Below are 108,613 nucleotides of genomic sequence, written 5' to 3'. Positions count from 1 at the left end.
CGACCCGGCGCTGCGCTCGCATGGCTTCTACCGCCGCCTGGGCTGGCGGCCCACCGGCCGCACGGACCGCTTCGGTGACGAGGAGCTGGAGTTACTGCCGGACGCCACCGCCCCCTGACCGTCCCCTGAGCGCTCCCTGAGCGCCCGGTCCGCCTGCTCAGTGCGCGGGGGCGGCGTTCATGCGCTGGAGCCGCTGCTCGCTCCGGGCCAGGGTGGGCACGCCCATGGCTTCGCGTTCGGCGTCGGTCCTGGCCTCGCGGTCAAAGGGCTCCTGCGTCCAGCGCTCCTGCCCCTTGGGCTTGCGGTACTGGGTGCCCCACACCTGGGGCTTGTCCTGGGCGTGCAGATGCCTGTCCTCGGCGGCGGCGCTGAGCCAGCGGGCGCCGTGGTGCTGCGGGTCGAGCGTCCAGGCCTGCCGCGCCCACTGCATGGCCTGGGCATAGTCCTCGGGCGTGCGGCCGTGCTGCATCACCAGGGCGGCGTGGTAGTAGTCGTCGGCGGCCTTGAGCTGCCCCTGCGCGGCCAGGGCCAGCACCCGGGCGCGGCGCTCGTCGTCGCGCGGCCCCACCACGGCCCAGTCGATGCCGGGGGCGCGCCGGTCCGCCTGGTCGGCATCGTGCAGGGCCTTGAGCTCGGCATTGATGGTCTTCAGATAGGCCTGCTCGGCCTGAGCCAGGCGTTGCAGCAGGGCGGGCCAGCGCGGGTCGGGGCGCAGGGGCAGGTAGTCTTCGTCGTCGGCGACCTGGCGGTAGTCGTGCAGCCCCTTGGCCAGGGCCTTCTCGAGGAAGGAGAAGGCTTGCTCCACCTGGCCTTCGCGGGCCGCGCAGAAGGCCATCTCGTTCTCGGCGGTCGCCGACGGTGTGCCCTGCGCGTAGCGCTGGCGGACCTGCTGGCACTGCTCGTCCTGCGCCCATGCGTGCTGCAAGGGGCCCAGCAGTCCCAGGCCCAGGCATGCCAGCGCTGTCCGAATCATCATGTGTGCCTCCTTGTCGTGTCGATGGCCGCGGAGCATAGCGCCGCTACTGCGCGTCCATCATCCCGGAATTCCCTGTCCGGATCCGGTGCGCCGTGGCGGCTCCAGGCCGCGCCCCTGCAGCACAGGCAGGGCGCGCAGCCGCTCAGCGGCGAACTGCACGAACTGGCGCACCTTGGCCGTGGCCAGCCGCCCCGCCGGATAGACCAGGTGCACCGGCACGGGCGGCGGCTCGCAGTCGCGCATCAGCACGCGCAGGCGGCCGTCGCGGACCTCGTCCGTGACCTGGTAGGCCAGGGCGCGGGTGATGCCCTGGCCGGCCACCGCCGCCGCCACCTTGGTGCCGTTGGCATTCACGATCAGGCGCTCTGCGGGCGGTCGCATGCTCTTGTGCCCGGGAAACTGCCAGTCGACCCGCCCCTGGCCCTCGATGCTGAACCCGATGATGCGGTGCCGGGCCAGCTCGGCCGGTGTGCGGGGGCGGCCGGCACGGGCCAGGTAGGCCGGCGACGCCACCAGCACCACGCGCAGGCTGCCCACCGGCACGGCGGTGAGCCCGGAGTCCGGCAGCTGGCCGATGCGCAGGGCCACGTCAAAGCCCTCGTCGATCAGGTGGACCAGGCGATTGCTGAAGAAGGCGCGGGCCTCCAGCTGCGGGTGCTGGTCCAGGAACTCGAACAGCAAGGGCGCGATATGGCGCTGGCCGAAGAGCTCGGGCGCCGTCACCGCGAGCCGCCCCTGGACCAGCTGGCGCTGGCCCGTGACGGCGGCCTCGGCGGCGTCCAGCTCGGCCAGCACGCGGCGCGCATCGCCGAGGTACTGCTCGCCGGTCTCGGTCAGCTGCAGGCTGCGTGTCGTGCGGACCAGCAGCGGCGCGCCCAGGCGGCGCTCCAGCAGGGCGATGGCCCGGGTGACGGTGGGCGCCGAGACCTCCTGCTGGCGGGCCGCGGCGGCCAGGCTGCCGGCCTCCGCCACGGCGACAAAGGTCCGGATGCACTGCAGATGATCCATGGCAATCCTTTCAGAATTTGCAATTCTGAAATGTAGACGCAGGCTATTCATCAAGTTCCAGGCAATGGATAGGCTGAGGCCCATTCATCACTCCGGGAGCGCCCGCCATGTCTTCGCCGTCCACCGCCACCACGATCGCCACGCCCGCCCGCCTGCATGGCTTTGCCCTGTCCGGCCATGTGCACCGGGTGCGTCTGCTGCTGTCCCTGCTGGGCCTGCCCTGGGAGGAGCGAGAGCTGGATCTGCGCCAGGGTGAGCAGCGCCGGCCCGAGTTCCTGGCGCTCAATCCCCTGGGCCAGGTGCCGGTGCTGGAGATCGACGGCCAGGTGCTGTCGGACAGCAATGCCATCCTGGTCTACCTGGCGCTGCGCCACGATCCCCGCCGCCAGTGGCTGCCGGAGTCCCCGGTGCTGCAGGCCGCCGTGCAGCGCTGGCTGAGTCTGGCCGCAGGCCCGCTGGCCCACGGGCCCGCAGCGGCGCGCGCTGCCGCGCTGTTCGGCCGCCCGCCGGTGCCTCAGGCTCCGGCCCTGGCCGAACGCCTGTTCGGCGCCATGGAGCAGCAGCTGGCCCGTCAGCCCTGGCTGGCCGCGCCGCACCCCACCCTGGCCGACCTGGCTCTGTACGCCTACACGGCCCGCGCACCGGAAGGCGGACTGCCGCTGGCGCCCTATGGGCACATCCGCCGCTGGCTGGCCGCGGTCGAGGCCTTGCCGGGATTCGTGCCCATGCCCGTCGCGCCAGGCCTGGAGGCCCTGTCATGAGTGCGCGCTTCCACGCGGGCGAGCAGCAGATGCACGAGCGACTGGGCCTGGGCGAGGCCCTGTCCGAGCTGGGCGGGCGGATGATCCGGGACGCCATGCCGGACCAGCATCGCGACTTCTTTGCGCAGCTGCCGACGATGTGGCTGGGGACCCTCGACGCTCAGGGCCAGCCCTGGGCCACCCTGCTCAGCGGCGCGCCGGGCTTCGCCCGCAGCCCGGACGCGCAGCAGCTGCGGCTGGATGCCCGCCCGAGGGCCGAGGATCCGGCCGCCCAGGGCCTGCACCCCGGTGCCGCTGTGGCGCTGCTGGGACTGGAGCCGCACACCCGCCGCCGCAACCGCATGAATGGCACGGTCCAGGCGCTGGACGCGGCCGGCTTCTCGGTTCGCGTGGGTCAGAGTTTCGGCAACTGTCCCAAGTACATCCAGGGCCGGCGGGCCGAGCACGTCCGGCGCGAGCCGGGGCCGGTCCAGACCCTGGGCCCTTCGCTCGGTGCCGAGGCGCTGGCCCTGGTGCAGGCGGCCGACACGCTCTTCATCGCCAGCAGCAGCAGTGCCCGGCCGGCGGGTACCGGCCCTCAGGGAGCGGGCGTCGACATCTCGCACCGCGGGGGCCGCCCCGGCTTCGTGCGCGTGCTGCGGGAGGCCGGGGGCGACCAGCTCATCGTGCCGGACTATGCTGGCAACCGCTTCTTCAACACCCTGGGCAATCTGCTGGCCTGGCCGCGCGCGGGCCTGCTCTTCGTCGACTGGCAGCACGGCCATCTGCTGCAGCTGGCGGCGCAGGCCGAGATCCAGCACGATGGCCCGGAGCTCGCGGACTTTCCAGGTGCCCAGCGCCTGCTGAAGCTGCGGCTGCTGCAGGGGCGCTGGCGCCCCGCGGCCCTGCCCCTGCGCTGGAGTGCGCCGGAGCTGGCGCCGCAGTTCCTGCCAGCATGACGCGGCAGGCGGCATGCAGCGGCTCAGCGGCTCAGCGGCCGCGGGCGGCGTTCATCCACGCGTTGGTGCGGGCGTAGTCCAGGGCGTGGGCCCAGCCGTCGAACTCGCCCTGCTCGTGCAGGCGGGACATGTCCGTCAGCAGGGCGCCGTAGCAGGACTTGAACAGCGAGGCGCCCGCGCTGAGGCGGCGCACGCCGGCCGCGCGCAGGGCGTCGGCGCCGGGCAGGCCGGGCCAGCTCATCAGGTTCAGCGGCAGCGGTGTCGACGCGGCCAGGCGGCGGGCCACGTCCAGATCGGCCAGCCCGGGCAGGAAGAGGCCGTCGGCGCCGGCGGCCGCGTAGCGTGCCATGCGCGAGCGGGCCTCGTCTTCCAGTGCCTCGGGAGGCAGTGCGCGCTGCAGGTAGGTGTCGATGCGGGCATTGATGAACAGACCCGGGCGCGGCAGGGCCTCGCGCAGCGTGCGCAGCTTGGCCTCCATCAGCGCGGGGGGCTGCAGGCCGTCTTCCAGATTGATGCCGACGACGCCTCGGGCGAGCAGCTCCTGCACCAGGGCGAGCACGGCGTCCGGCTCGTCGCTGTAGCCGTTCTCGATGTCCACCGTCAGCGGCAGCGGGTTGACGCGCTGGATGCGGGTGACGGCGTCCAGCAGCTCCTGGCGGGGCAGCAGGCCGCCATCGGCATGGCCCAGGGACCAGGCCAGGGCGGCGCTGCTGGTGGCCAGGGCGCGGGCGCCGGCCTCCCGTGCGAGCACGGCGCTGCCGGCGTCCCAGACATTGGCCAGGATCAGCAGCTGGCCGGGGGCGTGGAGGGCATGGAAGTCTTGAATTGGCGTGCTCATGGCAGTGCAGGCAGTGCAGGCAGTGGAAGGGATGCCTGCACTCTAGACGCCCGGACCGCCCGGGGCTGGACGGAATCGGACCTGTGCCTCACGGTCCGCGCGGTCAGCGCACGCCGCTCAGGCCGGCTTCACTTCGCCTTCTTCGGCTGCTGCGCTGGCTGCTGCGACTGCTGCTGCGATTGCAGGCGCTCGGTCTCGGCCTTGATCATGTCCTCCAGCTCGCCCAGGTGGGCCTGCACGCGCCGCTGGCCCATCTGCATGCCCTGCCCCATGAGCGCGGGCAGACGCTCGATGGCCTTGCGGCCCACGGGGGTCTGGTAGAACTCGCGCAGGGCGGCCAGCTCCTCGCCGGTGAACTCCTTGGCATAGATGTCGACCAGCTCGTCCTTGAGCCCCTCGTAGCTCATGTACTTGGCCATGAACGTCAGCATCACCGCGCGGTAGGGCACGAGCTTGGGCTGGCGCTGGATCTGGGCGTCCAGCGAGGTCTCGATGGATTCCTGCAGCACGCGCTGCAGGTTCAGGGTGTCGAGCAGGCGGGCGGCCTCGACGGGCGCCGAGTCGGCGGCAAAGCCCAGGCTGCTGAAACCCAGGGTGGCGATGGCGAGGGTGGTCTTGAAAAGGTTCTTCATGGGTGTTCCCGGTTCTTGATCTGGTGCGGCGTCTGAGGCCGCGGAGGCGGCGGGGCGCTGCATGCCGGACGCACTTGTACCCTGGATTTCAAGGACGGTGCGGCGGGGCGTCAGAGGACGGTGCGGCCGGGGGCGGTACCTCGGCCTGCGGCTCCGGACTGACGGGGCTAGGAAGGAGTGCCACCAAGGCCATACCCGCGCCCAGCACGGCAAAGGAGGCCAGGCTGACCAGCAGCCCTGCAATCAAGGCCAGGGGGCCCAGCACCAGGGCCGCGGCTGCGGTGGCCATGACCCCGAAGGTCAGGCTGATCACGAGGAGCTGCCGGATCCATGACGGTTCGCGCCGCGCGAGGACGAAGGCCGCAGCCAGCGCCATCAGCAGGAGGAGGCCCACCCCGCGCAAGAAGAGCCCGGCGATGCCACCGGCGACACCACCGTCGATGAAGGCCTGCGCGGGCAGGGCAGCCAGGCCCAGTGCGCCAGCCGTCGTGACGGCCGCAGCCCATCGAAGTTTTCTGACCGGTGCCATGCATGCCCTCCCCAGGGTGAATCCGGACCCGCATCCCTGGCGGTCTGCCGTGCCATGGGAGCGATGGGGCCCAGCATAGCGCCGGCCCCGCGATCGCCCGCCCGGCGCCCTCAGATCACGCCACGCCGGACCTTGTCGCCCAGCACGGTGATGCCGCGCTGGCCGTTGGCCAGGGGGGCGGTCACCAGGCCCAGGTCCTGCAGGCGCTGCTGGATGGGCTCCGGCACGATGCGACCGCCGGGCTGCTGGGGCATGTACCAGAGGTGGTCGCGTTCCTCGGGGGTCAGGTGGACGGTAGGGACTTCTTGACTCATGGACGGCATTGTGCCGCGGCGCTCACGCGGCCCGGGTTCAGCGCCTGGCTTTGCTGCCCTGGCTCTCGAAGTGAGCAGGGCTCGCGGCATCGTGAAGCAGGCGCTGCGGCGCCCGCTGCTCGCGGCCGGGCTCCGGCAAGCGGGTCTTCAAGGGTGGGATCGCGGCCTCAGCGGCCCGGGGACGCAGTGGCGCTGGCGGGCGCCGGGCTGTCCAGGACCGAACGCCCATTGCGGTCGGCGCGGTACTTGGCCGCCAGCACCTCCAGTCGCTCACCGCTGGCCGCCTGGAGGTCTTGGACGTGGGCCCATTCACCCAGGCGCAGACGCCTGCGCAACTCGGCATGGTCGAGGGCGGCGACACGGCAGCCGTCCTGGGCCGGGCTGCGGATCCAGCGCTCGGCCTGGGCCTGGCTGCGCTCCAGGTCGGCCTGCAGCAGCCCCTCGAAGCGCAGGGCCCGGTGCTCCCACTCCGAGCGCTGGGCATGGGTGAGCGGCAGCAGGCGGCGCACGAGGGCCAGGGCCACGCCACGGCCCAGAAGATGGGGGCTGTCCCACATCAGCTGGGCGATGCGCTCGCAGTGCGCGGCCGTGACGGGCTGGCTGCGGGCCGCCTGGCAGCTGTCCAGCACCGGCCTCATGGCGGGCGGGTTCCAGGCCGACAGGATGCCGACCATCAGCTCCAGCTCGGCCATCTGGCGCAGGCCGGGTGCCGTGGCATCGCTCAGCTCGGCCAGTGTCTGGCTCAGGGGCAGCAGGTAGTCCTCGTTGCGCCGGGCGTCCCGGCCCATGCGCTCGATCAGGTAGGGCATCTGCTCCGTCCCCGCCTGCGCCATCCAGGCCATCAGGTTGTCAGGTTCCAGGCGGGCCCACTGGGCCGCGTCGACGGCAGTGCAGGCCTGGCTCTTGCACGGGCGCTGCAGGGCCAGGACCGTGACCATGGGGTCGGTGCTGCGCCGGGCGAGGTCCTGCAGATGAGCGCGGCTGGGCGTGTCGCCGGCGAGGTAGTCGGCGATGGCCAGGGCGCGCAGGTCCTTGCGGCTGCGCAGGGTGCTGATCCATGAGGCCAGCACCTGCTCGCGGGCCTGGGCCCGGACCTGCTCGGCGTCGCTGGGATCCTCGGCTTCCTCGCTGTCATGCGCCCTGTCGCGTTGCGCATCGCGCTGTTCCTCCTCCTTGTTGGCCTCAGGCAGGCCATAGCCGCACCAGTCCTCGCGCATGCGCCGGGCGCGTGCCGAGAGCCCGTCCGGAGGCGGACTTGCCAGGAGCGGCCCGCTGGCCGGTCCCGCCGGCACGGACGATGGCTGCCGCTGAGCCGCCAGCGCCTGCACCAAGGCCGCCCGCTGCGGGGCCTGTGCCGCCGCCTGAGGGACCGGTGTCGCCTCCTGCGCGCCAGGCGCCCGCCGCCATCCCAGGCTGGCGGCCAGTCCCAGGCTCAGCAGGGCGAGTGCGGTGATCCAGCGGCGTGGTCCTGACATGCTCCCTCCTCGGCCGAGGAGTGTAGAACCTCCATTAGCAGGCGGTGGGCGGGTCTCGCGCGCAGGGCTGTGCGCATAGCGATGCAAGCCAGGTCGCTGGGGTCCGGTGGGATGTGGGTGCGCACTCCATGGGCTGCTGCCGGTGCGACTGGAGGCGGGCAGGGCTGTCACAGGAGCGCAGCCGGGACGCTGTCAGAGCTGACAGGTGTCGATCCACCGCTGCCTGGCATTAGCCTGCGCGGCGGCTGCGGGCGGCCTCATGCGCCGTCCGCTGACCCCACGGCGCGAGCCCTGCGAAAGGGCCGCGTCATCGAACGGCAAGACCCATCCACTACGAGGGAGAGAACCCATGAAAGCGATCCAGGCGATCGGATGCACCCTGGCCATCCTGCTGTCCGCCAGCAGCGCCCAGGCCCGCAGCGGCAACACCTACCAGTCCTCCTTGAGCGGCAGCAGCTATGCGGCCTCCGCCACCTGGCAGGGCAGCAGCACGCCTCTGGCCGGCGGCGATCTGGCGCAGTCGGCGCAGATGAACAATCTGATCAACACGGCGCAGGGCTACTACCTGGGCATCCAGTGGGCCCTGAACGATGCGGTGCGGGCCGCGGCGGCGCAGTCCAGTGACGTCACGGTGCAGATGAAGTACCCCTCCGGCGTGCTGCGGGGCACCTTGAACGCCTCGCTGTCGGGCCTGCAGGGCGGGAACCTCCGCTTCAGGATGGACGGTCTGCGCTATGACGTCGTGCTCCAGGCCAACGGGCGTTCGGGGCCGGTGAGCTTCGAGTGCACGGTCTCGCTGAGCATCGGATCCATCGCCGCCACCCTGGACTACAACCCCTTCACCGGCGCCGTCAGCGGCGCCAACGTCACCTTCGAGCCCAGCCAGAGCACGGCCTGTAACAACTCCCTGGGCTGGGTGCCCTGGCTGGGGGACTACATCAACGGCAAGCTCGCCGGCGCGGCCGGGCAGATTGCGCTGGCCACGGGCACCTTCTCCGGCAGGATCCTCGACGTCGCGCCGCAGCAGGCCCTGTTCGGCTTCGTCAACGCCATCCAGCCCAACACCTACCTCTACGGTGGCATCGACGTGGGCATGTACCTGAAGAACAACATCCAGACCCTGTACGTGAACAAGCAGGTGCGGGTCACGGTGGCGGAGCCCGCCTCGTTCTACGTCCCCTCCCAGTACCACCTGCCCAGCCCGAGCACCCGCACCGGCAAGGCTGTGGGCATCGAGTTCCTGGACAACGGGGTCTCCCAGGTGGGCTTCCAGGTCAACCTGACGCGCGCCTTCAACTGGGTGCTGATCTCCGGGGACGAGTAAGCCCCGGCGCGGGCCGCCGCCGCTTCATTCCAGCGCGGCCCGCCGTCCCTGCACCGCTTCCCGCACGATGGGTAGCAGGGCCTGGGTGTCGGCATGCCCCGCTTCCAGGGCGCCGAGGAATTCGCGACGCATGCGCGGATCCCAGAATTTCTGGAGGTGCAGGGCGATGCCCTCCAGGGCTTCGGCATGGTCGGGCATGGCCTGGAAGAAGGTGCCGATCTGGTTGGCCATGCGGACGAGTTTGGCGATGTCCATGGTGTGTCGCGATGCGTGTTCAGTGAGGCGCGGCGCTGGCGCCCTGGGCGCCCAGGTCCAGGCGTTCGGGGTGGCAGTAGACCACCAGATCCTGGCCACGCGCGAAGCCGACCAGGGTCATGCCGGCCTGCGTGGCGGTGGCCACGGCGAAGCTGGTGGGGGCGGAGACCGCCGCCAGCAGCGGCACGCCGGCCATGGCGGTCTTCTGCACCATCTCGAAGCTGGCGCGGCTGGTCACGGCGATGAAGCCTTCGCTGGCCTGCACGCCCATGCGGGCCAGGGCGCCGATGAGCTTGTCCAGCGCGTTGTGCCGGCCCACATCCTCGCGCAGCCAGCGCAGCTCGCCGTCGGCCGAGCACCAGGCCGCGGCATGCACGGCGCCGGTGGCCTGCTGCAGGGTCTGCTGCTCGCAGAACTGGCTCATCGCGTGAGCGATGGCCTCCTGACGCAAGACCTGACCCCCTGTGGCCGGCAGCGCGGGCAGGTCGCGCGCCACATGGGCCAGGCTCTCGGTGCCGCACAGGCCGCAGCCGGTGCGGCCGGCCAGGGTGCGGCGCCGCTCCTTCAGCCGGGCGAAGGCGCCGCTGGCGATCTCCAGTTTCAGCGTGATGCCCTGCGGGCCGGGCTGCTCCTCCACGCCGTAGAGCTCGTCCGGCCCCTGCAGGATGCCCTCGCTGAGCGAGAAGCCCAGCGCGAAGTCCTCCAGGTCCAGGGGCGTGGCCAGCATCACCGCATGGCTGACGCCGTTGTACTCCAGCGCCACGGGGACCTCATCGGCCACCCAGTCCAGCAGCTCCGCGCTGTGGCCGCCGCGCACGCGACGCACCGGCAGCGCGCGGGCGCCCTCGCAGAAGTCCAGCGAGGGGGTGGCGGTGGCGCGCGGGCGTTTCATCGGGGCCTCACTTGCCGCCATGCACGGCCTCCGCGGGCTGCTGCGCGGCGTGCAGCAGCTCCTGCTGCAGGGCATCGAAGCGGTTGAACTCCTTCTGCCACGGCGAGAGGGCTTGAGCCTGCATCACCTTCATCACCTGCACGGCGGTCACCTTGTACTCGGGGCAGTTGGTGGCCCAGTCGGAGTTGTCGGTCGTGATGACGTTGGCGCCGGACTCGGGGAAATGGAAGGTGGTGTAGACCACGCCCGGCTGCACCCGCTCGGTCACCGTGGCGCGCAGCACGGTTTCGCCGGCGCGGCTGTGGATGCCCACCCAGTCGCCCTCGGCGATGCCGCGCTCCTCGGCGTCGTGCGGATGGATCTCCAGCACGTCCTCGCTGTGCCACTGGTTGTTCTCGGTGCGGCGCGTCTGGGCGCCCACGTTGTACTGGCTCAGGATGCGGCCGGTGGTCAGCAGCAGGGGGAACTTGCGGGTGACCTTCTCGTCCGTCGGCACGTACTGGGTGATGATGAAGCGACCCTGGCCGCGCACGAACTTGCCCACGTGCATGATGGCCGTGCCGGCTTCGTCCGTGCTGTCGTTGCAGGGCCATTGCACGCTGCCCAGGCGCTCGATCTTCTCGTAGCTGACGCCGGCGAAGGTCGGGGTCAGCGCAGCGATCTCCTGCATGATCTCCTCGGGATTGCGGTAGTGCATCGGATAGCCCAGGGCCTCGGCCAGCTTGACCGTCACCTCCCAGTCGGCATAGCCGCCCAGCGGGGGCATGACCTTGCGAACGCGGCTGATGCGGCGCTCGGCGTTGGTGAAGGTGCCGTCCTTCTCGAGGAAGCTGGAGCCCGGCAGGAAGACGTGCGCGTACTTGGCGGTCTCGTTGAGGAAGATGTCCTGCACCACCACGCATTCCATGGCCATCATCGCGGCGGCCACGTGCTGGGTGTTGGGGTCGGACTGCACGATGTCCTCGCCCTCGCAGTACAGGCCCTTGAAGCTGCCGGAGAGGGCCGCGTCGAGCATGTTGGGAATGCGCAGGCCCGGCTCGGGGTTCAGCGTCACGCCCCAGGCGGCCTCGAACTGGCCGCGCACGGTGCTGTCGCTGATGTGGCGGTAGCCGGGCAGCTCATGCGGGAAGCTGCCCATGTCGCAGCTGCCCTGCACATTGTTCTGGCCGCGCAGCGGGTTCACGCCCACGCCCTCGCGGCCCACGTTGCCGGTGGCCATGGCGAGGTTGGCGATGCCCATCACCATGGTCGAGCCCTGGCTGTGCTCGGTGACGCCCAGGCCGTAGTAGATGGCCGCATTGCCGCCGGTGGCATAGAGCCGCGCCGCGGCGCGCACCTCGGCCGCCGGCACGCCGCTGGCGGCTTCCAGGGCCTCGGGCGAGTTCTCGGGGCGGGCCACGAAATCGCGCCACTGGGCGTAGCTCTTGGGGTCGCAGCGCTCGGCCACATAGGCCTCGTTGACCAGACCCTCGGTGACGATGACATGCGCCAGCGCGCTGATCACCGCCACATTGGTACCGGGCTTGAGCTGCAGGTGGTGGGCCGCCTGGATGTGCGGGCTCTTGACGAGGTCGATGCGGCGCGGGTCCACCACGATCAGCTTCGCGCCCTCGCGCAGCCGCTTCTTCAGCCGCGAGCCGAAGACCGGGTGGGCCTCGCTCGGGTTGGCGCCGATCACCATGATGACGTCGGCCTTCTCGACCGACTTGAAGGTCTGCGTGCCTGCCGAGGTGCCCAGGGTCTGGCCCAGGCCGTAGCCGGTGGGCGAGTGGCAGACGCGGGCGCAGGTGTCGACGTTGTTGTTGCCGAAGGCCGCGCGCACCAGCTTCTGCACGAGGTAGGTCTCCTCGTTGGTGCAGCGGGAGGAGGTGATGCCGCCGATGGAATCGCGGCCATGCTTGGCCTGGATGCGGCGGAACTCGCTGGCCGCGTGGTTCAGCGCCACCTCCCAGCTGACCTCCTGCCAGGGGTCCTGGATGCTGGCGCGGATCATGGGCTTGGTGATGCGGTCCGGGTGCGTGGCATAGCCCCACGCGAAACGGCCCTTGATGCAGCTGTGGCCCTCGTTGGCCTTGCCGTCCTTCCAGGGCACCATGTTGACGACCTGGCTGCCCTTCATCTCCGCCTTGAAGGCGCAGCCCACGCCGCAGTAGGCGCAGGTGGTGATCACGCTGTGCTCGGGCTGGCCGATCTGGATGACGGTCTTCTCTTGCAGCGTGGCCGTGGGGCAGGCCTGCACGCAGGCGCCGCAGGACACGCAGTCCGACTCCATGAAGGGCTGGTCCTGGCCCGGTGAGACGCGGGCCTCGAAGCCGCGGCCCGAGATCGTCAGCGCGAAGGTGCCCTGCGTCTCCTCGCAGGCGCGCACGCAGCGGTTGCAGACGATGCACTTGCTGGAGTCGAAGGTGAAGTAGGGGTTGGACTCGTCCTTGGGCAGGTCGCAGTGGTGCGCACCGGCCTTCTCACCGACACCGTAGCGCACCTCGCGCAGGCCCACGACGCCCGCCTGGGTCTGCAGCTCGCAGTTGCCGTTGGCGCTGCAGGTCAGGCAGTCCAGCGGGTGGTCGGAGATGTAGAGCTCCATCACGCCCTTGCGCAGCTGCTGCAGCTTCGGGCTTTGGGTCTTCACCTTCATGCCGGCCTCGGCCGGCGTGGTGCAGCTGGCGGGGAAGCCCTTGCGGCCGTCGATCTCCACGAGGCACAGGCGGCAGGAGCCGAAGGGCTCCAGGCTGTCGGTCGCGCAGAGCTTGGGCACCATCACGCCGGCCTCGGTGGCCGCGCGCATCAGCGAGGTGCCGGCGGGCACGGTGACGCTGTGGCCGTCGATCTCCAGGGTGACTTCGCGCTCGGATTCGCGGCGGGGCGTGCCGTAGTCGATCTCGGTGGTGTTCATGGTCATGCCTCCTGCGCGGCTGTCTGGTCCAGCTTTGGCGTGCTCGTCAGGCCAAAGTCCTGCGGGTAATGGTTGAGGGCGGACAGCACCGGGTAGGGCGTCATGCCGCCCATGGCGCACAGCGAGCCGTGCAGCATGGTGTCGCAGAGGTCGCGCAGCAGCACGACCTGCTGCTCGCGGTTCTGGTCGGCGCGCAGACGGTCGATCACCTCGACGCCGCGCGTCGAGCCGATGCGGCAGGGCGTGCACTTGCCGCAGGACTCGATCGCGCAGAACTCCATGGCGTAGCGCGCCAGCTGCGAGAGGTCCGCCGTGTCGTCATGCACGACGATGCCGCCGTGGCCCAGCACCGCGCCCATCGCGGCATAGGCCTCGTAGTCCAGCGGCACGTCCCAATGCGACTCGGGCACATAGGCGCCCAGCGGGCCGCCCACCTGCACGGCCTTGATGGGCCGGCCCGTGGCCGTGCCGCCGCCGAAGCCGTAGAGCAGCTCGCGCAGCGTCAGGCCGAAGGCCTTCTCGACGAGCCCGCCGTGCTTGATGTTGCCGGCCAGCTGGAAGGGCAGGGTGCCGTGCGAGCGGCCCACGCCGTGGTCGCGGTAGAAGGGCGCGCCGCGCGCCAGGATCAGCGGCGCGGCGGCGAAGGTCAGCACGTTGTTGATGACCGTGGGCTGGCCGAAGAGGCCTTGCACCGCCGGCAGCGGCGGCTTGGCGCGCACCACGCCGCGCTTGCCCTCCAGGCTTTCCAGCAGGGCCGTTTCCTCGCCGCAGACATAGGAGCCCGCGCCCTTGCGCACCTCGAGGTGGAAGGCGCGGCCCGAGCCCAGCAGGTTCGCGCCGAGGAAGCCGGCGGCCGTGGCGCGAGCGATGGCCTCGTTCAGCACGGCGATCGAATGCGGGTACTCGGAGCGCACATAGACGTAGCCCCGGTCGGCGCCCACCGCCAGGCCGGCAATGGCCATGCCTTCGATCAGCATGTAGGGGTCGCCCTCCATCACCATGCGGTCGGCGAAGGTGCCGGAGTCGCCTTCGTCCGCGTTGCAGACGATGTACTTCTGCTTGGCCTCGGTCTGCAGCACCGTGCGCCATTTGATGCCGGCCGGGAAAGCCGCCCCCCCGCGGCCGCGCAGGCCCGAATGGGTGATCTCGGCGACGATGCCCGCGCCGTCCAGCTGCAGGGCCTTGCGCAGGCCCGCCCAGCCCTCGTGGGCCTCGTAGTCGGCCAGGGACAGCGGGTCCGTGACGCCCACACGGCGGAAGCTCAGGCGCTCCTGCAGCGCGAGGTAGGGGATCTGCTCGGTGAAGCCGTGGCACAGCGGGTGCGCGCCACCGCTCAGCAGACCGGCGTCGAGCAGGCCGGGCACGTCGGTGGCCTCGACGGGGCCGTAGGCCACGCGGCCCTGCGGCGTCTGCACCTCGACCAGGGTCTCCAGCCACAGCAGGCCGCGCGAGCCGTTGCGGACCAGCTCGATGGCGAGACCTCGGCACTGGCATTCGGCGATCAGGGCGGCGGCGACCTCATCGGCGCCGACGGCCAGCGCGGCAGAGTCCCGGGGGACGAAGACTTTCACGGCGGACATCAGAGGCCCTCCTTCTCAAGCAGGGCGTCGAGCCTGGCCGCGCTCATGCGTGCATGCAGGCGGTCGTTGAGCATCAGGGCCGGCGAGGACGCGCACAGGCCCAGGCAGTAGACGGGTTCCAGCGTCACCGCGCCGTCGGCGCGCGTGCCGTGCGAGCTGCAGCCCAGGCGCTGCTCGGCATGGGCCAGCAGGGCGTCGGCACCGCGCGACTGGCAGGCCTCGGCACGGCAGACCTGCAGCACCGTGCGGCCCGGGGGCTGCTGGCGGAAGAAGTGGTAGTAGCTGACCACGCCATGGACCTCGGCGCGCGAGAGGTTCAGGTGCTCGGCGATGGCGGGCACGGCCTCGGCCGGCACATGGCCCACGGCCTCCTGCAGCGCATGCAGCAGGGGCAGCAGGGCGCCGGGGGCCGGCGGATGGGCCGCCAGCACGGCGGCGAGGGAGTCTTTGGTCTGTTGGTCCATGGCGGAACTCGGGAATGGTGCTGCTCGGGCAGCCTTGCTGCGCATTGTCCCCGTTGGGAGCGACCCTGGCCACGGCCACCCTGGGGGTCGCAGGGCGGCCGGGCGGGGATCAGGCAAAGAACTTCATGACGCTCAGCACCGTCTTGTAGACGCCCCAGGCCAGCGGGACGCCCACCGCGGCCCAGGCCAGCGCAACCCACAGCGGTGAGGTGCCGTGGAAGGTCATGGTGCCGGGGCCGGTCTCGGCGGCGGCGGCACGCTCGTGGGCCAGGCGCTTTTCCTGGGCCAGCTCGGCCTCGCTCATGAAGTGCTTGTCCGCCACGGGGCGCACCAGCAGGTTGCAGATGAGGCCGACCACCAGCATGCCCACCAGGATGAACATGGTCTGGTTGTAGACCTGCTCGCGGGGGAGCCCCAGGCCCAGCTGGTAGTCGCGCATGTAGTTCACCACCACCGGGCCCAGGATGCCGGCCGTGGCCCAGGCCGTCAGCAGCCGGCCGTGGATCGCGCCGACCATCTGGGTGCCGAAGAGGTCAGCCAGGTAGGCCGGCACCGTGGCGAAGCCGCCGCCGTACATCGACAGGATCACGCAGAAGGCCGCCACGAACAGCAGCTTGGAGCCCGCCGCGGCGCTGCCCGGCACGCTGGCGTAGAGCAGGCCGCCCAGCACGAAGAAGACCACGTAGGTGAGCTTGCGGCCGAGCTTGTCGGAGAGGCTGGCCCAGAAGAAGCGGCCGCCGATGTTGAACAGCGAGAGCAGGGCCGTGAAGCCCGCGGCCACGCCGGCGATGGCGGCCAGCTGGGCCTTGTCCAGCTCGCCGAACTTCTGCGCAACGCCGATCAGCGCGCCGCCGAAGACCTCCTGCAGCATGGGACTGGCCATGCCGATCACGCCGATGCCGGCGGAGACGTTCATGCACAGCACCATCCACACCAGCCAGAACTGCGGAATGCCCCAGACCTTCTTCACGTGCACATGGCGCTGGGTGATCATCGCGTTGCTGGTCTGTGCGGCCGGCGGGGTCCAGCCCTCGGGCTTCCAGCCGGAGGCCGGCACGCGGTAGGACAGCGCGCCGCCCATCATGAAGACGAAGTAGACCGCGGCCATCACGACGAAGGTCGAGGCCACGCCCACGTCCGTCGGGGTGGCGAAGGCCTTCATCAGCTCGGCGGCCAGGGGCGAGCCGATCATGGCGCCGCCGCCGAAGCCCATGATGGCCATGCCCGTGGCCATGCCGCGGCGGTCGGGGAACCACTTGATCAGGGTCGAGACCGGCGAGATGTAGCCCAGCCCCAGCCCGATGCCGCCGATCACGCCCGAGCCCAGCAGCATCAGCCAGAACTGGTGCAGGTGTACGCCCAGGGCCGAGAGCAGCATGCCCCCGCACCAGCAGACCGCGCTCACCACGCCGGCCTTGCGCGGGCCCACGCGCTCCAGCCAGCCGCCCCAGATGGCGGCCGAGCTGCCCAGCAGCACGAAGAAGAGGGTGTACATCCAGCCCAGGGTCGAGACCTTCCAGTCGCAGCTGGTGACGAAGAGCTCCTGCCAGAAGCCGATCTCCGGCCCGCACTTGATCGCCTCCTTGATGCCCAGCGCCTTGGAGAGCGGCAGCCAGAACACCGAGAAGCCGTAGGCCATGCCGATGCACAGGTGGATGGCCAGGGCCGCGGGGGGTACCAGCCAGCGGTTGAAGCCCGGCGGGGCGATGATGCGTTCCTTGTCGAGGAAGCCGGGTGAGGCATCGCCCAGCGGGCGGGCGCCTCCGGTGAGGACCGTGGACATGCGTGTCTCCTGCGTGTTGTGCGCACTCGTGCGGTGCGGGGGCGAGTGTTGCCACGCCAGGGAGCAGCGTCCAATTCTTTTACGTGATGAGACGATCAGCGTGCGAAATCAGGGTTGCCCCGGCCCCCCGGACATCCGCCCGCCACATCGCTTGCGCGCAAGAGGATCGGGTGCGGCCGATCCCGGGCGCCCTCAGTCCCGCAGCTCGCCGGCATGCCGGGCGGCCTGCGCCAGCCACTCGGGCTCCTGGGCCAGCTGCAGGGCGGCCTCCAGCGCCCGCGAGGGGCGGCTGGCGCTGTGCAGCATGAAGGCGATGGGGATGCGCACCTCGGGGTGGCTCAGCGGGCGAGCCTCCAGCCCGCCGTGCTCCAGGACCGTGCCCAGCAGGGCGCCGGGCAGCACGCTGCAGACACCGCCTGCCAGCACTGCTGTCACCAGGGTGACGGTGGAGTTGGACTCGATGGCCGGCCGCACCTCGGCCTGCGCCTCGGCGAAGGCGCGGTCGATGATGCGGCGGTTGTGCATCTCCGGGCTCAGCAGGCACAGGGGCAGGCGGGCCGCCTCGGCCCAGGGCAGGGGCGGGCCCATCTGCAGGCCGCCGGTGGACGGCAGCTCGGCACGGCGCACGAGGAAGTAGGCCTCGGTGTACTGCGGCAGCAGGCGCAGGGGCACGCGGGTCTCGGCCATGCGCTCGGTGTAGCCCAGGCCCAGGTCCAGGGCGAGCTGGTCCAGGCCGGTCTCCAGCTCGATGGAGCTCATCGAGCGCAGCGTGGGCAGCAGGCCGGGATGGCGGCGCTGCAGCAGGGCCACGAAGCGCGCGGCGATGGGCATGGCCGTGGGCACGGCGCCCACCAGCAGGTGCCCCTGGGGCGCGTCGGCGCGGCTCTTGAGGTCCTGGTCCAGCAGCTCCTGCTCGCGCAGCATGCGCCGGGCGCTGTGCAGCACGCGCTCGCCCTCGGCACTGAAGCCCTCGAAGCTGCGCCCGCGCTTGACGATGGCGCAGCCGTAGTGCTCCTCCAGGGCGCGCAGCGCATTGGACAGCGCGGGCTGCGTGACATGGCAGGCCAGCGCGGCGCGGCCGAAATGCTTGTGGTCGTCCAGGGCGACGAGGTAGCGCAGGGCGACGAAGAGGTTCATGAGAAGGGGTTGGCAGGGTCGGCCCAGAGCTCGGGCCGCTGCAGCGGGGTCTCGGGGGTCAGCAGGGGATTGTCCAGCTTCAGCACCTGGCGGTGCGGCACGTCCAGGCGCTGCAGCAGCGCTCGGAAATGCTGGGTGAAGAGGGCCTGGAAACTGTGCTCGGCAATGGCCCTCTCCAGGCCCAGGCGCAGGTCCTCTGCCAGCTGCGGGAAGCGCGGGCTGACGAAGAAGTAGCTGGCCGTGGGGTAGCGCAGCATCAGCCGCGGCGCGATGACGAGGTCCAGGGTGCGGCCATAGCGCAGCAGCTCGTCCTCGATCTCCATCACCGAGCGCGGGAAGTAGTCGATGCGGCTGCGGGCCAGCATCTGGAAGAGCTTCTCGTACATGCTGGCCGTGCCGACCGGCAGACCGTTGTGGCGCAGGATCTCCGTGTCCGGCCAGTCGTGCATCTGGCCGGCCTGCAGCTTGCGAAGCGCGTCCAGGCTGCGGATGCGGGTGAAGCGGTCCAGGTCGGCCGCGCGCACCAGCAGCAGGCGCCAGCCCAGGATGCCGCGGTCCAGGGGAAGGCGGACCGACAGCAGCGACTTCTCGCGCTCGCGGCTGGTCATGCTCCACAGCAGGTTGATGTCGCCCCGCCCGAATTCCAGCTCGCGCAGGCCCCGGCCCTGGGTCATGGCCGTGCCGCTGGCATGGACCTCGTAGGCATGGGGGCCCTGGGACAGGGCCAGGCGCAGCACGTCCAGCATGTAGTTCAGCTGGGGGTCATGGAAGGCTTCGTGCTCGGGGTACACCACGCGGGTCACGGGCTGGGCCCGGACCACGCCCGGCGCCAGCAGGCTCAGCAGCAGGCCGCGGCGGGAAAGCAGGGGGGGCGGGTAGGGCATGCGGTTCACGCAGGGGCGTCCGGGCCTCAGGAGAACTGCGCCGGATCTGCCCACAGCTCCGCCCGCTGCAGCGGCGTCGCGCTCGGCAGCAGGGGATTCCTGAGGGTCAGTTCACGCCGCTCGGCCAGGCGCAGGGGCTTGAGCCGTGCGCGGAAGTGGCTCATGAAGAGGCCGTGCAGCATGCCCTCGTCCAGCAGGCGATCCAGGCCGCGCTGCAGGTCGGCCGCGAGGGCCTGGTTCTGGCGGTTGACGAAGAAGTAGTTGGCCGTCGGGTAGCGCAGCATCAGCCCGGGGGCGATCATCAGCTCGTGGGCCGAGCCGAACTGCTGCATCTCGTCCTGGATCTCCAGCACCGAGCGCGGGAAGTAGTCCACCCGCCCCCGGCTGAGCATGGTGAAGAGGCTGCCGTAGACGCTGGTCGTGCCCACCGTCATGCCGTTGGCGCGCAGGATGGCGGTGTCCGGCCAGTCGTGCAGCTGGCCTGCGGTCAGGTCCCGGAGGGTCTCCAGGTTGCGGATGGCGGCGAAGCGCTCGGCGTCGCTGCGCCGGATCAGCAGCAGGCGCCAGCCCATCAGGCCGCGGTCGATGGGGATGCGCACCGGCAGCAGCAGCTGCTCGCGCTCCTCGCTGGTCATGCTCCAGAGCAGGTCCAGGTCGGAGCCGCCGCCGGCCAGTTCGCGGATCGCCCGTCCCTGGCCCACCGGCTTGCGCACCGGCTGCAGGCGGTAATGGCCGCCGCTGCGCTCCAGGGCCAGGCGCAGCACGGCCAGGTGGAACTGGTGGATGGGGTCCTGCGCATCGGAGTCTGCATAGCTCGGGTAGCCGATCACGGCGTCCGCCGCCCCGGCGCCAAGGGGGCAGGCAAGCAGGCTCAGGAGCAGGCAACGTCGATCCATCGTCAGGTACTGCGTGATTGGCAACGATTGTGAAAGCGCACCGCGCGACTGTCATCCCTCTCCCGCCACAGAGGGCTTGCGGAGTGTGAAGGACGGCGCTGCAATTGCAGTATGAGCCCAGTTCTCCATGCCGACCTGCCCCGTTTCGTCGCCTTCGGCGAAGCCTTGACGGACCTCATCTGCACCGGCCTGGACAGCTGGATCAGCCGCTGCGGCGGTGCGCCCTGGAACGTGGCGCGGGCCCTGTCCACCCTGGGCGAGCTCTCGGCCTTCGGCGGGGCCGTGAGCTGCGACGTCTTCGGCCAGGCCCTGTGGCAGGAGAGCATGGACGCCAGCCTGGACCCGCGCTTCCTGCAGCAGGTCGAGCGCTCGCCGCTGCTGGCGGTGGTACATGAAACCCACCCGCCGCGCTACTTCTTCGTCGGCGACGACAGCGCCGACCTGCACTTCCACCCCAGCGGCCTGCCCCAGGGCTGGCGGCAGTTTGTGCGATGGGCGCATTTCGGCGGCATCAGCCTCAACCGCGAGCCCCTGGCCGGCCGCCTGGTGGAGCTGGCGGAGTCGCTCAAGGCCCAGGGCGTGACCATCAGCTACGACCCCAACTACCGCCAGGGCATGGACAACCGCTACGACGACACCCTGGAGCGCATGAGCCGCCTGGCCGACGTGATCAAGGTGTCCGACGAAGACCTCTGCGGCCTCTTCCGCAGCCCCACGGCCCACCTGGGTCTGGGCCAGCTGGCCGCCTGGAACCCGCAGGCCCGGCTGCTCTACACCCGCGGCGCCGAGGGCGCGACGCTCTACAAGGGCACGCAGGAATGGTCGGCCAATGCCCTGGCCGTCGAGGTGGTCGACACCGTAGGCGCGGGCGATGCCGCCATGGCCGGTTTCATCTACGCCTGCCTGCACGAGGATGGCGAGGAAGCCCAGCTGCGCTTCGCCATGGCCGCCGGCGCGGCCGCCTGCCTGCAGGCCGGCGCGCGCGCGCCCAGCCTGGCCGAGGTGCGCGCGCTGGCTGCGCAGGTTCAGCTGCTGGCCTGAGCGTCGGGGCGCTGCGGCCAGGGCCGCTGGCGGTCCGCCAGCAGGTCTTCGAGCTGGCGGCTCAGGCGCAGCACGCCGAGGTCATCGAAGCGCCGCCCCACCACCTGCACGCCGATGGGCAGGCCCGCGCCCGTGAAGCCCGCATTGAGCGTGGACGCCGGCTGCTCGCTCATGTTGAAGGGCAGGGTGAAGGCGATGTGCTCGAAGGGGCGCTGCGGGTCGTGGATGGGGCTGGCCCATTCCGCCGGGAAGCTGGGCACGGGGCTGGTCGGCGAGATCACGAAGTCGAAGGGCTGGCAGGCCGCCAGCGCCGCGTCGCGCAGGGCGGCCATCTGGCTGTAGCCGTGGAAGAGCTCGCTGGCCGTCAGCTGGGCGCCGCGATCCACCCAGGCGCGGATGTAGGGCAGCACGCGGGCGCGGCGCTCCTCGGGCAGGGCCGAGATGTCCAGCCAGGAGCGCATGCGCCAGAAGGCGTCCAGGCCGTCGATCATGGCGCGGGTGGAGCAGGGGCCCATGGGCAAGACCTGGCACCCGGCCGCCGCCAGGCGCCGTGCCACCTCGTCCACGGCGGCGGCGACCTCGCTGTCCACCGTCAGGCCCCAGCCGGCGTCTCGCATCAGGCCGATGCGCAGGCCGCGCAGGTCCAGCGTGAGGTCCAGCCAGGGCAGCTCCTGCGGTGGCAGGCTCATGCCGTCGCGCCAGTCGGGGCGGGCCAGGGCGGCCATCAGCAGGGCGGCGTCCTCGACGCGCCGGGTCATGGGGCCGGCCACGCGCCCCGCGAAGGGCGGCTTGATGGGGATGCGCCCCAGGCTGGGCTTGAGCCCGAAGAGCCCGCACCAGCCAGCGGGCAGGCGGATGGATCCGCCGATGTCCGTGCCCACGTGCAGCGGTCCGTAGCCCGCGGCGGCGGCGGCCGCGGCCCCGGCGCTGGAGCCGCCCGGGTTCTTGCGCAGGTCCCAGGGATTGCGGGTGAGCGGGTGGAAGCTGGAGAGTCCGGAGCTGAGCATGCCGTAGTCCGGCATGGTGGTCTTGGCGAAGAGCACGGCGCCCAGCTCGCGGGCCCGGGCGGCGGGGGGCGCGTCATCGGCGGCGGGCTGCAGCTCGGTGGCGGCCGTGCCCAGGGGGACGGGCGTGCCGCGGCTGGCGATGTTCTCCTTGAGCGTCAGCGGGAGGCCGTCCAGGGTGATGCGCTGGCCGGCTACGGGCACGGCCAGCGGCTCGCCGCGTGCCCAGCGGGCCTCGGAGGCGCGTGCGGCCTCGCGTGCGGCGTCGAAGTCGGGGGCATACAGCGCCTGCAGCTGCGGCTCCCAGCGCTGCACATGGGCGGCCAGGCTGTCCAGCACCTCGACGGGGCTGAGCTCGCGCGACTCATAGGCCCGCAGCAGGCGCAGGGCCGGCCATTCGTGGACGGCAGTGGGGGTCAGGTCTTGCATCGGGGTCTCATTCCCAGCGCAGGGCCGCCAGGTCGTTGACGAAGATGGGCATGCCGGTCCACAGGCCCTTGAGCCGGGCCTGCGCCACGGTGATCCACTGCGGCTGGTAGAGCCAGGCGGCCACGGCGTCCTCGGCGATGCGGCGCTGCATCTCGCCCAGCAGCTTGAGGCGCTCGGCCTCGCGCGTGCTGGCCAGGTAGCGCTGCCACAGTTCGTTGAAGGTCTTGCTCTCGTAGCCCCAGTAGTAGCCGGGCTTGGCGAAGTTGCCCAGGTCGAAGGGCTCCACATGCGAGATCAGGGTGAGGTCGTAGTTGTGGGCGCCATAGACGCCGGACAGCCACTGCGCCCACTCCACGTTCTCCAGCTTCACCTGCACGCCCACCTGCGCCAGCTGCGCCGCCACCAGCTCGCCGCCCTGGCGGGCATAGGGGGCGGGGGGCAGCTTGAGCGTCAGTGCCAGGTCCCTGACGCCGGCCTCCTTCAGCAGGGTGCGGGCCCGGGCGGGGTCGTGGGGGGTGAGGCCGGTGAGGTCCACGTAGCCCGGTGCGTCGGGCACGTAGTGGCTGCCGATGGGCAGGCCGAAGCCATCCGCGGCGACGGTGATCAGGGCCTTGCGGTCCAGGGCCATGGACAGGGCGCGGCGCACGCGCACGTCGTCCAGCGGCTTGCGCCGGTGGTTCATGGCCAGCAGGGTCTTGGCCCGAGAGCCGGCGATGATCAGCTGGAAGCGCTGGGGCTGACGCTTGAACTGCTCCAGGCTGCGCGCCGCGGCCACGCGGGGGAAGGCGTCGACGTCGCCCGACAGCAGGGCCGCCATCTGCGCGGCCGGGTCGCTGATGAAGCGGAAGGTGGCGCGGCGGATGGGCGGCAGGGGCTGGCCCCGCTGGGCATAGCCCTCGAAGGTCTTGAGCTGCAGGCTGGCGCCACGCACCCAGCCGGCCATCTGGTAGGGCCCGGTGCCCACCGGCTGCTGGGCGTTGGTGGCCACGCTTCTGGGCTCGACGATGGCGGCGGTGGCCTGGCCGATCAGGAAGAGGAAGTCCGGCTCGGCCTGCTTCAGCACGAGGACCAGCACTTCCGGCTCCGGATTGCCGATCACCGCGATGTTGGCGAAGACGCGCTTGTCCTTGTTGGTGCTGGCCTCGCCGCCGGCCCGCTCGAAGCTGAACTTCACCGCGGCTGCCGTGAAGGGCTCGCCGTTGTGGAAGCGCACGCCGCGGCGCAGGCGGAAGGTGTAGGTCCGCAGGTCCGGCGAGACCTCCCAGGAGAGCGCGAGGCCCGGCCCCACCTGGCCGTCCGGGCCGATGCGGGTGAGGGTCTCGAAGACGTTGTAGTGCACCACCTCGGCGATGGCGGAGGCCGCGCCCACGGTGGGGTCCAGGCCCGGGGGCTCCAGGGTCATGCCGATCACGACGGCGTCGCGCCCGCGGGGCTGGGCCAGCGCGGGCAGGGCCAGGCTGGCGCCGAGGACGCCCAGAGCGGGCAGGGCATGCAGGAGATGGCGGCGGTCCATGGCCGCCATCATGGCATGGGCGGCGGGCTCAGCCGCGCGGGTCCAGCCAGTCCCGCAAGCCGTCGGCCAGCAGCTGCAGGCCCAGCACGGACAGCATCAGGCACAGGCCCGGCAGCAGGGCCAGCTGCGGGGCCTCGAACAGCCAGGTCTGGGCCTCGGCCAGCATGCGGCCCCAGCTGGGCGCGGGCGCCTGCGTGCCCAGGCCCAGATAGGCGAGGGCGGCCTCGGCCAGCAGGGCCAGGGCGAACTGGTTGCTGGCCAGCACCAGGACGGGCGAGGCGATGTTGGGCAGCACATGGACGCGGGCGATCTGCCAGCCCGGGCGGCCGAAGGCGCGTGCCGCCCGCACATAGTCGCGCTGCCACTGCACCCGCGCCGCCGCGCGCACCAGGCGCAGGCAGGCCGGCACGCCGTGCAGGCCGATGGCGAGCATCGCCACACCCATGCCCGGCCCGAGGCTGGCGGCCATCAGGATGGCCAGCAGCAGGGCGGGAAAAGCCTGGCCGAGGTCGCCGAGGCGGCTGATCAGCCGGTCCAGCCACCCGCCCTGCGAGGCCGCCAGCAGGCCCAGCGGCAGGCCCAGGCCCAGGGACAGGCCCGTGGCGATCAGGCCCACGCCCAGGGCATTGCGGGCTCCGCCCAGCAGCAGCGAGAGCAGGTCGCGGCCCAGGGCGTCGGTGCCCAGCCAGTGGCCGGGGCCGGGACCCTGGAGGCGCCGGTCCAGGTCCACCGGCAGCTGGCCGGCCTCAGGCAGCAGCAGGCTGGCCGCCGCCGCCGCCATCAGCAGGCCCCACAGCGTCAGGCCGGCCAGCAGCCGGGGATGGCCGCGCAGCCGCTGCAGGAGGGATGGCGGCAAGACCTGACCCTCAGTCATGCGCTGCCTCCGGCCGGCGCAGGCGCGGGTCCAGCCAGGCATTGAGCAGGTCCACGGCCCAGTTCAGCAGCAGCACCAGGGCCACCAGCAGCATCACCGCATTGCGCACCACGACCAGGTCGCGGTTGGCGATGGCCTGGGCGATCAGCTGGCCCAGGCCGGGCAGCTGGAACAGCGTCTCGATCAGCACGGCGCCCGCCAGCAGGCCGGCGAACTGGGTGCCCAGCTGGGTCAGCACCGGCACGAGGGCGTTGCGCAGCACGTGGCGCAGCAGCACGCGGCCCTCGGGCAGGCCGCGGGCGCGGGCCGCGCGGACATAGTCCTCCTGCAGCACGTCCAGCAGGCTGGCGCGCAGCAGCCGGGCCAGCAGGGCGGTCTGGGTGAGGGCCAGGGCGAGGGCGGGCAGCAGCAGGGCCTGCAGCGCCGGGCCCCAGCCACCGCCCAGCTCGGCCTCCCAGCCGGGGAAGCCGCCTGCGGGCAGCCACTGCAGGCGCACCGCGAACAGCCACATCAGCCCCATGCCGAACCAGAAGGCCGGCAGGGCCAGGCCCAGCTGGCTGAGGGCCAGCAGGAGGTGGTCCACCCAGCGGCCGCGGCGAGCGGCAGCCAGCAGGCCCAGACCCAGGGAGGCCAGCACGGTGAGCGCCAGCGCCAGGCCGCTGAGAGGCAGGCTCAGGCGCAGGCGCTCGGCCAGCATGGGCGCCACGGGCGTGCGGTAGGCGTAGGACAGGCCCATCTCGCCGCGCACCAGGCCGGCGATCCACTGCCCATAGCGCTGCCAGGCCGGCTGGTCCAGGCCCAGCTCGTGGCTCAGGGCCTGCACGGCATCGGGGGCGGCATCGGGCCCCAGCATCAGCGCGGCGGCGTGGCCCGGCAGCAGCTCCAGGCTGGCGAAGACCAGCACCGAGGCCAGGGCCAGGGTGAGGACCAGGTGCAGGCTGGGACGGAGCAGGGCGGGCATGCCGGCATTCTGCATGGCCGGGCCGCATCCCCCACCGGAGGGAGCACCCCCCCATCGCCTGTTCGATGAGCGCATCGGCAGTCCCGGTGTCCTGGAACCGCATCCTTCAGGACGTTAGACTTTTGCGCATGGCACCGGGCCTGCGTCCGGTGCACCACCTGCCAAGGATACGGACCATGCTGCCTTCTTCTCTCACGCCACGCCTGGGCGCCACCGCCCTGGCCTCGATGCTGCTGATCGGCCTGTCGGCCTGCGGCGGTGGCGGCGACATCGGCAATGACATCGGCAATGGCGTCCAGTGCGGCCTGGCCAACTGCAAGTCCTCGAGCGAGGTGGCGCCCCAGGACCTGCGCCTGGGCGGCAACCTGCGGCGCGAGGACGGCCGCGTGACGGCGGATCTGGGCTTCAGCTACCGCGCCAACCTGCTCACCGTGGTCCGGCTGGATGCGCCTGACGCGCTCTGGCTGATGCCGGGCAATGTGCCACTGACACCCACCTCGGACCTCGGCGGCACGCTGGCAGCCCAGGTCCAGAGCAGCCAGGACGCCTGGACGATCCGGCTGCAGCACAGGGGGCAGACCCTCGACAGCACGGTCACCCTGCCCGCGGCGGTGCAGATCCGCGTGGCAGCGCCCGCTTCGCTGCAGCGCTCCCAGGGGCAGTTCGGCTCCACCCTGTCGGGCCCGGCCGGGCTGAACCCGCAGCTGAGTCTGGCGGACGGCGAGTGCCAGCTCGCCGACGGCCGCACCGTGCGCTGGACGGGCTATCGGGGCGGTCCGCAGGCGCGCCTGCAGACCAGCACCGCCGACCAGTCCCAGTACGCCGTCGGCCTGGAGGACCTGCAGGCCAGCCTCGACCAGGCCGCCGCCGGGGCCACGGGCAGTCCCAGCACTCCGGTCACGGTGAGGCAATGCCGCCTCGGCCTGGTGTGGGAATACAGCGTCAAGGGCACGGCGGCGACGGGGCTCTCCACCCACAGCCTGATCACCGGCATCAGCCAGGCCCGCCAGGTGCTCAGCTACGCCAACGACCGCTGATCAGGCGCCCGCGCCTGCGCGGCGCAGGCGGCGGTGCGCGGCGCGCGCATGGGGCACCCAGTCGTGGCGTGCCCAGCGGCGCCACATCAGCAGGCCGCGCAGCCATTCGTCGGCGGCGTAGGCGATCCACACCCCCACCAGGCCCAGGCCCAGCTGATGGCCCAGCAGCCAGCTGCCGCCGGCCAGCACCAGCACCATGGAGCCGCTGCCCACCATCACCGGATAGCGGGCGTCACCGGCCGCGCGCAGGGCGTTGATCACCACCAGGTTGAAGGTGCGGCCGGGCTCCAGCAGCACGGTCAGCCACAGCAGGGTGCTGCCCAGTTCGATGATGGCCGGATCCCGGGTGAACAGGCCCAGCAGCCAGGGGCCGGCCAGGGCGAAGCTGCCCGCCACGCCCACCGAGACCATCAAGCCGCGCGCCATGGCCCGCCGCACCAGGCGGTGGGCGGCGTGCAGCTCGCCGGCGCCGATCAGGTGGCCCACCACGATCTCCGCGGCGAAACCGGTGGCCAGGCCGAAGAGCAGGATGAAGTACATCAGCTGCGAGACATAGGCATGCGTGGCCAGGGCCTGCGCCCCCATGTGCCCCACCACCGACACGCTGACCATGAAGGCCAGCCGGTAGGCGATGTTCTCGCCCGCCCCGGGCAGGCCGATGTGCAGGATGGCGCCCAGCTCCTGGCGCGGCAGCCGCCACCAGTCCGCCGCCTGCAGGCGAAGGCCCAGCCGGGCGCGCCACAGCCACAGGTGCAGGCCCAGCCCCAGCAGGCGGCTGGCGATCAGGGCCAGGGCGAAGCCGATGAGGCCCAGCTGCTGCATCAGCGGCACAGCCAGGGCCAGCTGCAAGGCCTGCATGGCCACCAGCACAGCCAGGGTGTCACGGGCCCGCAGGTGGGCGCGCATCACGCTGGCCATCGCGGCATTCCAGGCGTCCAGCAGCATGGCCGGGCCCAGCAGCACCAGGAAGGGCGTGGCCAGGGGCAGGACCTCGGCCGGCGCCCCCAGCAGGCTCAGCAGGGGCTGCGCGGCCAGCATGGCCCCCAGGCCGGTCAGCAGGCCGATCCAGCTGCTGGCGCCGACGGCCGCGCGAGCGGTGGCGTCGGCGATGTCCCGGCGGCCGCTGCCCAGGGCCTGCGTCAGCACCACGCTGATGCCGGCGCCGATGATGCGGAACAGGATGAACAGCGTGCCCGAAACGTGGTTCGCCAGCGCAAAGCCCGCGCCGGCGCTGTCGGAAACGCGGGCGGCCAGCAGGGTGCCCAGCAGGCTGATGGCGATGCCCAGGCCCATCTCCAGGAACAGCGGCCAGGCCAGGTTGAAGAGGCGTGGCGCGCCTGGTCCCCCCTCTTTAGGGGGTGTCGATGAATTTTTCACTTGAAATCTGGAAAAGAGCTGAAACAGCTGGTGTCGGCCGATAGCCTCGATGCAATCGAGGTTGGCACGGATATTGCATTTTTAGATCGGATTTCGTTACATCAGAGCATCAAGCTCAACAATACTGAGGGGTTTTCGCATGTCTTTCCGCAAACTGGCCGTCGCCGCCGCGACCCTGGTGACTTGTTCCGTGGCCTTCGCCACCCCGGTGGTGAGCCAGTCCTCGAATGCAGTGGCCCTGGCCACGGCCATCGCCGGTTCCGGCATCAGCATCAGCAACGCCGTCTTCAGCACCGATGCTCCGGCCGGTTCGGCTGGCACCTTCACCGGTGGCACCGCCAGCGTCGGCTTTGACAAGGGCATCGTGCTGACCACGGGCACCACCAGCTGCGTGGCTGGCCCGAACAATGCCGGCAACTGCACCGGTGCAGGCACCTATTCGTCGCTGAAGTTCGACTTCACCTCGGCCACCGGCGCCGTGTTCTTCCGCTATGTCTTCGGCTCGGAGGAATACAACGAGTACGTGGGCTCGCGCTTCAACGACCGCTTCGAGCTCCTGCTCAACGGCGTGAACATTGCCAAGCTGCCCGGCAGCGGCACCGAGGTGTCGATCAACAACGTCAACTGCGGCATCAACGACAGCTACTACCGCAACAACAGCGCCATCACCGGCTGCCCCAGCAACAAGCTGGACATCCAGTACGACGGTCTGACGACGGTCCTGACCGCCTCGGCCTCGCTGCTGGCCGGTTCGGTCAACACCTTCGAATTCCGCGTGCTGGACGTGGGTGATGCCAACTACGACTCCGGCGTGTTCATCGAGGCCCGCTCCTTCTCGGGCAGCAGCGGTGTGCCGGAACCCGGTTCGCTGGCGCTGGCTGGCCTGGCCCTGGCTGGCCTGGGCATGGCCCGTCGCCGTCGCGCCTGATCGGCGGACCGCTCCCAAAGAACCCCGCCCCGGCGGGGTTTTTTAATGCCCGGCGCAGCCGGCACATGGAAGGCGAGGGAAGGTGAGGGACGGAGCGGGCAGGGGCGGCGCGGGCTTCAGTCGCCGCCGCCGCAGGAGCTGCCACAGGAGCTGCCGCAGCTGCTGCCGGCATCACAGGCGCTGCTGCTGGTGTCGGTCCCGCAGGAGCTGCCACAGCTGCTGCCAGACCCGCCCGATTCGCCGCGGGCCCGGGCATCAGCCTGGCGGCCCAGGCGATCCAGCTGCTGTTGCCAGGAGGCCTGCTCGGAGGCGGTCAGCAGGCCCAGGCCCAGCAGGCTGGCGCCATGCACGGCGTGCAGCTGGGTGCGGCCGCGCGGATCGCCGTCGACATCCAGCACTTGGTGGCTCAGGCATCGCAGGCCCTTGTGCCAGGCGTAGTGCCAGCCGCCCGGCATGCGCAGGAGGCGGTCGAGCTCGAAGACCAGGGGCAGGCGACCGTCCAGAGGATTGAGCTGCTCGGCGCGGCAGCAGGCGGCATAGCAGCGGCTCAGCGCATGGTCCAGCGGGCCCGGCAGCTGCGCCTCCTTCAGATGGGGCACCTCGCGGCCCAGGCGCTCGTGCTGCAAGGCGGCCAGGCCGGTGGCATCCCAGTGCAGCCAGGCGTGCCAGACGGCGTCCGCCGCCCGGCTCGGCAGGGCGCAGGGGCCGTCGGTCCGCGCGGCGGCCAGGAAGAACTGCATCAGCCCGGTGGAAGCCAGCAGCCAGTCGGCCTCCCGGCTGGGCAGGCCGGGGAATTCATCGGCGGCATGCTCCAGCCAGGCCGCATGCAGGCGCGAGGGCAGGCGCTGCTGAAGGGCCAAGGCCTGGGGGCAGCGACGCTGCAGCTGCTGGCGGGCCCGGACCGCGCTGCGGCGTTCGTGCCAGGCCGTCCAGCGCTGGAGAAGGGTGGGGGTGGCGGCAGGGACCGTCATGAAAAGGGAAGAGCTGACCGTTTGGCTGCGCGCATCATGACGCGTCAGGCCCACAGTCCGCCCGGTGTTTTCCCTGGGAAAGGCCGGGCTGCCGACCATGGCTTCCGGCCTGGTGCAAGGCGGCTCCCACAATGGCCGCACCTCACGGACATGCCGAGACCCACCATGCGACTGCCCAAGCCCTCCTGCCGCCCCACCCACCTGGCCCTCGTGACCAGCCTGCTGCTGAGCCCGTTGCTGGCCCAGGCCGCCGAAGGCATGTGGACCCTGGACAACCCGCCCACCGCCCTCATGCGCCAGCAGGTGGGCTTCGCGCCCGATGCGGCCTGGCTGGGCAAGGCCATGCGCGGCTCGGCCCGCCTGGCCGGCGGTTGCTCCGGCAGCTTCGTCTCCCCGCAGGGCCTGGTGCTGACCAACCACCACTGCGTGGCCGAGTGCGTGGAGCAGCTCTCCAGCGCGGACAAGGACTTCATGAAGAACGGCTTCCTGGCCCGGACCCGGGACGAGGAGAAGGCCTGCCCCGCCATGGAGGTCAACCGCCTTGAGGCCATCACTGACGTCACCGATCAGGTGAAGGCCGCCACGCGCGGTCGCGAGGGCGAGGCCTTCACCAAGGCCTTCAACGCCATCCGGGCACAGCTGACCGCCAGCTGCGTGGGCGCCGACAGCAAGACCCAGCGCTGCGACCTCGTCGACCTCTACCACGGCGGCCAGTACAAGCTCTACCGCTACCACCGCTTCCAGGACGTGCGCCTGGCCTTCGCGCCGGAGCAGTCCATCGCCTTCTTCGGCGGCGACCCGGACAACTTCAACTTCCCGCGCTATGACCTGGACATGGGCCTGCTGCGCGTCTACGAGAACGGCCAGCCCGCTGCGGTGAAGGACTTCTTCCCGGTCAACACCCAGGGCCCGGCCGCGGGCGAGGCGGTCTTCGTGACCGGCCATCCCGGCTCCACGCAGCGCACGCTGACCGTGGCGCAGCTCGAGCAGCTGCGCGCCCAGCGCCTGCCCGAGACCCTGGTGGACATGTCCGAGTACCGCGGCCGCCTGGCCCAGTACCGCACCCAGGGCGAGGAGCAGGCCCGCATGGCCAATGCCGAGCTGTTCTACGTGGAGAACGGCATCAAGGTGCTCAGGGGCCAGCTGGCCGCCCTCAACGAAGCCTCCCTGATGGCCGCCAAGCGGGCGGACGAGGCCCGGCTGCGCGCCTTCGTGGCCCGGCAGCCAGCGCTGAAGCCGTCCGCCGGCGCCTGGGACGCCATCGCCCAGGCCCTGCAGAACTACCGCAGCTACCGCACGCTGAACAACCAGCTGGAAGGTGGCCGCGCCTTCAACAGCCAGCTCTTCGGCATTGCCCGCACCCTGGTGCGCGGCGCCGCCGAGCGCAGCAAGCCCGATGCCGATCGCCTGCCCGAGTTCGCCGAGGCTGGCCTGCCCGCCGTCGAGGCCCAGCTCTTCTCGCCGGCGCCGGTCTACCCGGCCTTCGAGAAGTTCAAGCTGAGCTACTCGCTGGAGAAGATGCGCGAGCACCTGGGCGCCGACGCGCCGGTGGTCAAGCAGGTGCTGGGCAAGGACTCGCCCGAGCAGCTGGCCGCCCGCCTCGTCGACGGCAGCCAGCTGGCCGACATCGCCCAGCGCAAGGCCCTCTGGGAAGGCGGCATGGCCGCGGTGCGCCAGAGCCAGGACCCCTTCATCCGCCTGGCCCTGGCGGTGGACGAGCAGTCGCGGGCCCTGCGCCAGCGCTATGAGCGCGAGGTGGAGTCGGTGATCCAGAAGAACTCGGAGCGGGTCGCCCAGGCGCGCTTCGCGATGACCGGTCCCAAGGTCTACCCCGACGCCACCTTCACCCTGCGCCTGTCCTACGGCAAGGTCGAGGGCTGGAAGGAAGGCGACACCCAGGTGCCGCCCTTCACCACCCTGGGCGGCACCTACGAGCGTGCCACCGGCGCCGAGCCCTTCGCGCTGCCGGCCTCCTGGCTGGCCGCCCGGGACAAGCTCGACCAGACCAAGCCCTTCAACCTCGTCAGCACCAATGACATCATCGGCGGCAACAGCGGCAGCCCCATGCTCAATGCGCGGGGCGAGCTGGTGGGCCTGGTCTTCGACGGCAACATCCATTCCATCGGCGGCGCCTACTGGTTCGAGACGGCACGCAACCGCACCGTGGCCGTGAACGCCGCGGCCATTGCCGAGGCCATGGACAAGATCTACGGCGCCGGCACCCTGCTGAAGGAAATGCAGGGCCGTTGAGCCGGGATCAATTCCACGTCTGATTTGGGCGGCGGTGGCGCCGCCGCTGGGCTATGCTCAGGCACCACCGCCTGGATCGCCCGCATGACCTCGCGCCGCCACGCCGTCCTGGCCCTCAGCTGCTGCTGCGTTCCCCTGGCCTTCGCCGGGGAGCCTCCCCTTCGGATCTCCACCCTGCTGGAGCAGGACCCGGCCACCCAGGTGGCCGAACGCGTGCTGCGCGAGGCCTACCGCCAGCTGGGCCGTGATCTCCAGGTGCTGGGCATGCCCGGCGAGCGCTCCCTCATCAGCGCCAACACGGGCGAGACCGACGGCGAGCTCTACCGCCGCGCCGGCATCGAGCAGCTCTACCCCAATCTGCTGCGGGTGCCCGTGGCGCTGGTGCAGTACGAGATCGTGGCCTTCTCCCGCCGCTGGAACTTCAAGGTGCAGGGCTGGGAGAGCCTGCGGCCCTATCGCCTGGGCTTCGTCAAGGGCATCAAGATCATCGAGGAGAACACGAAGGGCATGCAGCTGGAGCCTGTGGCCACGCTGCAGCAGGCCTTCGTGAAGATGGAGCTGGACCGCTCGGACCTGGTCTTGTCCAACCGCCTCTCCGGCCTGGCCAGCCTGCGCCAGCACGGCATCCAGGGCGTGGTCCAGCTGCAGCCGCCGCTGGCCAGCTTCCCGGTCTTTCACTACCTGCACCGCCGGCATGAAGCCCTGCTGGCACCCCTCACGCAGGCTCTGCGCGAGCTGGAGCGCAGCGGCTTCATCCGCCGCGCCAGCGAGGAGGTGGCGGCGCAGTACAAGGACGTTTCCGTCCCGTCGCCGGTGCCGCCCGTGCCGCCCGTGCCGCAGTAGCCCGCTACAGCACCTCAGCAGGGCCTCCCGGCTCCTCGCGCCAGCCCCCCAAGGGTGTGAGGCCCTGTGACCACGAAGTGCCGCCGGGTGTCCGGACAATGCGCGGGCGGCGGAATGTCCCGCCAGTCCTTTGAGGAGCACGCCATGAACAAGAACCTGACCCTGACCCTGGCCCTGCTGGGCGCCGTGCTGGCCGCCCCCGCCTACGCCGCCGCCAAGCCTTGCGAGGAGCTGAAGGCCGAGATCGCCGCCAAGCTCGACGAGAAGGGCGTCAAGAACTACACCCTGACCGTGGTCGAGAACGACAAGGCCGGTGAGGTCAAGGTCATCGGCAGCTGCGAGGGCGGCAGCAAGAAGATCACCTACGAAAGGAAGTGATCGCGACGGGTCAGAAGAAGGGCCCGGCGAGGCGTGGCCACAGCGCAACCGCGACAATAGCCCCGCCTTCCGATTTGCCGAGTGACGCCCCATGACCCTTCGCAGACGTGACCTCCTGCTTTCCCTGCTGGCTGCCGGCGGCCTGGGCGCGGCCCGGGCCCAGCGCATTGCCCTGCCCGTGTGGGGCGCGGCGGTGGTCAAGGCCTACCCGCATGACCCCGGCGCCTTCACCCAGGGGCTGGAGTGGCACGGTGGGCATCTCTACGAAAGCACCGGGCTGGAGGGGCAGAGCACGATCCGCCGAGTCAACCTGGTGGACGGCCGCGTGCTGCAGAAGGTCGACGTGCCGGCCGAGCATTTCGGCGAGGGCATGACCATCGTCGGAGACGAGATCTTCAGCCTCACCTGGAAGTCCCAGATCGGCTTCGTGTGGGACCTCAAGACGCTCAAGCGCAAGCGTGAGTTCCGCTATGCCGGCGAGGGCTGGGGCCTGACGCACAACGGCGAGCAGCTCATCCTGAGCGACGGCACGGCGCAGCTGCGCTTCCTGGATCCGGCCACGATGAAGGAAGTGCGCCGCATCTCCGTGAGCGCCCTGGGCCGCCCGCTGGATCAGCTCAACGAGCTGGAGTGGGTGGACGGCCAGGTCTGGGCCAATGTCTGGCAGCAGGACGTCATCGCCCGCATCGACCCGATGAGCGGCCAGGTGCGCGGCTGGATCGACCTGCGCGGCCTGCTCCCGCAGGCGCAGGCGCGCCAGGCCGACGTGCTCAACGGCATCGCCTACGACGCTGCGGCCAAGCGCCTCTTTGTGACCGGCAAGCTCTGGCCGCAGCTCTTCGAGATCCGGCTGGTGCCGAGGGCCTGAGCCCCCGGCGCCTGGCGTGATCAGCCGTTCTTCTTCGCGACCAGGGTCAGGATGTCGTAGCTGGCGACCAGTTCGCCGCGCTGGTTCATCACCTGCACGTCCCAGGCCACCACGCCCTGCGGCGGCTGGTCCGGGCGGTTGCCTCGGTCAATGCGGCGCTTGCAGGTGAGGCGGGCCTGGATGGTGTCGCCGATGGCCACGGGGTTCACGAAGCGCAGGGTGTCCAGGCCGTAGTTGGCCAGCACGGGGCCCGGCGCGGGCGAGACGAACAGGCCGGCGGCAGCCGACAGCACGAAGTAGCCATGCGCGATGCGCTGGCCGAACTGCGTGTCCTTGGCCGCGACCTCGTCGAAGTGCATGTAGAAGTAGTCCCCCGAGACGCCGCCGAAGTTGACGATGTCCGCCTCGCTGACGGTGCGGCGGTGCGTGAGCAGCGAGTCGCCGACCTGGATCTCCTCGAAATACTTGCGGAAGGGGTGGACCACGTCTTCCTGCACCTTGCCGCCGCGCTGGTACTCGCCGGTGATGGCGGTCAGCATGGTGGGCGAGCCCTGCACGGCCACGCGCTGCAGGTAGTGCTTGACGGCGCGGATGCCGCCCAGCTCCTCGCCGCCGCCGGCACGGCCCGGGCCGCCGTGCTTGAGCATGGGCAGGGGCGAGCCATGGCCGGTGGATTCCTTGGCGGCGTCGCGGTCCAGCACGTGGATGCGGCCATGGAAGGCGCCGGCATGCATCACCGCTTGCGCGGCCAGGGCCGGCGTCTTGGTGATGACCGAGCCCACCAGGCTGCCGCGGCCCTTGGCGGCCAGGGTCAGCGCCTCGTCGAAGTCCTCGTAGGGCATCAGCGTGGACACGGGCCCGAAGGCCTCGACGCTGTGCACCGTCTCGTTGGCCAGGGGGTTGCGGCACAGCAGCAGCGTCGGCGCGAAGAAGGCACCCTCTGCCACGCCCTCGCCCACAGGCGCGAAGCCGTCGCGGGCGCTCAGCAGCACCTCATTGCCTTGCGAAAGAAGGGCCACGCGCTCGGTGACGTCGTCCTGCTGCTCGCGCGAGGCCAGCGCGCCCATGCGCACGCCCTCGACGGCGGGGTCGCCCACCTTGATCTTGGAGAGCCGCTCGCGCAGCTTCTCGCCCACGGCGTCCACCAGATGGCGCGGCACGATGGCGCGGCGGATGGCCGTGCACTTCTGGCCGGCCTTGGCGCTCATCTCCTTGGCCACTTCCTTGACGAAGAGCTCGAACTCGGGGTCGTCCGGCGTGACGTCCGGGGCGAGGATGGCGCAGTTGAGGCTGTCGGCCTCGGCGTTGAAGGGGATGGAGCGCGCGATCAGGTTCTTGTTGACGCGCAGCATGGCGGCGGTGTCGGCCGAGCCGGTGAAGGTGACGACGTCGGTCTCCTCCAGACGGTCCAGCAGGTCGCCCGAGCTGCCGACGATGAGCTGCAGCGCGCCCTCGGGCAGCAGGCCGCTCTCCTGGATCAGGCGCACGCAGGCCTCGGCCACATAGCTCGTGGCGGTGGCCGGCTTGACGATGCTGGGCATGCCCGCCAGGAAGGTGGGGGCGAACTTCTCCAGCATGCCCCACATGGGGAAGTTGAAGGCGTTGATGTGCACGGCCACGCCACGCTTGGGCACCAGCACGTGGCTGCCCCAGAAATGGCCTTCCTTGCCCAGCTGCTGGGCCGGACCCTCGTGGACCACATTGCTGGAGGGCAGCTCGCGGCGGCCCATGGAGGCGTAGGCGTAGAGGGTGCCGATGCCGCCCTCGATGTCGATCCAGTTGTCCGGGCGCGTGCCGCCGGTGTGCACGGAGATCGCGTAGAGCTGCTCCTTGCGCTCCATCAGGTAGGCGGCCAGGGCCTTGAGCGTGGCGGCGCGCTGCTGGAAGGTCGACTTCAGCAGGGCAGGCAAGGCCTGACCCCGGGCGTAGGCGAGGCTTTCGCCGAAGTCCAGGCTCTCGGCATGCGTCTGGGCGATGAGGCGACCGTTGAGCGCGCTGTGCAGGCCGCGTGCGGCCTGGCTGCCGACCCAGCGGCCGGCGATCAGGCTTTGAAGAACAGGGACGTTGGCGCTCATGGCGGCTCCTCCGGAATCGACTGGGAATGGGTGAAAGAAAGGCCCCGCGGCTGCGGGGCGTTTCGAGGGGCGGCGCTCCCGGGGAGCGCTGCCTTCAGAGAGGGATCAGGGCTGGTACTTCCAGGTCCCGTTCTCGATCTTGACCATCACGCGGGCGCGCTGGTCCAGGCCGAGGTGGTCCTTGTCGGACATGCTGAACACGCCGTGCGCGCCGGGCATCTCCTTGACGGCCTCCAGGGCGTCGCGCAGGGCGGCACGGAAGGCGGGCGTGCCGGGCTGGGCCTTCTTGACCGCGGCGGGGATGGCCGCCTGCAGCAGCTGGCCGGCGTCCCAGGCATGGCCGCCGAAGGTCGAGACGGAGCCCTTGCCGAAGGCGGCCTCGTACTTGGCCGCGTAGTCCAGGGCGCTCTTCTTGACCGGGTGATCGGCGGGCAGCTGCGTGGCCACCAGCACCGGGCCCGAGGGCAGGAAGGTGCCTTCCACGTCCTTGCCGCCCACGCGCAGGAAGTCGTTGTTGGCCACGCCGTGGGTCTGGTAGAACTTGCCGGTGTAGCCGCGTTCCTTCAGCGTCTTCTGGGGCAGGGCGGCGGGCGTGCCGCTGCCGGCCACCAGCACGGCGTCGGGCTTGGCGGCGAGGATCTTCAGCACCTGGCCGGTCACCGAGGTGTCGGTGCGGTTGTAGCGCTCGTTGGCCACGATGGTCAGGCCCTTGGTCGAGGCGACCTTGTTGAACTCGTTGTACCAGCCCTCGCCGTAGGCATCGGCGAAGCCCACGAAGCCCACCGTCTTCACGCCCTGGCTGGCCATGTGCGAGGCGATGGCCAGGGCCATCATGATGTCGTTCTGCGGCGTCTTGAAGACCCAGCGCTTCTTGGCGTCGATGGGCTCGACGATACGGGCCGAGGCAGCCATGGAGATCATGGGCGTCTGGCTCTCGGCCACGGCGTCGATCATGGCCAGGCTGTTGGGCGTCACGGTGGAGCCCACGACCACGTCGACCTTGTGCTCGGTGATCAGCTTACGGGTGTTGGCCACGGCCGTCGTGGTGTCCGAGGCGTCGTCCAGCACGATGTAGTTGACCTTCTGCCCGGCGATGGTGGTGGGCAGCAGGGTGAAGGTGTTCTTCTCGGGGATGCCCAGGGAGGCGGCCGGGCCGGTGGCCGAGACGGTCACGCCCACGTTGATGTCGGCCAGGGCCTGGCCCATGAGTGCGGCGGTGCCGGCCAGCGCCAGCAGGGTCTTCTTCATCAGCTTCACGGTGTCTCCTTGTGTTGGTCTTGCCAGTGTGTGCAGGATGCGGATCCTCGCGCGGTGATCGTCGGTGCGAAAGCCTTCACGAGACTTTCGCCGTGCCCACGGCCCCGAGGCCGCCGAAGAAGAGGTCGGCCACCATGGGCGCGACCGAGTCGTAGCTGAGCTCGCCGTCGGGCTTCAGCCAGGTGAAGGTCCAGTTGATCATGCCGAACAGCAGCATGGTCAGCGGCTTGTGCAGCTTGGCGGCCTGCAGCTCCGGGCGGACGGCGGCCACCGCCTCGGCGAAGGCGTTGACCACCTGGCGCTCGACGGCCAGCAGGCGCTCCTGGTCGGCGCCCTCGAGGAACTTGACGTCCTCGGTCAGCACCCGGTGCTCGTTCTGCGCCTCGCCGTAGGCCTGCATGAAGCGGGCGATGAGGGTGCGCAGATGCGGCTCGGGGGCCAGGTCTTGCCCCTTCACCTCTGCCACGAGGGCCGCCAGGCCCTGGACGTGGGTCTCGCAGATCTGCACCAGCAGCTCGTGCTTGTCTCGCACGTAGTGGTAGAGCGTGGGCTTGCTCACCGCGCAGGCCTCCGCCACCTGGTTCATGGAGGTGCCGGCATAGCCTTGCGCGGCGAACAGCCGCGCCGCCTGCGCCAGGATCTGGTCGCGGCTGGCATCGAATCCGGGGGCTCTGCCTCTGGCCATTTGTCAGTCTTGTCGTTGCGTGGAGAAGGCCAGATTCTCAACGTTCATCGAAAGAGATGACGACTCGGGGCGTCAAGGCATGCGCCTGGCAGCTGAGGATGAAGCCGGCCGCCACCTCGTGCTTCTCCAGCGCGAAGTTCTTGTCCATGCGCACCTCGCCCTCGATCAGCTTGCAGCGGCAGGTGGAGCACACGCCGCTCTTGCAGGAGAAGGGCACGTCCATGCCGGCGCGGGCGGCGGCGTCCAGGATGCTGGGGTCGCTCTTGCTGACGCTGATCTCGCGCGAGAGGCCGTCGCGGATCACCAGCACCGTGGCCACCTCGGCGTCGCCCTCGCGCACCTCGTGCGGCGCGGGCTGGCCGGCCTGCATCTCGGGCGTGCCGAAGCGCTCGATGTGGATGGCTTCGGGCTTCACGCCCGCGGCCAGCAGCGCGGCCTCGGCCTCGTCGTTCATCTGGTAGGGGCCGCAGATGAAGGCGTGGTCGATGCTGGCGGGCTCGATGAGCGCGCCCAGGAACTCGGCGATCTTGTCGCGGTTCATGATGCCGGCCATCAGCGGCGAATCCACCACCTCGTCACTGAACACATGGTGCAGGGAGACGCGGGTGAGGTACTGGTTCTTGAGGTCCTCGATCTCCTCCTTGAACATGGTGGAGGCCTGGCGGCGGTTGCCGTAGATGAGGGTGAAGCGGCTGCCCGGCTCCTTCGCCAGCACCGTCTTCATGATGGACAGGATGGGCGTGATGCCCGAACCGCCGGCCACGCCCAGGTAGTGGCGCTGGCTCTGCGGCTCCACCGGCACGAAGAAGCGGCCCTGTGGCGGGAAGACCTGGATCACGTCACCCGCCTTGAGCTCGCGGTTGACCCAGTTGGAGAAGCGGCCGCCCTGCACCTTGCGCACGCCCACCCGCAGCTCGCCGTCGTCCACGCCGGCGCAGATCGAGTAGGAGCGGCGCAGGTCCTCACCGCCCACGTCGGCGCGCAGGGTCAGGTATTGCCCTTGCGTGAACTTGAACAGCTCGCGGGACTCGTCCGGCACGTCAAAGCTGACGATCACGGCTTCTTCGGTGTCCGGGCGGACGTCGCGGACGCGCAGGGGGTGGAAGTTGAGGCTCATATCAGTGATCCATCATTGAATGCGGCAGAACCGCCGCAGGAACGGCATGCATTCCCAAGCGAGGTCCGGGGATCCGGCTTTGCCGGGCCCTTGGACCTGCCCCCTCGAAGGGGGCTGGCGAAGCCAGCAGGGGGTGGGCCGTCATATGGGTTTGAAGTGTTCGAAGGGCTCGCGGCAACTGAGGCAGCGATACAGGGCCTTGCAGGCCGTGGAGCCAAAGGCGGACAGACGCTCCGTCTGCTCCGACCCGCAGCGCGGGCACGCGAGCTTCGTCAGCGAGGCGCGGTGCACCAGCCGGATCGGCTGCTCCGCGCCCGGATGCGCGGGGCCCGGCGGCGCGATGCCGTAGGCCTTGAGCTTGGCCCGGCCTTCCTCGGTGATCCAGTCGGTGGTCCAGGCGGGCGAGCGCTGCATCGTGATCGTGACCTCGCCGAAGCGGGCCAGGGCCTCGCGCACGTTGTCCTGGATGAGCTCGGTGGCGGGGCAGCCCGAATAGGTGGGCGTGAGCACCACCTCCAGGCCGCCGGCCGTCTCCTTGAGATCACGCACGATGCCCAGCTCGCACAGGCTCACCGCCGGCACCTCGGGGTCCGGAATCTGGCGCAGCACTTCCCAGGCGGCTGAGAGCCGCCCGCAAGCCTGATCCGAAGAGGCGTCCGTCATGGCGGAACTCGATGCGAGTCGGGATTCCCCCAGCGGAGCCCGAGGATCCGGCTCCGCCGGGCCTGCGGGCTCGCCCCCTTGAGGGGGCACGCGAAGCGTGTAGGGGGTGGTCATTCCGTTCACCACACGCCGCCGGGGAAGGCGCGCTGCAGATACTGCATTTCCGACAGCATGTGCCCCATGTGCTCGCTGTGGATGCCCACGCGGCCGCTCGGGATGTAGCGGCTGTCGGCGGGCGCCTGCAGCGTGGCGCCGGCCAGCACCTCGTCCATGGCGGCACGCCAGTCGGCGCGCAGGGTGTCCCAGGCAGGGCCCAGGCCGGTGGCCGCAGCATGTGCGTCGATGTCGTCGCTGGCGAAGAGCTCGTTGGTGTAGGGCCACAGCGTCTTCAGCGCCTCTTCGATGCGGCGGCGCGATTCCTCGGTGCCGTCACCCAGGCGCTCGGTCCAGTCGGCCGCGTGCTGCTGGTGGTAGCTGGCTTCCTTGAAGGCCTTGGCGGCGATGGCGGCGACCTCGGCGTCGCTGGAGTCCTGCAGCCGGGCCCACAGCAGGCGCAGCCAGGTGGCGGCGGCCAGGTTGCGTGCGGTGGTGAAGGCGAAGTCTCCTCGCGGCAGTTCCATCAGCACCGGGTTGAAGTACTGGCGCTCGTCGCGCAGAAAGGCCAGCTGGTCTTCGTCGAAGCCCTGGCCGTCGAGCTGCCCGGCACGGGTCAGCAGGCCGCGGGCCTGGCCGATGAGGTCCAGCGCCATGTTGGTCAGCGCCAGGTCCTCTTCCAGGATGGGGCCGTGGCCGCACCACTCGGAGAGGCGCTGCGAGAGCACCAGGCAGCTGTCGGCGATGCGCAGCAGGTAGCGCACCTCGGGCTTGTCACCCACCTTGATCGATTGTTGGCTCATGGTGGGCGCGCTCACATGTGATTGACGGAGTCCGGCAGCTCATAGAAGGTCGGGTGGCGATAGACCTTGTCTTCCATCGGATCGAAGTACATGCCCTTCTCGCCGGGGTCCGAGGCCACGATCTGGCTGGACAGCACCACCCAGATGCTCACGCCTTCCTGGCGGCGGGTGTAGACCTCGCGGGCCATCTGCAGGGCCAGCTTGGCGTCCGGCGCATGCAGGCTGCCGCAGTGCTTGTGGTCCAGGCCGGCCTTGCTGCGCACAAAGACTTCCCACAGGGGCCATTCGTTCTTGGGGGCTTGCTGATTGCTCATGATGGGGTTCCTTGTGCTCAGGCTGCTTGGGCCTTGGTGGCTTGTTTTCTGGCGTGGGCAAGGGCCGCTTCACGCACCCATGCACCTTCGTCCCAGGCCTTGACGCGGGTGGCCAGGCGTTCGCGGTTGCAGGGGCCGTCGCCGCCCACCACGCGCCAGAACTCGTCCCAGTCGATGGCGCCGAAGTCGTAGTGCTCGCGCTCGGCATTCCACTTGAGATCGGGGTCCGGCACGGTCACGCCCAGCACCTCGGCCTGCGGGATCGTCGCGTCCACGAACTTCTGGCGCAGGTCGTCATTGGAGATGCGCTTGATGCCCCAGCGCATGGACTGCTCGGAGTTCGGCGAGTCCTTGTCATGCGGGCCGAACATCATCAGCGAGGGCCACCACCAGCGGTTGACGGCGTCCTGCACCAGGGCCTTCTGCTCGGGCGTGCCCTTCTGCATCATCACCAGCAGGCTCTCGTAGCCCTGGCGCTGGTGGAAGCTCTCCTCGCGGCAGATGCGGATCATGGCCCGCGCATAGGGCGCATAGGAGCAGCGGCACAGCGGCACCTGGTTCATGATGGCCGCGCCGTCCACCAGCCAGCCGATCACGCCGATGTCCGCCCAGTTCAGCGTGGGGTAGTTGAAGATGGAGCTGTACTTGGCCTTGCCCGAGTGCAGCGCTTCCAGCATCTGGTCGCGGCTGGTGCCCAGGGTCTCGGCGGCGGAGTAGAGGTAGAGGCCGTGGCCACCCTCGTCCTGGATCTTGGCCATCAGGATGGCCTTGCGCTTGAGCGTGGGCGCGCGCGTGACCCAGTTGCCCTCGGGCAGCATGCCGACGATCTCGGAGTGCGCGTGCTGGCTGATCTGGCGCACCAGGGTCTTGCGGTAGTGATCGGGCATCCAGTCCTTGGCCTCGACGAACTCGCCCTCGCCGACGCGGGCCTCGAAGGCCTCCAGCCGCTGGGCGTCCTCCGCGCTCTGCACCTTGGCCGCCTGCTCCTGCGGCCCGACGCTCATCGCTTGTGTGTACATCAGACACTCCTGTCTGTTTGAGGTTGGTATTCCCGGGTGAGTGCCGCCGATCCGGCTTGGCCGGGCGGTCGGCGCTGCCCCGTGGAGGGGGCGCGCGAAGCGCGTAGGGGGTGTTTCATTTCGGTCGGCGGTCGATCACGCGCCGTGCCTTGCCAACCAGCGTGCGTTCGATGCTGTCCGGCGCACCGATGTCGATCTTGGTGGAGACGCCGATCAGCGTCTTGATGCGGTGCTGCAGATGGCGGGCGATGCCGTCCTTCTGCGCCATGTCGGCGCCGGGCTGCATCTCGCAGCGCACCAGCACCTCGTCCAGCGGGCCTTCGCGGCTGACGACGATCTGGTACTGGCCCGAGAGCTGCGGCTCCTGCAGCACCAGCTCCTCGATCTGCGTGGGGAACATGTTGACGCCGCGGATGATCAGCATGTCATCCGAGCGGCCGACGATCTTGCCCATGCGGCGCATGCTGCGCGAGGTGGGCGGCAGCAGCCGGGTGAGATCGCGCGTGCGGTAGCGGATCACCGGCAGGGCCTGCTTGGAGAGCGAGGTGAACACGAGCTCGCCCTCGGCGCCGTCGGGCAGCACCTCGCCGGTCTCGGGGTCGATGATCTCGGGGTAGAAGTGGTCTTCCCAGATCACCGGGCCGTCCTTGGACTCGATGCACTCGCTGGCAACACCTGGCCCCATCACCTCGGAGAGGCCGTAGATGTCGACAGCATCGATGCCGGCCTTGGTCTCGATCTCGCGGCGCATGGCCTCGGTCCAGGGCTCGGCGCCGAAGATGCCCACCTTCAGCGAGCTCTCGCGCGGGTCCAGGCCCTGGCGCACGAACTCCTCGATGATCACCTGCATGTAGCTGGGCGTGACCATGATGGCGTCCGGCCGGAAGTCCTGGATCAGCTGGACCTGCTTCTCGGTCTGCCCGCCGGACATGGGGATGACGGTGCAGCCCAGCTTCTCGGCGCCGTAGTGCGCGCCCAGGCCACCGGTGAACAGGCCGTAGCCGTAGGCGATGTGCACGATGTCTCCGCGGCGCACGCCGGCGGCACGCAGGGAGCGGGCCACGAGGCCGGCCCAGGTGTCGATGTCCGCCTGCGTGTAGCCCACCACGGTGGGCTTGCCGGTGGTGCCCGAGGACGCATGCAGGCGCACGATCTGCTCGCGCGGCACGGCAAACAGCCCGAAGGGGTAGTGCTCGCGCAGGTCCTTCTTGGTCATGAAGGGGAACTTGGCGAGGTCGGCGAGCGTCTTCAGGTCCGAGGGGTGCACGCCCTTCTCGTCGAAGGCGGCCTTGTAGTGGGGCACGTTCTCGTAGGCGTGCTGCAGTGTCCATTGCAGGCGCTGCAGCTGCAGGGCCTGCAGCTCGTCGCGGCTGGCGGTCTCGATGGCTTCCAGGTCGCCGGGGGCGGGGTGCTTCACGGTCATGGGTTCACTCCTGCGCCGCACCTGCGGTCAGGCCGGGGACCACGGGCTTGCCCTTGATGCGATAGGACTTGCCGCGGAACACGGCCACCAGCTCATCCCGCTGGTTGCGCACATTCACGTCATAGACGCCGGTCCGGCCGGCGAGCGAAACCTCGTGGGCGACGGCGGTCAGCACGTCGCCCTGCCGTGCGGGCGCCACGATGTCGATCGTGATACCCGAGGCCACCGTCAACTCGTTGTACGCGTTGCAGGCGAAGGCAAAGGCCGAATCGGCCAGGGTGGTGATGAGGCCGCCATGGCAGATGGCGAAGCCGTTGAGCATGTCCTGGCGCACCGTCATGCGGATCGTCGCGCTGCCCGGCCCGACGACCAGGATGTCCATGCCGAGGCCCTTGGAGGCATGGTCCTCGCGGAACATGGCGTCGCGCACGGCTTCGGCGACGGCTTGCGGGCTCAGGGGCGTGGACATGCAGGAGACTCCTTGAACAACAGGAACGGCGCAGGGCCGGGCGGGGCAGCGGGCTCAGCGGTCCTTGAAGACCGGCGTGCGCTTCTCCAGGAAGGCAGCGGCGCCCTCCAGGTAGTCGTGGGCGAAGCCCAGCTGACTCTGCATCACGGCTTCCAGCTTGAGGGCGTCCTCGAAGTTGAGGCTCAGGGCTTCGTCGAAGGCCTGGCGGGTTTCGACCAGGGCGCGGGTGGGCATGCCGGCCAGGCGGGTGGCCAGGGCCTGGGCGGTGGCGGCCAGCTCCTCATTGGGCACGACGCGGGCGATCAGGCCCAGGCGGGCGGCTTCCGGCGCGGGCAGCTTGTCGCCCAGCAGGGCCAGCTCCATGGCCTTGGCGCGGCCCACCAGGCGGGTCAGCAGCCAGGTGCCACCGCAGTCGGGCACCAGGCCGATCTTGGAGAAAGCCTGGATGAAGCTGGCGGACTCGGCCGCAATCACCAGGTCGCAACCCAGGGCCAGGTTGGCGCCGGCACCGGCGGCCACGCCGTTGACGGCGGCAATCACCGGCACGGGCATGGAGCGCACGCGCAGGGCCAGGGGGATGTAGTAGTTGTCCAGCAGGTGGCCGATGTCCTTGGGGCGGGCGTCGGTGCCGAATTCGGGCTTGATCAGCGGGTCTGACAGATCCTGGCCCGCGCAGAAGGCGCGGCCCGTGCCGGTGATCACCACGGCGCGCACGCTGGCGTCCTCGGCGGCCTCGTCCAGCGCGGCGCGGGTCTGGGCCAGCAGCTGGGCGGTGAAGGCATTCAGCGCCGCGGGGCGGTTGAAGCTGAGGGTGCGCACGGCACCTTCCTGGCTGATCAGCAGGGCAGCGTCGGCCGAGGAGGGCTGGGAAGGCGTCAGGGACATGAGCGGGCCTCGTGTGGCTATGCGTCAGGTCAAGGTTCTTGCACTCTTGACCGACCGGTCGGTAGATCGTAAGGTGCCGCTTGATCTGGCACAAGCGCTGGCGGATTGGCGTAAACCCTAGGTTTGCCCGGTCCCGCCAGCGCCGCGGCCTGCCAAAGGAGTCCTCATGCCTTGTTACGCCATCGACGGGGTGATCCCCGTGGTCCATCCCAGCGCCCATGTGCACCCGACGGCGGTGCTGATCGGTGACGTCCACGTCGGGCCGGGCTGCTATGTCGGCCCCAATGCCAGCCTGCGCGGGGACTTCGGCCGCATCGTTCTGCACGAGGGCGCCAATGTGCAGGACTGCTGCGTGGTCCACGGCTTTCCGGGCTCGGAGACGGTGGTCGAGCGCAATGGCCATGTCGGCCACGGGGCCGTGCTGCACGGCTGCGTGATCCGGCATGACGCGCTGGTCGGCATGAAGGCGGTGGTGATGGACGGCGCCGTGCTGGGCGCCTACAGCATCCTGGCGGCCTGCGCCTTCGTGAAGGCGGGGCAGGACCTGCCGGAGAAGTCGCTGATCGCCGGCTTGCCCGCCAAGGTGCTGCGCCCGCTCAGCGAGGACGAGATCCGCTGGAAGCTGGAGGGCACGCGCACCTACCAGCAGCTGAGCCAGCGCTGCCTGGCCAGCCTCTCTGAAGTCCAGCCCCTCGCGGCCGCCGAGGCGGACCGGCCGGCACTTCCGGCCAGCCTGCATCAGCCCCTGCACGCGAGCCGGCAGGACTGAAAAGCGGGCCAAGCCCCAAGTTCTGCACATCGACCCTCGCTTTGGGCGACCCTCGCCCGAGGGCCTGATGCCCAGTGGCCTTAGGCTGCGCGGGAGGCTGGCGCCTGCTTGTGTTGCGCCGGCCGGGACGGTTTGCATGAAGTCTTTGCTGAAAACCCAACCCAGCGCCTGCGAGCAGTGCCTGGAGCGCGCCCGCCAGGCCCTCGGGGAGCAGCGCATGCGCGACACCCTGGCCCTGCTGGACGCCGCCTGCGCCAGCTGCCAGCTGGAGGCCCTGACGCCCGCGCTGCGCTGCGAGATCGGCCAGATGCAGGCCCGCGCCGGCTGGGCGCTCTATGACCTGCGCCGGGCCTATGCCGGCGCCAGCCTGGCCCTCAGCGAGCTGCAGGCCGAGGCGCGGCTCGAGCGCGTGGAGATGCTGGACATCGCCAGCCTGTGCCTCAGCGGTGCCGGCCTGATGGACGAAGCCCTGGCGGTGGCCCGCGAGGCCGTCGAGCTGGCCACCCGGCCGCCGCAGCTCCACCCGGTGCTGCCACGAGCCCTGGGTGCCCTGGCCCATGTCTATGCCCAACTGGGCCAGTACGACGAGGCCGAGATGCTGCACATGCAGGCGCTGTCCCGCGCGCGTGAGAGCCAGGAGCCCCATGCCATGACGCGGGCCTACACCAATGCCCTGCTGGCCGGCGCCCTGGCCATCGACGAACTCCGCCGCCGCGGCGAGGATCTGCAGGCCGACGCCATGGGCCAGCGCCAGCTGCGCCTGGCCTTCCAGGCGCGCTCGCTGATGGAGGCGCCGGAGATGCACCTGCGCCAGCGCGCCTCGCTGCTGCTGAACATCGGCATCGGCATGATGCATGGCGGGCGCCTGGCCGAGGCGCAGGCCATGTTCGAGCAGGGGCAGGCCCTGATCCACGAGCAGGAACTGCCCCACGCCTGGGCGTCCCTGCAGCATGCCCAGGGCGAATGCGCCTTGCTGTCCGGCGAGCTGGACCGCGCGCGGGCCCTGCTCGAGCCCCTGCTGCTGCCGGCGGCGCTGCAGGCCTATCCCTTCATGCGCGCCCCGCTGCTGCGCAATGCCCTGCGCCTGTACGAGGCCTGCGGCGACGCGCCGCGCGCCGCGCAGTTCACCCTGCGCCTGCGGGAGCTGGAAGAGGACCAGGCGCGCCAGCGCCAGCAGGTCGGCGACACCCTGCGAGCCCTGCGCCGCCAGACGCCGCAATGGCTGTCGGGTCAGCACGACCTCCTGCGTTAGGCTCCAGGCTTTCTCGCTTCACGAGGAGGGCCCATGGGGCTCCAGGACTTTCTTGACGGCACGGACCTGCTCGTCCAGCCCCTGGGCGAGGCCGACGCGCCCCGCCTGCAAGCGCTGTTCGAAGCCTGCCAGGACTATTTCGAGCGCTGTGGCCTGCCGCTGGCCGCGGACGAGGCGCTGCAGGAACTGCGCAGCACGCCGCCGCCCGACTTCGCCTGGGCCGCGCAATGGCATCTGGGTCTGGTGCGGCCGGGTGGCGACGGTCTGGTCGCCGTCCTGCAGGTCTGCAGCGAGGCCCCGGCGCCCGGGGTCTGGCATCTGGGACTGCTGATGGTCCATCCGGCGCACCGCGGCCAGGGCCTGGCCCGGCGGCTGGTGGCCGCCCTGGAGGCCTGGGCGCTGCAGTCGGGCGCGCGCTGGCTGCGCCTGGGCGTGGTGGCCGGCAACGAACCGGCCGAACGCTTCTGGTGCAGGCAGGGCTTTCGGGAGCTGCGCCGCCGGGTGAGCCAGGGTGCCGGCCAGCCGCCCGGGCCGGTGCGGGTCCTGCTCAAGGGCCTGTCGGGCAGCCCGGCGCTGGCGGATTGGGCCGACTACCTGGCCGCCGTGCCGCGCGACCGCCAGCCCCTGGACAGCCTGTGCCGCCTGGCGGATGTCCTGCCTCTGCGCTCGTCCGCGGGCCGCGTGCAGCTGCGGCGCATGCGCGAAAGCGACCTCGAGCGCTTCCATGCCTACCGCAGCGACGCCGAGACAGCGCGCTTCCAGGGCTGGACGCTGGCCCGTGAGCCGGCGGAGTCGGCCGCCTTCCTGCGCGAGATGAGTGGAGCCGCCATCGGCGTGCCGGACCAGTGGGTGCAGCTGGCCATCGCCGATGCCGGCGACGACCGTTTGGTCGGCGACATCGGCCTGTGCCTGCGCGCCCGCCCGCCCAGCGAGGTCCCGGGCGCCGACACCCACCCGCTGAGTGCCTGGATGGGCATCACCCTGCATCCCGGCTGGCGAGGCCAGGGTCTGGGCCGCGAGGCCTTCGTCGCGCTCCAGGACTTCCTGCTGGAGGCCGGCGGGCTGCTGGAGGTGGAATGCTGGGTTGATGCCCGCAACACCGCCTCCATCCAGCTGCTGGAGGCCAGCGGCATGCGCCGCTTCTGCAGCGAGGTCCGGGACTTCCGCGGCGCCCCCTGCGAGGAACACGGCTACCGGCGCTGGCGCGGGCGCTGCTGAGCGGGGAGGGGAGGGGAGGCGGCCAGGCGGGGAACCTGAGGTGGTCGGCAAATTGAAACGGCTGCTTACAAAATCCGGCCTGACACCCGCCTATTCGAGCGGGCCGTCCTGTGCAATCCCCAGTTCGACGCGCCCGCCGCGGTGGTAGATTCCTGCGGCATCCGCCCAGTCCTGCCGGCCGCGCCGCCGGCGTGGAGAACCCCCCATGCCTTTCCAGTTGCCCGACCTCCTGGGTCCCTACCTCCTGCCTCTGCTGATCGCGGTGCCGCTGGCCATCGTCGTGATCCTGATCAGCATCCGCAAGGAGGACGAGGAGGTCCGCCAGTTCCAGGAGTCGCAGCTGCCGGCCCCGTTCAGCGGCCCCGCAGCGGCCAGCCGCTTCCAGCCGAGCGTGATGCCCGTGGACGGCCCGGTGCCCGTGCTGGTGGTCGACGACTCCGCCGTGGTGCGGGCCAAGCTGGGCAAGCTGCTGGAAAGCGCGGGCTACCTCGTGCTGCTGGCCCGTGATGGCGTCGAGGCCCTGGAAGTGCTGGCCCGCCATCCCGTGCAGGTCATGATCACCGACCTGGAAATGCCCAACAAGAACGGCTTCGAGCTGATCGCCGACGTGCAAGGGGCCCTGGAAACCGAGGACCTGCCCATCATCGCCATCACCGGCCATGAGGAGCTGCAGGGCCGCGTCCACCAGATCCAGGGGCTCTACGGCATCTTCAAGAAGCCCTGGAGCGACCGCGACCTGCTCAAGCGCATCGAGACCCTGACCCAGCTGCGCAAGCAGGGCCCGCGCATCGCCGCCTGAGCGCGCGGCCCGGCCGCCTGGCGATGTCGCGCAGGCGACGTGATCTGTGTCAAGGTTCACGGATTGCTGCGTGGGCCGGGTTTTCCTTGATGGGGACATTCCCAAATTTACTGACTCAGCGCAATTTTCATGCGCTGAATACGGTCTGACCGCCGCGAAACGCAAGCCTTTTGTGCGCGAGGCAGCCTACAGTGCACAGCACGACAACGAGGGTGGCCCGCAAAGACGGGCCGGAGGGGCGGATGAGGAGGTGTGAGCACACTCATCCGCATTGAGCAGGCGGCTCGCCGGAGCCGCCTGTGTGCCGCGGCATAGCGCGGATGACCGGGGCTGATGGGGCTGAGAACCATCAGCCCTTTTCATTGGTGCCGGCAGGGGCTGGGCGGTCTTTCCCCCCGATGCTGGACACCGTCGGGCGTTTTCGCGTGCGCTGCCCGCGCCAATCCCGATGCGCCGGCCCGGTCGCTGTGCTGCAATGCATGCCCTGTCCTGGAGTCTTGCCCATGGCTGCACGCACCTTTCGTCTTCGTTCCCTGCTCTGGCTGCTGCTCGGTCTGCTGATCCTGGCCCTGCTGGCGGCCGGCCTGCACTGGCGGGCCAAGCTGCCCAAGCGCGAAGGCGAGCTGCAGCTGCGAGGCCTGAGCCAGGCGGTCAGCGTGCGCTTCGACGCCTGGGGCGTGCCCCATGTCGAGGCCCAGAACGAGACCGATCTCTACCGCGCCCTGGGCTACCTCCATGCCCAGGACCGCCTCTTCCAGATGGAGATGGCCCGCCGCCTTGCGCGGGGCGAACTCTCCGAAGTGCTGGGCGAAAAGCTGCTGCCCACCGACAAGCTCTTCCGCAGCCTGCGCCTGATCGACTTCGCCGAGGCGCGGGTCAAGGCCGAATCCACCCGCCCGCCCGGTCCGGCCCAGCAGGCCCTGCTGGCCTACCTGGACGGCGTCAACCAGTACCAGGCCACCCGCCCCGCGCCCCTGGAATTCGAGCTGCTGGGCATCCCCAAGCGGGACTTCACGCCGGTGGATACCTATGCCGTGGCCGGCTACCTGGCCTACAGCTTTGCCTCCGCCTTCCGAACGGAGCCTGCACTCACTTATGTGCGGGACCAGCTGGGGCCTGAATATCTGAAGATCTTCGACCTGGACTGGAAACCCGAAGGCGCCCTGGCCGCGCGGGCCCGCCTCAGTGCGCCCGCCGCCTCGGCCGTGGCCGCCGGCCGCCGCCTCCAGCCGGCGGACTGGCAGGCGCTGGCCCGCATCGGCCAGCTCAGCGACAGCCTGGGCACCGGCCTGGCCCAGATGGAAGGCAGCAACGCCTGGGCCCTTGCCGGCAGCCGCACGGCCAGCGGCAAGCCCCTGCTGGCCGGCGATCCCCACATCGGCTTTTCGACGCCCGCCGTGTGGTGGGAGGCCCATCTGAAGGCGCCCGGCTTCGAGCTCTACGGCCACCTGCAGGTGCTGAATCCCTTCGCCCTCATCGGTCACAACCAGCGCTTCGGCTGGACCCTGACCATGTTCCAGAACGATGACATCGACCTCATCGCCGAGAAGACCGATGCCGCCCATCCCGGCCAGGTGCTGGTCAAGGGGGCCTGGCTGCCGCTGGAATCGCGCGAGGCCCGCATCAAGGTCAAGGGCCGGGCCGATGAAGTCATCCAGCTGCGCCGCTCGCCCCATGGGCCTCTCGTCAACGACGTGGTGCCTGGCGACACCGGGCGCACCCCCATTGCCATGTGGTGGACCTTCCTGGAAAGCGAGAACCCCCTCATCGAGGCCTTCTACCAGCTCAACCGCGCGGACACGCTGGCCGCCGCGCGCACGGCGGTGCAGGGCATCCATTCGCCGGGCCTCAACGTGGTCTGGGCCAACGCCGCCGGTGACATCGCCTGGTGGGCCTCGGCCCGCCTGCCGCAACGGCCGGCCGGCGTGAACCCCAGCTTCATCCTGGACGGCAGCACGACAGAAGCCGACAAGCCCGGCTTCCTGCCCTTCAGCGCCAACCCGCAGGAGGAGAACCCGGCGCGTGGCTACATCGTCTCGGCCAATCACCAGCCGGCCTCGGCCGAGCCGGTGCCGGGCTACTACAACCTGCCCGACCGCGGCTGGCGCCTCGAGGAAGGCCTGAAGGCCAGCGCCACCGGCTGGGACATGGCCCGCGCCCAGGCGCTGCAGCTGGCCGATGACACCGGCTACGGCCCGCGCGTCCTGGCCCCGCTGATGCCCATCCTGCGCCAGCAGAAGGACGGCGCCGAGCTCGTGGCCCTGCTGGCCGCCTGGAAGGGCAAGCACGGCCTGGAGGACCGCGCCCCGGTTCTCTTCCATCAGCTCGAACACCAGCTGATCCACGCCGTGCTGGCCGACAAGATGGACGAGGCCATGCTGGAGAACCTCACCCGCACCCGCGCCCTGGACCACGCCTTGCCGCGCCTGGTCGCCGACCCGGATTCGCCCTGGTGGGACCGCAAGGCCACGCCCCAGCGCGAGACCCGCGAGCAGATCGTGGCCGAGGCCTGGGCCGCCACCCTCCAGCACCTGCGCCGTACCTTCGGCGAGGATCCGGCGCAATGGACCTGGGGCCGCGCCCACAGCATCACCCACAAGCACCCGCTGGGCGAGGTCAAGGCCCTGGCTCCGCTCTTCAACGTCGGCCCCTTCCCGGCGCCGGGTGCGCACGAGGTGCCCAACAATCTGGCCCAGCGCAGCGGCGATGCGCCCTGGTTCGTGATCTACGGCCCCTCCACCCGCCGCGTGATCGACTTCGCGGCGCCGGGCCGCAGCCGGGGCATCAACCCGGTGGGCCAGAGCGGCGTGCTGGGCGACCGCCACTACAGCGACCAGGCCCGTGATTACCTGGCCGGTCGCTCCCGCGCCCAGTGGCTGGACGCCGCCGACGTGCAGGCCCAGGCGCGCAGCAGCCTCACCTTCAGGCCCTGAACGGGCGTTTCGCATGCTTTCCCCCAACGTCCCCCCGGCCGCCGACCCCATGCGCACACCGCTTCCCCCCTTCGCCCACCGGATCTTCGCCACGCTGCTGGGCGCCGTGCTGGCCTCCGCGGCCTCGGCTGCGGTCCCGGCGGCAAACCTGCCCGCGAACCCGCCCGCAATTTCGCCCGCCACCATGGCCGGCGCCATTGCGCCCTTGCGCCTGCCAGACCCGGCCGTGGCCGCCAAGGCGGGGCCGGCCCAGCGCCAGGTGACGGTCGCTGAGCCCCATCTCTCGCGCCCCGGGCAGCCACCCGTGCAGGTGCGCTACCGCGGCTGGCCGGCCCGGGTCTTCCTGGATCGCTGGCTGGGCAAGGGCTGGGACCTGCCGGACGGCGAGCTCGAGTTCCGCGCCCAGGACGGTTTCGTGTCCCGCGTCCCGGTGGAGCGCTTCGGCCGTCACCAGGCCTGGATCGTCACCGCCCGCGCCGACGGCCGGCCCTTCCAGGTCGACAACCACGCCCAGGGCGAGAAGCAGGTGCCCCTGGGGCCGTACTACCTCATCTGGGACAACCTGGCCGAACCCGCCCTGCAGGCAGAAGGCGGTGCCGTCTGGCCCTACCAGGTGGTCACTGTGCGCCGCACGCCCTCCAGCCGGGCGGCCCTGCTGCCGGGCGACATGGCGCCGCGCTTCGCCGCCACGGCCCAGGCCCTGCAGACCCACTGTCTCAGCTGCCACCAGGTGAACGGCTACGGGGGTGACAAGATGCCTCTCAACCTCGCCCTGCGCGCCCGCGAGATCGACCCTGCGCGCTGGCGCCAGTGGCTGCTGCAGCCGGCCCAGCTCAAACCGGGCACCACCATGCCCCCGCTGAGTGAGGGTTTGCCCGAGGCCGAACGCGAAGCGCTGGCGCAGCAACTGCACGACTACCTGAAGGCCCTGCCTGTCCAACCCTGAACAATTTCGCGCTTCTCCCTGCTGAGGAGCAAGCAGTTGTTACATCTGGCGGAGAAGCGACGCCGGCGGCGCATCTGATCCGCTACGCTTCGGCCCTCGCACGCCGCATCCTGCCCGTCCCTGCCTGAACTACGCCTTCGCGCTAACCGCCCGGTCATGATGTCCGACGCCAGCCCTGATCGCCGCGCCGCCGCTTCGTCGGCCGCGCCCAATGCCCTGCCGGCAGGCACGCGCTTTGGCGAGCTCGAAATCCTCAGCACCCTGGCCGTGGGCGGCTTCGGCATCATCTACGTCGCCCAGGACCACGCCCTGCAGCGCCAGGTGGCCATCAAGGAGTACATGCCCTCCATGCTGGCCCAGCGCAACGCCAAGTCCAAGGTGTCGGTGCGCTCAGGGTCCCAGCAGGAGACCTTCGACGCCGGCCTGCGCTCCTTCGTCAATGAATCCCGGCTGCTGGCGCGCTTCGACCATCCCTCGCTGCTGAAGGTCTACCGCTTCTGGGAGGCCAATGGCACGGCCTACATGGCCATGCCCTATCTGCAGGGCCAGACCCTGCGCCAGGCCCGCCGCGCCATGAGCCAGCAGCCCGACGAGCCCTGGCTGCGCCGCCTGCTGACCGCCCTGCTGGAGGCCCTGGAGCTGCTGCACACGGAGTCCATCTGGCACCGTGACATCGCCCCCGACAACGTCTTCCTGCCCTATGGCGGGGCGGCCCCCGTGCTGCTGGACTTCGGCGCCGCGCGCCAGGTCATCAGCGACCGGGCCGAGGGCCTGACGGCCATCCTCAAGCCCAGCTACGCCCCCATCGAGCAATACGCCGAGTCCCGCCAGCTGCGCCAGGGCCCCTGGACGGACCTCTACGCCCTGGGCGCCATGGTCCATGAGCTGATCCTGGGCCGCACGCCGCCTGCCGCCACCGCCCGCAGCCTGGGCGACGAGTACCAGAGCCTGGTCACCCTCGCGCCGCCGGGCTACAGCCCCGAGCTGCTGGCCTGCGTGGACTGGATGCTGCGGGTGCATCCGCAGGACCGCCCGCAGTCCGTGGCTCATCTGCGCGCGGCGCTGGAGGGCCGCATGGCGCCGCCCGAACCCCGCATGACCGAGACCCTGGCCGTGCCGCCGCCGGTGGGTTTCGAGGAAACGCGCCTGGCCAACGATTCCGAGTTCGCCGAGACCCGCCAGCTGGGTGACAGCGACTTCCTCCCCACCCGCGCCATGGATGCGCCGGACCTCCTGCTTGAGGACGCCCGCGCCGCTTCTGCCCCGGTGCCCCTGCCGGTGCCCGAGCCCACCCCGGCGCCACCGCCTTCGCGGCGCGTCTCGTCCAGGCGCGGCCCACCCGTCGGCGGCCGCCGCTGGCCCTGGGCCCTGGGCCTGCTGGCCGCCGGAGCCGGCACCGCCTTGTTGGTGTCCATGGTGCAACTGCTGCTGCACCGCCAGCCGGCGGCCCCGTCGGAGCTGGCCCTTGCCGCCTCCGAGCCCGCCTCGGCGGCCAGCGCCGACGCCGCGCCCGCTGCCGATCCCGTGCTGGCCCTGGTGCAGTCGCAGCAGGAGACCGCAAGGCCTGCCCCGCCCGCCGCGCCCAGCGCCAACGGCCCCGCGGCGCCCGCCGACAAGATCAGCGACAAGCCCGTCGACAAGCGCGCCACCGACACCCCCGCCCGCAAGCGCAAGGATCCCGCCCCCGCCGCCGGCGCCGCCTCCAGCCCGACCGCCCCGGCGCCAGCGCCCGTTGAACGCACCCCGCCCGTGGCCGCCTACACCCCGGGCCCCGCCAGCGCTCCTGCGCCCGCGGACACCCATCTCCCTGTCAGCCCCTCCGAAGCCTGCGGCAAGCGCGTCTTCCTCGCCCGCGCCCTGTGCCTGGACGAGCAATGTGCCACCCCGCGCTTCCACGGCCATGCGGAATGCGTGGCCTTGCGGGAGGCGCGGGAGCAGCGCCAGAGGAACAGGAACTAGGCCGGTGCCCCGGATGGCGCGGGGCACGCGCAGCTGACGGGTTCTGGGTGGCGATGCCCGTCCGGCCCGTCGCCGCGGCGAAGCACCGCAATGGCGCTTACCAGCGTTCCAGCATCTGCTGAGACGCCCCCTGCCTGGCCAGCACGACCAGCTCGCGGGTCACCATGAGCATCCATGGGTACAGAAAGGCATCGGGGTCGGTGAAGTTCTTCTCGGTCAGCTGGGCTGAAGGAGCCGGACACACCTTGTGCACTCGAGACAGGATCTGCGCGGCCAGCCGGAGCGACTCGTCGTGGCCCGGTGTCTCACCTTGGGGGACGGAGGCGTTGACGTAGCCCGAGAGGCAAGAGACAAACAGCTCTTGCCGGGTGTAGACCCGCTCCGCGGCTGCACCTTGTGCGAATGAGGATGCTGCTGACAGGAACAGCAGCACACCGATGAGGACTGAACGCATCTGAAATACCCCTGGGTGTCGTCTCCACGTCTGCGACGTGAGCCCTGCATTGGAACATCCCACGCAGCCACGGCACGCCAGGCCATGCCCGCCCCGAGGGGCCCGGACATCGCCAGGCCGACGGAGGGGCGCCTTGCTCCTGAGGCCCGCCTCAGTAGTAGTTGATCACGCCCCCATCCTGCGCCCTCACACTCGCGATCCGCGCCGCCATCCGCGCCTGCACGGCCACGGGTAGGGGGGCGAAGCCGGTGTCGGCCAGCAGGCGGTCGCCGGACTGGAGGGTCCAGTTGAGGAAGTGCAGGGCCTCGCTGGCCGCGGCGGCGGACTTGGGCCGCGCGTCGACCAGGATGTAGGAGGTGACGGTGATGGGCCAGGTGCCCTTGCCGGGGCGCTGCAGCAGGCTGGCGGATTCGTCGCCGGTGCGGCCCATGGAGGAGTTGCGCACGGCCTCGCGGAAGCCGGCCTCGCTGGCGGCGACGAAGTCGCTGTCCTCGGCATTGCGCAGCTGCACGCCGCTCAGCTGCGCCTTCTGCAGGCGGTCGAAGGAGACGTAGCTGATGGCGCCGGGCGTGGTCTTGAGGGCCTGGGCGATGCCGTCGTTGCCCTCGGCGGCCACCGGAGCCTGGGTGCCCTCGGGCCACTTGGGCAGCATGCCGGCGCCGACCTGCTCGCGGAAGGCGGGCGAGACGAGGCTCAGGTAGCGGCTGAAGGCGTCGGTGCTGCCCGACTTGTCCTTGCGCACCACCCGGGTGATGGGCAGGGCCGGCAGGGTGACGCCGGGGTTCAGCGCGGCGATGCGCGCATGGTTCCAGTGCCGGATCTCGCCGCGGAAGATGTCGGCCAGGGTGGGGCCGTCCAGGCGCAGCTGGGACACGCCCTTGAGGTTCACGGCCGGCACGATGCCGCCCACCAGCATGGGCAGCTGCACCAGGTGCTTGCTGGCCAGCTCGGCCTCGCTGAAGGGCACGTCGCTGCCGGCGAAATCCACCGAGCGGGCCTGGATCTGCTTCTGGCCGTCGCCCGAACCGGTGGGCTTGTAGCGGACCTTGCGGCCATGGGCACGGGCGTACTGCTCGGTCCAGGCCTGGTAGACCACGGAGGGGAAGCTGGCGCCCACGCCCTGCACATCGGCCAGGGCATGGCTGGGGCTCAGGGCGGGCAGCAGGATGCTCAGGGCCACCGCACGCAGGGCATGGCGGCGCAGAAATCGGGAGGCAAAGAGGAGGGGCAGGGCATGTGACATGCCCCGGCATTCTGGAGACGATTTATGACAGTTCTGTTCCAGCCTGATCCAAGGGGTCAGGTCTTGCCAGGGGGGCAGGTCCTGCGCCGCCGCGCCCCCGCCTTCAGCGCACGGCCGTCACCTCGATCTCCACCAGCCAGCCCGGCACCACCAGGCCGGCCACCTGCATCACCGAGCGGGCGGGCAGGTTGGGCTGGGCGGCCGTGCCGAAATGCTCGCTGTAGGCGGACATGAATCCGTCAAAGTCCATTCGGCCGCCCTTGGACGGGTCGCCCACCAGGAAGACCTGCATCTTCACGACCTGGCCCATGGACAGGCCCAGACCCTTGAGCTGACGGTCGATGTTGGCCAGCACGCTGAGCGTCTGGGTGCGGGTGTCGCCATAGGCGGCCAGGCTGCCGCGCTCGGCCTTGGGGTCGGCCACGGCCGGCACGGCGCCGCTGACGAAGACCAGGGTCCGGCCTGCCGGCACCTCCACCGCACTGGCGATGGGGAAGCTGGAGTTGGGGATCCGGTGGCGGATGACCTCCGGCGCAGCGGCCGCAGCGGGCGCGGGCGGTGGGGTCTGGGCCTGGGCGGCCAGCGCGAGAGGCAGCAGGCAGGCGAGCGCGATTCGTTTCATGCGGGCTCCGGATAACGTTGGAAGTCAGTGCGCCACGGCCGGGCTGGCCTGCTGGCCCTTGCGAACCTCGGCCGATTCTGCCGGCGTGACGCGCGCGGCCTCGGGGGGCATGCCGCCGAAGCGCTCGCGCACGTGGCTCAGCACGGCGGCAACCTGATCGTCGCTCAGCTGGCGGCCGAAGCCGGGCATGGCACGGTGGCCATTGAGCACCATGTGCAGGGCGTAGGGTGTGGCCGCCAGGCGGGGATTGCCCTGCAGCGCGGGATAGGCTCCGGCCCCGCGGGCCCCGCGGCCGTCTGGCATGTGGCAGGCCGCGCACAGGGCGCCGTAGAGGGCGGGACCGCTGCGCTGCTCGAAGCGCCAGCCGCTGGAGAAGCGGGGCTCCGGTGCGGGCGCCGCTTCATCGGCCAGGACCAGCGCGGGGCATGCGGCCCACGCGGCCAGCAGGAGTGTCAGGGCGGCTTTCATGCGGCGCGGGCCTTCTCGTGCAGCTGGGTGATGGCGTGGCGGGCCGAGAGCACGGCGCCCTCCTGCCAGGCGGGCAGCAGCGAGGCGTGCTCGCCGGCCAGGATCAGGCGGCCGTCCATCTTCAGCAGCGTGGGGTAATGGCGCTCGCGGGCCACGCGGCTCCAGTCGCCGAAGCAGCCCAGGGTGGCGGGATGGCGGTGCCAGCCCACGGTCATGCCGCTTTCGTACTCGGTCGCAGCCTGGGGATGGATCTGGCTGTCCATGCGCAGCACCTCGCGCAGGCGCTCGGCCGGCGGCAGCGAGGTGAACTCCAGGGCCTGCGTGCCGAAGGCATAGGCGCCCAGCAGCACGCCCTTGCGGCCCTGCAGCTCGTGGTTGGGATAGGCGATCAGGCGGATGGGCAGCTCGGTGCTGCTCATGCCACCGAAGATGGCCTCGTCCTCCTCCCAGAAGCGACGCCTGAACTGCAGGCCGGCCTTGAAGGCGGAGAAATAGGGCACGGCCTCGATGGCCTCGTGCAGGGCCGCGCTGCACTGCACGTCCAGCTGCGAGAGCACCGAGAGGGGCAGGGTGCAGATGCACCAATCGGCCTGCACGGTCTGCTCGGGCTGGCCGGGGCGGCTGAGGTCCTGCACCTGCACGCGCACGCCCCGGGCGTCCTGCTGGATGGCGCTGACGCGGCGGCGCAGCCGGATGCGCTGCAGCCCCACGGCCTGGGCCAGGGCGTGTGCGATGCGGTCCATGCCGCCCACGGGCTGGAACAGCGGGGTCTGGTACTCGAAGCCCGCGCCCTGATCCAGCTGGCCCCAGAGACCCGAACGCAGCAGGGCCTGCAGCCCTTGCGGCTGGGCCTCGGGCGGATGGGCGGAGACGCCCATGCCGGGGAAGGGCTCGAAGCCGCGGCGGTCGGCGGCGATCTCGCCGGCGCGGTAGCGGCCCTCGCGGTCCAGCCCGCCGAACTGCTGCAGGGCCTGGACCAGGCGCTCGCGGTCCTCGGTGCTCAGTGTTTCATCCAGGGGCTGCTGGCGCACCAGCTTGGCCAGGAGCTCGGCGACGTCGCCCCGGAAATCGGCCTGCACCTCGCGCAGGCGCTGCGGCCGCCCGCCCGCCACGCGCGGGCTGTGCACATAGGCGTTGTGGTTGAGCTGGACGAAGGGCTCCAGCCTCACGCCCAGCTGGCGGCAGTAGTCCAGCACGCCATGGTGATGGAAGGGGATGCGCCAGGGGCCGGGGTTGAAGTACTGGCCGCGGTCGAACTGGCAGTGCTGCGGGGCGCCGCCCAGCTCGGTGTAGTGGTCGCCGCCGCGCAGGGTCCAGCAGCGGCCGCCGATGCGGTCCTGGTACTCGAGGATCTCGACCTCATAGCCCGCACGCAGCAGCTCCAGCGCCGACACCAGGCCAGCCACGCCCGCGCCCAGGATCAGCACCCGCCGGCCGCGCGCCGGAGCGGGGCCCAGCCTGAAGCCGGCCTCGGCCGGCGATGCCTGGGCCAGGCCCAGGGCGCTCATCGCGGCATAGACCGCGCCGCTGCCCGCCACGGCGCCCAGGCGCTGCAGCCAGGCGCGACGGCTCGGGCCGCGGGCAGGGGAGGTGTGGGTAGGCATGGGCGCACCATAGCAAGCCCCCGCACGGGCTCAAAGAGGGTCTATGCCGGGTGACTTTGGTGATGGGGCCCGGCGTGCGGGTGCGGGGCGTGCCGCGGGCTTCAGTCCAGGGTCCGCAGGTGCTGGTCCTCGGCCCAGGACAGCAGGCTGGGCCCGTCCGGCCCCCAGCTCAGGCGGTTGATGCCGGCATTGGGGATGTCGCAGGCCCGCGGGCCGTGCAGGGGCAGGCCCCGGGCCGCGCGCCAGACCATGTCCAGCGCGCCGCCATGGGTCAGCACCAGGACGCGGCCGCCGCCATGCTGCCGGGCCAGGCGTGCTGCGGCGGCCAGGATGCGCTCGGAGAACTGCCGCCGGCTCTCGGCGCCGCCGGGCAGGGCGTAGTCCGGATCATGGCGCTGCCATTGCGCATGCAGCTCGGGGTGGGTGCTGCGCAGGGTGTCCACGCTCTGGCCCTCCAGCACGCCGAAGGCCTGCTCGCGCCAGGCAGGGTCGTGCTGCAGGGGCAGGCCCAGGGCCTGGCAGACGGGCTCGGCGGTCTGGCGTGCGCGGCCCAGGTCGCTGCTGACAATGGCGTCGAAGCGCAGGCCTTCGGAGTGCAGCTGCCGTGCCAGGCGCCTGGCCTGGGCCAGGCCCCGCTCGTTCAGCGGGACATCGATCTGGCCCTGGAAGCACTTGCGCAGGTTCCAGTCGGTCTCGCCATGGCGGACCAGGACCAGCTCGGTGAGCGCGTGCGGCTCAGACATACGGCGCCTGCAGCCCTTCCGCCGCCCACAGGCCCTGCACGGCGGGCCGGGCCAGCATGCGCTGCACATAGGGCCCCAGATGCGGCAGCGAACGCGCCGGGCGCTGCAGGCCGCGGGTCCAGCGGCACATCATGAAGGCCAGCGGGTCGACGGCACTGAACTGCTCGCCCAGCAGCCAGGGGCCGCCGTGGCGGGCGAACTCGGCGTCCAGGATGTCCAGCAGCTCACCGGCGCGCGCTTCCGCCAGCGTCTTGATCTCGGCGATGGCCTCGGGAAACTGCGCCGGCAGATGGCGCTCCGGATAGAACCAGCGGCCCATGGTGGGCTGGAGGCCGGTGCTGAGCCAGCAGAGCCACTTGTAGGCCTGGGCCCGTGCGGCGCTGCCCAGGGGCGGCAGCAGGCCGGAGGCCGGGTGGCGGTCGGCCAGGTGCAGCAGGATGGCGCCGGTCTCGTAGAGCACCAGGTCGCCGTCCTCCAGCACGGGGATCAGGCCGTTGGGGTTGAGGCGGAGGTAGTCGGGGCTGCGGTGCGCGCCCCGGTCGCGGTCCACGGGGACCAGCTCGAAGGGCTGCCCCAGCTCGCGCAGCAGCAGGTGAGGGGCGAGGCTGGCATTGCCGGGGGCGAAGTACAGGCGAAGCATGGGAGGCATCCTTGCACGATCCAGGGTGAGGCGCTGTGGCACGGTCGGGCGGCCATGCTCCGACTGTAGCGGGCGCCCGGCCTCCCTTGCCTCGGGATGGCGACCCTCGGGCGAGCCGCGGGCCGCAATGCAGCTTTACCTGGGCGCAACAAGCACCTAAGCCGCGCGCGGCAGCATGGATCCATCCCAAGATTCCTCCGGCGAGCCGCCCATGCGATCCCTCCTGCGCCCCCTGGCCCTTGCGCTGCCCCTGTGCTGTCTCTTCGCCCCGCCGGTGCAGGCCGGCACCCATGTCGACGTGGGCATCGGCCTGCGCTTCGACAACCGCTACCACCATGACCACTACTACCCCGCGCCGGGCTATGTGGTGGCGCATGCGCCGCCGGGCGCGGTGGTCGTGCATCACCATGCCGACCCCTACTACTTCCACGGCGGCGTCTGGTACCGCCCCTATGGTCCGCGCCTGCGGGTGGTGCTGCCGCCGGTGGGCATCGTCGTGCCACTGCTGCCCGCGGCCTATGTGAGCCTGCGCATCGGCGGCTTCCCCTACTTCTATGCCAATGGCGTCTACTACCAGAGCGCCCCGGGCGGCTACGTGGTGGTGAATCCGCCGCCCGAGGCCGCGCAGGCCGTCCCGGCCCCTGCGCCCGTGCCGCTGAAGCCTGACCCCATCCTCTATCCGCGCAATGGCCAGAGCGCCCAGCAGACCGAGGCCGATCGCCAGGAATGCAACCGCTGGGCCACCAGCCAGCCCTCGGCGCTCAACGATGCGGGCGTCTTCAACCGGGCCGTGGAGGCCTGCATGGACGGCCGCGGCTACAGCATGCGCTGACAGGCGCTGCGCCGCTCAGGCGTGGCAGACGCGGTTGCGGCCGGCGTCCTTGGCGCGGTAGAGCTGGGCGTCGGCCTGCTCCAGCAGCGCAGCGGCGCTGGCGGCGGCCGGGTCGGCGGCCAGCCCCATGCTGAGGCTCACCTGCAGACGCGGCGCCAGCTGGCCCCAGTCCTCGGCGGCGACGCTCGCTCGCAGCCGCTCGCAGACGTCCGCCGCCTCGTGCAGGGGCGTCTGCGGCAGGGCCATCACGAATTCCTCGCCGCCATACCGGGCCAGGAGGCGGGCGCCGCCGAGCTGCCGCTCCAGCAGCGCGGCCACGCGGCGCAGCACCTCGTCACCGACCGCGTGCGAGTACTGGTCGTTGATGCGCTTGAACCAGTCGATGTCGGCCAGCACGAGGGTCAGGTCTTGCCCATGACGGCGACTGTCCTCGAACAACTGCCGGACGGACTCGTCGAAATGCCGCCGGTTGTAGAGCCCGGTGAGGGCGTCGCGGATGCTCAGCTCCTTCAGCTGCAGAGCCTGTGAGCTGATCGTGGCGTGCGAGGCGCGCAGCTCCGCGTCGCTGCGCGCCAGCGCCTCGCTCATGTGGTTGAAGGCCAGGGCCAGGGCCTCGATCTCCGCGCTGCCCCGGGCGTCCACCCGCTGCAGCAGTTCGCCGGCATGCATGCGCCGCACGGCCTGGGTCAGCCGGCGCAGGCGGGCGCTGAGGCCGGTGCCCAGCAGCAGGCCCAGCAAGGCGGCCAGCACGGTGGCGGCAATGGCGCCCACCAGCAGGGCCTGGCGCATGGCGGCCAGATAGGCCAGGTCGTCCTGGCCGGGGCTCAGCACCCCCTCGGTCGACACATAGGCGCGGATCTCGCCGTCCACCCGCACCGCTTCGGCCAGGGCGCGCTGCGCTTCGGGCAGGGCCTCGCCCTGTGGATAGCTGCCAGCGCCCAGCAGCACCCGGTAGTTCGCATCGGTGAGGATGAAGCGGAAGGGCGGACGGGCGCCGGGACCCCCGGGAGGCGGGCCGTCAGGGGGTGGGCCGGGGCGGCGGCCGGGGTCGCCCCTGCCATCGGGCGCAGGCCAGGGCTGCGGTCCCGGGCCGGGGCGCGGCTCCCCCGAGTGGCCGGGCGGCGGCCCGCGTCGCGCATCCCAGGGGCGCGGGGGGCCGTCAGCGGCGGCGGGCCCGGCGCCTTTCGCATCGGGGCCGCGCAGGCGGGCGAGGTAGTCCCCCAGACCCACGCCCCGCGCCTCGCCGGACTCGAAGCTGCCGAACTCCTGCAGATAGGACGCAACGCCTGCCCGGAAGTGCGCGGAGGCCTGCTGCGCGGCCCGCGAGCTGAACTTGCGCTGCAGCTCCAGGTAGGCCACGCCGCCCACCGTCACCACCACGGCCAGGCCGGTCAGCATCAGGGCCAGGGTGAGTTGGAGGCGCAGGGACAGCGGGCGCAGCATGGCTTGGCAGATCTCGAAGGTGGCGGGCGCGGCGACTTGACGGGATGGGCAGGAGGATCCGGCCGCAGGTCGGACATTGTCACCGCCTCGGCGTGCGAATGGCAGGGCGCCCGGGCCGGCGCGGAGGCGGCCGGCTGATAGGCTTGCACGCCATGAGCATCTTGAGCCTGCACCGACCCCAGCCCTCGGACCTCGAGGAACTGCTGGACTTCGAGCGCCGCGAGCGCGCCCATTTCGAGACCTGGGTCCATGGCCGTCCGGACGCGTTCTACAGCCCCGATGGCGTCGCGGCCCACCTCGAAGAGATCGAGGCCGCGGCGGCCGCGGACCGGGCCCATGCCTTCCTGATCCGTCACCAGGGCCGGCTGGTGGGGCGCATCAACCTGCATCGCGTGCAGCGCGAGCATCACGGCCGCGCCGAACTCGGCTATCGCCTGGGGGCGGATGCCCAGGGGCGGGGCTGGGCCAGCGAGGCCGTGAGGCTGCTGCTGCCCATCGCCTTCGACTCGCTGGGCCTGTGGCGCCTGGAGGCCGTGGTGCGACCGGGCAATCCGGCCTCGGCCCGGGTCCTGGAGAAGAACGGCTTCCAGTGCTGGGGGCGCAGCCGGCTCAGCGTGAGCCTGCACGGCCAGTGGCAGGACCTGCTGCACTTCGAACGCCTGAGCCCGGCGGCCGAGGCCCTGGCCCGGGCCGACTGAGCCCCGGGGCGCGGCAGCCTCAGGCCTGCACCTGCAGCGACTGTCCCGTCGAGGGCAGCTGTGGCAGGACGTCCGGGCCCAGGTTCTGCTGCAACGTCTGCAGAAAGGATTGCAGGGTGGCGGTGCTGCCGCCGCTGCCCTCGCTGCCGCCTTGCAGATCCTGGACCAGCTTCTGGAAGGCCTCCTGCAGTTCGCTCGGTGCCTGGCCCTTGGCGGCCTGGGTGGCCAGGCTGCCCAGGGCGCTGGCGAGGTCGGGCGGCGGGCCGGCGGGAGGGCCGGCCTGCGGGCTGGTGCCGCGCTCGGCCGTCGCGCCGTCGGTGCTGCTGGCGCGGATGGCATGGAAGAGGGCATGCATCAGGGCGTGCATGTCCTCGCGCAGCGCGCTGCTGTCCAGGCGGTCGGTGCCGCTGCCCGTGGCGGTGCTGGTATCGGAGGCTTCGCTGCTGCCGGTGGGCGTCAGACCCATCTGGCCAAGGGTCTGCTTCATCGCCTGGACCATGAGGCCGCCGCCGCGGGGGCCGGGGCGATGGGCGGGCCCGCTGCTGTCGGTCCCGCCCTCCGGCCGGTGCGGCGGACCGCCTGCCGCAGGGGCGCCGCCCGAGACCTGGGTGGCACCGTGGTCCTTCCAAGCGTTGATCTGCATGACGGGCTCCTTGCCGAGCGAGCGTGAAGGGATGGGCCGGTCTCAGGCGCTCGCATTGCCCAGCCGGTGCATGCACATCTTGGCTATCGGCAGGTCGGGGCCAGCGCTCAATGAAGGAGGTCCTGACCCGGCTTCTCTTTTGCGATCTTTACCTTGTGAAACAAGCCCGTCGCGGCGCTGCGCAGGGAGGCCCGCGAGCGGGCCGCAGCGCGGGACCCCGAGCGCGAATCAGGGGCCCCGGGACGGTGGCCACACGCAGTGCCTGTCACGAGTGTTCACCTCTGCTCACCAGCTGAGGGGGGCCCGGGGGCTGCAATCCGGGCGCTGGCCGACTAAAATCGCGCACTTTGCAGCCTTTGCTGCAGGCAGGGCTTCCTGCGCGTCCTGCAGTTTCTGGACGGTTTTTCGGGTGGTCTGTGGCGTGGCCTGTGAGGGACATGGCGGCGGGCACTGCGGATTTCCGCCCCGGACGGCAGGGTCAAGCAGGTCGATCAGGACCGCAAAGACGGATCTCCAGCGATGGAATCCGCCTGTCCCGGGCTGCTCCCGGGTGGGCCACGCCCTCCGGACGCGCGCTGCGCCTGTCGCTTGCGCCATTTTTCAACGACAAACCCCATGCCAGCGCCCCCGGGCTGCCGGCTCGCCGTACCCATGTCCGCTGCCAAGACCCGACTGCTGCACATCGATGCGCTGAAAGCCCTCGCGGCCCAGTTCATCGTCCTGCATCACCTCTCGGTCTACGGCCCGCTGGCCGAGGCCCTGCACAAGGCCTGGCCGGTGCTGGGCGGCTGGCTGTTCCACTACGGCCGCATGGCGGTGCAGGTCTTTCTGGTGGTGGGCGGCTATCTCAGCGCCCGGGCGCTGTCTCCCCAGGGCGGGCTGCTGAAGGCGGCGCCGCTGGAGTCCCTGTGGCGGCGCTACCTGCGCCTGGCCCTGCCCTTCATGGCGGCGGTGGGCCTGACCCTGTCCTGCGCCTGGCTGGTCCAGCCCTGGCTGCCGGAGTTCCTGCCGCAGCAGCTGACCCTGGCCACGCTGCTGAGCCACGCCACCCTGACCCACGGCCTGCTGGGGCACGAGTCCATCACGGTGGGCGCCTGGTATGTGGCCATCGACCTGCAGCTCTACGCCCTCATGCTGGGCCTGCTGTGGCTGGCCCGCCGCAGCCGCCTGCTGCCGCACGCCTGGCGCATGGTGCTGGGGCCGGTCCTTGTGCTGATCCTGTGCAGCCTGTCGCTGCTGGTCCTCAACCGCGACGCGGACCTCGACAACTGGGGCTTCTACTTCTTCGGCGCCTACGGCCTGGGCGCCCTGGTGCACTGGTTCTCGCTGAGCCGCTGGCCCCGCCTGGGCCTGCTGCTGCTGCTGTGGCTGACGGGCCTGGCCCTGTGGCTGGACTTCCGCGAGCGCCTGGTCCTGGCGCTGTTCACCGCCCTGCTGCTGGGCCTGTGGCAATGGCGCGTGGGGCCGCTGGCCGGCCGGCTGTGGCAGCGCGTGGCGGACGTGGTGGCTCATCTGGGCACCCATTCCTACTCGCTGTTCCTGGTGCACTTCCCCGTGCTGGTGCTGCTCAACGCCTGGTACGACCAGCAGAGCGAGCAGCCCCTGCTGCTGACCTTCGCCCTGGTCCTGTCGGCCTGGGGCTTTGCCAACCTGGCCGCGCTGCCCTTCCACCGCTGGGTGGAGGCCCCCAGCAGCCGCCTGCGCTTCAACCCGCTGCGCTGGCTGGTGCCGCAGCGCAGCTTCGGCCGCTGATCAGGGCCAGCCCTCGGCCCGCTGCATGTCAGCCAGGGTCTTGCCGGCCTCGTCCCTGAAGCGCTCGTCCAGCACCTCCAGCTGCTGGATGCGGTCGACCCGGAAATTGCGGAAGCCTTCGCGCAGCTCGCACCAGGCTGCGAAGGTCCAGACCGGGCCCCAGAAGAAGCAGCCCAGCGGGCGCAGCACGCGTTCGCTGGCGGTGTTGCTGAGGTCCAGGTAGACCACGCGCAGCTTCTGGCGCTGCTCGGTGGCCAGGCGCAGCTGCTGAAGGCGCTCGCGCGTGGCCTCGTCCAGCCCGCCCAGCGGGGCCCACAGCGCCAGGCTTTCCGCGGCGGCGCGCGCCGTGCCGGGCAGCACGGCCAGGATCTTGTAGATGGCCTCCTCGCCGTGGCGGGCCAGGGCGCTGTCCATCTGGGGCTGCGCCATGCGCAGCGCTGCAACAAGGGCCTGGGCCTCTTCCTTGCTGAACATCAGCGGCGGCAGGTCAAAGCCCGCCCTCATGCGATAGCCCACGCCGGCCTCGCCGTCGATGGGCACGCCCTGCTGCTGCAGCGCGGCCACATCGCGGTAGATGGTGCGCGGCGAGACCTCCAGGCGCTGGGCCAGGTAGTCGGCGGTGGAGAGTCGTCGTCCGCGAATCAGCTGGACGATCTGGAACAGGCGGTCGGCTCGGCGCATCCGGGCATTGTCGGCGATAGGCCAGAATGCAGCCGCACGAGACAGCGAGGAGACGTCCATGAGCCTGGAGCAGCTGAGTCCCGAATGGCGGCAATGGGTGGCGGAGAACGTGGCGCGCGGCTGCACGGCCGAGTCCATGCTGCCGATGATGGTGCAGGGCGGCTTGCCGCGCGCCCTGTCGGAACGCGTGCTGAAGGCGGTCCACGGCGCGGCGCAGCCCTTGCCGGCCACCCAGGCGCTGAGCCCGCAGGCCTCGCTGCTGGCCGAGCACGCCGAGGCTGCCCAGGCCGCGGCGGCCGGGGGTCAGGTCTTGCGCGCCCGCCCGCGCCCGCGCCTGGGCGGCAACCGTCTGCGCCTCAGCGACGGCTGCGAGCTGCGCATCGCAGCCCAGCTGGACCATCCCCAGGTGCTGCTGTACGAGGGCCTGCTGAGCGCGTCCGAGTGCGAGGCCATGATCGCCCTGGCCGAGACGCGCCTGACCCGCTCCACCGTGGTGGACGAGCAGCTGGGCGAAGCCCGGCCGCACGAGCACCGCACCAGCGCCGGCGGCTTCTTCCAGCGCGGCGAGCATGCGCTGGTGGCGCGCATCGAGGCCCGCCTGGCCGAGCTGCTGGACTGGCCGGTGGAGAACGGCGAGGGCCTGCAGGTGCTGCGCTACGGCGTGGGCGGCGAGTACCGCGCGCATTTCGACTGGTTCAACCCGAATCATGCCGGCAGCGAACGCCACCTGCGCACCGGCGGCCAGCGCGTAGGCACCTGCATCCTGTACCTCTCGGAGGTGGAGGACGGCGGCGGCACGCGCTTCCCCAGCCTGGGCCTGGAGATCCGCCCCCGGCCGGGCGCGGTGCTCTATTTCGCCGATGTCGATGCCCGCGGCGTCGAGGACCCGAGCACCCTGCATGCCGGCGTGCCCGTGCTGGCGGGCGTCAAGTACATCGCCACCAAGTGGCTGCGTGAGCGGCGCTACGGCTGACATCGCGCCGGCCCTGTTCAGCGCGGGGCCAGGCCGAGGTCGTCCAGGCGCAGCAGGATGTCTGTGCGGCGCTCCCGTGCCACCTCGCGCCAGTCCAGATCTTCCTGGGCGCCGATCAGCGCGTAGAGCAGGTTGAGGCTGGCGCCGGGCCAGCGTGCCTTGATGCTGGCATACAGGGCCATGGCGTCCTTGGACCGGAGCTCCTCGGCGCTGTTGATGCCCAGCGCGGCGAGCTGCTCAAGGCTGCGCGGGCCGAGCCCCCGCATCCGTGAGGTCGTGGCCATGCCCATGCGGTGGCTCCCGCTCAGCCGCCCATGGGCGTGCACAGCTCGACCAGGCAGCCGTCCGGGCAGCGCACATAGGCCACCACCTGGCCCCAGGGCTTGGTGGTGGGCGGCTTGAGGCCGGTGGCGCCGGCGGCCAGGGCGCGGGCGTAGGCAGCGCCGACATCTGCGCAGGCCAGGCCCACCTCCATGCCCAGCGGGCGCTCACTGCGCGCGGCCTCGATGAAGTCTCCGCCCAGGCTGTCGCGGGCGACCTCCAGCTGGGCAAAGGCGAGCGCGGTGGCGCCGGTTTCGAGCTCGCCATAGGCGCCGGACTCGTGCAGGAAGCGCGTCTGCAGCCCGAAGGCGGCCTCGAAGAAGCGCAGGGAGGCCGGGACATCGGCGACGTAGAGGATGGTGTAGGCGTAGTTCATGGCGCCATCATGGGCGCGCGCTGCTGCCAGCGTCATGGCAGGAACCCGCGGGCGCCGACCCCTTACAATGCGCCTCGTCATTGGGGAGTAGCTGCCGCGACCGGGTCACCGGTGCCGCGGGCCTGCGTCAACACACTTGCCTGGGCCTGGCCCGGCATGGCGCTGGCAGTTCCCGCCCTGGCCGTCCTGGCCCGGGCCTGTACCTGGCAAGACCTTTGACCGCTCGTTCTCGGTATCCGGCCGGAGAGGGGCGGTCATGGGTGTCCGCACCGGCCGGGGAGTCTCACATGGAAGCTTTTCTCGTCTCCACCGGCCTGGTGGCCCTCGCCGAAATCGGCGACAAGACCCAGCTGCTGGCCTTTCTGCTGGCCGCGCGGTTCCGCAAGCCCCTGCCCATCATCGCGGGCATCCTGATCGCCACCCTGCTCAACCATGCCGGCGCCGGCGCGCTGGGCGCCTGGATCACCGCGCAGGTGCCCGCCGACATCATGCGCTGGGTGCTGGGCCTGGGCTTCGTGGCCATGGGCATCTGGACGCTGGTGCCGGACAAGATCGATGAGGAGGAGGAAGGCGGCAAGGGGCTGCGTCTGGGCGTGCTGGGCACCACCATCGTGGCCTTCTTCCTCGCCGAGATGGGCGACAAGACCCAGATCGCCACGGTCGCACTTGCGGCGCAGTTCCACAGCCTGCTGGCCGTGGTGGCGGGCACGACGCTGGGCATGATGATCGCCAATGTGCCCGCCGTGCTGCTGGGCGACCGCCTGGCGCACAAGATCCCGGTCCGTCTGGTCCATGGTCTGGCGGCCCTGATCTTCATCGTGCTGGGCGCCCTGGTGCTGGGCGGCTTCGCGCAGGCCTGGGGGCTGTGAGTTCCGTCACCACACAGGCGCGGGCCTGGTCTTGCCCTGCCCGGCGTGCTTGCCGTACCCTGGGGACCTGGGGCGGGCGCACCCGCTGTCATCGGGCCGCCCCTTGCCATCAGTGAAGTGAAGAGGCGCACCCGCTGGAGCGCCATCTTGACCGAGGGAACACATCGGGATCCGCCCAGCAAGGGAGTGACGAGATGGATGAACGGTCAACGCAGCGGTGGGTCCCCTCGCGGCCCCGCCGTCCCCGGGACGCCTGCCTGAGCCTGCGCGAGCGCGCTCGCGGCAGCGCCCCCGCCCGCTGAAGCGTCGCAAGGCCGGGCCGGGCGCCAGCCATGGACAAACCCCACGGGCCGGACATCCGGGCGGTCGAGGCCGCCCTGGAAGCGGCCGACCGCCAGCAGGGCATCGAGGCCTTCCATGCGGCGCTGGACCGCCGCGTCGTGCGCGGCGCCGCGGTGCTGTTGGCCCTGGTCATGCTGGCCGCCCTGTTCCAGCTGGCCGCCACCGCGCTGGAGCCGGGCTACAGCTGGCCCCAGCGCCTCTCCCGCATGGCCACCGGCGCGGGCGTGCTGGCGGTGGCCGCCACCGCGGCCGTGCTTGCACGGCGCGGCCATGTGCGACGGGCGGCGGGCTTCTTCGCCGTCACCACCCTGCTGATGCTGATGGGCATGGCGGCGCTGCATGGCAACGGCATCATGTCCTCGGGCCTGGGTTCGCTGACGGCCCTGGTCGTGGTGCTGGGCTTCATGGTGGGACCGCAGGCGGCCAAGTGGGGCGCCCTGGCGGGGCTCGCGGGTCTGCTCCTGCTCTTCGCGGCCGAGGCCCTGGGCTGGATTCCCGGCCTGCATCCCGGCAACACGCCGCCGCACGCCAGCTACCTGGTGGTGCAGCTCTTCAGCTGCGGCCTGGCCGGCTGGCTGATGCTGCGCTACGGCACGCTCTACTGGGACCTCACCCGCTCCCTGGACAGCTCGCGCCAGGTGCTGGCCAACACCCTGCGTGCCCAGCAGCAGGGCGCCCAGGACCTGCTGTCCAGCGAGCGCCGCCTGCGCCAGCTGCTGGAGGCCTCGCACATGTCGGTGCAGATCTTCGACGGCGAGAGCGGCGCCCTGCGCTATGCCAACACCCATTGCCTGCGCCGATTCGGCGTCAGGTCGCGCGAAGCGCTGACGCCCGAGCTGACCTTCCCCGGGGGCGACTACAGCCCGGCCCGCGCGCGGGCCCTGGTCCGCCGCACGCTCGTGGAGGGCAGCCAGACCCTGGAGTGGCAGTCCCGGCATGTCGATGGCAGCCCCATCTGGTGGGACGTCAAGCTGGACCGCTTCGAGCTCGACGGCGAGGCCTGCGTGGTGGCCTTCGCCCATGACATCACCGACCGCGTGCAGGCCGAGCAGTTGCTGGAGCAGCATCGCCAGCACCTGGAGGAGCTGGTCCGCCAGCGCACCTCCGAGCTGCACAAGCAGCAGCAGCAGGTGCAGGAGATCCTCGAGGCCCTGCCACTCCTGCTGAGCATCCGCGATGCCGAGGGGCGCTTCCTGCAGGTCAACCGAGGCTTCGAGCAGGCCAGCGGGCGGCCGCGTGACCAGGTCATCGGCCAGACCGTGCTGTCCCTGTTCGGACCCGAGCTGGCCGCCGACGCGCGCGAGAGCGACGCCCTGGTGCTGCAGCGCGGACTGCGCCTGGACCGCGAGCGGCAGACCCGGCTGGCCGACGGCCCGCATGACTTCCTCGTGACCACCGTGCCCCTGCGCGACGAGCACGGCCGGCCCTATGCCGTGCTCAACCTCAGCACCGACATCACCTCCCTCAAGCAGCTGCACCGCGAGCTGGCTGCCGCGCGCGACGAGGCCGAGCGCCTGGTGCATGCCAAGAGCCAGTTCCTCGCCAACATGAGCCACGAGATCCGCACGCCGCTCAATGCCGTGCTGGGCCTGGCCCAGCTGGGCGAGCAGCGGGCGGCGGACCCGCGGGCCGCCGCCGACAGCTTCCGGCGCATAGTGCGCGCCGGCCGCCACCTGCTGGGCGTGATCAACGACGTGCTGGACTTCGCCAAGCTCGACAGCGGCAAGCTGGAGCTGGAATCCAGGCCCTGCGAGCTGGCGCAGCTGGTCAACGATGCGCTGGAGATGGTGGGCGAGCGCGCACGCGCCAAGGGCCTGCGGCTGAGCTCCAGCATCGAGGGTCTGCCGGCCTGGGTGGAGATCGACGCGCTGCGCCTGACCCAGGTGCTGGTGAACCTGCTGGCCAATGCCGTCAAGTTCACCGAGCAGGGCGGCGTGAGCCTGAGCGTGCGCTCCGCGCAGCTCGGGCGCTGCCTGGTCTTCGAGGTGGAGGACAGCGGGATCGGCATTGCCGAAGACAAGCTGGACAGCATCTTCACGCCCTTCGAGCAGGCCGACAGCTCGGTGACGCGGCTCTACGGCGGCAGCGGCCTGGGGCTCAGCATCAGCCGGCGCCTGGCCCGGTTGATGGGCGGGGACATCCGGGTGCGCAGCACGCTGGGCCAGGGCTCCAGCTTCGTGGTCGAGCTGCCCCTGATGGAGGCGCGGCCGCCCCTGCAGGAGCCGGCCGCGGCAGGCGCGCATCCCGAGGCCCTGTCCGGCAGCCTGGCCGGCCTGCGCATCCTGATCACCGACGACGTCGACATCAACCGCGAGATCCTGCACGACATGCTCAGCGGTGCCGGCGCGGAGGTCATGTCCACCGACAGCGGCGAGCAGGCCGTCGCCCGCATGCAGGAGCAGGGCATGGGCGCCTACGACCTCGTGCTGATGGACGTGCAGATGCCCGGCATGGACGGCTACGAGGCCACGCGCCGCCTGCATGAGATCGATCCGGCCCTGCCCGTGCTGGCCCTGACGGCACATGCGCTCAGCGAGGAGCGCCAGCGCTGCCAGGATGCCGGCATGTGCGGCCATATCTGCAAGCCGATCGATCAGACCGAGCTGCTGAGGACGCTCGCGCCCTTCCCGCGGCGCCCGCGCAGCGAGGAACCCGCGCCGCTTCCGGTGCCGCCGCCCAAGGCGACCCTGCGCGGGCCTGCCGATGCCGCCTCGCCCTGGCCCCTGGTGCCCGAGGCGGATTTCGAGACCGCCGTGCTGCGCTGTGCCGGACGCACCGACCTGCTGGCCAAGCTGCTGAGCAGCTTCGCGCGGCAGTACGAGCAGCACCTCAGCGCCCTGGAAGAGGCGCGCATCGCCGGCCCCATGGCAGTGCGCAGCTATGCCCACCGTCTGCGCGGCGTGGCCGGCAACCTGGGCCTGGACGGCCTCGCTGCCACGGCGGGCGCCCTGGAGCACCAGGCGCCGCTGGCCGCGCCGGCCGAGCTGGCCATGCTGATCATGGCCACCAACCGCGCGCTGGCGGCGCATCTGCAGGCCATCAAGACCTGGGAAACCTCTCGCCTCAGCAGAGCGGCTTGAGGTCCCCCCCCTACCGGCTGCGCCGGCCCCCCCAGGGGGGCGCAGCCGAGGGCCCGGCGAAGCCGGATCCCCGGCTGCCGCGGGGGGCACGGGCCTGGCGGCCGTGCAATGGGGGCGGCGCGGGGGGCTCGTCAGCTGGCGGTGGTCTGGCGGATGGCGTGTTCCCAGTCGGCCATGCGTTCGAGGGCGCGTTCGCGGGGCAGGGTGGGGTGGAAGATGCGCTCGGCCTGCCATTGCTGGCCGAGGGCCTCGAGGTCGCTGTAAAGGCCGGCGCTGAGGCCGGCAAGGTAGGCGGCGCCCAGGGCGGTGGTCTCGATGACGCGGGGGCGGACGACGGGAATGCCCAGCAGGTCGGCCTGGAACTGCATCAGCAGGTTGTTGACGCAGGCGCCGCCGTCCACCCGCAGCTCGCTGACGGGGGCGGAGCCGGCGGCCACGGCGTCGCGGCTCATGGCCTGGAGCAGGGCGGCACTCTGGAAGGCGATGGACTCCAGGGCGGCACGTGCGATGTGCGCCATGGTGCTGCCGCGGCTGAGGCCCACGATGGCGCCGCGCGCGTCGGGCTGCCAGTAGGGCGCGCCCAGGCCGGTGAAGGCGGGCACGAACATCACGCCGCCGGCATCGGGCACGCTGGCGGCCAGGCTCTCGACGTCACCGCTGCTGGGGAAGGCATGCAGGCCGTCGCGCAGCCACTGCACCACGGCGCCGCCGATGAAGACGCTGCCCTCCAGCGCGAACTCGGGCCGGGCACTCGTCTGGGCCGCGCTGGTGGTGATCAGGCCGTTGGCCGAGGTCTGGAACTTCTCGCCCAGGTGCATGAGGGTGAAGCAGCCGGTGCCATAGGTGTTCTTGGCCATGCCGGCCTTGAAGCAGCCCTGGCCGAAGAGGGCCGCCTGCTGGTCTCCCGCCACACCGCCGATGGGCAGGGCGGCGCCCAGCCATTGCGGGTCCAGGGTGCCGAACTCGTAGGCACTGGGGTGCACCTGCGGCAGCAGGGCGCGCGGGATGTCCAGCGCGGCCAGGATCTCGTCGTCCCAGTCATTGCGGTGGACATTGAAGAGCAGGGTGCGCGAGGCATTGCTGACATCGGTGGCATGGATGCGGCCACCGCTGAGGCGCCACATCAGCCAGCTGTCCACGGTGCCGAAGGCCAGCTCCCCGCGCTCGGCCTGCTCGCGGGCGCCGGGGATGTGGTCCAGCAGCCAGCGCAGCTTGGTCGCGGAGAAATAGGCGTCGATCACCAGGCCGGTGCGCTCGCGGATCAGCGGGGCCAGGCCCCGCTCGCGCAACTGGGCGCACAGGGGCTCGGTGCGGCGGTCCTGCCAGACGATGGCATGGTGCAGCGGTGCGCCCGTGCCACGGTGCCACAGCACCGTGGTCTCGCGCTGGTTGGTGATGCCCACGCTGGCGATCTGCTCCGGGCGCAGGCCCGACTCGCGCAGGGCCTCGCGGGCGGTGGCCAGCTGGCTGGACCAGATCTCCTGCGGGTCGTGCTCCACCCAGCCCGGCTGCGGGTAGATCTGGCGGAATTCCTGCTGGGCCTTGGCCAGCTGGCGGCCCTCGCGGTCGAAGATGATGGCGCGGGAGCTGGAGGTGCCCTGGTCCAGTGCGATTAGGTAGCTCATGGGAATTCGGCAGGGTAGAGTGCCCCGCGAGGAGCGTGGCGATGGCTGATTTTGACGTACTGGTGGTGGGTGGTGGCATCAATGGCGTGGGCATCGCACGGGACCTCGCCGGCCGCGGCTGGCGCGTGCTGCTGTGCGAGCGCGACGACCTCGCCGCGCACACCTCCTCGGCCTCCACCAAGCTGATCCACGGCGGCCTGCGCTACCTGGAGTACCGCGAGTTCGGCCTGGTCCGCAAGGCCTTGCAGGAGCGCGAGCGCCTGCTGCGCGCCGCCCCGCACCTGATCCACCCCCTGCGCTTCGTGATGCCGCACCATCCGCAGATGCGGCCGGCCTGGCTGCTGCGACTGGGCCTCTTCCTCTATGACCACCTGGCCCACCGCGAGCTGCTGCCGGGCTCCACGGGCCTGGACCTGCGCGGCCATGCCCTCGGCGCGCCCCTGCAGCCGCAGTTCCGGCGCGGGTTCCTCTATTCGGACGGCTGGGTGGATGACGCCCGGCTCGTCATCGCCAACGCCATCGACGCCCACGAGCGCGGCGCGGAGATTCTCACCCGCAGCCCCTGCCTGGAAGCCCGTGTGGTCCAGGGTCTGTGGCAGGCGCGGCTGCTGACGCCCGCCGGCGAGCGCCAGCTCAGCGCGCGCCTGCTGGTGAACGCCACCGGCCCCTGGGCGGCGAGCTTCGTCGAGCAGGCCCTGCGTGACGATGCCGGCCGCGTGCCGCCGGCCCGGCGCCTGCGCCTGGTCAAGGGCAGCCACATCGTCGTGCCCCGGCTCTACGGACACGACCACGCCTACCTGCTGCAGGGGGCGGACGGCCGCATCGTCTTCACCATTCCCTACCAGCAGGACTTCACCCTGGTCGGCACCACGGACCTCGAGCTGGCTCCACAGGACATCGCCGGCGGTCGCACGCCAGGCATCAGCGAGGCCGAGGTGGCCTATCTCTGCGAGCAGGTCGGGCGCTACTTCAACCGCGGCATCGGGCCGTCCGAGGTGCGCTGGAGCTTTGCCGGCGTGCGCCCCCTGCTGGACGATGACGCCGGCACCGCCGCCGCCGTGACGCGGGACTATGCCCTGGACCTCGACACCGGCGCAGGCGCGCCCCTGCTCCATGTCTGGGGCGGCAAGCTGACCACCTACCGCCGCCTGGCCGAGGAGTCGGCCGATCGCATCACCGCGCAGCTGGGGGGCGGGCGGGACGCCTGGACGGCGCAGGCGCCGCTGCCCGGGGCCGATGTGTCAGCCTGGGTGACCGGCGCTCCCGCGGGCCCTGCTGCGCTGCAGGCCCTGCAGGCGGCGGTGCAGGCCCGTCATCCGCAGCTGCCGGCGCCGCTGCTGCGGCGCCTTTGCCTGGCCTATGGCGGACGCGTGGATCGCGTCCTGGGCGATGGCCGCCTGGGCCTGGAGATCGCCCCGGGACTCTTCGAGGCCGAACTGCGCCACCTGCAGCGCGAGGAATGGGCCGTCAGCGCCGAGGACGTGCTGTGGCGGCGCAGCAAGCTGGGCCTGCACTGCTCGGCGGACGAGGCTGCACGGGTGGAGCGCTGGCTGCACGAGCCGGCCTGAGCCTCGCAATCGCCGCCCCTCGCGAGGGGGTCAGGTCTTGCCATGACCCTCTTCACATGCCTTCGGAAAGCAGGGTCGCAGGCGCGTGACGCGTGACATGTGAAGGCCGTCATGGCCCCATTCCATCGGGGTTCTCGGCCGTTTCAGGGGCGTCGCAGTTCGTCTGCCGGAGCAGCATTTCGGACCCCTCATGCAGCGCCCGATCGAAGACAGGAAGAAATCCGGCCGGGAATTTCCCACACTGGATCCATCCCTTCCCCAACCCGATCCGCGACACGCGGCCTCAGCTTTCCAAGGAGTCCATCATGAACATGCCGTCCCGCCTCGCCCTTGCCTTCGCCGCCCTCGCCCTGGCTGGCGTGGCCCAGGCCCAGGAGACCACGGTGCTGGAGCCCGTCAGCCTGCAGAAGCAGCTCGCCACTCCCATCACCCGCTCTGACATGAAGGTGCTGGCCGGCGTCTACCAGATGGAAGATGGCCGCAATCTGCGCGTGGACGGCCACGGCCTGCGCCTGCGCATCAGTCTGGGCAACGACGAGCCCGTGGCCATGACGCGCTCCGTCGATGGCGTCTGGCACAGCGCCAACGGCGAGCTGCACATGCAGTTCCACGGCGAGACCTGGGGCACGCCGGACACCGTCCTGCTGACCATGCCGCGCCGCAACTGGAGCCTGGCCTCCGTGAACCTGCGCTGAAGGCGGCCCGGCCCGGCTGTGCCATCATGGCCGGGTCATGCAGTCCGACGCCATCATCCGCTTCGAAGGCCCCGAGGATCGCGCCCAGTACCGCCGTCCCGCCGAGAGGCCGGGCGTCGAGTTCTACCGGGCGCGCATCCGGGACCACCGCTTCGAGGCCCATTCCCACGAGGCCTACGGCCTGGGGGTGATCACCGACGGCCTGGGCCGCTTCCGCTGGCGCGGCGGCGAGCACCTGGCCCCCCAGGCCAGCCTGATGCTGATGAACCCGGCGGACCTGCACACCGGGCAGTCGGCCGATGCGGGCTGCTGGGCCTATCACATGGTCTACCTCGACGAGGACCTGCTGCCCGCCTACGGGGGCGACCGCAGCTGGCGCTTCGACGCCGCCGTCAGCGGCAGCCCGGCACAGGCGCAGGCCGTGGCGCGCTGCATGCGGGCGCTGTGGCTGGCCCGTGAGCCGCTGGCCGTGGACAGCCTGCTGCTGGAGCTGGTGGAGCTGATCCGCCCCCAGGCCCGCGTGCAGGGCCGGCCGGCCGAGGCCGCGGGCCGCTTCGAGCCCGTGCTCGACTTCATGCGCAGCCAGCTGGATCAGCCGATGAGCCTGGAGCAGCTGGCAGCGGTCGCGGGCCTGAGCCCTTTCCATTTCCTGCGCAGCTTCCGCGCGCAGCACCATGCCACCCCGCAGCAGGTGCTGATGGCCTTGCGCAGCTTCGAGGCCAAGCGCCTGCTGGCCCTGGGCCAGGCTCCGGCCGAGGTGGCCGCGGCCACGGGCTTCACCGACCAGTCGCACCTGACCCGCAGCCTGCTGTGCCGCTACGGCGTCACGCCGGCGGCCTACCAGCGGCAGCTGGGCCTGCCCGGCGCGCGGCGCACACGCTGAGTCAGCGCCTCAGGCCCTGGCGCGCAGCTTCCACCACCGCCTGGGTGACGGGCTCCAGCAGCGCCCAGGCCTGGGCCGGCGCCTGCCAGTACAGGGGCACCTCCAGCACTTCCGCGCTCAGCGCCTGCAGGCTGCCGCGGTCCAGCTCCGCCCGCACCAGCTCGCGCGGGCACATGCCCCAGCCAATGCCGCTGCGGCAGGCCGCGAGGTAGACGTCGTTGGACGGCAGCCAGTGATTGGGCAGGGGCGGGCTCTCGCCCGTGAGCTGGCGCACCCAGCGCGACTGCAGCTGGTCCCGGCGGTTGTAGCTGAGGCAGGGCGCCTGCATCAGGGCGCCGAGTCCCAGGCCGTCGCCGAAGTGCCGGGCGATGAAGGCCGGCGTCGCGACGGCCAGGTAGTCCATGCAGCCCAGGGCCAGACTGCGGCAGCCGGGCAGGGCGTCGGCCAGAGCGGTGACCGCGGCCAGCACATCGCCCTCGCGCAGGCGCTCGGCAGTGTGGTCCTGGTCGTCCATGCTGAGGTCCAGCAGCCAGTCCTGTCCGGCCAGCGCGATGGCGGCGGGGACGAACCAGGTGCTGAGGCTGTCGGCGTTGACGGCCAGGCGCAGGTGGCCGGGGCGGCCCTGGCCCGTCTGGGGCAGGCTGGCCAGCAGCTCGCGCTCCAGCAGGGACACCTGCTCGGCATGACGGCACAGCTGCAGCCCGGCCGGTGTGGCGCGGCAGGGACTGTCCCGCACCACCAGCACCTGGCCCAGGCGCTGCTCCAGCAGCTTGACCCGCTGCGAGACGGCCGAGGGGCTCAGGTGCAGGCTGCGGGCGGCCTTCTCGAAGCTGCCCTCGCGGATGACGGCGGCGAGGGCGGCGATCAGGGGGTAGTCGAGCATGGCGGGCAGGGCAGGGCGGCGAGGCCGCGGTTCAGCGCCGCTGAAGGCGCTTCAGGAAGTCTAACTGGCCGGCCCGGCTGCCTGGCGGCATGCTGCGCGGCATGAATTCGCTTGCTGTCTTTCTTCAGGGGCTGGTCCTGGTGGCCGGGTTGATCGTCGCCATCGGCGCCCAGAATGCCTTCGTGCTGCGCCAGGGCCTGCTGCGCCGGCATGTGGGCCTGGTCGTGACCTTCTGCGCCCTGGCCGATGCGCTGCTGATGGCGCTGGGGATCTGGGGCCTGGGCGCGGTCGATGCCCGCCTGCCCGGCGTGACCACGGTGCTGCGCTGGGCGGGCATCGCCTTCCTGCTGGTCTATGGGCTGCGTTCGCTGATGCGGGTGGCGAGTCCCGGTGGCCTGCAGGCCGGGGCGGGCACTTCGGCGTCGGCGGGGCGCACGCTGGCGCAGGCGGCGGCCTTCACGCTGCTCAATCCCCATGTCTACCTGGACACCCTGCTGCTGGTGGGTGCCATCGGCACCGCGCAGCCGGCGGCCCAGCGGCCGGTCTTCTTCGCCGGGGCCGTGAGCTGCAGCCTCCTGTGGTTTGCCGGGCTGGGCTACGGCGCGCGGCTGCTGGCGCCCGTCTTTGCGCGGCCCCTGGCCTGGCGGGTCCTGGACCTGCTGCTGGGGCTGATGATGCTGGCCCTGGCCTGGGGCCTGTTCCGCAGCGCGGCCTGAGCCTGGCCTGACGGCCGCCGCAGCAATCCTGTACAAGCCGCCGCTGCGCTGGGGCCGGCATGATGGCCGCATGTGGACAGGTGTTTCATTCGCGCTGGCGGCCGGGCTCATGTGGGGCCTGGTCTTCGTGGCTCCCCAGATGCTGCCGGACTACCCCGCGGCCCAGCTGATGGCGGGCCGCTACCTCGCCTTCGGGCTCATCGCCCTGCCCCTGGCCTGGCTGGACCGGCGCGCCCTGCGCGAGTTCGCCGCCACGGACTGGTGGGCGGCGCTGTGTCTCAGCGCCATCGGCAACTTCCTCTACTACCTGTGCCTGGCGGCCGCGATCCAGCGGGCCGGCGGGCCGCTGCCGACCATGATCATCGGGACGCTGCCGGTGCTGATCGCTCTGGTGTCCAACCACCGCAACCGGGCACGGGACGGCCGCCTGCCCTGGTCCCGGCTGGCCCTGCCGCTGGCGCTGATCGCCGCGGGCCTGGTCTGCGTCAACCAGGTGGAGCTGCAGGCCCTGGCCAGCCAGCCGGTGGAGCGCATGGCGGCCTATGTGCAGGGCGGGCTGCTGGCGCTGGGCGCGCTGCTGTGCTGGACCTGGTACCCGATCCGCAATGCCGACTGGCTGCGCGCGCATCCCGATCGCAGTCCGCGCGCCTGGGCCACGGCCCAGGGCCTGGTCACGCTGCCGCTGTCCCTGCTGGCCTTCCTGGCACTGACGCTGCTGCAGGGCAGCGGGCAGATCGAGGTGGACCTGCCCCTGGGGCCGCGCCCCCAGGTCTATGTGGGGCTGATGCTGGCCATCGGCCTGCTGGCGTCCTGGGCCGGCACGCTGTGCTGGAACGAGGCCAGCCAGCGCCTGCCCACGACCCTGGTCGGGCAGCTGATCGTCTTCGAGACCCTGGCGGCCCTGGCCTACGCCTTCTTGTGGCGCCATGAATGGCCGGCGCCGTTGACCGCCCTGGGCATCGGCTTGCTGGTGGCGGGGGTCCTGGGCGCACTGCGCGTGCGGCCCCAGCCGCAGGCCGGCCCGGCCACCGAGGCGGCCTGAGCCAGGATCGGCTCAGAGCTTGGGAATGCGGATGCGGCTGACCATCAGGGAACCCGAGGCCGCAAAAAGCAGCACCAGGGGATGGAAGTTGAAGCCGGCCAGCTGCAGCCGGCCGCCCCACATCTGGTCGCCCAGGGCGCCCTGGGCCGCGGCCACCCACAGCAGGATCACCAGCAGCAGGGACGTGGGGATGGGCGTGCCCTCGAAGTACTTGACCTTGCCGGTGCCCTCCGAGAGCTTCTCGGCGGTGATGTTGAAGCGGGCCAGGCGCGAGACGCCGCAGGCGACGAAGAAGACCAGGATGATGCGGTCATAGAGTCCTTGCATCCCACAGCCGTAGGCGATAGCCGCCGGGGCGACGCCAAAGGAGATCACGTCGGCCAGGGAATCGAGCTCGCGGCCCATGGCCGAGCTCTTCTGGCGCCAGCGTGCGATGCGGCCGTCCAGGATGTCGAAGACCAGGGCGGCGGGGATCAGGGCGCAGGCGTAGAACAGGTGCAGCACGTCCCGCGTCTGCAGATAGGTCATCACCGAGAACAGCGAGCCCATGCCGCAGAAGGCATTGGCAAGGGTGAACCAGTCCGCCAGATGGAACTCGCGGATCATGGAGAAGGGTTTGGGTCGGTTCATGGGGGCAAGAATACAGGAGGCCGGGCGGCCTTCCCCGGCGGCGGCCTGCGCGTGCCGCACCGGGGCTGGGCCGGACGGCGTCCCCCGTTTGAGCGGCCTGCGCCTCTGGCGGCGGCCCCCCCTGGATGCGCGGGTGGGGCTTCCACGCTGCCTGCGATAGTGTCAAATACAGGGCCATTGGCAGGCTGGCCATGCATGTCGGCGCGCGAGGCGCGTCACCTGCATCTGGCGGCCAGCCCCGGCACGGACCCGGTCCGTGCCATCCCGGTTTTTCAATCAGTTCTCAGGACTGTAGAGGTTCGTTATGGACAAGCAGCGTTCGACCCCGGATCAGCAGGCAGCACGGGACCCCCTGGCGGCCACCCGTGGGCTGTCCGCCGAGGCGCTGGCGCGCCGTCGCATGCTGCTCAAGACTGCCGGCACCGGCAGCGTCGCGACCCTCGCCGCCCTGAGCCCCATGAAGGCCATGGCCGGCGGCGTCACCCTGGCGGTCTGCAACAGCGCCACCACCGGCAAGGCCGTGATCTGCACCATCTCCGGCGTGCAGTCGGCCGCCCATTCCTTCCATGGCGAGACCTATCCCAACGCCTGGGGCTACAGCCCGGGCTGGTGGGGCCAGACCATGCTGTCTGCCGGCAAGACCGTGCCGCGCCGCACCTGGCCTTGCAGCTGCACGGTGACGGTGGGTTCCATCCTGATTCGCGCCAGCACCGCGACCAAGAACCTCACCCTGCTCACCCTGATGAGCAATTCGGCCTATGCCGATACGCCCGAGCGCCACTGGCTCAATGCCTATCTGAACGCCCTGGCCTACGAGACCAACACCGGCTGGGACAAGGGCCGCACCGGCTGGGCCTTCCCCTACAGCTCGACCGACGTCATCAACTTCTACCTGAACAACGACCAGGCGGCCTACGCCTTCTTCGTGGCCTACCTGGAGAAGTGATCCAGCGCCCCCCGCGTGGCTGATTCCGCCACCCCCGCCCCGACCGCAGCGCCCGCCCTTCCCGGCGGGCGTTGGTCATTGCACCCCCTGGCCGCGTTCCACTGGCGCTGCTGGGGCGAGGACTGGGTGCTGTTTGACGAGGGCAGCGGCCAGACCCTGCAGCTCGATGCCCTGCTGGCCGCGGCACTGACCGAGCTGGAGCAGTCCCCTGCCACCCTGGCCGACCTGCAGCAGCGCCTGCCCCTGCTGCTGGAGCGCGAGCTGCCGGAGGAGGTGTGGCCCGGCCTGTCCCAGGGCCTGGGCTTTCTGGCCGAGCAGGGCCTGCTGAGACACTCTGCGCATGAAGCTTGAGCAGCTGAGGCCCGCTGAACTGCAGGCGCGACTGGCCCGGGGCGATCTGGTCCTGCAGGCCGGCGTCTTCAGCTACCGCCTGCAGAGCCCGCTGCCCCTGATCGAGCAGGGCCTTCGGCAGCTTTACGGCGGCTACCCCTGCCTGCCCCCCGAAGTGCAGGCGGACTTCTCCCTGCGGCTGGACCACGGCCGCGGCCTGCACCGCTGGTGGCGCCCGCAGGTCCGCTTCTGCTCCGATGGCGAGCGGCCCTTCGAGCCCCTGCCGCAGTCGCACGCCTTTGCCCAGCTGGAATGGGCGATGAACTGGTGCGTGAGCACCCGCGCCCACCAGTACCTGATGCTGCATGCCGCCGTGCTGGAGCGGGGCGGCCGGGCCCTGCTGATGCCCGCGCCTCCGGGCTCGGGCAAGAGCACGCTGTGCGCCGCCCTGACGCACAGCGACTGGCGCCTGCTGTCCGACGAACTCTGCCTCGTGAGCCTGGCCGACGGCCTGGTGCACCCCGCGGTGCGGCCGGTGAGCCTGAAGAACAACTCGCTGGACGTGATCCGCCGCTATGCGCCGCAGGCCGAGTTCGGCGCCGTCACCCGCGGCACGAGCAAGGGTGACGTGGTCCACATGAAGGTCCCACAGCCCCAGCTCGAGCGCATGGCGGAGCCGGCACAGCCCCGGCTGGTCGTCTTTCCGCGCTATGTGGCCGGCGAGCCCACGCAGCTCCAGCCGCTGCCCAAGGCGCCGGCCATGATCGAGCTGGGCAAGAACTCCTTCAACTACCTGATCCTGGGCCTGGAGGGCTTCGAGGCCCTCGGCTCCCTGCTGGAAGGCTGCGACTGCTACGAGTTGCGCTACTCTGACCTGCACGACGCCGTCCCGCGCCTGACTGCCCTGCTGGACGGCCTGCCTCCCGTGGAGGCCTCCGCATGAGAGACCTGCTGCGCTTGCTGCTGCAAGGTGAGCTGCCCTCGGGCTACCGGGGCCGCGACTGGGAGCGCCTGCTGGGTCAGGCCCGCCAGGCGCGCCTGCTGGGCCGCCTGGCCTGCCGCATGGAAGACCAGGGGCTGATGCACCGGCTGCCCGTGCCCGTGAGCACCGCCCTGCAGGCCAGCCTGCGGGTGCTGGATCGCCATGGGCATGAGGTCCGGCACGAACTGCTGGCGGTGCGCGAGGCCCTGCAGGGCCTGGGCCAGCCGGTGCTGCTGCTCAAGGGCGCGGCCTATCTGCTGGCCGAGCTGCCGCCGGCGCGCGGGCGCATCTTCTCGGACATCGACCTCCTGGTGCCCGAGGCCGGGCTGGCCGCGGTGGAGTCCGCCCTGATGGCCCGGGGCTGGATCAGCGAGGAGCGCCAGGCCTACAACCAGCGCTACTACCGCCAGTGGATGCACGAGATCCCGCCGCTGCGCCACGTGCAGCGCGGCTCGGTGCTGGACGTGCACCACGCGCTGGCGCCGCGCAGCTCCCGCTTCCACACGCCGGGTGCCGAGCTGATCGCGGCCTCGCAGCCCCTGGCCGCCAGCGGCTTTCGCCTGCTGCAGCCCGCGGACCTGGTCCTGCACTCGGCCCTGCATCTGTGCCTGGATGGCGAGATGGATCACGCCTGGCGCGATCTCCTGGACCTGCACGACCTGCTCGGCCTGCTGCCGGCCGAGAGCGGCACGGCGGCGCTGCTTGCGCGCGCCGCGCAGCTGCGCCTGCTGCCGGCCCTGGCCCAGGCCTTGGCGCCCCTGTGCACGCTGCTGCCCGCCCATCGCCTGCTGCAGGAGCTGGCCTCGGGTCTGGACAGCGCCGAGCCCGGCTGGCGGCAGCGGCCGGAGGCTCGCTGGATGGGCACCGCCCTGGGCCTGGACGAGACCGCCAGCCCCGCTCAACGCCACCGCGCCGGCCGCCGCCTGTACTGGCGCGCCCACCTGCTGCGCATGCCCCTGCGCCTGCTGCTGCCGCATCTGCTGCGCAAGTCCTGGATGAGCCTGCGCGAGCGCCTGGCCCCTTCGCCCTAAGCTGACGGCCGGCCCCGCCTGCGCCAGTGGGCGAACTCCGTAACGATACGGCTTGGCGGACCTGTGCGCTTGCCGCATGATGCGCGGCATTTCGACCTCGCAGAAAGCAGCGATTCCATGAGCCTCTCTTCCCGCACCTCCCTGTTCCTGCTGGCCCTGGGCCTGAGCTGCACGGCCGCCGGCGCCGCCGAGCCCGTCACCACCGCCAGCGGCCTGGTCTATGAAGAGCTGAAGGCGGGCACCGGCGAGCAGCCCACCGCCGCAGACAAGGTCCGCGTGCACTACGTCGGCACCCTGCCCGACGGCCGGGAGTTCGACAGCTCGGTGCGCCGCGGCCAGCCGGCCGAGTTCCCGCTGGGCAAGGTCATCAAGTGCTGGACCGAGGGCCTGCAGCGCATGAAGGTCGGCGGCAAGGCCCGCCTCACCTGCCCGGCGTCCATCGCCTATGGCGAGCGCGGTGCCGGCGGCGTCATCCCGCCCGGCGCCACGCTGAATTTCGAGGTCGAGCTGCTGGGCGTCACCAAGCCCTGAGTCCGCGGCAGGGGCGCTGTACCGCCCCGAGGAGCAAGCATGAGCGATGAGCTGGAGGGCGGCGCCGCCCAGGTGCTGGGAAAGATGCGCACCCTGCGCACCTTGTGGCAGCTGAGGGCGGCCCTGGCGTGCGCTGTCGTCCTGAGCGGCCTGTCGGTGCTGGGGCTGTCCCTGATCGACGAGAGCTGGCCCTGGACCTGGCTGGCCGGCACCGCGCTGCCCGTCCTGCTGGGCAGCCTGGGCCTGGGCGCGGTCTACGGTGCCTGGCGCTACCAGGCCTATGGCGCGGCCCTGCATCCGGGCGAAGGCCTGGTGCTGCGCCGCGGCGTGTGGTGGCGGACCGAGAGCTGGGTGCCCATCGCCCGTCTGCAGCACCTGGACCTGCAGCAGTCCCCGCTGGAGCGCCTGTGGGGCATGGCTCGCCTGGTGCTGCACACCGCTGGCCAGCATGACCACAAGACCGCCGTGCACGGCCTGCCGCTGGCCGAGGCGCAGGCGCTGCGGGCTTCGCTGATGCCGCGCGTGCAGGGTCACCATGAGTGAGCCGCTGGCCAAGGCGCAGGCGCTGCAGGCCGGGGCCTGGCAGCGCCTGCATCCCTTGTCGGCCCTGTTCGTGGCCGCCCATCTGCTGCGGCATGTGGCGCTGCCGGTGCTGGCGGCGGTGGTCTTCGGCCGCGGCTCGAGCTGGGAGGTCTGGGCCGCCGTGCCCTTGGGAATCACCGCCATCTGGGCCGTGCTGCAGGCCAGCCGCTACCGCTACGCCCTGCAGGGCGGCGAGCTGGTCATCCACGAGGGCGTGCTGGGCCGCAGCGTGCGCCATGTGCCGCTGGCCCGCATCCACAACACCAGCCGGACGCGCAAGCTGCCGCACCGCCTGCTGGGCGTGACGGAGCTGCATCTGGAGTCCGCCGCCGGCGGCAAGCCCGAGGCGGTGATGAAGGTGCTGGGCCTGGAGGCCGCCCTGCGACTGGAGCAGGCGCTGCGGGGCGCAGCGCCGGCGGTGCCGACGACCGGCGCCGGCCCGTCCTGCGCGCAGCTGGACGGCATGGCCAACGCCCAGCCTGCGGTGCGCCTGCTGCACCGCCTGGGCAGCCTGGACATCCTCAAGCTGGGCCTGATCTCCAACCGCGGCATGGTGATCGTGGGCACGGCCTTCGCGGCAGTGGCCCAGAAGCCGGAGCTGCACCGCCGCTTCTTCGGCTGGCTGTCCGCGCCCATTGCCTGGGTGCGCCATGCCTTTGGGCGCCTGTTCGAGTCCGGCCACTGGCTGTGGCTGGCTGCCGAGATCGCCCTGCTGGTGCTGGCCTTCCTGCTGTTCGTGCGCCTGCTGTCCGTGGTGCTGGCCTTCTTCCGTTACCAGGGCTTCCGCCTGGAGCAGGACGGCGAGAAGCTGCTCGTGCACCGCGGCCTCAGCACTCAGGTGACCGCCACGGCGCGCCTGCCGCGCCTGCAGCGCTGGGAGCTGGTGGAGACCTGGCTGCACCGCCGCTTCGGCCGCTGCCGCCTGGCCGTCAGCGTGGCCGGGCATGACTCGCATGACCATGAGCACGGCCTGGACCCCGGCGGCCGCTTCGACGAGCTGGCCCCCATTGCCACGCCGCAGGAGGCCCGCGCCCTGCTGCGCCTGTGCCTGCCGGCCCTGCAGTGGGAGCAGCTGCAATGGCAGCCTCTGCCCGCCCGGGCCTTCTGGCGGCAGCTGTGGGGGCAGGGGCGTTTCCTGATCATCGCGCTGCTGGCGCTGGCCGCTGCCGACCTCGCGTTCGGCCTGCGGGTGCCCCTGCCGGGCCTGTTGGCCGCGGGCCTGGCGCTGGCGGTGGGGCTGTGGGCCTACTGTCACGCCTGGGTGCGCTTCGCCGCCTATGCCGAATGTGGCGAGCTGCTGCTCTACCGCCATGGCGTGCTGACACGCCGCTGGGTGGTGGTGGCGGGCCCGCGTCTGCAGCAGCTGAGCCTCTACAGCTCCGCCCTGGACCGCAGCCTGGGCCTGTGCCATCTGCGTGCCGACACCCAGGGCCGGCCCCGGGGTGGGCGCGCGCTGGACATCCCCTGCCTGCCCCTGGCCGAGGCGCAGCGCCTGCGCCGGCGGCTGTGGGGTCAGGTCTTGCGACCGTATTGAGGCGTGGGCCGCAGCCAGGGCGTCAGGCAGCGCAGGGACAATGCCAGGCCCTGTTGCCTCCCGGCCCCTGAGATTCCGCATGCAAGCCCTGCTCGACACCCTCGCCACCCTGCCCCTGCCCACCGAGACCGGGCGCTTCTTCCATGGGCGCGGCGGCCTGCATCCGGGCTGCGAGCACTGGGTGCTGGACTGGTTCGAGCCGGTCTGGGTGCTGACCAGCTTCCAGGCCGTGAGCGAGGACGAGCTGGCCCGGGTGGGCCAGGCCCTGGCGGCGCGCTGGGCGCTCGTCGCGCCGGGGCAGGCGCTGAACTGGGTCTTCCAATGCCGCCAGGACCACCACGCCGAGACCCGGCTGATGGCCGGCAGCGTGCCGGAGCCGCATGTGGTGGCGGAGCAGGGCGCCCGCTATGCCGTGCATGTGCTCAAGGGCCAGAACCACGGCCTCTTCCTTGACATGGCCGAGGGCCGGCGCTGGGTGCGCGCACGCGCGGCGGCGCAGCCGGGCCTGCGCGTGCTGAACCTGTTCGCCTACACCTGCGCCTTCTCGGTGGCGGCGCTGCAGGGCGGGGCGGCCGAGGTCATCAACGTGGACATGGCCTCCGGGGCGCTGTCCATCGGCCGGCGCAATCACGAGCTCAACGGCCTGGAGAAAGGCCGCGCCAGCTACCTGGCGCATGACATCTTCAATTCCTGGGCCAAGCTCAAGCGCAGCGGGCCCTACGGCCTGGTCATCGTGGACCCGCCCAGCTTCCAGAAGGGCAGCTTCGTGGCCACCAAGGACTACGCCCGCCTGATGCGCCGCCTGCCCGAGCTGCTGGCACCGGGCGGCGAGGCCCTGCTGTGCCTCAACACGCCCAAGCTGGACACGGCCTTCCTGCGCGACCAGATGGCCGAGCTGGTGCCCGCGCTGCAGTTCGTGGAGCGCCTGCCCAATCCGCCGGCCTTTGCCGACGCGGACCCGGAGCGCGCGCTCAAGGTGCTGGTCTACCGCGCACCGGCCTGAACCGGCAGCAGCGAGTCCTCGACCCGGAACACCGCCACGGCCTTCACCAGCTGCTGGGCCTGCGAGCTCATGCTGTTGGCCGCCGCGGCCATTTCCTCGACCAGGGCGGCGTTCTGCTGCGTGGCGTGGTCCATCTGGCTGACGGCCGCGCTGACCTGGGACACGCCGCGGCTCTGCTCGTGGCTGGCGGAGCTGATCTCGCTGACGATGTCCGTCACGCGCTGGATGCCGCTGACGATCTGCTGCATGGTGTTGCCGGCCTGGTCGGCCAGCCTGCTGCCCTGCTCGACGCGCTCGACGCTGTCGTTGATGAGGGTCTTGATCTCGCGCGCGGCCTCGGCGCTGCGCTGAGCAAGGGCCCGGACCTCGCCCGCCACCACCGCAAAGCCCCGGCCCTGCTCGCCGGCCCGGGCCGCCTCCACGGCGGCGTTGAGCGCCAGGATGTTGGTCTGGAAGGCGATGCTGTCGATCACGCCGATGATGTCTGCGATGCGGCGGGAGCTCTCATTGATGCCGCGCATGGTGTCCACGACCTGGGTCACGACCTGACCCCCGGCGCTGGCCACCTGCGAGGCCGTGCGGGCCATCTCGTTGGCCTGCTGGGCGTTGTCGGCGTTCTGGCGCACGGTCGCGTTGAGCTGCTCCATCGAGGAGGCCGCCTGCTGCAGCGAGCTGGCCTGGCTCTCGGTGCGGCCGGAGAGGTCCTGGTTGCCCTGCGCGATCTGCACGCTGGCCGTGGCCACGCCATCGGCCCCCTTGCGCACCTGGGTGACGATGCCGGCGATGTTGCGCCGCATGTCCTCCATGGCGCCCAGCATGTGGGCGATCTCGTCGTGGCCCTGCACCGTGAGGGCGTGGGCCAGGTCGCCGTGGGCGAATTCCTCCGAGGCCGCGGTCGCCATGGCCAGGGGCCGGACGATGGAGCGCGTGGTCAGCACGCCCAGCACCACGGCCGCCAGCACGGCCAGGGCGCCCATGCCCAACAGGCTCAGGCGCAGGGTGCTGAAGTCCGCCTGCGAGCGCTCCACATTGGCCTTGCTGATGCGGTCGGTCTCCTTCAGCAGCAGGTCCAGGTTCTGGATCAGCGTGGCCAGCAGGGGGCGGCAGTCCTTGTTGATGTGCAGGATCGCCTGCTCGCGCTGGCCACTGGTGGCCAGCTGGGTGATGTTGAGGGCCACCGGGCCGTAGGCCGCCTCGGTCTGCTCGATCTTCTCCAGCAGCTGCCGGAGTTCGGGCGTGCTGCTGGCGGCACCGGTCACGGCCTCGCGCAGGGCCTTGAGCCGGTCCTGCACCCGGGCGTGCGAGCTCTGGATGGTACTGAGCTCGCTCGCGGCCTGGGTCGGGTCGGCGGACAGAACCAGGTTGCGGGCCGCGACGGCGCGCGAATTGGCCGCTGAGAGCACGCCGTTGCCCAGGTCCTGCAGATGCTCCATCTGCTGCACCTGGTTCTCGAAGTTCTGCTGCGAGCTGCCCAGGGCCCGTATGGCCATCAGCGCCACCAGCATGACCAGAAGGGTCAGCAGGGCGTAGCCCAGGCCCAGGCGAGCCTGGATGTTCAGGCGGTCGGTCATTTTCATGCGTGGTCTCCCTGCGCGCCGGGCAGCCATGCGTCATGAGTCCGGGTGATGCCGGCGCCTGCTATTTGTAGGTGTTAAGTTGAGTGTTCGCCAGCATCCATCGGGGGGAATTCGCGTCATGACCTGGAAAGCCAGGACAAAATTGGCACAAGCCCAGGCCAGGTGCGACCGATCTGCGCCGCCGCGCTTCAGGCCAGGTCTTGCGCGACGCGGGCCTCGATCTGCGCCCATTCCTCGTCGCTGAAGAGCCGCGAGCGGGTGTGGAAGGCCAGGCCGGTCGAGCCTTCGAGGGAAAAGGTGCCGCCTTGGCCCTCGATGACGTCGAGGATCAGCTGCGTGTGCTTCCAGTACTCGTATTGCAGCTTGCCGATGTAGAAGGGCACGCCGCCCACCTCGCCCAGGTGCACGTCCTGGGCGCCGATGGTGAGGTCGGTAGGGAGGTAGCAGTTGGCGGCGCTGTTGTCGCAGCAGCCGCCGCTCTGGTGGAACATCAGCGCGGGGCCATGCTCGGCCTGCAGGCGCCGGATCAGCTCCAGCGCGGCCGGCGTGGCCACGACGCGTGGGACCGGGGTGTCGGACATGAGGACCTCCATGCACAAAGGACAAAAGGGAGCGGATCGCTCCGCTCCCCTCGCTCACGCGGTGAGCGACCGCAGGGTCAGAAGAAGCCCAGCTTGTTCTCGCTGTAGCTGACCAGCAGGTTCTTGGTCTGCTGGTAGTGGTCCAGCATGTCCTTGTGCGTCTCGCGGCCGATGCCCGATTCCTTGTAGCCGCCGAAGGCCGCATGCGCCGGGTAGGCGTGGTAGCAGTTGGTCCAGACGCGGCCGGCCTTGATGGCGCGGCCCATGCGGTAGGCCACGTTGCCGTTGCGGCTCCACACGCCGGCGCCCAGGCCGTAGAGCGTGTCGTTGGCCAGGGCCAGGGCCTCGGCCTCGGTCTTGAAGGTGGTCACGGCCAGCACCGGTCCGAAGATCTCCTCCTGGAAGATGCGCATCTTGTTGTGGCCCTTGAACACGGTGGGCTGGACGTAGTAGCCGCCGGCCAGCTCGCCGCCCATCTGCGCGGGCGAGCCGCCGATCAGCAGCTCCGCGCCCTCCTGGCGGCCCAGGTCGAGGTAGGAGGTGATCTTGGCCATCTGCTCCTTGGAGGCCTGGGCGCCGATCATGGTGTCGGTGTCCAGCGGGTTGCCCTGCTTGATGGCGGCGATGCGCTCCAGGCAGCGGCCCATGAACTTGTCGTAGATGGACTCGTGGATCAGCGCCCGCGAAGGGCAGGTGCAGACCTCGCCCTGGTTGAAGGCGAAGAGCACGAGGCCCTCGATGGCCTTGTCGAAGAAGGCGTCGTCCGCATCGGCCACGTCGGCGAAGAAGATGTTGGGCGACTTGCCGCCCAGCTCCAGCGTGGCGGGGATCAGGTTGTTGGCCGCGGCCTGGGCGATCACGCGGCCCGTGGAGGTCGAGCCCGTGAACGCGATCTTGGCGATGCGCTTGCTGGTGGCCAGCGGCATGCCGGCCTCGCGGCCGAAGCCGTTGACCACGTTGAGCACGCCGGGGGGCAGCAGATCGGCGATCAGCTCCATCAGCACCAGGATGCTCGTGGGCGTGGACTCCGCCGGCTTCAGCACCACGCAGTTGCCCGCGCCCAGGGCCGGCGCCAGCTTCCAGGCGGCCATCAGGATGGGGAAGTTCCAGGGAATGATCTGGCCGACCACGCCCAGGGGCTCGTGGAAGTGGTAGGCCACGGTGTGCTCGTCGAGGTCGGACAGCGCGCCTTCCTGGGCCCGCACGCAGCCGGCGAAATAGCGGAAGTGGTCGGAGGCCAGGGGGATGTCGGCATTGAGCGTCTCACGGATGGGCTTGCCGTTGTCCACGGTCTCGGCGTAGGCCAGCAGCTCCAGGTTGGCGTCGATGCGGTCGGCGATCTGCAGCAGGATGTTGGCGCGGGCCGCGGGCGCGGTCTTGCCCCAGGCATCGGCGGCGGCATGGGCGGCGTCCAGGGCCAGCTCGATGTCCTCGGCGGTGGAGCGCGCGGCCTGCGTGTAGACCTGGCCCGTGATGGGCGTGACCACGTCGAAGTACTGGCCCTTGACGGGCTCGCGCCACTGGCCGCCGATGAAGTTCTGGTAGCGGCTCTTGTACTGGACCTTGGCGCCAGGGGCGCCGGGCGGGGCGTAGATCATGCGTGTCTCCTGAGGGGCCTGTCGAAGGCTTGTGGGTGTGGAAGTGGTGGTGCACGGGCGGGCCGGCTCCGTCCATCGCATTGCAAACGCAATGCCAGCCCGCGGCCGGCCTGTCAGCCCGGCAGCAAGTGCTTGATTCCCCGGACGTTTTCCCGCTGTCTCCGGGTCTACCCGGGGCGCTCGCCCGGCCCCGGCGCTGTCACGGCTGTCCGCCGGGTGTCAGCGACACCTGTCACTAATTGCGACAGTCGCGCAGCCGTCCGTCGGCCGGTGCCGCGGCTGCGGCCGAGTCCTCCTAGACTCGGCGCCACAGACCGCGGGTCCACCCGCGCACGGAGACACGCATGCGTTCCCACCCCCTCGTGCCGGCGCAGCAGCTGCGCCTGGCCCGGCAGCGGCTGACCGAGCAGGGCCTGGTCCCGTCACCGGGCGTCGACGCCCTGCTGGCGCGCTCCTGGCAGCGCAGCCTGACGGCCGGTCTCTCGCCCGTCGGCCGCCTGCACTGCCAGGACAACCTGGCCGGCCCCGAACTGCAGCGCAGCCGCGCCCTGAGCCATGAGCTGATCTGCCACTCCGAGCCGGTGATGGAGCACCTCTTCGAGCAGGTGCGGCACAGCCACAGCATGGTCATCCTGGCCGATCCGCAGGGCGTGCTGATGCACACCCGCGGCGACCTCGATTTCCTCAGCAAGGCCGAGCGCGTGGCCCTGACCTGCGGCGCGAGCTGGGCCGAGTCGCAGCGCGGCACCAATGCCATCGGCACGGCTCTGGCCGAGGCCCAGGAGGTGGAGATCCACGGTGCCGAGCACTACCTGGAGCGCAACGGCTTCCTGACCTGCGCAGCCGCGCCCATCGTCTCGGCCCAGGGGCAGCTGATGGGCATCCTGGACATCTCCGGCGAACAGCGCAGCCGCCACCCGCACACCCTGGGCCTGGTGGGCACGGCGGCTCGCATGATCGAGAACAGCCTCGTGATGGCCAGCTGCCGCCACCAGCTGGTGCTGCAGTTCCATGCGCGGGCCGAGGGCATCGGCTCGGTGGCCCAGGGCCTGCTGGCTTTCTCGGAGGACGGCTGGCTGGTGGGCGCCAACCGCAAGGGCCTGGCCCTGCTGGGGCTGGGCGTTGCCGACCTGCAGCGCAGCGCCTGGTCCCAGCTCTTCGAGCGCGGGATGCAGGCCTGGCTGGGCAGCCTGCGCCAGTCCGGCGGCCGGCCCCTGCTGCTGCGCACCCAGCGGGGCGAGGCCTTCTACGCGCAGCTGCAGGGCCGCGGCCCCGCCGTGCTGACCTTGGCGCCGAAGACCGGCAGCGCTCCCCTGGCGCCCCAGGCCCCGCAGGAAGACGCCCTGCAGCGCCTGGACAGCGGCGATGCCCGCTGGCGCGCCGCCGCCGACAAGGCCCGCCGCGTGCTGGGCAAGGACATCCCCCTGCTGGTCCTGGGCGAGTCCGGCGTGGGCAAGGAGCTCTTCGCCAAGGCCCTGCACGAGATCAGCCCGCGGCGGGGCCGGCCCTTCGTCGCGCTGAACTGCGCGGCGCTGCCGGAGTCCCTGATCGAGGCCGAGCTCTTCGGCTATGCGCCCGGTGCCTTCACCGGTGCGCGCAGCCAGGGCGCCGCGGGGCGCCTGCGCGAGGCCCAGGGAGGCACTCTGTTCCTGGACGAGATCGGTGACATGCCCCTGGCCCTGCAGACCCGCCTGCTGCGCGTGCTGCAGGAACGCGAGGTGCAGCCCCTGGGCGGCGGCGCGCCCGTGGCGCTCGACGTGCAGCTGCTGTGCGCCACCCACCAGTCCCTGGCTCAGGCCGTGAGCGAGGGGCGCTTCCGGGCCGATCTCTACTACCGCATCAATGGACTGGCCCTGCAGCTGCCGCCCTTGCGCGAGCGCAGCGACCTCGAGGCGCTGCTCGACCGTCTGCTGCAATCCCTGGCGCCGGACCAGGGCCTGACCCTGGAGCCGGCCCTGCGCGAGGCCTTCCGCGCCTACGACTGGCCGGGCAACCTGCGCCAGCTGCACCAGGTGCTGCGCACCGCGGTGGCCCTGCTGTCGCCCCAGGAGAGCCGCATCGGCTGGGCCCATCTGCCGGACGACCTCCTGCCCCAGCTCCAGCAGCGCCAGCACCTGCCCGGCGGGCGCCCGGCCCAGAACCTGCGCGAGCTCTCCCAGCAGGCCATCGCCCAGGCCCTGGAGAACACCCGGGGCAATGTCTCGGCGGCGGCCCGCCAGCTGGGGATTGCGCGGCAGACCTTGTACCGGCGGCTGCAGGCCTCGCGCTGACCCTGGCTTAGACTGCCAACGCCTGCCCGGCTCCGCTTCAGCGGAGCCGGGCAGGCCCCGGGCCCGGCCCGGCCGCGGGATGCTCGCCCGCCGTGCCGTCCGCCCCCAACATCAAAAGAACATCTGAGGGATTCATGAAGATTTCTCGACGCCGGCTGGGCCTTGCCAGCCTGGCTGCCGTGGCGCTGTCGCTGGTCTCTGCCTGCGCGCACCGCGGTGAACTGCGCACCCTGGAACTTCCCGCCAAGGACCGTGAACTCGAGGCTCAGCCCTTTGGCGCCGTGGATGTGGTCCTCGTGGCTCGACCGTCGCTGAAGCCCAAGCTGGACTGGTGGGGTTCCACCAATGTCACGCCGGTCCGGCAGCTGGCGCTGGAGAACGAGGTCGCGCACGCCATGCGCAATCTGCGTGGTGAGCTGCACGATGTGCTGCACTGGGCCGGCCTGCCGGGGCGGGTCAGCCTGGAAGGTGGGCCTGGCACCCCGGGCCGCACGCATGTGCTGGTGATCGTGCCGATGGAGGCCTCCAACACGAGCAATTCCATGCACTTTTCCACCAAGGTGGAGATGCGGCTGATCCAGGTCTCCAGCAAGCACAGCCTGTGGCGGGCCGAGTCCGTCGTCGATGGCGGACGCGAGGACGCGCTCTTCGCCCAGTCTGTGCTGACCCAGCTGAAGGCCTTGGGCGTCCCCATGACGCCACGGGTGCAGGAGCCGGCGCGTGTCGACGGTCTGCCTGCCCAGCTCGGCCAGACGCTGGCGGCGGTGCAGGCCGCCCTGGGCCCGGATGCGAAGCTGTCGTCGGACCGGGACGGGTCGTCCCTGGCGGTCGATGCAGCGGGCGCCCTCATGAAGTTCAACGCCCAGCGGCAGCTGATCCAGCTGCGGCTCCGGGCACCGGCCACCGCCAAGGTCCTGGGGGTCGCCGTGGGCGATACCCTCTCCTCGGTGCGGCAGCGCCTTGGCGAGCCGTCCCGCACAGTGGGCGAGATGACCTTGGGCATTTCCGTGGGCGCCCCCACTGCCGTCATCTACAAGGGGCCGGCCTTCAAGCTGCTGCTGAACCTGCAGCGGGACGGCATCACGGATCGTGTGCGCCAGATCCACCTGGACGCCCCGACCTGACGCCTTCCGAGCGTGACCCCCAGCGCCCTCAGGCACTGGCCTGATGTCCGGCGCCCTGTGCGCCGTCCTGCTCCGGCAGGCGGGGCGCCACCATGAAGCGGTTGCGCCCCGCGTTCTTGGCCTCGTACAGCGCGGTGTCGGCACGGCGCACGACGTCCTCGTACAGGGCGTCGCCCTCGTGGATCTCGGCCACGCCGATGCTCACGGTCACGTAGCCCACGCCCTTGAAGGTCTGCTCGCGCGTCTTCTGGCAGAGCTTGGCGGCCAGCGCCGCGGCGCCCTCCAGGGTGGTGCCCGGCAGCAGGGCGAGGAACTCCTCGCCGCCGAAGCGGCCGACGAAATCGCTGGCCCGCAGCGAAGACTTGATCAGGTCGGCGAACTCCCTCAGCACCGCGTCGCCGGCGGCATGGCCGTGGGCATCGTTGATCAGCTTGAAGTGGTCGATGTCCATCAGCAGCACGCCGTAGGTCTGGCGGTGCCGCACGTAGCGGGTGTACTCCTCGGTCAGGCGGACGTTGAGGTGGCCGCGGTTGTGCAGGCCCGTCAGCGCATCAGTGAGGGCCACGCGTTCCAGCTCGGCATTGGCCTGGCGCAGCTCGGCGGTGCGCTGCTCGACCCGCGCCTCCAGCTCATGCGCATTGCGCTCCAGCTCCTCGCGCTGGTGCGCCAGGCGCTTGTCGCGCCAGTGCAGGGCCTCCAGGAGGTCGTCCATCTCGCGCGTGGCGCCCAGATCCTCGCGGTCCGGGGCGGGCACCGGCTGGCGCCCGCGCAGCAGGGTGGCCAGGTGCTCGATCGGCCGGCTCAGGCCCACGGCGACCAGATAGGCCATCAGCATGATGGCCAGGGCGCCGGCTCCCCACAGCAGCCACAGGCCCTGCGCCAGCTGCTGCGAGGCGGCCAGGAGCTGGGACGTGGGCTGGCGCACCAGCACCGTCCAGCCCAGGTCCTGGCCATGCTCGGCCGCGGGCACGGGCGCCGCCACCAGGTAGTAGTGCTCGTCGCGGAGGTAGTCGTCCACCACCGGCTCGCGCTCCAGCCGCTGCAGCAGCTCATGCGCCGAGCCGTCGAACTCCGCCTCCGGGTAGATCAGCTGGCCGTCGCGCCGGGCGATCATCACCTCCATGCCCTGCGGCAGCACGCCCGAGGCCGCCATGTCCTGCAGCAGGTGGGCGAACCAGCGCCAGTGCACGTGCGCGCCGACCACGCCCAGCGGGCGGCCCCGCGCATCGAGCAGGGGCACGGCGAAGTCCAGCATGCGCGGCGGCTCGCCGGGGTCCAGGGAGCTCAGGTGACGAGCCAGCAGCAAGGCCTCATGCAGATCGCCGATGAAGGGACTGAGGCGGGCGCCCTGGAACCAGGGGCGCGGGGAGACATCCACGCCCTCCAGCACCCCGTCACTGGAGACCAGCACCCGGCCCTGCGGGTCGGCAAAGCCGATCCAGGCGTAGTCGCGGAAGCTCCCCTTGAGCTGGCTGAGCAGGGCGCGCAGCGGCCGGGCGTCGCCGGACGCGGCCAGGGTGACGGGGAGGGTGGCGATGAAGTCCAGCTCGCGCTGGCGCTGGCGCAGCTGCTCCGACAGCTGGGCGGCCACCATGCGTGCGCTGTTCTGCAGGCTGCCCGTGCGCTCCTGCATCACATGGCGTGCGAAGACGACGCCGATGTAGGACTGCATGCTCAGCGCGACGATCACGGCCAGCAGCCCGAAGGTCAGCGCCATGCGCAAGCGCAGGCTGCGCCAGGCGAAGAAGAGCCACATCCCCTCAGATTCCTTGCTTGCTCTGCATCCCCTACAGTCGGACCTTTCCCGATCTCCCAGCAGGAGTGCCCATGAAGACACGCGCCGCCGTGGCCTGGAAAGCCGGCCAGCCCCTCAGCATTGAAACCCTGGATCTTGCCGGACCGAGGGTCGGTGAAGTCTTGATTGAAGTCAAGGCTACGGGCATCTGCCATACGGACTACTACACCCTGTCCGGCGCGGACCCCGAAGGCATCTTCCCCGCCGTGCTGGGACACGAGGGCGCGGGCGTGGTGGTGGACGTCGGCCCCGGCGTCACCACGGTGCGCAAGGACGACCACGTCATTCCGCTCTACACGCCCGAATGCCGGCAGTGCAAGTTCTGCCTCTCGCGCAAGACCAACCTCTGCCAGCTGATCCGCGGCACCCAGGGCAAGGGCCTGATGCCGGATGCGAGCTCACGCTTCTCGCTGGACGGCAAGCCGGTCTTCCACTACATGGGCACCAGCACCTTCAGCAACTACATCGTGGTGCCCGAGATCGCCGTGGCCAAGGTGCGGCCGGACGCGCCCTTCGACAAGATCTGCTACATCGGCTGCGGCGTCACCACCGGCGTGGGCGCGGTGATCTTCACGGCCAAGATGGAGGCGGGCGCCACCGTGGCCGTCTTCGGCCTGGGCGGCATCGGGCTGAACGTGATCCAGGCGGCGAAGATGGTCGGCGCCGACAAGATCATCGGCATCGACATCAACCCCGGCCGCGAGGCCATGGCCCGCCAGTTCGGCATGACCCACTTCATCAACCCCAAGGAAGTGGACAACGTGGTCGACGCCATCGTGCAGCTGACCGACGGCGGCGCCGACTACAGCTTCGAGTGCGTGGGCAACACCCAGCTGATGCGCCAGGCCCTGGAGTGCACGCACAAGGGCTGGGGCCGCAGCATCATCATCGGCGTGGCCGAGGCCGGCGCCGAGATCAGCACCCGGCCCTTCCAGCTGGTCACCGGCCGCAAATGGGAAGGCTCGGCCTTTGGCGGCGCCCGCGGCCGCACCGACGTGCCCAAGATCGTCGACTGGTACATGGAAGGCAAGCTGCGCATCGACGAGCTCATCACCCACCGCCTGAAGCTGGAGGACATCAACGAGGGCTTCGATCTGATGAAGCGCGGCGAGTCCATCCGCTCCGTGGTGATGTACTGAGGCCGGGCGCGCATGAGCCAGACCCTGCGCCTTCTGTCCGAGCACGCCTGCTTTGGCGGCGTGCAGCGCTTCTACGAGCATGCATCCGAGGCCACCGGCACGCCCATGCGCTTCGGCGTCTACCTGCCGCCGCAGGCCGCGCAGGGGCCCTGCCCGGCGGTGGTCTACCTGGCCGGCCTGACCTGCACCGAGGAGACCTTCGCGATCAAGGCCGGAGCCCAGCGCGAGGCGGCGCGCCTGGGCCTCATCCTCGTCTCGCCGGACACCAGCCCGCGCGGCACCGGCATCGACGGGGCTGATGCCCACTGGGACTTCGGCCACGGCGCCGGCTTCTACCTGGACGCCACGCAGGCGCCCTGGTCCGCCCATTTCCGCATGGAGCGCTACATCACCCGTGAGCTGCACGGGCTGCTGTGCGCGCAGCTGCCTATGCGCCCCGATGCCATCGGCCTCATGGGCCATTCCATGGGCGGGCACGGCGCGCTGACGCTGGCGCTGCGGCACCCGGGCCTGTACCGCTCGGTCTCCGCCCTGGCGCCCATCGTGGCGCCCAGCCAGGTGCCCTGGGGCCGCAAGGCCTTCGCAGGCTATCTGGGCCCGGACGAATCGAGCTGGGCCGCCCATGACGCCTGCGCCCTGATCGCTGCCGGTCACCGCCTGCCGCCCCTGCTGGTCGACCAGGGCCTGGCCGACAAGTTCCTGGCCGAGCAGCTGCAGCCCGAGCGCCTGGAGACCGCCTGCCGCGCGGCGGGGCAAGACCTGACCCTGCGCCGCCACGCCGGCTACGACCATGGCTACTACTTCGTGGCCAGCGTCATCGCGGACCACCTGCAGCATCATGCTGTCCGGCTCAAGGTGGGCTGAAGACGGACTGAAGACGGACTGAAGACGGACTGAAGACGGACTGAAGGGCGCGAGCCCCCGCCTTACTGCTTCAGACGCGGCACCGGCAAGACCTGACCCTGCGCATCGCGCGGCGCCGGCAGGTCCAGCATGCGGGCCAGCGTGGGGGCGATGTCGGCCACCGCCACGGGCTGGCGCACTTCGCCCCGGCCCCACCAGGCCGGACCCCAGGCCAGGATGGGCACGTGGGTGTCGTAGCGATAGGGCGAGCCGTGGGTGGTGCCCGTGGTCTTGCTGCTGATCATCCAGCCCGGCTTGACGACGATCTGCAGCGGCGCGGCGGCGTCCGGATGCCAGGACAGGCGCATGCGGCTCAGGACCTCGGGTGCCGGGCCCGTGCCGCTCAGCTGGGCGCGGGTGAGGGCGGCAGCGATGCCGGGCACCTGCTCGGCGGCGTGCGCGGCGCTGGCATAGACGCGGTCGCGGTCCAGCCCCCTGGCCTGGATGCGGGCCTCGTCGAAGAGCATGCCCGTCCCCGACCAGTGCGTGACCCAGGGCCCCTCGCCGAACTCGCGGACCAGGCCTTCGTCGACCGCGCTCATCAGGGTTTTCAGGGGGACGCGGCCGGCATCGCGGCCCTGGGACCGGGCCCACTCGGGGGTGTCCAGGAAGCCATGGTCCGCCGTCAGGACCACCATGTAGCGGTCGCGGCCGACGCGCTCGTCCAGCGTCCGGAAGAAGGCCTGCAGGTAGCGGTCCAGGTGCAGGAAATGGTCGTGCGAGAGGCGCGACTCGGGCCCGAAGGCGTGGTTGATGTAGTCGTGGCTGGACAGGCTGATGCTCAGCAGGTCCGTGGTGTCGTCGGCGCCCAGCTGCTCGCCCTCGATGGCGGCGCGGGCGAAGTCCAGCGTCAGCTCGTCGGCGAAGGGGGAGGGCAGCAGATTGGCCCAGAAGGCCGGCCCCGGCGCACTCATGCCGGCCCCCACCACCGCGGGCAGATGGTTGCCGTTGCCGCCCGTGGACTGCCAGGGCTGACCGTCCGGCACCGAGCGGTCGTAGGCGTGCGGGTCCTTCAGCAGGGGTTCCCAGCTGCGGCCGAAGTAGCGGTCGGCGGGGTGGGCGTCGTTGAAGGTGCGGACCCAGGCGGGCAGCTCGGGCAGGTAGTAGTCGCTGGTGGTGAAGCCGCCGCTGCTCTGCATGTAGAGGTAGGCCGTGCCCTTGTGGCCGGCGGGCAGGATGGCACCGCGGTCCTTGCCCGAGATGCCGATCATCCGGGCCTCAGGATGCAGGGTGCGCAGCACGTCGCCCACGGTCTCGACGCGGTAGTTGCGCGGGCTGGTCCCCACCAGGGCCGGCGTGGCATGGCCGAGGTAGTGGTGCGCGGGATCGTCGGTGTTGTAGCGGTCCTCGCGTGTCTGCGGGTCCACCCATTCATTGCCGATGATGCTGCTGCGCTGCGGATAGGCCCCGCTGAGCATCACCGAATGGCCGGCGGCCGTCACGGTGTAGCCGTGACCGTGGTGCGCTTCGGAGAACCACAGGCCGCGGTCCAGGAAGCGCCGGAAGCCGTCTTCCGCCAGCTGGTCGCGGTAGGCCAGCACCTGCCGCATGGGCAGGCCATCCACCGCCATGAAGACCACCAGGCGCGGCGGCGCCGCGGGCGCGGTCTGCGGCAGCGTGGAGCAGGCCTGGAGCAGGACGAGGGCGCAGGCCGCCGAGAGGCCGGCGAGCGTGCGCGCGAGGGGGCGTGGGTGGCAGTGGGACATGAACCAGGCGGTCAGCAAGACGGGGGAGGGTACGGGAGGGAGGCGAAGTATCCCCCCAGTACCGGGTCGTCGGCCGCGGCGGCGGGGCTTGCCCTGGGTCAAGCCCTCGCTGCGGCGCCGCTGGCCTTCAGCCAGCCCCTGGGACGGTCAATAGTCCGGGTAGCACTGCTTGCTGGGGTTCTGCCAGCTGCACACCCAGCTCCACCTCACCTGGGCCTGCTCGACCATGCCCACGCCGAAGGAGAAGGCCGGCGAGCTCAGGCTCAGGTCCAGGATGGTGCCGGTCTCGGTGGTGGTCGTGGGCTCGCCACCGAACTTGGGCCGGACCTGCACGCCCTGCCCCAGCTTCAGCGTCAGCTGGCTGTTCCCGATCAGATAGGGCAGGTTGTTCTGGATGTACTGGCCCAGCGCGAAGCTGCTGCCATTGGGCAGGGTGATGACCTTGTCCACCGGCACCAGCTTGTTCAGGCCGCTGAGGTAGTTGGCGTTCCGGTCGAACAGCAGGTCGTCCTTGAGGCCGCCCAGCGAGGTCTGGATGGAGGACACCAAGGCTGCATCCTTGCGCGAGGCGATCTGGCCGATGATGTAGTCGCCGACAAAGGGAAGGATCCAGCTGAGGTTGGAGTCGCAGTCGGTGCTGGACGAGACATCGGCGGTGACGCCGGTCTTGTCATCCAGCAGCCGGCCATCCACGCTGCCGTACTGGCCGGTGATGCTGAAGTTGCGCAGGCTCAGGGTGTTGACGCAGTCGTAGCTGATGATGCCCAGCTTGCGGCCGGTGAAGCGCGTGGTGGCGGTGTAGCTCCAGCCGCTCAGATTGATCAGGGTGATGCCCGAGGCCTGCGGCGTGATGGTGACGGTGGGGTCGCCCGAGAGCGTGCCCTTGAGGAAGGTGCCGCCGCTGCCGGCGACCTTGTTGATCATGGCGGTGTTCAGGCCGCTCTCGACCTGCATGGGCACGCGCTTCATGGCCGTGGCCATCTCGGCCAGGGGGCCGTTGCCATAGCGGTTCTCGGCGTAGCTGACGGTGGCGCCGTTGTAGCGGGCCGTGGCGATGTACTGGCTGCTCTGGATGGCGGGAACGATGTCGGCATGGGCGAGCGCAGCGCCGAGGCCAAGTCCGACGAAGAAGAGGGATCGCTTCATGGTGTGCGTAGGAGGTGAGTCAGTGGGGGGGCTTGCCTGGAACTGCTCGGCAGGGCGCGGGCCGGTGAATCAGGGCTCGTGGCTTCGGATGGCGACCACCGGCGTCGAGCTGAGGGGGAGTGTAGAAGCGAAGTTATTACAGAACGAAGTGACCCTGCGGCGCGTAGGCCTGCTGCTGTCCGTTCGGGCAGCGCAGGGGCCAGGTCTTGCCACAGCGGCCGGCGCCAGGGCGCAGCCGGGAGCCCCGGCTGCCCCGGCTGCCAACGCCCCCTCGTCAAGCCAGGGGCGCACTGCGCACGGTGTCACTTCCATCGGCGCATGGCATGGGCTAGCCTGGCGGCGCAGGCATGTGCCTGCTCACTGTGACATCACATGGGTATATCGATCCGATCGACCACTTCCCTTCAACGGCTGGCAGCACTCCCCCTCGCTGCCGCCCTGGCAAGCCTCTCGGCCTGCTACGTCGTGCCCTTGGAGGCACGGCATGCGCACCCTGTTGCGGTGCCCGCCCAGGTGAGCGTCGCGCCACCGGCTCCCGTGACCTTCCCGGTCCGGCTCTACCCCACCAATGCCATGGCCTCGCGCTATGGGATGGTCAGCGCCACGGTGACCAACGACCTGCATGGCAAAGGTGTCTTCAGCACCCAAATCAACGGAGAAGCCTTCACTGGCGAGGCGACACGCAAGGCCGACTCCCAACGCAATGGCCTGGCCAACGGCGCAGGAAACCGCGGCTCCTACCTCTCCTGCACCTACAGCATGAACAGCAGCACCCAAGGGACGGGCCAGTGCCGCCTGTCCGACGGGGCTGAGTTCTCCATGCACATGGGCAACTGAGGCCGGGCCCGGGGCGGATTCAGCCGCCGCCCGGGCCTCCATCGGGACGCCTGCCACCCGGCGCGGGCTGGGCCCGCCGGGTGCGCGGCTTCAAGGCGGCTATCGTGCGACCGGCGAGGTGCACCACTGCTGCTCGCAGGGCACGCCGTCATGGTTGCCGTCCATCTCGGTGCCCGGGCAGTTCTGGAGGAACCAGGTGGCCTCGCCGACTGCGCTGCGCACCACCTTCACGGCCTGCGGCCGGCCATCCCGGCCGAGGTGTGCCGCATCACCGAGGTGCCGCCCTGGCTCATTCGATCACGCCACAGGCCACGCGGGCGCCGCCGCCGCCCAGCGCCATGGGGTGATCCGAATGGTTGTCACCGCCGGCGTGGACCATCACGGAGCGCTGCCGCACGTCCGCCAGCTTCAGCCGTGGTGCCAGGACCGGGCTGGTGGCCGTGCCGTCGGCTGCCACGTAGAGGGGCGGCAGATCGCCCAGATGCCCGTCGCCCCAGGGCTCGCCATGCTTCTTGGCGCCCTGCGGATCCAGGTGGCCGCCGGCCGACAGCGCGGGCACGGGGGCGCCGTCCTTCTCGGCGGGCGCGCAGGACGGCTTTTCGTGGATGTGGAAGCCGTGCAGGCCCGGCTGCAGGCCCGTCAGCGCGGGGTAGAAGGCCAGGCCATGGGGCGTCTCGACGATGCGGACCTGCCCCAGGGCGGCGCCGGGGCCCTGCTTCTCGGCCAGGTGCAGGGGGACCGTCAATTCGGCAGCGGACGCCGCGGTGGCCGACAGGAGCCAGGCGGCGGCGATCAGGGTGTTCTTCATGGGCTGTCTCTCCAGGTGCTGGCCAGCGATCGAGGGCTGGCGATGGTCTGCTGCGCGGCACGCGCAGGGCTTGGCTTGGCTTGAAGCTGGCCCCGATTGTGGACGCGCAGCTTGAGATCCATCAAGCGCCAGTCCTGGGAGTGGGCTTCGCCGGGACGCGGCGAGCGCCGAGCCCCGGCCAGTGGGCGCAGGCCGGGTGCGTCGCCCAGGCGCGCATCAGGTCCGTACCGACTGCAGGGCGCGCTTCTCCTTGGCCTCGATCAGGCGCTGGACGATGGTGCACACCGAGCGGGCCTGCTGCTCGTCGATGTCCACGTTCTCGATCACCGAGCGCTTGAAGCGGATGGCGCACACGGCGCCGCTGTGCTCGACGAAGCCCAGGGTCAGGGTCCGGTTGAGGAAGTAGTAGATCAGGGCCAGGATGAGGCCGACGCCGGTGGTCCCCGCGAAGATGGGGAAGGAGAAGCCGTCACCGGAATGCGCCGCGGGAGCGGCGAAAGAGAAGCCCAGGAAGGCGAAGAGGGCCAGGAAGGAGGCGGCGGCCTTCCAGGGCTTGTGATAGCCGTAGTAGGTGGAGCACACACTCTGCAGAGGCACCATGCGCGACTCGGTGCCGGCCAGCGAGGAGCTGGTGAACTCGACCCGCTCCAGGCCCACGCGAATGGTGGTGGTGGGATCGACGCCCATCAGGGACAGCAGCCAGGCGATCAGGCCGCCCTCACGGCCGGTGATGCTGACGAAGGTGTTGCGGTCGTCGATGGGTTTGGTGTCAGCCCGCCAGGCTTTGATGACAAGTGCGCTCAAGTGGATGTCCTCGTTGAGGTGTTGGATGCAGCGTCAGAGCCCCGTCGAGCCGGCTCCCTCCTGCGGCGTGCGATTGTGCAGCGTCAGGCAAGGCCTGACCCCCGCGGACCGTGATGTATTCACTCCCCCTGATGGGGGTCAGGTCTTGCCAGAGATGCGCCGCCCCGGGGCGCCGGGGCTGCCCCTGACCAGCTGCTCAGGCGCCGGCCCTCTCCGCCCGCAGCGCCAGCTGCGTCCAGACGGCGCCGGCGAAGTCCGCCAGGCCGAACACGACCAGGATGGGGCTGGTCAGCCCCAGGCCGGCGAAGGTGGCGAAGCTGACGAGCACCAGGACCCGCGTGTAGACCGAGGCCTGGAAGAAGGCGCGCGCCTCGCACTTGGCGGCGTAGACGTAGTAGACGCCGATGTTGAAGGCCAGGACGCCGACGACGCGGATCCAGACCTCGGTGGTGGGCGGCATGCCGAAGAGGCCGAGCAGCAGGTTCGGCGCCAGCGCCAGGGCGACGCCCAGGACAATCACGTAGAGGCCGAAGGCTTTGACGCTGAAGGCGGACTTGGACATGCGGGCTCCGGATGGCAGGGGGGTGGCGCAGATTCTTGCAGGATTGGCCTCCGCGGTCACCGAACGCCGCGCGGGCGACGGGGCAGGCGCTGGCGAGGATGGCCTGCTATCGCCAGGCGCCGAGCGAAGGGCAGTGCGGCGGGAGGCCGCCGGATAGTGCCAGACCCAAGCCCAGCACCATCGCCGCGGCCGGGAGCAGAAAGAACAGCAGCTCCTTGCGCTCACGGAACAGTCGATGCCTGGCGAGGGTCAGGCCCGTGGCGCCACTGCAGGTCGCGGTCAGCAGGACGGCCAGCGCATAGTCAGGGCGCAGGAACACATGCAGGCAGAAGGTCGCCAGGGTCGGCACCACGCTGGCGAGAATGCCGCCGCAGACGACCATGTGGTAGCCCCAGACGGCGCTGACGGTGGCGGCACCTGCCATGGCGGGGAAGAACCACCCGGGCAGCGGGGATGGGCGCGAGGCCGCCTGTACGCCGCCTGGCGCGAGCTCGGGCGCCTGCCGCTCGCCGGCGAGCCTGCGGCCTTCACGCCCCGGCATCGCCATCCCCCTGATAAACCACCCTGAAGCACTCGCACGCCACCGGCATGCGCTCATCGAACGTCCGCCCCGCCCGTTCGCACTCCCGGCTGAAGTAGGCGCGGTGTTCCTGCTGCCAGTAGGCCAGGGAGCCGTCGCCCTCGCCCTCGATGGCGGCGAACTCGGCGCTGACCTCGTTGAAGGGGCGCACGTCCACGCTGAGGGTTTCGATGACGCACAGCGGCTGGCCGGCCCAGTTCGTGACGATGCTGAGGTCGCCGGGCCTGGGCAGGCGCTTGCCCTCGGCCTCGAAGGACCAGACGGAGCCGGCGGTGGCGCGCTTGGTGCCTTGCAGCACCAGGGCGGCGAGCTCGTCGGCCAGGGTCTGGCTGTCGCCGAAGTAGAAGGCTTCGTAGAAGCGCTCGTCGAAGCTGGCGTCGGAGGTGCCGGCTTCCGTTTGGAAGGCTCGCCAGAAGTCCAGGAGGTGGGCAAGCAGGTTCATGGCCTTGCTCATGCGGTCAAAGGTGATGGGCGGGCCGGGCTGCCCGGGTGGCAGGGCCCACCCGCCGCCTGCATTGTGAGCCCAGTTCCGGTGGCGAGTCCGGTACGGCCATGTGGGGCAGCGGCCAGGTCGTCCAGTGAGTGCCTCAGCCGGTCCGGCGGAGCGATTCAACGAGGCGTTGCAGGTGGACCAGTCGGTAGTACACGAGCACCTGGGTGCCCACGCTGCACAGCAGACCGAGCAGCCCCAGGAAGTCGGTGCCGATGGCAGCCAGGTTCAAGGCGAAGCGCGAACCCGAGTTCGACAGCGCGAGAAGCCCTTCGACGAAGCTGATCCGGATCACCCAGTAGGCGCCCCAGACCACCAGCAGGGACGTCACGGAGACAGGCACGTACAGGCAGGTGAAGTCCTGCAGGAAGCGGCGGCTCCGCGGACCACCTGCGGCGTCGAGGACCTGCGTGACGCCCAGCACGTTGATGAGCACCAGCGCCGCGGCCTCCAGCAGCGAGGCCATGGACCACAAGGGGGCCGTTGCGATCATCAGGCCCGAGTAGCTGGCGATGAGGTAGATCAGCAGCCCGGCCAGCAGGTACTGGGCCTGGCGCTCCGGGCTCAGGTCGGCACGGCCCAGCTCCTGCGCTGCTGCCCGCGAATTGAAAAGATGGATGGACATGGGTTTCTCAAACTTGCTGGCAGGTCCAGCGACAGTCATGGGCCACGGAAGAAGCGTCGCCGGCGGCCCGCAGCAAACGACGCGGGAGGGTTTGCAGGGGCATAAGGGGCCGATTGTGGGCCACTGCCGCGCTGCAGGAAGGCGGTTCGGAGGGCAGGTCCAGTCCGGCCTCAGGGGTCGATAGACTCCTTCCGGTGCTTGCGGCCCAACAGGGCGTACAGAGCCAGGGCGCCGGCAGCGCCCGCAGCCAGGGCCAGCGGCCAGGATCCGCTGGCGAGGTTTGGCTCGGCCTGTGCGCTGGTGGCCATGGCGGAGGCATTGACTGCCGCATGCAGGGCGATGCAAGGGAGCAGCGAACGGGAGCGCTCGTAGAGCCAGCCCAGCATCAGCCCCAGGAGGAAGGCCAGGAAGAACTGGTAGAGGTTCAGGTGAGCGGCACCGAAGAAGAGCGCCGAATAGGCGATGGCTTGCCCGCGCGGGTACCGCCTCAGGAAGCCTGCCAGCAGGATGCCGCGGAACATCATCTCCTCGAACAGGGGCGCCAGCAGGCAGCCGGCGACGAGGGCCGGGACCGTCGGGGCCAGCATCGAAGCGAAGGCCTGCTGCTCCCAGTTCGACAAGGGAAGGACTTGCTGCAGGGCGCTGATCAGTACGTCGTCCAGTCGGAGCAGGAGCGGTAGCGTCAGCAGCAGAGGGGGCACCAGCAGCACCAGGGTGAGCACCGGGGAGGACGGGCTCGGATGCAGCAGGTGCCGGTAGCTGATGCCCAGTACCTGCGTCAGCAGCGCGACCAGCAAGCCATTGGACAGCACCAGGGCGAGGACGGCGACCTGCTCCTCGCCCAGGCCCAGGATCGACCGGCAGTCGTACAGCAGAACACTGACGAGGTACTGAAAGAGATAGCTGGCCAGCAGGAGCAGGGCGGCCTGCGCCACGCTGGGGAAGGATTTGTCGGACGAGCGCATGGGACGGGAAATGCAGGGGGTCGGTTCAGGGACTCGGCGCCTGCCGTGCGTGCGTCTACCTGGGCTTGATCAGGCGCTGAGCGATGTTGCAGTCAGAGCGCCTGCTGCTTGCCGATGGGTGCGGTGTCGGTCTGCCAGGCTTTGATGCGGAGTGCGCTCATCAGGACGTTCTTGCTGAGGTGAGGGAGGCGGCGTGGGGCGCGGCGGGCAGGCAGCCCTCTTGCGGGGGGCGATTGTGCAACGTCCGGCAAGGACGGGCTCTCTGGCACCATGACCTCCTCATTCCCACGGCTGGGGTCAGGTCTTGCGCCGAGGGGCCGTGAGAGGTGCGCGAGGACGCGCGCCCTCCCGTGTGGCGGCGCGCGGGGCCGCGGCCGTCAGCCAGCGTCGACTACCTGGCCCGATGCCAGGCGGGCGCCGCGGCGCCGGAAGGCCAGGGTGATGAGGGTCGGGAAGATGAAGCCCTTGAGGTAGCTGAGCGGGTGTCGCCCGCGGGTGAACTCGACGGGCAGTTCGCCGAAGTGTGCCCAGTACTGGGTGGCCACCAGGCCGGCGATGCTGATCCACATGCCCCACAGCGCCCGGGGCTTTCCCCACACGACGAGCAGCAGGCTCGACGCGATGGCGGCGCGCAGCAGCCACTGGACCAGGTCGAAAAACGTGGGCGGGTGCTTGTCCAGGTCCAGCAGGGCCTCGCCCAGCATGACGCTGTGATGGAAGATCAGCAGCCCGGCCAACACCAGGATGAGCAGGCGCCTGGCCAGCAGGGCCGGCCCCGAGGAGACGAGAGATGCGAGCGTCATCAGCCGCCTGCCTTTGCGTCGGGTGCCGGGCCATGAGACGGGCGCAGGGATGTCGGCGACCGTGCCCCGGCCAGGCGCCGGCAGCCTGGCGCGGGGTCCGCGGATGATAGGGGCCAGGGATTCAGCAGGCCCCGTGCCGGAAGTCGGGCGCCGCCAGCCGCCACGCCCGCACCGTCGCCGAAGCCGGCCCCATGGGTCTCTCTGCTGACGTCACGCCATGGCATCACGCCCCGATGCCCCCATGGCAAAAGACCCCGCCGAGGCGGGGTCAGGAGGGAGGCAAGGCGGGGGGGCCGCAGGGTCTCAGCCGATCCGCCGGCGGGCGCTCAGGCCCACCCCCGCCAGCGCCAGGGCGGCCAGGGCCAGGCTGCCGGGTTCCGGCACGCGGCCGGGGCTGAGATCCAGCACCAGGTTGTCAATGGCCACGGCATAGGCGGTGTGGCCCCTGAACTCCACGCTCAAAAGGTTGTCGAAGCCCGACAGCAGGTGGGTGGCCCATGCATCGCCGGTGCCCAGCACGGCCGTGACCGTGCCGCCACCCAGCACCGAGCCGATCAGCTCCAGGGTGCCTGCGGGGCCGCCCGTCTCCCAGTTGCCGACGTCGAGGCTCTTGAGCGTGAACGGCGCGCCGCCGGTCAGCTTGATGGAGGTGCCGCTGAAGCAGGTCGAGTCATAGGCGCAGAAGACGAAGGTCGCACTGCCGTTGGAGTTGGAGGCGTTCTTGCCGAAGATGCCGTCGTTGAAATCGCCGGGGTTCAGGTTGGTCAGCGTGTAGCCGCCTTCCGTATGGGGCGTCACGGGGA

106 protein-coding genes and 1 riboswitch (2 of these 107 running past the window's edge) are annotated in these 108,613 nt (G+C 70.9%); of the genes, 42 read left to right on the top strand and 64 right to left on the bottom strand.

All coding sequences use genetic code 11. From position 1 onward, the window contains the following. On the top strand, positions 1–118 hold the final stretch of the coding sequence (locus O9Y01_RS15105; protein WP_269632433.1) for a GNAT family N-acetyltransferase. Its footprint begins 347 nt before the window's first position; the window shows 118 of its 465 coding nt (coding positions 348–465); its start codon lies beyond the left edge, outside the window; it ends in the stop codon at positions 116–118. 39 nt (positions 119–157) lie between these two features. On the opposite strand, the gene O9Y01_RS15100 is transcribed toward O9Y01_RS15105, so the two are convergent. Beyond that, positions 158–976, bottom strand: coding sequence for a TPR end-of-group domain-containing protein (locus O9Y01_RS15100; protein ID WP_269632432.1), 819 nt, complete (start codon positions 974–976; stop codon positions 158–160). Between the two features lie 57 nt (positions 977–1,033). Continuing rightward, entirely contained in the window at positions 1,034–1,984 is a 951-nt protein-coding gene (locus tag O9Y01_RS15095) for a LysR substrate-binding domain-containing protein (RefSeq protein WP_269632431.1), read from the bottom strand. Positions 1,985–2,091: 107 nt separating this feature from the next. On the opposite strand from O9Y01_RS15095, the gene O9Y01_RS15090 reads away from it, so the two are divergent. Both O9Y01_RS15090 and O9Y01_RS15085 read left to right on the top strand, forming a co-directional pair. Then, a complete protein-coding gene (locus O9Y01_RS15090; RefSeq protein WP_269632430.1) occupies positions 2,092–2,745 on the top strand; it encodes a glutathione S-transferase family protein in 654 nt (217 codons plus the stop codon). Beyond that, on the top strand, positions 2,742–3,683 hold the full coding sequence (locus O9Y01_RS15085; RefSeq protein ID WP_269632429.1) for a pyridoxamine 5'-phosphate oxidase family protein: 942 nt from the start codon (positions 2,742–2,744) through the stop codon (positions 3,681–3,683). The genes O9Y01_RS15090 and O9Y01_RS15085 overlap by 4 nt, the downstream gene beginning before the upstream one ends. Before the next feature lie 31 nt (positions 3,684–3,714). Here the strand turns inward: O9Y01_RS15085 and O9Y01_RS15080 are convergent, their stop codons facing one another. From O9Y01_RS15080 to O9Y01_RS15060, 5 genes are all read right to left on the bottom strand, one after another. Then, on the bottom strand, positions 3,715–4,521 hold the full coding sequence (locus O9Y01_RS15080) for an isocitrate lyase/PEP mutase family protein (RefSeq protein ID WP_269632428.1): 807 nt from the start codon (positions 4,519–4,521) through the stop codon (positions 3,715–3,717). Between the two features lie 128 nt (positions 4,522–4,649). After that, positions 4,650–5,153 (bottom strand): DUF2059 domain-containing protein, encoded by a 504-nt coding sequence (locus tag O9Y01_RS15075; protein WP_269632427.1) that lies wholly within the window; start codon positions 5,151–5,153, stop codon positions 4,650–4,652. Positions 5,154–5,241: 88 nt separating this feature from the next. Beyond that, positions 5,242–5,682 (bottom strand): hypothetical protein, encoded by a 441-nt coding sequence (locus tag O9Y01_RS15070; RefSeq protein ID WP_269632426.1) that lies wholly within the window; start codon positions 5,680–5,682, stop codon positions 5,242–5,244. Positions 5,683–5,792: 110 nt separating this feature from the next. Further along, the gene (locus O9Y01_RS15065; RefSeq protein WP_269632425.1) at positions 5,793–5,996 is read right to left on the bottom strand and encodes a hypothetical protein; all 204 of its coding nucleotides are present in this window, start codon (positions 5,994–5,996) and stop codon (positions 5,793–5,795) included. A gap of 167 nt (positions 5,997–6,163) precedes the next feature. Then, entirely contained in the window at positions 6,164–7,471 is a 1,308-nt protein-coding gene (locus O9Y01_RS15060; protein WP_269632424.1) for a hypothetical protein, read from the bottom strand. A gap of 349 nt (positions 7,472–7,820) precedes the next feature. Here O9Y01_RS15060 and O9Y01_RS15055 point away from each other — a divergent pair, with 349 nt between their 5' ends. Beyond that, positions 7,821–8,795 (top strand): hypothetical protein, encoded by a 975-nt coding sequence (locus tag O9Y01_RS15055; RefSeq protein WP_269632423.1) that lies wholly within the window; start codon positions 7,821–7,823, stop codon positions 8,793–8,795. A gap of 24 nt (positions 8,796–8,819) precedes the next feature. Here the strand turns inward: O9Y01_RS15055 and O9Y01_RS15050 are convergent, their stop codons facing one another. From O9Y01_RS15050 to O9Y01_RS15010, 9 genes are all read right to left on the bottom strand, one after another. Beyond that, a complete protein-coding gene (locus O9Y01_RS15050) occupies positions 8,820–9,050 on the bottom strand; it encodes a formate dehydrogenase subunit delta (RefSeq protein ID WP_269632422.1) in 231 nt (76 codons plus the stop codon). A gap of 19 nt (positions 9,051–9,069) precedes the next feature. Continuing rightward, positions 9,070–9,942 (bottom strand): formate dehydrogenase accessory sulfurtransferase FdhD, encoded by an 873-nt coding sequence (gene fdhD / locus O9Y01_RS15045; protein ID WP_442952760.1) that lies wholly within the window; start codon positions 9,940–9,942, stop codon positions 9,070–9,072. Positions 9,943–9,949: 7 nt separating this feature from the next. Beyond that, positions 9,950–12,841, bottom strand: a complete 2,892-nt coding sequence (gene fdhF, locus O9Y01_RS15040) for a formate dehydrogenase subunit alpha (protein ID WP_269632420.1) — start codon at positions 12,839–12,841, stop codon at positions 9,950–9,952. Continuing rightward, positions 12,838–14,415, bottom strand: a complete 1,578-nt coding sequence (locus tag O9Y01_RS15035) for a formate dehydrogenase beta subunit (RefSeq protein ID WP_269632419.1) — start codon at positions 14,413–14,415, stop codon at positions 12,838–12,840. The genes fdhF and O9Y01_RS15035 overlap by 4 nt, the downstream gene beginning before the upstream one ends. Then, a complete protein-coding gene (locus O9Y01_RS15030) occupies positions 14,415–14,879 on the bottom strand; it encodes a formate dehydrogenase subunit gamma (protein ID WP_269632418.1) in 465 nt (154 codons plus the stop codon). The genes O9Y01_RS15035 and O9Y01_RS15030 overlap by 1 nt, the downstream gene beginning before the upstream one ends. A gap of 109 nt (positions 14,880–14,988) precedes the next feature. Next, positions 14,989–16,662, bottom strand: a complete 1,674-nt coding sequence (locus O9Y01_RS15025; protein ID WP_269632417.1) for an OFA family MFS transporter — start codon at positions 16,660–16,662, stop codon at positions 14,989–14,991. Positions 16,663–16,854: 192 nt separating this feature from the next. Continuing rightward, positions 16,855–17,799, bottom strand: a complete 945-nt coding sequence (locus tag O9Y01_RS15020) for a LysR family transcriptional regulator (RefSeq protein ID WP_269632416.1) — start codon at positions 17,797–17,799, stop codon at positions 16,855–16,857. Further along, complete coding sequence (locus tag O9Y01_RS15015; RefSeq protein WP_269632415.1) at positions 17,796–18,683, bottom strand: hypothetical protein; 888 nt, start codon at positions 18,681–18,683, stop codon at positions 17,796–17,798. Before O9Y01_RS15015 ends, O9Y01_RS15020 begins: the two co-directional genes overlap by 4 nt. Positions 18,684–18,709: 26 nt before the next feature. Then, positions 18,710–19,579, bottom strand: a complete 870-nt coding sequence (locus O9Y01_RS15010; RefSeq protein ID WP_269632414.1) for a hypothetical protein — start codon at positions 19,577–19,579, stop codon at positions 18,710–18,712. A 111-nt stretch (positions 19,580–19,690) separates the two neighbouring features. Here O9Y01_RS15010 and O9Y01_RS15005 point away from each other — a divergent pair, with 111 nt between their 5' ends. Continuing rightward, entirely contained in the window at positions 19,691–20,620 is a 930-nt protein-coding gene (locus tag O9Y01_RS15005) for a carbohydrate kinase family protein (protein ID WP_269632413.1), read from the top strand. Here O9Y01_RS15005 and O9Y01_RS15000 read toward each other — a convergent pair. Genes O9Y01_RS15000 through O9Y01_RS14985 form a run of 4 tightly spaced genes read right to left on the bottom strand, consistent with a single transcriptional unit; the run spans position 20,605 to position 25,401 of the window. Further along, positions 20,605–22,053, bottom strand: coding sequence for an amidase (locus tag O9Y01_RS15000; RefSeq protein WP_269632412.1), 1,449 nt, complete (start codon positions 22,051–22,053; stop codon positions 20,605–20,607). The genes O9Y01_RS15005 and O9Y01_RS15000 overlap by 16 nt on opposite strands. A gap of 7 nt (positions 22,054–22,060) precedes the next feature. Next, positions 22,061–23,566, bottom strand: coding sequence for an ABC transporter substrate-binding protein (locus O9Y01_RS14995; protein WP_269632411.1), 1,506 nt, complete (start codon positions 23,564–23,566; stop codon positions 22,061–22,063). Between the two features lie 28 nt (positions 23,567–23,594). Further along, on the bottom strand, positions 23,595–24,440 hold the full coding sequence (locus tag O9Y01_RS14990) for an ABC transporter permease (RefSeq protein ID WP_269632410.1): 846 nt from the start codon (positions 24,438–24,440) through the stop codon (positions 23,595–23,597). Next, a complete protein-coding gene (locus O9Y01_RS14985) occupies positions 24,433–25,401 on the bottom strand; it encodes an ABC transporter permease (protein ID WP_269632409.1) in 969 nt (322 codons plus the stop codon). Before O9Y01_RS14985 ends, O9Y01_RS14990 begins: the two co-directional genes overlap by 8 nt. A gap of 176 nt (positions 25,402–25,577) precedes the next feature. On the opposite strand from O9Y01_RS14985, the gene O9Y01_RS14980 reads away from it, so the two are divergent. Next, on the top strand, positions 25,578–26,438 hold the full coding sequence (locus O9Y01_RS14980; RefSeq protein ID WP_269632408.1) for a hypothetical protein: 861 nt from the start codon (positions 25,578–25,580) through the stop codon (positions 26,436–26,438). Here the strand turns inward: O9Y01_RS14980 and O9Y01_RS14975 are convergent, their stop codons facing one another. Then, a complete protein-coding gene (locus O9Y01_RS14975) occupies positions 26,439–27,815 on the bottom strand; it encodes an MATE family efflux transporter (RefSeq protein ID WP_269632407.1) in 1,377 nt (458 codons plus the stop codon). 139 nt (positions 27,816–27,954) lie between these two features. On the opposite strand from O9Y01_RS14975, the gene O9Y01_RS14970 reads away from it, so the two are divergent. Further along, positions 27,955–28,743 (top strand): choice-of-anchor L family PEP-CTERM protein, encoded by a 789-nt coding sequence (locus O9Y01_RS14970; protein WP_269632406.1) that lies wholly within the window; start codon positions 27,955–27,957, stop codon positions 28,741–28,743. A 116-nt stretch (positions 28,744–28,859) separates the two neighbouring features. On the opposite strand, the gene O9Y01_RS14965 is transcribed toward O9Y01_RS14970, so the two are convergent. Continuing rightward, on the bottom strand, positions 28,860–29,714 hold the full coding sequence (locus O9Y01_RS14965; protein ID WP_269632405.1) for a hypothetical protein: 855 nt from the start codon (positions 29,712–29,714) through the stop codon (positions 28,860–28,862). Between the two features lie 165 nt (positions 29,715–29,879). On the opposite strand from O9Y01_RS14965, the gene O9Y01_RS14960 reads away from it, so the two are divergent. From O9Y01_RS14960 to O9Y01_RS14945, 4 genes are all read left to right on the top strand, one after another. Further along, positions 29,880–31,964: a S46 family peptidase gene (locus O9Y01_RS14960; protein ID WP_269632404.1), complete on the top strand. Its 2,085-nt coding sequence runs from the start codon at positions 29,880–29,882 to the stop codon at positions 31,962–31,964. Positions 31,965–32,048: 84 nt separating this feature from the next. Further along, positions 32,049–32,807 carry a substrate-binding periplasmic protein gene (locus O9Y01_RS14955; protein ID WP_269632403.1) on the top strand — a complete coding sequence of 253 codons (759 nt, stop codon included), beginning with the start codon at positions 32,049–32,051 and terminating at the stop codon, positions 32,805–32,807. A 144-nt stretch (positions 32,808–32,951) separates the two neighbouring features. After that, positions 32,952–33,185 (top strand): DUF1161 domain-containing protein, encoded by a 234-nt coding sequence (locus O9Y01_RS14950; RefSeq protein WP_269632402.1) that lies wholly within the window; start codon positions 32,952–32,954, stop codon positions 33,183–33,185. A 91-nt stretch (positions 33,186–33,276) separates the two neighbouring features. Continuing rightward, a complete protein-coding gene (locus O9Y01_RS14945; protein WP_269632401.1) occupies positions 33,277–34,053 on the top strand; it encodes a glutaminyl-peptide cyclotransferase in 777 nt (258 codons plus the stop codon). Between the two features lie 20 nt (positions 34,054–34,073). Here O9Y01_RS14945 and paaZ read toward each other — a convergent pair whose 3' ends face one another. The 11 genes from paaZ to O9Y01_RS14890 form a co-directional block, all read right to left on the bottom strand. Then, a complete protein-coding gene (paaZ, locus tag O9Y01_RS14940) occupies positions 34,074–36,128 on the bottom strand; it encodes a phenylacetic acid degradation bifunctional protein PaaZ (protein ID WP_269632400.1) in 2,055 nt (684 codons plus the stop codon). 105 nt (positions 36,129–36,233) lie between these two features. Next, positions 36,234–37,376 (bottom strand): ABC transporter substrate-binding protein, encoded by a 1,143-nt coding sequence (locus O9Y01_RS14935; RefSeq protein ID WP_269632543.1) that lies wholly within the window; start codon positions 37,374–37,376, stop codon positions 36,234–36,236. Between the two features lie 85 nt (positions 37,377–37,461). After that, the gene (locus O9Y01_RS14930) at positions 37,462–38,070 is read right to left on the bottom strand and encodes a TetR/AcrR family transcriptional regulator (RefSeq protein ID WP_269632399.1); all 609 of its coding nucleotides are present in this window, start codon (positions 38,068–38,070) and stop codon (positions 37,462–37,464) included. A gap of 37 nt (positions 38,071–38,107) precedes the next feature. Next, positions 38,108–39,187 (bottom strand): 1,2-phenylacetyl-CoA epoxidase subunit PaaE, encoded by a 1,080-nt coding sequence (gene paaE / locus O9Y01_RS14925; protein WP_269632398.1) that lies wholly within the window; start codon positions 39,185–39,187, stop codon positions 38,108–38,110. Positions 39,188–39,328: 141 nt separating this feature from the next. Further along, positions 39,329–39,850: a 1,2-phenylacetyl-CoA epoxidase subunit PaaD gene (paaD, locus tag O9Y01_RS14920; protein ID WP_269632397.1), complete on the bottom strand. Its 522-nt coding sequence runs from the start codon at positions 39,848–39,850 to the stop codon at positions 39,329–39,331. A 119-nt stretch (positions 39,851–39,969) separates the two neighbouring features. Then, positions 39,970–40,746, bottom strand: coding sequence for a 1,2-phenylacetyl-CoA epoxidase subunit PaaC (gene paaC / locus O9Y01_RS14915; RefSeq protein WP_269632396.1), 777 nt, complete (start codon positions 40,744–40,746; stop codon positions 39,970–39,972). A gap of 11 nt (positions 40,747–40,757) precedes the next feature. Further along, positions 40,758–41,060, bottom strand: coding sequence for a 1,2-phenylacetyl-CoA epoxidase subunit PaaB (paaB, locus tag O9Y01_RS14910; protein ID WP_269632395.1), 303 nt, complete (start codon positions 41,058–41,060; stop codon positions 40,758–40,760). Between the two features lie 17 nt (positions 41,061–41,077). Next, a complete protein-coding gene (gene paaA / locus O9Y01_RS14905; protein ID WP_269632394.1) occupies positions 41,078–42,079 on the bottom strand; it encodes a 1,2-phenylacetyl-CoA epoxidase subunit PaaA in 1,002 nt (333 codons plus the stop codon). Positions 42,080–42,194: 115 nt separating this feature from the next. Then, positions 42,195–43,502, bottom strand: coding sequence for a phenylacetate--CoA ligase PaaK (paaK, locus tag O9Y01_RS14900; RefSeq protein ID WP_269632393.1), 1,308 nt, complete (start codon positions 43,500–43,502; stop codon positions 42,195–42,197). A 4-nt stretch (positions 43,503–43,506) separates the two neighbouring features. After that, a complete protein-coding gene (paaI, locus tag O9Y01_RS14895) occupies positions 43,507–43,971 on the bottom strand; it encodes a hydroxyphenylacetyl-CoA thioesterase PaaI (RefSeq protein WP_269632392.1) in 465 nt (154 codons plus the stop codon). A 54-nt stretch (positions 43,972–44,025) separates the two neighbouring features. Beyond that, positions 44,026–44,856, bottom strand: coding sequence for an enoyl-CoA hydratase-related protein (locus tag O9Y01_RS14890; protein ID WP_269632391.1), 831 nt, complete (start codon positions 44,854–44,856; stop codon positions 44,026–44,028). A 166-nt stretch (positions 44,857–45,022) separates the two neighbouring features. On the opposite strand from O9Y01_RS14890, the gene O9Y01_RS14885 reads away from it, so the two are divergent. The 7 genes from O9Y01_RS14885 (at position 45,023) to O9Y01_RS14855 (ending at position 54,732) form a co-directional block, all read left to right on the top strand. Next, the gene (locus O9Y01_RS14885) at positions 45,023–45,625 is read left to right on the top strand and encodes a phenylacetic acid degradation protein PaaY (RefSeq protein ID WP_269632390.1); all 603 of its coding nucleotides are present in this window, start codon (positions 45,023–45,025) and stop codon (positions 45,623–45,625) included. 136 nt (positions 45,626–45,761) lie between these two features. Beyond that, positions 45,762–46,877: a hypothetical protein gene (locus O9Y01_RS14880; RefSeq protein ID WP_269632389.1), complete on the top strand. Its 1,116-nt coding sequence runs from the start codon at positions 45,762–45,764 to the stop codon at positions 46,875–46,877. A gap of 33 nt (positions 46,878–46,910) precedes the next feature. Further along, positions 46,911–48,095, top strand: coding sequence for a GNAT family N-acetyltransferase (locus O9Y01_RS14875; protein ID WP_269632388.1), 1,185 nt, complete (start codon positions 46,911–46,913; stop codon positions 48,093–48,095). A gap of 205 nt (positions 48,096–48,300) precedes the next feature. Beyond that, complete coding sequence (locus tag O9Y01_RS14870; RefSeq protein WP_269632387.1) at positions 48,301–48,894, top strand: response regulator; 594 nt, start codon at positions 48,301–48,303, stop codon at positions 48,892–48,894. 503 nt (positions 48,895–49,397) lie between these two features. Beyond that, positions 49,398–51,827: a penicillin acylase family protein gene (locus O9Y01_RS14865; protein WP_269632386.1), complete on the top strand. Its 2,430-nt coding sequence runs from the start codon at positions 49,398–49,400 to the stop codon at positions 51,825–51,827. 49 nt (positions 51,828–51,876) lie between these two features. After that, the gene (locus O9Y01_RS14860) at positions 51,877–52,773 is read left to right on the top strand and encodes a hypothetical protein (RefSeq protein ID WP_269632385.1); all 897 of its coding nucleotides are present in this window, start codon (positions 51,877–51,879) and stop codon (positions 52,771–52,773) included. A 156-nt stretch (positions 52,774–52,929) separates the two neighbouring features. Continuing rightward, entirely contained in the window at positions 52,930–54,732 is a 1,803-nt protein-coding gene (locus tag O9Y01_RS14855) for a serine/threonine protein kinase (protein ID WP_269632384.1), read from the top strand. 97 nt (positions 54,733–54,829) lie between these two features. On the opposite strand, the gene O9Y01_RS14850 is transcribed toward O9Y01_RS14855, so the two are convergent. From O9Y01_RS14850 to O9Y01_RS14820, 7 genes are all read right to left on the bottom strand, one after another. Then, complete coding sequence (locus O9Y01_RS14850) at positions 54,830–55,186, bottom strand: hypothetical protein (protein WP_269632383.1); 357 nt, start codon at positions 55,184–55,186, stop codon at positions 54,830–54,832. Positions 55,187–55,337: 151 nt separating this feature from the next. Then, positions 55,338–56,429 carry a phosphate ABC transporter substrate-binding protein PstS gene (gene pstS / locus O9Y01_RS14845; RefSeq protein WP_269632382.1) on the bottom strand — a complete coding sequence of 364 codons (1,092 nt, stop codon included), beginning with the start codon at positions 56,427–56,429 and terminating at the stop codon, positions 55,338–55,340. A 103-nt stretch (positions 56,430–56,532) separates the two neighbouring features. Next, positions 56,533–57,051: a RidA family protein gene (locus tag O9Y01_RS14840; protein ID WP_269632381.1), complete on the bottom strand. Its 519-nt coding sequence runs from the start codon at positions 57,049–57,051 to the stop codon at positions 56,533–56,535. Between the two features lie 24 nt (positions 57,052–57,075). Beyond that, positions 57,076–57,519 carry a c-type cytochrome gene (locus tag O9Y01_RS14835; RefSeq protein WP_269632380.1) on the bottom strand — a complete coding sequence of 148 codons (444 nt, stop codon included), beginning with the start codon at positions 57,517–57,519 and terminating at the stop codon, positions 57,076–57,078. Continuing rightward, positions 57,516–59,123, bottom strand: coding sequence for a flavin monoamine oxidase family protein (locus tag O9Y01_RS14830; RefSeq protein ID WP_269632379.1), 1,608 nt, complete (start codon positions 59,121–59,123; stop codon positions 57,516–57,518). Before O9Y01_RS14830 ends, O9Y01_RS14835 begins: the two co-directional genes overlap by 4 nt. A gap of 101 nt (positions 59,124–59,224) precedes the next feature. Next, entirely contained in the window at positions 59,225–59,866 is a 642-nt protein-coding gene (locus O9Y01_RS14825; RefSeq protein ID WP_269632378.1) for a histidine phosphatase family protein, read from the bottom strand. Beyond that, positions 59,859–60,506, bottom strand: a complete 648-nt coding sequence (locus O9Y01_RS14820; protein ID WP_269632377.1) for a glutathione S-transferase family protein — start codon at positions 60,504–60,506, stop codon at positions 59,859–59,861. The genes O9Y01_RS14825 and O9Y01_RS14820 overlap by 8 nt, the downstream gene beginning before the upstream one ends. Before the next feature lie 211 nt (positions 60,507–60,717). Here O9Y01_RS14820 and O9Y01_RS14815 point away from each other — a divergent pair, with 211 nt between their 5' ends. Further along, positions 60,718–61,338, top strand: a complete 621-nt coding sequence (locus tag O9Y01_RS14815) for a DUF6515 family protein (RefSeq protein ID WP_269632376.1) — start codon at positions 60,718–60,720, stop codon at positions 61,336–61,338. A 15-nt stretch (positions 61,339–61,353) separates the two neighbouring features. Here O9Y01_RS14815 and O9Y01_RS14810 read toward each other — a convergent pair whose 3' ends face one another. Then, entirely contained in the window at positions 61,354–62,781 is a 1,428-nt protein-coding gene (locus tag O9Y01_RS14810; RefSeq protein WP_269632375.1) for a GGDEF domain-containing protein, read from the bottom strand. A gap of 152 nt (positions 62,782–62,933) precedes the next feature. On the opposite strand from O9Y01_RS14810, the gene O9Y01_RS14805 reads away from it, so the two are divergent. Beyond that, the gene (locus O9Y01_RS14805; protein WP_269632374.1) at positions 62,934–63,479 is read left to right on the top strand and encodes a GNAT family N-acetyltransferase; all 546 of its coding nucleotides are present in this window, start codon (positions 62,934–62,936) and stop codon (positions 63,477–63,479) included. A gap of 19 nt (positions 63,480–63,498) precedes the next feature. Here O9Y01_RS14805 and O9Y01_RS14800 read toward each other — a convergent pair whose 3' ends face one another. Then, positions 63,499–64,122 (bottom strand): hypothetical protein, encoded by a 624-nt coding sequence (locus O9Y01_RS14800; protein ID WP_269632373.1) that lies wholly within the window; start codon positions 64,120–64,122, stop codon positions 63,499–63,501. Positions 64,123–64,773: 651 nt separating this feature from the next. Between O9Y01_RS14800 and O9Y01_RS14795 the strand changes: the two genes are divergently transcribed. Beyond that, complete coding sequence (locus tag O9Y01_RS14795) at positions 64,774–65,874, top strand: acyltransferase family protein (RefSeq protein WP_269632372.1); 1,101 nt, start codon at positions 64,774–64,776, stop codon at positions 65,872–65,874. Here the strand turns inward: O9Y01_RS14795 and O9Y01_RS14790 are convergent, their stop codons facing one another. Next, positions 65,875–66,555 carry a helix-turn-helix transcriptional regulator gene (locus O9Y01_RS14790; protein WP_269632371.1) on the bottom strand — a complete coding sequence of 227 codons (681 nt, stop codon included), beginning with the start codon at positions 66,553–66,555 and terminating at the stop codon, positions 65,875–65,877. A 58-nt stretch (positions 66,556–66,613) separates the two neighbouring features. Between O9Y01_RS14790 and O9Y01_RS14785 the strand changes: the two genes are divergently transcribed. Next, entirely contained in the window at positions 66,614–67,528 is a 915-nt protein-coding gene (locus tag O9Y01_RS14785) for a 2OG-Fe(II) oxygenase (RefSeq protein WP_269632370.1), read from the top strand. A 17-nt stretch (positions 67,529–67,545) separates the two neighbouring features. Here O9Y01_RS14785 and O9Y01_RS14780 read toward each other — a convergent pair whose 3' ends face one another. After that, entirely contained in the window at positions 67,546–67,818 is a 273-nt protein-coding gene (locus O9Y01_RS14780) for a TfoX/Sxy family DNA transformation protein (protein WP_269632369.1), read from the bottom strand. Positions 67,819–67,832: 14 nt separating this feature from the next. Beyond that, on the bottom strand, positions 67,833–68,225 hold the full coding sequence (locus tag O9Y01_RS14775; protein ID WP_269632368.1) for a VOC family protein: 393 nt from the start codon (positions 68,223–68,225) through the stop codon (positions 67,833–67,835). A 64-nt stretch (positions 68,226–68,289) separates the two neighbouring features. Then, positions 68,290–68,407, top strand: a riboswitch (yybP-ykoY riboswitch). Between the two features lie 105 nt (positions 68,408–68,512). On the opposite strand from O9Y01_RS14775, the gene O9Y01_RS14770 reads away from it, so the two are divergent. Both O9Y01_RS14770 and O9Y01_RS14765 read left to right on the top strand, forming a co-directional pair. Next, a complete protein-coding gene (locus O9Y01_RS14770; protein WP_269632367.1) occupies positions 68,513–69,094 on the top strand; it encodes a TMEM165/GDT1 family protein in 582 nt (193 codons plus the stop codon). A gap of 332 nt (positions 69,095–69,426) precedes the next feature. Continuing rightward, positions 69,427–72,516: an ATP-binding protein gene (locus O9Y01_RS14765; protein ID WP_269632366.1), complete on the top strand. Its 3,090-nt coding sequence runs from the start codon at positions 69,427–69,429 to the stop codon at positions 72,514–72,516. A 131-nt stretch (positions 72,517–72,647) separates the two neighbouring features. On the opposite strand, the gene glpK is transcribed toward O9Y01_RS14765, so the two are convergent. Next, positions 72,648–74,141, bottom strand: coding sequence for a glycerol kinase GlpK (gene glpK, locus O9Y01_RS14760; RefSeq protein WP_269632365.1), 1,494 nt, complete (start codon positions 74,139–74,141; stop codon positions 72,648–72,650). Positions 74,142–74,182: 41 nt separating this feature from the next. Between glpK and glpD the strand changes: the two genes are divergently transcribed. The 3 genes from glpD to O9Y01_RS14745 all read left to right on the top strand — a co-directional run bounded on the left by glpD (position 74,183) and on the right by O9Y01_RS14745 (position 77,287). After that, entirely contained in the window at positions 74,183–75,709 is a 1,527-nt protein-coding gene (gene glpD / locus O9Y01_RS14755; RefSeq protein ID WP_269632364.1) for a glycerol-3-phosphate dehydrogenase, read from the top strand. A gap of 305 nt (positions 75,710–76,014) precedes the next feature. Further along, positions 76,015–76,404: a hypothetical protein gene (locus tag O9Y01_RS14750; protein ID WP_269632363.1), complete on the top strand. Its 390-nt coding sequence runs from the start codon at positions 76,015–76,017 to the stop codon at positions 76,402–76,404. Between the two features lie 37 nt (positions 76,405–76,441). After that, on the top strand, positions 76,442–77,287 hold the full coding sequence (locus O9Y01_RS14745) for an AraC family transcriptional regulator (RefSeq protein ID WP_269632362.1): 846 nt from the start codon (positions 76,442–76,444) through the stop codon (positions 77,285–77,287). 1 nt (position 77,288) lies between these two features. Here the strand turns inward: O9Y01_RS14745 and O9Y01_RS14740 are convergent, their stop codons facing one another. After that, positions 77,289–78,170 carry a LysR family transcriptional regulator ArgP gene (locus tag O9Y01_RS14740; RefSeq protein WP_269632361.1) on the bottom strand — a complete coding sequence of 294 codons (882 nt, stop codon included), beginning with the start codon at positions 78,168–78,170 and terminating at the stop codon, positions 77,289–77,291. Positions 78,171–78,271: 101 nt separating this feature from the next. On the opposite strand from O9Y01_RS14740, the gene O9Y01_RS14735 reads away from it, so the two are divergent. Both O9Y01_RS14735 and O9Y01_RS14730 read left to right on the top strand, forming a co-directional pair. Further along, positions 78,272–78,886: a LysE/ArgO family amino acid transporter gene (locus O9Y01_RS14735; protein WP_269632360.1), complete on the top strand. Its 615-nt coding sequence runs from the start codon at positions 78,272–78,274 to the stop codon at positions 78,884–78,886. Between the two features lie 70 nt (positions 78,887–78,956). After that, positions 78,957–79,928 (top strand): DMT family transporter, encoded by a 972-nt coding sequence (locus tag O9Y01_RS14730; RefSeq protein WP_269632359.1) that lies wholly within the window; start codon positions 78,957–78,959, stop codon positions 79,926–79,928. Between the two features lie 12 nt (positions 79,929–79,940). Here O9Y01_RS14730 and pssA read toward each other — a convergent pair whose 3' ends face one another. Further along, positions 79,941–80,558: a CDP-diacylglycerol--serine O-phosphatidyltransferase gene (pssA, locus tag O9Y01_RS14725; RefSeq protein WP_183106042.1), complete on the bottom strand. Its 618-nt coding sequence runs from the start codon at positions 80,556–80,558 to the stop codon at positions 79,941–79,943. A gap of 304 nt (positions 80,559–80,862) precedes the next feature. On the opposite strand from pssA, the gene O9Y01_RS14720 reads away from it, so the two are divergent. The 8 genes from O9Y01_RS14720 to O9Y01_RS14685 all read left to right on the top strand — a co-directional run bounded on the left by O9Y01_RS14720 (position 80,863) and on the right by O9Y01_RS14685 (position 87,497). Next, complete coding sequence (locus O9Y01_RS14720) at positions 80,863–81,504, top strand: hypothetical protein (RefSeq protein WP_269632358.1); 642 nt, start codon at positions 80,863–80,865, stop codon at positions 81,502–81,504. Between the two features lie 78 nt (positions 81,505–81,582). Beyond that, the gene (locus O9Y01_RS14715; protein WP_269632357.1) at positions 81,583–81,855 is read left to right on the top strand and encodes an HPr-rel-A system PqqD family peptide chaperone; all 273 of its coding nucleotides are present in this window, start codon (positions 81,583–81,585) and stop codon (positions 81,853–81,855) included. Next, entirely contained in the window at positions 81,845–82,777 is a 933-nt protein-coding gene (locus O9Y01_RS14710; protein ID WP_269632356.1) for an HprK-related kinase A, read from the top strand. The genes O9Y01_RS14715 and O9Y01_RS14710 overlap by 11 nt, the downstream gene beginning before the upstream one ends. Further along, positions 82,774–83,847 (top strand): nucleotidyltransferase domain-containing protein, encoded by a 1,074-nt coding sequence (locus tag O9Y01_RS14705; RefSeq protein ID WP_269632355.1) that lies wholly within the window; start codon positions 82,774–82,776, stop codon positions 83,845–83,847. Before O9Y01_RS14710 ends, O9Y01_RS14705 begins: the two co-directional genes overlap by 4 nt. Positions 83,848–83,964: 117 nt before the next feature. Then, positions 83,965–84,378, top strand: a complete 414-nt coding sequence (locus O9Y01_RS14700) for an FKBP-type peptidyl-prolyl cis-trans isomerase (protein WP_269632354.1) — start codon at positions 83,965–83,967, stop codon at positions 84,376–84,378. Positions 84,379–84,417: 39 nt separating this feature from the next. Continuing rightward, the gene (locus tag O9Y01_RS14695) at positions 84,418–84,921 is read left to right on the top strand and encodes a PH domain-containing protein (protein ID WP_269632353.1); all 504 of its coding nucleotides are present in this window, start codon (positions 84,418–84,420) and stop codon (positions 84,919–84,921) included. After that, complete coding sequence (locus O9Y01_RS14690; protein ID WP_269632352.1) at positions 84,914–86,494, top strand: PH domain-containing protein; 1,581 nt, start codon at positions 84,914–84,916, stop codon at positions 86,492–86,494. The genes O9Y01_RS14695 and O9Y01_RS14690 overlap by 8 nt, the downstream gene beginning before the upstream one ends. Positions 86,495–86,573: 79 nt before the next feature. Beyond that, on the top strand, positions 86,574–87,497 hold the full coding sequence (locus O9Y01_RS14685) for a class I SAM-dependent methyltransferase (RefSeq protein WP_269632351.1): 924 nt from the start codon (positions 86,574–86,576) through the stop codon (positions 87,495–87,497). Here the strand turns inward: O9Y01_RS14685 and O9Y01_RS14680 are convergent. The 3 genes from O9Y01_RS14680 to exaC all read right to left on the bottom strand — a co-directional run bounded on the left by O9Y01_RS14680 (position 87,479) and on the right by exaC (position 91,253). Continuing rightward, positions 87,479–89,074 carry a methyl-accepting chemotaxis protein gene (locus O9Y01_RS14680; RefSeq protein ID WP_269632350.1) on the bottom strand — a complete coding sequence of 532 codons (1,596 nt, stop codon included), beginning with the start codon at positions 89,072–89,074 and terminating at the stop codon, positions 87,479–87,481. The genes O9Y01_RS14685 and O9Y01_RS14680 overlap by 19 nt on opposite strands. 188 nt (positions 89,075–89,262) lie before the next feature. Next, on the bottom strand, positions 89,263–89,655 hold the full coding sequence (locus O9Y01_RS14675; RefSeq protein WP_269632349.1) for a DUF779 domain-containing protein: 393 nt from the start codon (positions 89,653–89,655) through the stop codon (positions 89,263–89,265). A gap of 77 nt (positions 89,656–89,732) precedes the next feature. After that, positions 89,733–91,253 carry an acetaldehyde dehydrogenase ExaC gene (gene exaC, locus O9Y01_RS14670; RefSeq protein ID WP_269632348.1) on the bottom strand — a complete coding sequence of 507 codons (1,521 nt, stop codon included), beginning with the start codon at positions 91,251–91,253 and terminating at the stop codon, positions 89,733–89,735. A 344-nt stretch (positions 91,254–91,597) separates the two neighbouring features. Between exaC and O9Y01_RS14665 the strand changes: the two genes are divergently transcribed. Together O9Y01_RS14665 and O9Y01_RS14660 are read left to right on the top strand one after the other, a co-directional pair. Beyond that, a complete protein-coding gene (locus tag O9Y01_RS14665) occupies positions 91,598–93,523 on the top strand; it encodes a sigma-54-dependent Fis family transcriptional regulator (protein ID WP_269632347.1) in 1,926 nt (641 codons plus the stop codon). A gap of 134 nt (positions 93,524–93,657) precedes the next feature. Next, positions 93,658–94,647 carry a hypothetical protein gene (locus O9Y01_RS14660; protein ID WP_269632346.1) on the top strand — a complete coding sequence of 330 codons (990 nt, stop codon included), beginning with the start codon at positions 93,658–93,660 and terminating at the stop codon, positions 94,645–94,647. A 28-nt stretch (positions 94,648–94,675) separates the two neighbouring features. Here O9Y01_RS14660 and O9Y01_RS14655 read toward each other — a convergent pair whose 3' ends face one another. Next, positions 94,676–96,403 carry a diguanylate cyclase gene (locus O9Y01_RS14655; protein ID WP_269632345.1) on the bottom strand — a complete coding sequence of 576 codons (1,728 nt, stop codon included), beginning with the start codon at positions 96,401–96,403 and terminating at the stop codon, positions 94,676–94,678. 71 nt (positions 96,404–96,474) lie between these two features. Between O9Y01_RS14655 and O9Y01_RS14650 the strand changes: the two genes are divergently transcribed. Together O9Y01_RS14650 and fghA are read left to right on the top strand one after the other, a co-directional pair. Next, entirely contained in the window at positions 96,475–97,581 is a 1,107-nt protein-coding gene (locus O9Y01_RS14650) for an S-(hydroxymethyl)glutathione dehydrogenase/class III alcohol dehydrogenase (protein ID WP_269632344.1), read from the top strand. A gap of 12 nt (positions 97,582–97,593) precedes the next feature. Then, positions 97,594–98,445, top strand: a complete 852-nt coding sequence (fghA, locus tag O9Y01_RS14645; protein ID WP_269632343.1) for an S-formylglutathione hydrolase — start codon at positions 97,594–97,596, stop codon at positions 98,443–98,445. 62 nt (positions 98,446–98,507) lie between these two features. Here fghA and O9Y01_RS14640 read toward each other — a convergent pair whose 3' ends face one another. Together O9Y01_RS14640 and O9Y01_RS14635 are read right to left on the bottom strand one after the other, a co-directional pair. Then, positions 98,508–100,190 carry an alkaline phosphatase family protein gene (locus O9Y01_RS14640; protein WP_269632342.1) on the bottom strand — a complete coding sequence of 561 codons (1,683 nt, stop codon included), beginning with the start codon at positions 100,188–100,190 and terminating at the stop codon, positions 98,508–98,510. Between the two features lie 147 nt (positions 100,191–100,337). Continuing rightward, positions 100,338–101,336 (bottom strand): hypothetical protein, encoded by a 999-nt coding sequence (locus tag O9Y01_RS14635; protein ID WP_269632341.1) that lies wholly within the window; start codon positions 101,334–101,336, stop codon positions 100,338–100,340. Between the two features lie 537 nt (positions 101,337–101,873). On the opposite strand from O9Y01_RS14635, the gene O9Y01_RS14630 reads away from it, so the two are divergent. Further along, entirely contained in the window at positions 101,874–102,173 is a 300-nt protein-coding gene (locus tag O9Y01_RS14630) for a hypothetical protein (protein WP_269632340.1), read from the top strand. 99 nt (positions 102,174–102,272) lie between these two features. Here the strand turns inward: O9Y01_RS14630 and O9Y01_RS14625 are convergent, their stop codons facing one another. The 10 genes from O9Y01_RS14625 to O9Y01_RS14580 all read right to left on the bottom strand — a co-directional run. Beyond that, positions 102,273–102,395 carry an excalibur calcium-binding domain-containing protein gene (locus tag O9Y01_RS14625; RefSeq protein WP_269632339.1) on the bottom strand — a complete coding sequence of 41 codons (123 nt, stop codon included), beginning with the start codon at positions 102,393–102,395 and terminating at the stop codon, positions 102,273–102,275. A gap of 67 nt (positions 102,396–102,462) precedes the next feature. Continuing rightward, the gene (gene sodC / locus O9Y01_RS14620) at positions 102,463–102,981 is read right to left on the bottom strand and encodes a superoxide dismutase [Cu-Zn] SodC (RefSeq protein WP_269632338.1); all 519 of its coding nucleotides are present in this window, start codon (positions 102,979–102,981) and stop codon (positions 102,463–102,465) included. Positions 102,982–103,197: 216 nt separating this feature from the next. After that, positions 103,198–103,785 carry a hypothetical protein gene (locus tag O9Y01_RS14615; protein WP_269632337.1) on the bottom strand — a complete coding sequence of 196 codons (588 nt, stop codon included), beginning with the start codon at positions 103,783–103,785 and terminating at the stop codon, positions 103,198–103,200. A 196-nt stretch (positions 103,786–103,981) separates the two neighbouring features. Beyond that, positions 103,982–104,347, bottom strand: a complete 366-nt coding sequence (locus O9Y01_RS14610) for a hypothetical protein (RefSeq protein ID WP_269632336.1) — start codon at positions 104,345–104,347, stop codon at positions 103,982–103,984. A 106-nt stretch (positions 104,348–104,453) separates the two neighbouring features. Next, complete coding sequence (locus tag O9Y01_RS14605; protein WP_269632335.1) at positions 104,454–104,894, bottom strand: hypothetical protein; 441 nt, start codon at positions 104,892–104,894, stop codon at positions 104,454–104,456. Next, positions 104,875–105,369, bottom strand: a complete 495-nt coding sequence (locus tag O9Y01_RS14600) for an ASCH domain-containing protein (RefSeq protein WP_269632334.1) — start codon at positions 105,367–105,369, stop codon at positions 104,875–104,877. Before O9Y01_RS14600 ends, O9Y01_RS14605 begins: the two co-directional genes overlap by 20 nt. Positions 105,370–105,514: 145 nt before the next feature. Then, positions 105,515–106,042 (bottom strand): hypothetical protein, encoded by a 528-nt coding sequence (locus tag O9Y01_RS14595; protein WP_269632333.1) that lies wholly within the window; start codon positions 106,040–106,042, stop codon positions 105,515–105,517. A 170-nt stretch (positions 106,043–106,212) separates the two neighbouring features. After that, positions 106,213–107,007 (bottom strand): CPBP family intramembrane glutamic endopeptidase, encoded by a 795-nt coding sequence (locus O9Y01_RS14590; RefSeq protein WP_269632332.1) that lies wholly within the window; start codon positions 107,005–107,007, stop codon positions 106,213–106,215. Positions 107,008–107,384: 377 nt separating this feature from the next. Continuing rightward, positions 107,385–107,810 (bottom strand): hypothetical protein, encoded by a 426-nt coding sequence (locus O9Y01_RS14585; RefSeq protein ID WP_269632331.1) that lies wholly within the window; start codon positions 107,808–107,810, stop codon positions 107,385–107,387. A 303-nt stretch (positions 107,811–108,113) separates the two neighbouring features. Beyond that, on the bottom strand, positions 108,114–108,613 hold the 3' portion of the coding sequence (locus O9Y01_RS14580; protein ID WP_269632330.1) for a PEP-CTERM sorting domain-containing protein. 127 nt of this gene lie beyond the right edge of the window; 500 of the gene's 627 nt are visible here — the last part of the coding sequence; its start codon lies beyond the right edge, outside the window; it ends in the stop codon at positions 108,114–108,116.

Origin of the sequence: Pelomonas sp. BJYL3 (genome assembly GCF_027257975.1) — a bacterium.
Lineage (GTDB): Bacteria > Pseudomonadota > Gammaproteobacteria > Burkholderiales > Burkholderiaceae_C > Roseateles_B > Roseateles_B flavus.
The sequence above is the reverse complement of the archived record's forward strand: the minus strand, read 5'-3'. Positions and strand labels throughout refer to the sequence as shown.

Bases quoted from the DNA above. Each gene is read 5' to 3' on its own strand.
- O9Y01_RS14730 (WP_269632359.1), top strand. From the start codon at position 78,957: ATGTGGACAGGTGTTTCATTCGCGCTGGCGGCCGGGCTCATGTGGGGC.
- O9Y01_RS14880 (WP_269632389.1), top strand. From the start codon at position 45,762: ATGAAGTCTTTGCTGAAAACCCAACCCAGCGCCTGCGAGCAGTGCCTG.
- O9Y01_RS14585 (WP_269632331.1), bottom strand. From the start codon at position 107,810: ATGACGCTCGCATCTCTCGTCTCCTCGGGGCCGGCCCTGCTGGCCAGG.
- O9Y01_RS14640 (WP_269632342.1), bottom strand. From the start codon at position 100,190: ATGTCCCACTGCCACCCACGCCCCCTCGCGCGCACGCTCGCCGGCCTC.
- O9Y01_RS14820 (WP_269632377.1), bottom strand. From the start codon at position 60,506: ATGCTTCGCCTGTACTTCGCCCCCGGCAATGCCAGCCTCGCCCCTCAC.
- O9Y01_RS14875 (WP_269632388.1), top strand. From the start codon at position 46,911: ATGGGGCTCCAGGACTTTCTTGACGGCACGGACCTGCTCGTCCAGCCC.
- paaI (WP_269632392.1), bottom strand. From the start codon at position 43,971: ATGTCCACGCCCCTGAGCCCGCAAGCCGTCGCCGAAGCCGTGCGCGAC.
- O9Y01_RS14785 (WP_269632370.1), top strand. From the start codon at position 66,614: ATGAGCCTGGAGCAGCTGAGTCCCGAATGGCGGCAATGGGTGGCGGAG.
- O9Y01_RS15015 (WP_269632415.1), bottom strand. From the start codon at position 18,683: ATGCCCTACCCGCCCCCCCTGCTTTCCCGCCGCGGCCTGCTGCTGAGC.
- O9Y01_RS14865 (WP_269632386.1), top strand. From the start codon at position 49,398: ATGGCTGCACGCACCTTTCGTCTTCGTTCCCTGCTCTGGCTGCTGCTC.
- O9Y01_RS15095 (WP_269632431.1), bottom strand. From the start codon at position 1,984: ATGGATCATCTGCAGTGCATCCGGACCTTTGTCGCCGTGGCGGAGGCC.
- O9Y01_RS14765 (WP_269632366.1), top strand. From the start codon at position 69,427: ATGGACAAACCCCACGGGCCGGACATCCGGGCGGTCGAGGCCGCCCTG.
- O9Y01_RS14595 (WP_269632333.1), bottom strand. From the start codon at position 106,042: ATGTCCATCCATCTTTTCAATTCGCGGGCAGCAGCGCAGGAGCTGGGC.
- O9Y01_RS14995 (WP_269632411.1), bottom strand. From the start codon at position 23,566: ATGGACCGCCGCCATCTCCTGCATGCCCTGCCCGCTCTGGGCGTCCTC.
- O9Y01_RS14985 (WP_269632409.1), bottom strand. From the start codon at position 25,401: ATGCCCGCCCTGCTCCGTCCCAGCCTGCACCTGGTCCTCACCCTGGCC.
- O9Y01_RS14720 (WP_269632358.1), top strand. From the start codon at position 80,863: ATGGACAAGCAGCGTTCGACCCCGGATCAGCAGGCAGCACGGGACCCC.
- paaB (WP_269632395.1), bottom strand. From the start codon at position 41,060: ATGAGCAATCAGCAAGCCCCCAAGAACGAATGGCCCCTGTGGGAAGTC.
- O9Y01_RS14675 (WP_269632349.1), bottom strand. From the start codon at position 89,655: ATGTCCGACACCCCGGTCCCACGCGTCGTGGCCACGCCGGCCGCGCTG.
- O9Y01_RS14950 (WP_269632402.1), top strand. From the start codon at position 32,952: ATGAACAAGAACCTGACCCTGACCCTGGCCCTGCTGGGCGCCGTGCTG.
- paaC (WP_269632396.1), bottom strand. From the start codon at position 40,746: ATGAGCCAACAATCGATCAAGGTGGGTGACAAGCCCGAGGTGCGCTAC.
- paaD (WP_269632397.1), bottom strand. From the start codon at position 39,850: ATGACGGACGCCTCTTCGGATCAGGCTTGCGGGCGGCTCTCAGCCGCC.
- O9Y01_RS14770 (WP_269632367.1), top strand. From the start codon at position 68,513: ATGGAAGCTTTTCTCGTCTCCACCGGCCTGGTGGCCCTCGCCGAAATC.
- O9Y01_RS15070 (WP_269632426.1), bottom strand. From the start codon at position 5,682: ATGGCACCGGTCAGAAAACTTCGATGGGCTGCGGCCGTCACGACGGCT.
- pssA (WP_183106042.1), bottom strand. From the start codon at position 80,558: ATGAACCGACCCAAACCCTTCTCCATGATCCGCGAGTTCCATCTGGCG.
- O9Y01_RS14965 (WP_269632405.1), bottom strand. From the start codon at position 29,714: ATGACGGTCCCTGCCGCCACCCCCACCCTTCTCCAGCGCTGGACGGCC.
- O9Y01_RS15090 (WP_269632430.1), top strand. From the start codon at position 2,092: ATGTCTTCGCCGTCCACCGCCACCACGATCGCCACGCCCGCCCGCCTG.
- glpK (WP_269632365.1), bottom strand. From the start codon at position 74,141: ATGAGCTACCTAATCGCACTGGACCAGGGCACCTCCAGCTCCCGCGCC.
- exaC (WP_269632348.1), bottom strand. From the start codon at position 91,253: ATGATCTACGCCCCGCCCGGCGCCCCTGGCGCCAAGGTCCAGTACAAG.
- O9Y01_RS14590 (WP_269632332.1), bottom strand. From the start codon at position 107,007: ATGCGCTCGTCCGACAAATCCTTCCCCAGCGTGGCGCAGGCCGCCCTG.
- O9Y01_RS14960 (WP_269632404.1), top strand. From the start codon at position 29,880: ATGCGACTGCCCAAGCCCTCCTGCCGCCCCACCCACCTGGCCCTCGTG.
- O9Y01_RS14800 (WP_269632373.1), bottom strand. From the start codon at position 64,122: ATGCAGATCAACGCTTGGAAGGACCACGGTGCCACCCAGGTCTCGGGC.
- O9Y01_RS14685 (WP_269632351.1), top strand. From the start codon at position 86,574: ATGCAAGCCCTGCTCGACACCCTCGCCACCCTGCCCCTGCCCACCGAG.
- O9Y01_RS14930 (WP_269632399.1), bottom strand. From the start codon at position 38,070: ATGGCCAGAGGCAGAGCCCCCGGATTCGATGCCAGCCGCGACCAGATC.
- O9Y01_RS14850 (WP_269632383.1), bottom strand. From the start codon at position 55,186: ATGCGTTCAGTCCTCATCGGTGTGCTGCTGTTCCTGTCAGCAGCATCC.
- O9Y01_RS14805 (WP_269632374.1), top strand. From the start codon at position 62,934: ATGAGCATCTTGAGCCTGCACCGACCCCAGCCCTCGGACCTCGAGGAA.
- O9Y01_RS14935 (WP_269632543.1), bottom strand. From the start codon at position 37,376: ATGAAGAAGACCCTGCTGGCGCTGGCCGGCACCGCCGCACTCATGGGC.
- O9Y01_RS14775 (WP_269632368.1), bottom strand. From the start codon at position 68,225: ATGAACTACGCCTACACCATCCTCTACGTCGCCGATGTCCCGGCCTCC.
- O9Y01_RS14870 (WP_269632387.1), top strand. From the start codon at position 48,301: ATGCCTTTCCAGTTGCCCGACCTCCTGGGTCCCTACCTCCTGCCTCTG.
- O9Y01_RS14860 (WP_269632385.1), top strand. From the start codon at position 51,877: ATGCGCACACCGCTTCCCCCCTTCGCCCACCGGATCTTCGCCACGCTG.
- O9Y01_RS14740 (WP_269632361.1), bottom strand. From the start codon at position 78,170: ATGCTCGACTACCCCCTGATCGCCGCCCTCGCCGCCGTCATCCGCGAG.
- sodC (WP_269632338.1), bottom strand. From the start codon at position 102,981: ATGAAGAACACCCTGATCGCCGCCGCCTGGCTCCTGTCGGCCACCGCG.
- O9Y01_RS15075 (WP_269632427.1), bottom strand. From the start codon at position 5,153: ATGAAGAACCTTTTCAAGACCACCCTCGCCATCGCCACCCTGGGTTTC.
- O9Y01_RS14610 (WP_269632336.1), bottom strand. From the start codon at position 104,347: ATGTCCAAGTCCGCCTTCAGCGTCAAAGCCTTCGGCCTCTACGTGATT.
- O9Y01_RS15020 (WP_269632416.1), bottom strand. From the start codon at position 17,799: ATGAACCTCTTCGTCGCCCTGCGCTACCTCGTCGCCCTGGACGACCAC.
- O9Y01_RS14690 (WP_269632352.1), top strand. From the start codon at position 84,914: ATGAGTGAGCCGCTGGCCAAGGCGCAGGCGCTGCAGGCCGGGGCCTGG.
- fdhF (WP_269632420.1), bottom strand. From the start codon at position 12,841: ATGACCATGAACACCACCGAGATCGACTACGGCACGCCCCGCCGCGAA.
- O9Y01_RS15000 (WP_269632412.1), bottom strand. From the start codon at position 22,053: ATGCAAGACCTGACCCCCACTGCCGTCCACGAATGGCCGGCCCTGCGC.
- O9Y01_RS14955 (WP_269632403.1), top strand. From the start codon at position 32,049: ATGACCTCGCGCCGCCACGCCGTCCTGGCCCTCAGCTGCTGCTGCGTT.
- O9Y01_RS14735 (WP_269632360.1), top strand. From the start codon at position 78,272: ATGAATTCGCTTGCTGTCTTTCTTCAGGGGCTGGTCCTGGTGGCCGGG.
- O9Y01_RS14600 (WP_269632334.1), bottom strand. From the start codon at position 105,369: ATGAACCTGCTTGCCCACCTCCTGGACTTCTGGCGAGCCTTCCAAACG.
- O9Y01_RS14795 (WP_269632372.1), top strand. From the start codon at position 64,774: ATGTCCGCTGCCAAGACCCGACTGCTGCACATCGATGCGCTGAAAGCC.
- paaA (WP_269632394.1), bottom strand. From the start codon at position 42,079: ATGTACACACAAGCGATGAGCGTCGGGCCGCAGGAGCAGGCGGCCAAG.
- O9Y01_RS14885 (WP_269632390.1), top strand. From the start codon at position 45,023: ATGCCTTGTTACGCCATCGACGGGGTGATCCCCGTGGTCCATCCCAGC.
- O9Y01_RS15080 (WP_269632428.1), bottom strand. From the start codon at position 4,521: ATGAGCACGCCAATTCAAGACTTCCATGCCCTCCACGCCCCCGGCCAG.
- fghA (WP_269632343.1), top strand. From the start codon at position 97,594: ATGAGCCAGACCCTGCGCCTTCTGTCCGAGCACGCCTGCTTTGGCGGC.
- O9Y01_RS14750 (WP_269632363.1), top strand. From the start codon at position 76,015: ATGAACATGCCGTCCCGCCTCGCCCTTGCCTTCGCCGCCCTCGCCCTG.
- O9Y01_RS14635 (WP_269632341.1), bottom strand. From the start codon at position 101,336: ATGAAGCGATCCCTCTTCTTCGTCGGACTTGGCCTCGGCGCTGCGCTC.
- O9Y01_RS14665 (WP_269632347.1), top strand. From the start codon at position 91,598: ATGCGTTCCCACCCCCTCGTGCCGGCGCAGCAGCTGCGCCTGGCCCGG.
- O9Y01_RS14680 (WP_269632350.1), bottom strand. From the start codon at position 89,074: ATGAAAATGACCGACCGCCTGAACATCCAGGCTCGCCTGGGCCTGGGC.
- O9Y01_RS14830 (WP_269632379.1), bottom strand. From the start codon at position 59,123: ATGCCTACCCACACCTCCCCTGCCCGCGGCCCGAGCCGTCGCGCCTGG.
- fdhD (WP_442952760.1), bottom strand. From the start codon at position 9,942: ATGAAACGCCCGCGCGCCACCGCCACCCCCTCGCTGGACTTCTGCGAG.
- O9Y01_RS14700 (WP_269632354.1), top strand. From the start codon at position 83,965: ATGAGCCTCTCTTCCCGCACCTCCCTGTTCCTGCTGGCCCTGGGCCTG.
- O9Y01_RS15025 (WP_269632417.1), bottom strand. From the start codon at position 16,662: ATGTCCACGGTCCTCACCGGAGGCGCCCGCCCGCTGGGCGATGCCTCA.
- O9Y01_RS14695 (WP_269632353.1), top strand. From the start codon at position 84,418: ATGAGCGATGAGCTGGAGGGCGGCGCCGCCCAGGTGCTGGGAAAGATG.
- O9Y01_RS14970 (WP_269632406.1), top strand. From the start codon at position 27,955: ATGTCTTTCCGCAAACTGGCCGTCGCCGCCGCGACCCTGGTGACTTGT.
- O9Y01_RS14605 (WP_269632335.1), bottom strand. From the start codon at position 104,894: ATGGCGATGCCGGGGCGTGAAGGCCGCAGGCTCGCCGGCGAGCGGCAG.
- pstS (WP_269632382.1), bottom strand. From the start codon at position 56,429: ATGTCACATGCCCTGCCCCTCCTCTTTGCCTCCCGATTTCTGCGCCGC.
- O9Y01_RS14710 (WP_269632356.1), top strand. From the start codon at position 81,845: ATGAAGCTTGAGCAGCTGAGGCCCGCTGAACTGCAGGCGCGACTGGCC.
- O9Y01_RS15005 (WP_269632413.1), top strand. From the start codon at position 19,691: ATGAGCCCAGTTCTCCATGCCGACCTGCCCCGTTTCGTCGCCTTCGGC.
- O9Y01_RS15060 (WP_269632424.1), bottom strand. From the start codon at position 7,471: ATGTCAGGACCACGCCGCTGGATCACCGCACTCGCCCTGCTGAGCCTG.
- O9Y01_RS15010 (WP_269632414.1), bottom strand. From the start codon at position 19,579: ATGGATCGACGTTGCCTGCTCCTGAGCCTGCTTGCCTGCCCCCTTGGC.
- O9Y01_RS15030 (WP_269632418.1), bottom strand. From the start codon at position 14,879: ATGGACCAACAGACCAAAGACTCCCTCGCCGCCGTGCTGGCGGCCCAT.
- O9Y01_RS14855 (WP_269632384.1), top strand. From the start codon at position 52,930: ATGATGTCCGACGCCAGCCCTGATCGCCGCGCCGCCGCTTCGTCGGCC.
- O9Y01_RS15035 (WP_269632419.1), bottom strand. From the start codon at position 14,415: ATGTCCGCCGTGAAAGTCTTCGTCCCCCGGGACTCTGCCGCGCTGGCC.
- O9Y01_RS14810 (WP_269632375.1), bottom strand. From the start codon at position 62,781: ATGCTGCGCCCGCTGTCCCTGCGCCTCCAACTCACCCTGGCCCTGATG.
- O9Y01_RS14790 (WP_269632371.1), bottom strand. From the start codon at position 66,555: ATGCGCCGAGCCGACCGCCTGTTCCAGATCGTCCAGCTGATTCGCGGA.
- O9Y01_RS14705 (WP_269632355.1), top strand. From the start codon at position 82,774: ATGAGAGACCTGCTGCGCTTGCTGCTGCAAGGTGAGCTGCCCTCGGGC.
- O9Y01_RS15100 (WP_269632432.1), bottom strand. From the start codon at position 976: ATGATGATTCGGACAGCGCTGGCATGCCTGGGCCTGGGACTGCTGGGC.
- O9Y01_RS15065 (WP_269632425.1), bottom strand. From the start codon at position 5,996: ATGAGTCAAGAAGTCCCTACCGTCCACCTGACCCCCGAGGAACGCGAC.
- O9Y01_RS14650 (WP_269632344.1), top strand. From the start codon at position 96,475: ATGAAGACACGCGCCGCCGTGGCCTGGAAAGCCGGCCAGCCCCTCAGC.
- O9Y01_RS14980 (WP_269632408.1), top strand. From the start codon at position 25,578: ATGCTGCCTTCTTCTCTCACGCCACGCCTGGGCGCCACCGCCCTGGCC.
- O9Y01_RS14890 (WP_269632391.1), bottom strand. From the start codon at position 44,856: ATGTCCCTGACGCCTTCCCAGCCCTCCTCGGCCGACGCTGCCCTGCTG.
- paaK (WP_269632393.1), bottom strand. From the start codon at position 43,502: ATGACCGTGAAGCACCCCGCCCCCGGCGACCTGGAAGCCATCGAGACC.
- O9Y01_RS14780 (WP_269632369.1), bottom strand. From the start codon at position 67,818: ATGGGCATGGCCACGACCTCACGGATGCGGGGGCTCGGCCCGCGCAGC.
- O9Y01_RS15085 (WP_269632429.1), top strand. From the start codon at position 2,742: ATGAGTGCGCGCTTCCACGCGGGCGAGCAGCAGATGCACGAGCGACTG.
- O9Y01_RS14660 (WP_269632346.1), top strand. From the start codon at position 93,658: ATGAAGATTTCTCGACGCCGGCTGGGCCTTGCCAGCCTGGCTGCCGTG.
- O9Y01_RS15050 (WP_269632422.1), bottom strand. From the start codon at position 9,050: ATGGACATCGCCAAACTCGTCCGCATGGCCAACCAGATCGGCACCTTC.
- paaE (WP_269632398.1), bottom strand. From the start codon at position 39,187: ATGAGCCTCAACTTCCACCCCCTGCGCGTCCGCGACGTCCGCCCGGAC.
- O9Y01_RS15055 (WP_269632423.1), top strand. From the start codon at position 7,821: ATGAAAGCGATCCAGGCGATCGGATGCACCCTGGCCATCCTGCTGTCC.
- O9Y01_RS14835 (WP_269632380.1), bottom strand. From the start codon at position 57,519: ATGAAAGCCGCCCTGACACTCCTGCTGGCCGCGTGGGCCGCATGCCCC.
- O9Y01_RS14990 (WP_269632410.1), bottom strand. From the start codon at position 24,440: ATGACTGAGGGTCAGGTCTTGCCGCCATCCCTCCTGCAGCGGCTGCGC.
- paaZ (WP_269632400.1), bottom strand. From the start codon at position 36,128: ATGAGCGCCAACGTCCCTGTTCTTCAAAGCCTGATCGCCGGCCGCTGG.
- O9Y01_RS14825 (WP_269632378.1), bottom strand. From the start codon at position 59,866: ATGTCTGAGCCGCACGCGCTCACCGAGCTGGTCCTGGTCCGCCATGGC.
- O9Y01_RS14815 (WP_269632376.1), top strand. From the start codon at position 60,718: ATGCGATCCCTCCTGCGCCCCCTGGCCCTTGCGCTGCCCCTGTGCTGT.
- O9Y01_RS14945 (WP_269632401.1), top strand. From the start codon at position 33,277: ATGACCCTTCGCAGACGTGACCTCCTGCTTTCCCTGCTGGCTGCCGGC.
- O9Y01_RS14745 (WP_269632362.1), top strand. From the start codon at position 76,442: ATGCAGTCCGACGCCATCATCCGCTTCGAAGGCCCCGAGGATCGCGCC.
- O9Y01_RS14840 (WP_269632381.1), bottom strand. From the start codon at position 57,051: ATGAAACGAATCGCGCTCGCCTGCCTGCTGCCTCTCGCGCTGGCCGCC.
- O9Y01_RS14655 (WP_269632345.1), bottom strand. From the start codon at position 96,403: ATGTGGCTCTTCTTCGCCTGGCGCAGCCTGCGCTTGCGCATGGCGCTG.
- glpD (WP_269632364.1), top strand. From the start codon at position 74,183: ATGGCTGATTTTGACGTACTGGTGGTGGGTGGTGGCATCAATGGCGTG.